Origin of the sequence: Leptospira ainazelensis (assembly GCF_016918785.1) — a bacterium.
In the GTDB taxonomy this organism is placed as follows: Bacteria; Spirochaetota; Leptospiria; order Leptospirales; family Leptospiraceae; genus Leptospira; species Leptospira ainazelensis.
Map to the genome: position 1 here is coordinate 1 of NZ_JAFFPT010000014.1, position 115,343 is coordinate 115,343.

Annotated in this window: 105 protein-coding genes and 1 pseudogene (1 of these 106 running past the window's edge); 45 read left to right on the forward strand and 61 right to left on the reverse strand. The window is 43.3% G+C overall.

Translation table 11 applies throughout. From position 1 onward, the window contains the following. Nucleotides 1–425: 425 nt before the first annotated feature. From JWG44_RS03845 to folD, 5 genes are all read right to left on the reverse strand, one after another. Nucleotides 426–1,490, reverse strand: coding sequence for an esterase/lipase family protein (locus tag JWG44_RS03845; protein ID WP_408611875.1), 1,065 nt, complete (start codon nucleotides 1,488–1,490; stop codon nucleotides 426–428). Nucleotides 1,491–1,702: 212 nt separating this feature from the next. Further along, nucleotides 1,703–2,464 (reverse strand): 23S rRNA (guanosine(2251)-2'-O)-methyltransferase RlmB, encoded by a 762-nt coding sequence (gene rlmB / locus JWG44_RS03850; RefSeq protein WP_205273754.1) that lies wholly within the window; start codon nucleotides 2,462–2,464, stop codon nucleotides 1,703–1,705. Continuing rightward, nucleotides 2,449–3,864, reverse strand: a complete 1,416-nt coding sequence (cysS, locus tag JWG44_RS03855; protein ID WP_205273644.1) for a cysteine--tRNA ligase — start codon at nucleotides 3,862–3,864, stop codon at nucleotides 2,449–2,451. Before cysS ends, rlmB begins: the two co-directional genes overlap by 16 nt. Next, a complete protein-coding gene (locus JWG44_RS03860; RefSeq protein WP_205273645.1) occupies nucleotides 3,861–4,826 on the reverse strand; it encodes an acetylxylan esterase in 966 nt (321 codons plus the stop codon). The genes cysS and JWG44_RS03860 overlap by 4 nt, the downstream gene beginning before the upstream one ends. Nucleotides 4,827–4,841: 15 nt before the next feature. Further along, entirely contained in the window at nucleotides 4,842–5,696 is an 855-nt protein-coding gene (folD, locus tag JWG44_RS03865) for a bifunctional methylenetetrahydrofolate dehydrogenase/methenyltetrahydrofolate cyclohydrolase FolD (protein WP_205273646.1), read from the reverse strand. Between the two features lie 81 nt (nucleotides 5,697–5,777). Here folD and asnS point away from each other — a divergent pair, with 81 nt between their 5' ends. Together asnS and JWG44_RS03875 are read left to right on the forward strand one after the other, a co-directional pair. Further along, nucleotides 5,778–7,085, forward strand: coding sequence for an asparagine--tRNA ligase (asnS, locus tag JWG44_RS03870; protein ID WP_205273647.1), 1,308 nt, complete (start codon nucleotides 5,778–5,780; stop codon nucleotides 7,083–7,085). A 144-nt stretch (nucleotides 7,086–7,229) separates the two neighbouring features. Further along, a complete protein-coding gene (locus JWG44_RS03875; protein WP_205273648.1) occupies nucleotides 7,230–8,021 on the forward strand; it encodes a tetratricopeptide repeat protein in 792 nt (263 codons plus the stop codon). A 767-nt stretch (nucleotides 8,022–8,788) separates the two neighbouring features. Here JWG44_RS03875 and JWG44_RS03880 read toward each other — a convergent pair. From JWG44_RS03880 to JWG44_RS03890, 4 genes are read right to left on the reverse strand one after another with little or no spacing between them, the layout of a single operon-like run. Further along, entirely contained in the window at nucleotides 8,789–9,652 is an 864-nt protein-coding gene (locus JWG44_RS03880; RefSeq protein WP_205273649.1) for a hypothetical protein, read from the reverse strand. Between the two features lie 36 nt (nucleotides 9,653–9,688). After that, nucleotides 9,689–11,665 carry an ATP-dependent DNA helicase gene (locus JWG44_RS03885; protein ID WP_205273650.1) on the reverse strand — a complete coding sequence of 659 codons (1,977 nt, stop codon included), beginning with the start codon at nucleotides 11,663–11,665 and terminating at the stop codon, nucleotides 9,689–9,691. Further along, the gene (locus tag JWG44_RS22430) at nucleotides 11,662–11,790 is read right to left on the reverse strand and encodes a hypothetical protein (RefSeq protein WP_269752189.1); all 129 of its coding nucleotides are present in this window, start codon (nucleotides 11,788–11,790) and stop codon (nucleotides 11,662–11,664) included. Before JWG44_RS22430 ends, JWG44_RS03885 begins: the two co-directional genes overlap by 4 nt. Next, the gene (locus tag JWG44_RS03890) at nucleotides 11,787–13,379 is read right to left on the reverse strand and encodes a sodium-dependent transporter (protein ID WP_205273651.1); all 1,593 of its coding nucleotides are present in this window, start codon (nucleotides 13,377–13,379) and stop codon (nucleotides 11,787–11,789) included. The genes JWG44_RS22430 and JWG44_RS03890 overlap by 4 nt, the downstream gene beginning before the upstream one ends. Nucleotides 13,380–13,865: 486 nt before the next feature. Between JWG44_RS03890 and clpB the strand changes: the two genes are divergently transcribed. Then, nucleotides 13,866–16,442: an ATP-dependent chaperone ClpB gene (gene clpB, locus JWG44_RS03895; RefSeq protein ID WP_205273652.1), complete on the forward strand. Its 2,577-nt coding sequence runs from the start codon at nucleotides 13,866–13,868 to the stop codon at nucleotides 16,440–16,442. A gap of 18 nt (nucleotides 16,443–16,460) precedes the next feature. Here clpB and JWG44_RS03900 read toward each other — a convergent pair whose 3' ends face one another. Then, complete coding sequence (locus JWG44_RS03900) at nucleotides 16,461–17,525, reverse strand: helix-turn-helix domain-containing protein (protein ID WP_205273653.1); 1,065 nt, start codon at nucleotides 17,523–17,525, stop codon at nucleotides 16,461–16,463. Nucleotides 17,526–18,210: 685 nt separating this feature from the next. Between JWG44_RS03900 and JWG44_RS03905 the strand changes: the two genes are divergently transcribed. Both JWG44_RS03905 and JWG44_RS03910 read left to right on the forward strand, forming a co-directional pair. After that, a complete protein-coding gene (locus tag JWG44_RS03905) occupies nucleotides 18,211–20,310 on the forward strand; it encodes an Lcl domain-containing protein (RefSeq protein WP_205273654.1) in 2,100 nt (699 codons plus the stop codon). Nucleotides 20,311–20,326: 16 nt separating this feature from the next. Next, complete coding sequence (locus JWG44_RS03910; protein ID WP_205273655.1) at nucleotides 20,327–20,812, forward strand: Lcl C-terminal domain-containing protein; 486 nt, start codon at nucleotides 20,327–20,329, stop codon at nucleotides 20,810–20,812. Nucleotides 20,813–20,878: 66 nt separating this feature from the next. On the opposite strand, the gene JWG44_RS03915 is transcribed toward JWG44_RS03910, so the two are convergent. From JWG44_RS03915 to JWG44_RS03930, 4 genes are all read right to left on the reverse strand, one after another. Then, nucleotides 20,879–21,286: a helix-turn-helix transcriptional regulator gene (locus JWG44_RS03915; RefSeq protein ID WP_205273755.1), complete on the reverse strand. Its 408-nt coding sequence runs from the start codon at nucleotides 21,284–21,286 to the stop codon at nucleotides 20,879–20,881. 363 nt (nucleotides 21,287–21,649) lie between these two features. Next, entirely contained in the window at nucleotides 21,650–23,128 is a 1,479-nt protein-coding gene (locus JWG44_RS03920) for an LIC12015 family putative lipoprotein (protein WP_205273656.1), read from the reverse strand. Nucleotides 23,129–23,146: 18 nt separating this feature from the next. Continuing rightward, nucleotides 23,147–23,506 carry a hypothetical protein gene (locus JWG44_RS03925; RefSeq protein WP_205273657.1) on the reverse strand — a complete coding sequence of 120 codons (360 nt, stop codon included), beginning with the start codon at nucleotides 23,504–23,506 and terminating at the stop codon, nucleotides 23,147–23,149. Beyond that, nucleotides 23,503–24,126 (reverse strand): hypothetical protein, encoded by a 624-nt coding sequence (locus JWG44_RS03930; RefSeq protein ID WP_205273658.1) that lies wholly within the window; start codon nucleotides 24,124–24,126, stop codon nucleotides 23,503–23,505. The genes JWG44_RS03925 and JWG44_RS03930 overlap by 4 nt, the downstream gene beginning before the upstream one ends. A 45-nt stretch (nucleotides 24,127–24,171) precedes the next feature. Between JWG44_RS03930 and JWG44_RS03935 the strand changes: the two genes are divergently transcribed. Then, complete coding sequence (locus JWG44_RS03935) at nucleotides 24,172–24,525, forward strand: STAS domain-containing protein (RefSeq protein WP_069607565.1); 354 nt, start codon at nucleotides 24,172–24,174, stop codon at nucleotides 24,523–24,525. A gap of 7 nt (nucleotides 24,526–24,532) precedes the next feature. Next, complete coding sequence (locus tag JWG44_RS03940; RefSeq protein WP_205273659.1) at nucleotides 24,533–25,279, forward strand: diacylglycerol/polyprenol kinase family protein; 747 nt, start codon at nucleotides 24,533–24,535, stop codon at nucleotides 25,277–25,279. Between the two features lie 465 nt (nucleotides 25,280–25,744). Here JWG44_RS03940 and lcpA read toward each other — a convergent pair whose 3' ends face one another. From lcpA to eno, 7 genes are read right to left on the reverse strand one after another with little or no spacing between them, the layout of a single operon-like run. After that, complete coding sequence (lcpA, locus tag JWG44_RS03945; protein WP_205273660.1) at nucleotides 25,745–26,317, reverse strand: complement regulator-acquiring protein LcpA; 573 nt, start codon at nucleotides 26,315–26,317, stop codon at nucleotides 25,745–25,747. After that, nucleotides 26,292–26,849: a DUF4416 family protein gene (locus JWG44_RS03950; RefSeq protein WP_205273661.1), complete on the reverse strand. Its 558-nt coding sequence runs from the start codon at nucleotides 26,847–26,849 to the stop codon at nucleotides 26,292–26,294. Before JWG44_RS03950 ends, lcpA begins: the two co-directional genes overlap by 26 nt. A gap of 13 nt (nucleotides 26,850–26,862) precedes the next feature. Further along, complete coding sequence (locus JWG44_RS03955; protein ID WP_205273662.1) at nucleotides 26,863–27,876, reverse strand: YheT family hydrolase; 1,014 nt, start codon at nucleotides 27,874–27,876, stop codon at nucleotides 26,863–26,865. Nucleotides 27,877–27,902: 26 nt separating this feature from the next. Next, the gene (locus JWG44_RS03960; RefSeq protein WP_205273663.1) at nucleotides 27,903–28,262 is read right to left on the reverse strand and encodes a hypothetical protein; all 360 of its coding nucleotides are present in this window, start codon (nucleotides 28,260–28,262) and stop codon (nucleotides 27,903–27,905) included. Between the two features lie 13 nt (nucleotides 28,263–28,275). Beyond that, complete coding sequence (locus JWG44_RS03965; protein WP_205273664.1) at nucleotides 28,276–28,869, reverse strand: ATP-dependent Clp protease proteolytic subunit; 594 nt, start codon at nucleotides 28,867–28,869, stop codon at nucleotides 28,276–28,278. Nucleotides 28,870–28,884: 15 nt separating this feature from the next. After that, nucleotides 28,885–29,343 (reverse strand): septum formation initiator family protein, encoded by a 459-nt coding sequence (locus JWG44_RS03970; protein ID WP_205273665.1) that lies wholly within the window; start codon nucleotides 29,341–29,343, stop codon nucleotides 28,885–28,887. A 3-nt stretch (nucleotides 29,344–29,346) separates the two neighbouring features. Then, nucleotides 29,347–30,645 (reverse strand): phosphopyruvate hydratase, encoded by a 1,299-nt coding sequence (eno, locus tag JWG44_RS03975; protein ID WP_205273666.1) that lies wholly within the window; start codon nucleotides 30,643–30,645, stop codon nucleotides 29,347–29,349. A 20-nt stretch (nucleotides 30,646–30,665) separates the two neighbouring features. Here eno and JWG44_RS03980 point away from each other — a divergent pair, with 20 nt between their 5' ends. The 3 genes from JWG44_RS03980 to lepA all read left to right on the forward strand — a co-directional run bounded on the left by JWG44_RS03980 (nucleotide 30,666) and on the right by lepA (nucleotide 33,764). Beyond that, complete coding sequence (locus tag JWG44_RS03980) at nucleotides 30,666–30,818, forward strand: hypothetical protein (protein ID WP_205273667.1); 153 nt, start codon at nucleotides 30,666–30,668, stop codon at nucleotides 30,816–30,818. Nucleotides 30,819–30,924: 106 nt separating this feature from the next. Then, nucleotides 30,925–31,620, forward strand: coding sequence for a DUF6989 domain-containing protein (locus JWG44_RS03985; protein ID WP_205273668.1), 696 nt, complete (start codon nucleotides 30,925–30,927; stop codon nucleotides 31,618–31,620). Nucleotides 31,621–31,958: 338 nt separating this feature from the next. Next, the gene (lepA, locus tag JWG44_RS03990; RefSeq protein ID WP_205273669.1) at nucleotides 31,959–33,764 is read left to right on the forward strand and encodes a translation elongation factor 4; all 1,806 of its coding nucleotides are present in this window, start codon (nucleotides 31,959–31,961) and stop codon (nucleotides 33,762–33,764) included. A gap of 148 nt (nucleotides 33,765–33,912) precedes the next feature. Here lepA and JWG44_RS03995 read toward each other — a convergent pair whose 3' ends face one another. Next, nucleotides 33,913–34,368, reverse strand: coding sequence for an outer membrane protein assembly factor BamE (locus JWG44_RS03995; RefSeq protein ID WP_232371469.1), 456 nt, complete (start codon nucleotides 34,366–34,368; stop codon nucleotides 33,913–33,915). Nucleotides 34,369–34,877: 509 nt separating this feature from the next. Here JWG44_RS03995 and JWG44_RS04000 point away from each other — a divergent pair. After that, nucleotides 34,878–35,888: a 1-aminocyclopropane-1-carboxylate deaminase gene (locus JWG44_RS04000; protein ID WP_232371470.1), complete on the forward strand. Its 1,011-nt coding sequence runs from the start codon at nucleotides 34,878–34,880 to the stop codon at nucleotides 35,886–35,888. A gap of 369 nt (nucleotides 35,889–36,257) precedes the next feature. Here the strand turns inward: JWG44_RS04000 and JWG44_RS04005 are convergent, their stop codons facing one another. From JWG44_RS04005 to JWG44_RS04015, 3 genes are read right to left on the reverse strand one after another with little or no spacing between them, the layout of a single operon-like run. Further along, nucleotides 36,258–36,989, reverse strand: coding sequence for a succinate dehydrogenase/fumarate reductase iron-sulfur subunit (locus JWG44_RS04005; protein ID WP_205273670.1), 732 nt, complete (start codon nucleotides 36,987–36,989; stop codon nucleotides 36,258–36,260). Beyond that, nucleotides 36,989–38,902: a fumarate reductase/succinate dehydrogenase flavoprotein subunit gene (locus JWG44_RS04010; RefSeq protein ID WP_205273671.1), complete on the reverse strand. Its 1,914-nt coding sequence runs from the start codon at nucleotides 38,900–38,902 to the stop codon at nucleotides 36,989–36,991. The genes JWG44_RS04005 and JWG44_RS04010 overlap by 1 nt, the downstream gene beginning before the upstream one ends. An 18-nt stretch (nucleotides 38,903–38,920) precedes the next feature. Continuing rightward, nucleotides 38,921–39,601: a succinate:quinone oxidoreductase gene (locus JWG44_RS04015; protein WP_205273672.1), complete on the reverse strand. Its 681-nt coding sequence runs from the start codon at nucleotides 39,599–39,601 to the stop codon at nucleotides 38,921–38,923. A 273-nt stretch (nucleotides 39,602–39,874) separates the two neighbouring features. Here JWG44_RS04015 and JWG44_RS04020 point away from each other — a divergent pair, with 273 nt between their 5' ends. The 6 genes from JWG44_RS04020 to JWG44_RS04045 all read left to right on the forward strand — a co-directional run bounded on the left by JWG44_RS04020 (nucleotide 39,875) and on the right by JWG44_RS04045 (nucleotide 45,459). Next, nucleotides 39,875–41,410 (forward strand): aldo/keto reductase, encoded by a 1,536-nt coding sequence (locus tag JWG44_RS04020; protein WP_205273673.1) that lies wholly within the window; start codon nucleotides 39,875–39,877, stop codon nucleotides 41,408–41,410. Continuing rightward, on the forward strand, nucleotides 41,400–41,870 hold the full coding sequence (locus JWG44_RS04025; RefSeq protein WP_205273674.1) for a DUF309 domain-containing protein: 471 nt from the start codon (nucleotides 41,400–41,402) through the stop codon (nucleotides 41,868–41,870). The genes JWG44_RS04020 and JWG44_RS04025 overlap by 11 nt, the downstream gene beginning before the upstream one ends. Beyond that, entirely contained in the window at nucleotides 41,867–42,745 is an 879-nt protein-coding gene (locus JWG44_RS04030; RefSeq protein ID WP_205273675.1) for an alpha/beta fold hydrolase, read from the forward strand. The genes JWG44_RS04025 and JWG44_RS04030 overlap by 4 nt, the downstream gene beginning before the upstream one ends. Nucleotides 42,746–42,951: 206 nt before the next feature. Further along, nucleotides 42,952–43,806, forward strand: a complete 855-nt coding sequence (locus JWG44_RS04035) for an LA_0442/LA_0875 N-terminal domain-containing protein (protein ID WP_205273676.1) — start codon at nucleotides 42,952–42,954, stop codon at nucleotides 43,804–43,806. 11 nt (nucleotides 43,807–43,817) lie between these two features. Further along, nucleotides 43,818–45,158 (forward strand): LIC11996 family lipoprotein, encoded by a 1,341-nt coding sequence (locus tag JWG44_RS04040; protein ID WP_205273677.1) that lies wholly within the window; start codon nucleotides 43,818–43,820, stop codon nucleotides 45,156–45,158. A gap of 85 nt (nucleotides 45,159–45,243) precedes the next feature. Next, complete coding sequence (locus tag JWG44_RS04045; protein ID WP_069607541.1) at nucleotides 45,244–45,459, forward strand: hypothetical protein; 216 nt, start codon at nucleotides 45,244–45,246, stop codon at nucleotides 45,457–45,459. Nucleotides 45,460–45,547: 88 nt separating this feature from the next. On the opposite strand, the gene JWG44_RS04050 is transcribed toward JWG44_RS04045, so the two are convergent. The 3 genes from JWG44_RS04050 to serA all read right to left on the reverse strand — a co-directional run bounded on the left by JWG44_RS04050 (nucleotide 45,548) and on the right by serA (nucleotide 48,559). Next, nucleotides 45,548–45,994 (reverse strand): PaaI family thioesterase, encoded by a 447-nt coding sequence (locus tag JWG44_RS04050; RefSeq protein ID WP_205273678.1) that lies wholly within the window; start codon nucleotides 45,992–45,994, stop codon nucleotides 45,548–45,550. A gap of 900 nt (nucleotides 45,995–46,894) precedes the next feature. Next, nucleotides 46,895–47,200, reverse strand: a complete 306-nt coding sequence (locus JWG44_RS04055; RefSeq protein ID WP_205273679.1) for a PilZ domain-containing protein — start codon at nucleotides 47,198–47,200, stop codon at nucleotides 46,895–46,897. Nucleotides 47,201–47,335: 135 nt separating this feature from the next. Further along, nucleotides 47,336–48,559 (reverse strand): phosphoglycerate dehydrogenase, encoded by a 1,224-nt coding sequence (gene serA / locus JWG44_RS04060; protein WP_205273680.1) that lies wholly within the window; start codon nucleotides 48,557–48,559, stop codon nucleotides 47,336–47,338. A gap of 197 nt (nucleotides 48,560–48,756) precedes the next feature. Here serA and JWG44_RS04065 point away from each other — a divergent pair, with 197 nt between their 5' ends. After that, the gene (locus JWG44_RS04065; protein WP_408611870.1) at nucleotides 48,757–49,305 is read left to right on the forward strand and encodes a hypothetical protein; all 549 of its coding nucleotides are present in this window, start codon (nucleotides 48,757–48,759) and stop codon (nucleotides 49,303–49,305) included. A gap of 652 nt (nucleotides 49,306–49,957) precedes the next feature. On the opposite strand, the gene JWG44_RS04070 is transcribed toward JWG44_RS04065, so the two are convergent. After that, a complete protein-coding gene (locus JWG44_RS04070; protein ID WP_205273682.1) occupies nucleotides 49,958–53,635 on the reverse strand; it encodes a tetratricopeptide repeat protein in 3,678 nt (1,225 codons plus the stop codon). A 391-nt stretch (nucleotides 53,636–54,026) separates the two neighbouring features. Here JWG44_RS04070 and JWG44_RS04075 point away from each other — a divergent pair, with 391 nt between their 5' ends. Then, a complete protein-coding gene (locus JWG44_RS04075; protein ID WP_205273683.1) occupies nucleotides 54,027–54,905 on the forward strand; it encodes a carbohydrate-binding module 48 in 879 nt (292 codons plus the stop codon). Between the two features lie 224 nt (nucleotides 54,906–55,129). After that, nucleotides 55,130–55,879: a hypothetical protein gene (locus JWG44_RS04080; RefSeq protein WP_205273684.1), complete on the forward strand. Its 750-nt coding sequence runs from the start codon at nucleotides 55,130–55,132 to the stop codon at nucleotides 55,877–55,879. Between the two features lie 29 nt (nucleotides 55,880–55,908). On the opposite strand, the gene trxB is transcribed toward JWG44_RS04080, so the two are convergent. Beyond that, nucleotides 55,909–56,856, reverse strand: coding sequence for a thioredoxin-disulfide reductase (gene trxB, locus JWG44_RS04085; RefSeq protein ID WP_205273685.1), 948 nt, complete (start codon nucleotides 56,854–56,856; stop codon nucleotides 55,909–55,911). A gap of 193 nt (nucleotides 56,857–57,049) precedes the next feature. Between trxB and JWG44_RS04090 the strand changes: the two genes are divergently transcribed. Both JWG44_RS04090 and JWG44_RS04095 read left to right on the forward strand, forming a co-directional pair. Beyond that, nucleotides 57,050–58,399: an LA_2490 family SGNH/GDSL-type esterase gene (locus tag JWG44_RS04090; RefSeq protein ID WP_205273758.1), complete on the forward strand. Its 1,350-nt coding sequence runs from the start codon at nucleotides 57,050–57,052 to the stop codon at nucleotides 58,397–58,399. After that, nucleotides 58,389–59,825, forward strand: a complete 1,437-nt coding sequence (locus tag JWG44_RS04095) for an MBOAT family O-acyltransferase (protein WP_205273686.1) — start codon at nucleotides 58,389–58,391, stop codon at nucleotides 59,823–59,825. The genes JWG44_RS04090 and JWG44_RS04095 overlap by 11 nt, the downstream gene beginning before the upstream one ends. Nucleotides 59,826–59,950: 125 nt before the next feature. Here the strand turns inward: JWG44_RS04095 and JWG44_RS04100 are convergent, their stop codons facing one another. From JWG44_RS04100 to JWG44_RS04110, 3 genes and pseudogenes are all read right to left on the reverse strand, one after another. Then, the gene (locus tag JWG44_RS04100; protein ID WP_205273687.1) at nucleotides 59,951–60,490 is read right to left on the reverse strand and encodes a DUF1564 domain-containing protein; all 540 of its coding nucleotides are present in this window, start codon (nucleotides 60,488–60,490) and stop codon (nucleotides 59,951–59,953) included. A 79-nt stretch (nucleotides 60,491–60,569) separates the two neighbouring features. After that, nucleotides 60,570–61,592 carry an LA_2486 family SGNH/GDSL-type esterase gene (locus tag JWG44_RS04105; protein WP_205273688.1) on the reverse strand — a complete coding sequence of 341 codons (1,023 nt, stop codon included), beginning with the start codon at nucleotides 61,590–61,592 and terminating at the stop codon, nucleotides 60,570–60,572. Between the two features lie 11 nt (nucleotides 61,593–61,603). Next, a pseudogene (locus JWG44_RS04110) lies at nucleotides 61,604–62,212 on the reverse strand (tetratricopeptide repeat protein); the annotation flags it as partial. Nucleotides 62,213–62,309: 97 nt separating this feature from the next. On the opposite strand from JWG44_RS04110, the gene xerD reads away from it, so the two are divergent. From xerD to JWG44_RS04125, 3 genes are all read left to right on the forward strand, one after another. Next, nucleotides 62,310–63,206 (forward strand): site-specific tyrosine recombinase XerD, encoded by an 897-nt coding sequence (gene xerD, locus JWG44_RS04115; protein WP_069607528.1) that lies wholly within the window; start codon nucleotides 62,310–62,312, stop codon nucleotides 63,204–63,206. A 64-nt stretch (nucleotides 63,207–63,270) separates the two neighbouring features. After that, a complete protein-coding gene (locus JWG44_RS04120) occupies nucleotides 63,271–63,699 on the forward strand; it encodes an ATP-binding protein (RefSeq protein WP_205273690.1) in 429 nt (142 codons plus the stop codon). Continuing rightward, nucleotides 63,696–64,100 carry an LA_2478/LA_2722/LA_4182 family protein gene (locus tag JWG44_RS04125; protein ID WP_205273691.1) on the forward strand — a complete coding sequence of 135 codons (405 nt, stop codon included), beginning with the start codon at nucleotides 63,696–63,698 and terminating at the stop codon, nucleotides 64,098–64,100. The genes JWG44_RS04120 and JWG44_RS04125 overlap by 4 nt, the downstream gene beginning before the upstream one ends. 187 nt (nucleotides 64,101–64,287) lie before the next feature. Here the strand turns inward: JWG44_RS04125 and JWG44_RS04130 are convergent, their stop codons facing one another. After that, nucleotides 64,288–65,418, reverse strand: coding sequence for a citrate synthase/methylcitrate synthase (locus JWG44_RS04130; RefSeq protein WP_205273692.1), 1,131 nt, complete (start codon nucleotides 65,416–65,418; stop codon nucleotides 64,288–64,290). A gap of 71 nt (nucleotides 65,419–65,489) precedes the next feature. Here JWG44_RS04130 and JWG44_RS04135 point away from each other — a divergent pair, with 71 nt between their 5' ends. Next, complete coding sequence (locus tag JWG44_RS04135) at nucleotides 65,490–66,779, forward strand: citrate synthase family protein (RefSeq protein WP_205273693.1); 1,290 nt, start codon at nucleotides 65,490–65,492, stop codon at nucleotides 66,777–66,779. 1 nt (nucleotide 66,780) lies between these two features. Here the strand turns inward: JWG44_RS04135 and JWG44_RS04140 are convergent, their stop codons facing one another. From JWG44_RS04140 to JWG44_RS04190, 11 genes are all read right to left on the reverse strand, one after another. Further along, the gene (locus JWG44_RS04140) at nucleotides 66,781–68,475 is read right to left on the reverse strand and encodes a FapA family protein (protein WP_205273694.1); all 1,695 of its coding nucleotides are present in this window, start codon (nucleotides 68,473–68,475) and stop codon (nucleotides 66,781–66,783) included. An 83-nt stretch (nucleotides 68,476–68,558) separates the two neighbouring features. Next, entirely contained in the window at nucleotides 68,559–69,314 is a 756-nt protein-coding gene (locus JWG44_RS04145) for a sulfite exporter TauE/SafE family protein (protein ID WP_205273695.1), read from the reverse strand. Next, nucleotides 69,304–69,492, reverse strand: a complete 189-nt coding sequence (gene ccoS, locus JWG44_RS04150; protein ID WP_205273696.1) for a cbb3-type cytochrome oxidase assembly protein CcoS — start codon at nucleotides 69,490–69,492, stop codon at nucleotides 69,304–69,306. Before ccoS ends, JWG44_RS04145 begins: the two co-directional genes overlap by 11 nt. Beyond that, nucleotides 69,489–71,927: a heavy metal translocating P-type ATPase gene (locus JWG44_RS04155; protein ID WP_205273697.1), complete on the reverse strand. Its 2,439-nt coding sequence runs from the start codon at nucleotides 71,925–71,927 to the stop codon at nucleotides 69,489–69,491. The genes ccoS and JWG44_RS04155 overlap by 4 nt, the downstream gene beginning before the upstream one ends. Nucleotides 71,928–71,932: 5 nt before the next feature. Then, nucleotides 71,933–72,427, reverse strand: coding sequence for a FixH family protein (locus JWG44_RS04160; RefSeq protein WP_205273698.1), 495 nt, complete (start codon nucleotides 72,425–72,427; stop codon nucleotides 71,933–71,935). Nucleotides 72,428–72,449: 22 nt separating this feature from the next. Beyond that, complete coding sequence (gene ccoG / locus JWG44_RS04165) at nucleotides 72,450–73,775, reverse strand: cytochrome c oxidase accessory protein CcoG (protein ID WP_205273699.1); 1,326 nt, start codon at nucleotides 73,773–73,775, stop codon at nucleotides 72,450–72,452. Between the two features lie 135 nt (nucleotides 73,776–73,910). After that, on the reverse strand, nucleotides 73,911–74,444 hold the full coding sequence (locus JWG44_RS04170) for a cbb3-type cytochrome c oxidase N-terminal domain-containing protein (protein WP_205273700.1): 534 nt from the start codon (nucleotides 74,442–74,444) through the stop codon (nucleotides 73,911–73,913). Nucleotides 74,445–74,447: 3 nt separating this feature from the next. After that, the gene (locus JWG44_RS04175) at nucleotides 74,448–74,594 is read right to left on the reverse strand and encodes a cytochrome oxidase maturation protein (RefSeq protein ID WP_069607514.1); all 147 of its coding nucleotides are present in this window, start codon (nucleotides 74,592–74,594) and stop codon (nucleotides 74,448–74,450) included. Nucleotides 74,595–74,601: 7 nt separating this feature from the next. Next, nucleotides 74,602–75,291, reverse strand: coding sequence for a cytochrome-c oxidase, cbb3-type subunit II (ccoO, locus tag JWG44_RS04180; RefSeq protein WP_205273701.1), 690 nt, complete (start codon nucleotides 75,289–75,291; stop codon nucleotides 74,602–74,604). Next, nucleotides 75,288–76,724 carry a cytochrome-c oxidase, cbb3-type subunit I gene (gene ccoN, locus JWG44_RS04185; RefSeq protein WP_205273702.1) on the reverse strand — a complete coding sequence of 479 codons (1,437 nt, stop codon included), beginning with the start codon at nucleotides 76,722–76,724 and terminating at the stop codon, nucleotides 75,288–75,290. The genes ccoO and ccoN overlap by 4 nt, the downstream gene beginning before the upstream one ends. A gap of 289 nt (nucleotides 76,725–77,013) precedes the next feature. Then, a complete protein-coding gene (locus JWG44_RS04190) occupies nucleotides 77,014–77,727 on the reverse strand; it encodes a Crp/Fnr family transcriptional regulator (protein WP_332460770.1) in 714 nt (237 codons plus the stop codon). Nucleotides 77,728–77,873: 146 nt separating this feature from the next. Here JWG44_RS04190 and JWG44_RS04195 point away from each other — a divergent pair, with 146 nt between their 5' ends. Both JWG44_RS04195 and JWG44_RS04200 read left to right on the forward strand, forming a co-directional pair. Next, nucleotides 77,874–78,488 carry an LIC_11485 family protein gene (locus JWG44_RS04195; protein WP_205273704.1) on the forward strand — a complete coding sequence of 205 codons (615 nt, stop codon included), beginning with the start codon at nucleotides 77,874–77,876 and terminating at the stop codon, nucleotides 78,486–78,488. Continuing rightward, nucleotides 78,485–79,477, forward strand: a complete 993-nt coding sequence (locus tag JWG44_RS04200) for a tetratricopeptide repeat protein (RefSeq protein ID WP_205273705.1) — start codon at nucleotides 78,485–78,487, stop codon at nucleotides 79,475–79,477. The genes JWG44_RS04195 and JWG44_RS04200 overlap by 4 nt, the downstream gene beginning before the upstream one ends. A gap of 684 nt (nucleotides 79,478–80,161) precedes the next feature. Here JWG44_RS04200 and JWG44_RS04205 read toward each other — a convergent pair. Next, nucleotides 80,162–80,626, reverse strand: a complete 465-nt coding sequence (locus tag JWG44_RS04205) for a chemotaxis protein CheX (protein WP_100786374.1) — start codon at nucleotides 80,624–80,626, stop codon at nucleotides 80,162–80,164. Continuing rightward, nucleotides 80,626–81,960, reverse strand: coding sequence for a hypothetical protein (locus JWG44_RS04210; protein ID WP_205273706.1), 1,335 nt, complete (start codon nucleotides 81,958–81,960; stop codon nucleotides 80,626–80,628). Before JWG44_RS04210 ends, JWG44_RS04205 begins: the two co-directional genes overlap by 1 nt. A gap of 3 nt (nucleotides 81,961–81,963) precedes the next feature. On the opposite strand from JWG44_RS04210, the gene JWG44_RS04215 reads away from it, so the two are divergent. Further along, on the forward strand, nucleotides 81,964–82,746 hold the full coding sequence (locus JWG44_RS04215; RefSeq protein ID WP_205273707.1) for an LIC_11490 family protein: 783 nt from the start codon (nucleotides 81,964–81,966) through the stop codon (nucleotides 82,744–82,746). Between the two features lie 292 nt (nucleotides 82,747–83,038). Here JWG44_RS04215 and lmtA read toward each other — a convergent pair whose 3' ends face one another. From lmtA to JWG44_RS04250, 7 genes are all read right to left on the reverse strand, one after another. After that, nucleotides 83,039–83,791 carry a lipid A Kdo2 1-phosphate O-methyltransferase gene (gene lmtA / locus JWG44_RS04220; RefSeq protein ID WP_205273708.1) on the reverse strand — a complete coding sequence of 251 codons (753 nt, stop codon included), beginning with the start codon at nucleotides 83,789–83,791 and terminating at the stop codon, nucleotides 83,039–83,041. A gap of 90 nt (nucleotides 83,792–83,881) precedes the next feature. Next, on the reverse strand, nucleotides 83,882–84,883 hold the full coding sequence (locus JWG44_RS04225; protein WP_205273709.1) for a DUF4340 domain-containing protein: 1,002 nt from the start codon (nucleotides 84,881–84,883) through the stop codon (nucleotides 83,882–83,884). Continuing rightward, nucleotides 84,873–86,582, reverse strand: a complete 1,710-nt coding sequence (locus JWG44_RS04230; protein ID WP_205273710.1) for a GldG family protein — start codon at nucleotides 86,580–86,582, stop codon at nucleotides 84,873–84,875. The genes JWG44_RS04225 and JWG44_RS04230 overlap by 11 nt, the downstream gene beginning before the upstream one ends. Next, nucleotides 86,579–87,334, reverse strand: a complete 756-nt coding sequence (locus JWG44_RS04235; protein WP_205273711.1) for an ABC transporter permease — start codon at nucleotides 87,332–87,334, stop codon at nucleotides 86,579–86,581. The genes JWG44_RS04230 and JWG44_RS04235 overlap by 4 nt, the downstream gene beginning before the upstream one ends. Further along, nucleotides 87,331–88,254, reverse strand: a complete 924-nt coding sequence (locus tag JWG44_RS04240) for an ABC transporter ATP-binding protein (protein WP_205273712.1) — start codon at nucleotides 88,252–88,254, stop codon at nucleotides 87,331–87,333. Before JWG44_RS04240 ends, JWG44_RS04235 begins: the two co-directional genes overlap by 4 nt. A 60-nt stretch (nucleotides 88,255–88,314) precedes the next feature. Next, nucleotides 88,315–88,611, reverse strand: coding sequence for an STAS domain-containing protein (locus JWG44_RS04245; RefSeq protein ID WP_205273713.1), 297 nt, complete (start codon nucleotides 88,609–88,611; stop codon nucleotides 88,315–88,317). A gap of 160 nt (nucleotides 88,612–88,771) precedes the next feature. After that, entirely contained in the window at nucleotides 88,772–89,533 is a 762-nt protein-coding gene (locus JWG44_RS04250) for a class I SAM-dependent DNA methyltransferase (protein ID WP_205273714.1), read from the reverse strand. A 186-nt stretch (nucleotides 89,534–89,719) separates the two neighbouring features. Between JWG44_RS04250 and JWG44_RS04255 the strand changes: the two genes are divergently transcribed. The 4 genes from JWG44_RS04255 (at nucleotide 89,720) to JWG44_RS04270 (ending at nucleotide 95,332) form a co-directional block, all read left to right on the forward strand. Beyond that, nucleotides 89,720–93,148 carry a SpiroCoCo family coiled-coil protein gene (locus JWG44_RS04255; protein ID WP_205273715.1) on the forward strand — a complete coding sequence of 1,143 codons (3,429 nt, stop codon included), beginning with the start codon at nucleotides 89,720–89,722 and terminating at the stop codon, nucleotides 93,146–93,148. Nucleotides 93,149–93,444: 296 nt separating this feature from the next. After that, entirely contained in the window at nucleotides 93,445–93,639 is a 195-nt protein-coding gene (locus JWG44_RS04260) for a hypothetical protein (RefSeq protein WP_003008197.1), read from the forward strand. A gap of 6 nt (nucleotides 93,640–93,645) precedes the next feature. Next, the gene (gene map / locus JWG44_RS04265; RefSeq protein WP_205273716.1) at nucleotides 93,646–94,404 is read left to right on the forward strand and encodes a type I methionyl aminopeptidase; all 759 of its coding nucleotides are present in this window, start codon (nucleotides 93,646–93,648) and stop codon (nucleotides 94,402–94,404) included. A gap of 10 nt (nucleotides 94,405–94,414) precedes the next feature. Then, nucleotides 94,415–95,332 (forward strand): DUF350 domain-containing protein, encoded by a 918-nt coding sequence (locus JWG44_RS04270; protein WP_205273717.1) that lies wholly within the window; start codon nucleotides 94,415–94,417, stop codon nucleotides 95,330–95,332. A gap of 3 nt (nucleotides 95,333–95,335) precedes the next feature. On the opposite strand, the gene JWG44_RS04275 is transcribed toward JWG44_RS04270, so the two are convergent. Further along, complete coding sequence (locus JWG44_RS04275) at nucleotides 95,336–95,731, reverse strand: LIC_11502 family protein (RefSeq protein ID WP_205273718.1); 396 nt, start codon at nucleotides 95,729–95,731, stop codon at nucleotides 95,336–95,338. 20 nt (nucleotides 95,732–95,751) lie between these two features. Between JWG44_RS04275 and queG the strand changes: the two genes are divergently transcribed. Beyond that, nucleotides 95,752–96,708, forward strand: coding sequence for a tRNA epoxyqueuosine(34) reductase QueG (gene queG, locus JWG44_RS04280; protein ID WP_205273719.1), 957 nt, complete (start codon nucleotides 95,752–95,754; stop codon nucleotides 96,706–96,708). A gap of 747 nt (nucleotides 96,709–97,455) precedes the next feature. Here queG and JWG44_RS04285 read toward each other — a convergent pair. From JWG44_RS04285 to JWG44_RS04295, 3 genes are read right to left on the reverse strand one after another with little or no spacing between them, the layout of a single operon-like run. Continuing rightward, nucleotides 97,456–98,094 (reverse strand): TetR/AcrR family transcriptional regulator, encoded by a 639-nt coding sequence (locus JWG44_RS04285; protein ID WP_205273720.1) that lies wholly within the window; start codon nucleotides 98,092–98,094, stop codon nucleotides 97,456–97,458. Further along, the gene (locus tag JWG44_RS04290; protein ID WP_205273721.1) at nucleotides 98,087–99,649 is read right to left on the reverse strand and encodes an FAD-dependent oxidoreductase; all 1,563 of its coding nucleotides are present in this window, start codon (nucleotides 99,647–99,649) and stop codon (nucleotides 98,087–98,089) included. Before JWG44_RS04290 ends, JWG44_RS04285 begins: the two co-directional genes overlap by 8 nt. A gap of 8 nt (nucleotides 99,650–99,657) precedes the next feature. Then, complete coding sequence (locus JWG44_RS04295) at nucleotides 99,658–100,212, reverse strand: hypothetical protein (RefSeq protein WP_205273722.1); 555 nt, start codon at nucleotides 100,210–100,212, stop codon at nucleotides 99,658–99,660. Between the two features lie 338 nt (nucleotides 100,213–100,550). Between JWG44_RS04295 and JWG44_RS04300 the strand changes: the two genes are divergently transcribed. The 7 genes from JWG44_RS04300 (at nucleotide 100,551) to rfaD (ending at nucleotide 108,813) form a co-directional block, all read left to right on the forward strand. Then, nucleotides 100,551–102,593, forward strand: coding sequence for a sensor histidine kinase (locus JWG44_RS04300; RefSeq protein WP_205273723.1), 2,043 nt, complete (start codon nucleotides 100,551–100,553; stop codon nucleotides 102,591–102,593). Next, nucleotides 102,590–102,958: a response regulator gene (locus JWG44_RS04305; RefSeq protein ID WP_205273724.1), complete on the forward strand. Its 369-nt coding sequence runs from the start codon at nucleotides 102,590–102,592 to the stop codon at nucleotides 102,956–102,958. The genes JWG44_RS04300 and JWG44_RS04305 overlap by 4 nt, the downstream gene beginning before the upstream one ends. A gap of 64 nt (nucleotides 102,959–103,022) precedes the next feature. Continuing rightward, on the forward strand, nucleotides 103,023–103,853 hold the full coding sequence (locus tag JWG44_RS04310) for an oxygen-binding di-iron domain-containing protein (protein WP_205273725.1): 831 nt from the start codon (nucleotides 103,023–103,025) through the stop codon (nucleotides 103,851–103,853). Beyond that, complete coding sequence (locus JWG44_RS04315; RefSeq protein WP_205273726.1) at nucleotides 103,850–104,833, forward strand: adenylate/guanylate cyclase domain-containing protein; 984 nt, start codon at nucleotides 103,850–103,852, stop codon at nucleotides 104,831–104,833. Before JWG44_RS04310 ends, JWG44_RS04315 begins: the two co-directional genes overlap by 4 nt. 115 nt (nucleotides 104,834–104,948) lie before the next feature. Continuing rightward, nucleotides 104,949–106,073, forward strand: a complete 1,125-nt coding sequence (gene mutY, locus JWG44_RS04320; RefSeq protein ID WP_205273727.1) for an A/G-specific adenine glycosylase — start codon at nucleotides 104,949–104,951, stop codon at nucleotides 106,071–106,073. After that, nucleotides 106,070–107,827 carry a UbiD family decarboxylase gene (locus JWG44_RS04325; protein ID WP_205273728.1) on the forward strand — a complete coding sequence of 586 codons (1,758 nt, stop codon included), beginning with the start codon at nucleotides 106,070–106,072 and terminating at the stop codon, nucleotides 107,825–107,827. Before mutY ends, JWG44_RS04325 begins: the two co-directional genes overlap by 4 nt. A gap of 14 nt (nucleotides 107,828–107,841) precedes the next feature. Then, complete coding sequence (gene rfaD, locus JWG44_RS04330; RefSeq protein WP_205273729.1) at nucleotides 107,842–108,813, forward strand: ADP-glyceromanno-heptose 6-epimerase; 972 nt, start codon at nucleotides 107,842–107,844, stop codon at nucleotides 108,811–108,813. Between the two features lie 25 nt (nucleotides 108,814–108,838). On the opposite strand, the gene JWG44_RS04335 is transcribed toward rfaD, so the two are convergent. The 3 genes from JWG44_RS04335 to JWG44_RS04345 all read right to left on the reverse strand — a co-directional run bounded on the left by JWG44_RS04335 (nucleotide 108,839) and on the right by JWG44_RS04345 (nucleotide 110,781). Next, nucleotides 108,839–109,138: an ArsR/SmtB family transcription factor gene (locus JWG44_RS04335; protein ID WP_069607487.1), complete on the reverse strand. Its 300-nt coding sequence runs from the start codon at nucleotides 109,136–109,138 to the stop codon at nucleotides 108,839–108,841. A gap of 178 nt (nucleotides 109,139–109,316) precedes the next feature. Continuing rightward, a complete protein-coding gene (locus JWG44_RS04340; RefSeq protein WP_205273730.1) occupies nucleotides 109,317–110,087 on the reverse strand; it encodes an SDR family oxidoreductase in 771 nt (256 codons plus the stop codon). Continuing rightward, nucleotides 110,071–110,781 carry a histidine kinase gene (locus tag JWG44_RS04345; RefSeq protein ID WP_205273731.1) on the reverse strand — a complete coding sequence of 237 codons (711 nt, stop codon included), beginning with the start codon at nucleotides 110,779–110,781 and terminating at the stop codon, nucleotides 110,071–110,073. Before JWG44_RS04345 ends, JWG44_RS04340 begins: the two co-directional genes overlap by 17 nt. 1,025 nt (nucleotides 110,782–111,806) lie before the next feature. Between JWG44_RS04345 and recN the strand changes: the two genes are divergently transcribed. The 4 genes from recN to JWG44_RS04365 all read left to right on the forward strand — a co-directional run. Next, nucleotides 111,807–113,513 carry a DNA repair protein RecN gene (recN, locus tag JWG44_RS04350; protein WP_205273732.1) on the forward strand — a complete coding sequence of 569 codons (1,707 nt, stop codon included), beginning with the start codon at nucleotides 111,807–111,809 and terminating at the stop codon, nucleotides 113,511–113,513. A gap of 112 nt (nucleotides 113,514–113,625) precedes the next feature. Continuing rightward, on the forward strand, nucleotides 113,626–114,231 hold the full coding sequence (locus JWG44_RS04355; protein WP_205273733.1) for a MotA/TolQ/ExbB proton channel family protein: 606 nt from the start codon (nucleotides 113,626–113,628) through the stop codon (nucleotides 114,229–114,231). A 1-nt stretch (nucleotide 114,232) separates the two neighbouring features. Next, a complete protein-coding gene (locus tag JWG44_RS04360) occupies nucleotides 114,233–114,682 on the forward strand; it encodes an ExbD/TolR family protein (RefSeq protein ID WP_205273734.1) in 450 nt (149 codons plus the stop codon). Between the two features lie 94 nt (nucleotides 114,683–114,776). Beyond that, on the forward strand, nucleotides 114,777–115,343 hold the 5' portion of the coding sequence (locus JWG44_RS04365) for a BamA/OMP85 family outer membrane protein (protein WP_408611877.1). The gene runs 2,286 nt beyond the window's last position; 567 of the gene's 2,853 nt are visible here — the first part of the coding sequence; it begins with the start codon at nucleotides 114,777–114,779; the stop codon falls past the right edge of the window.

A 115,343-nucleotide genomic window follows, 5' to 3' on the forward strand; every position in this document is an offset into this window, starting at 1 on the left:
GAATCAGGAGAGATTCTCTGTTTTTCTTTTTCAACAGGCTCCCAAAAATCAGGGCGGGGCGCGCGGCTTTCACAGAGGATTGTCGTTGTTACGACAAATTCCTTTACCGATTTTAACCCACTTGTGGGAAAGGTTATGCCCTGATTGGGTGGCGGAGGAGAGTCGGATTCACTCAATGCGCCGCTCTCTACGGATCGCGTGAACTCAATGCGCCGCTCTCTACGGATCGCGTGAACTCAATGCGCCGCTCTCTACGGATCGCGTGAACTCAATGCGCCGCTCTCTATGGATCGCGTGAACTCAATGCGCCGCTCTCTATGGATCGCGGCGCAGGAAAAAAACGGGCGGCTTTTCTCTATCATAAAAATGGAATGTTATCAAAGGTAGATCTCCCGTTGTTTTGTCGGAATTCCGACAAAAACTTCTTACAACGCGTTGATCATCGTTATAACTTCGTTAAAATATGTATTCCTCGCCGTGTTACTTACATGGTTTCGAAACGAAAGCTGAGCGTGATCAAAATCCTTTGAAATCTGACGCGCTCCGGGAAGTTTTGAGGACATCTTTCCGCTCGTCGTGGTTACGATTCCGTCGCTCTTATTCGCAAAACTCGGACTTCCGTTGCTCAAAAAAGTGCACCCTATCGTATAGATGGAATCCGAACCCGGATGTCCGTTACAAACGCTCATCGCTCCGTAAAATGCGGTGACCCTTGTGTCTTTCGAAGAATCGGAAAGTAATCTCTCCAAATAAATATTGTAAGCCCCTTCAATGTATTCACTCGGGATAGGGACCGTATAACTCGTCCCGAATGCGTTCGTGTATGCAAGATCCATTCCTCCCTGTGTCCCGGTCATAAAGCCGATCAGATCGCCTAACGTTCCAAAACTTCCCTGATAGTTCGAAGACGCAAACGGAGAACCCAAATAAGGAGTTCCGAGTGAAACGATAAAATCGATCACGTCGCTTGTATTGTTCTGATGATAAAGAGCGGAACGACTCACAAGACCTCCCATGGAATGCGCTAGAAGAATCACCCGATCATCCGCCGTAAAAACTGAATTCAGCTTTTCGACCAATCTTCTTCCGTTATTCTCCACGTAATCGGAGGTTCTATAAGTAAAGGTGTAGAGTTCGTAATTTGTCTGGACTCCGGAAAGATTTTGAGAATACATTTCCAAAACTTCGTCCCAGGTTCCTCTTAGATTGGAAACTTTAGTGAACTTATCCGTGGGAGGATCGATATTTTTTTCCTTAAAATCCCAACCGTGTATCAAAACGATTTTCGGTTTGGCTTCTTTCATCTGAGGGGTTGCTACCGCAAATTGATCCGCAGAGATCTGGGACTTTAATTGAACATGAGCCAGTGGAAAAAATTTATAAAGCTCATGGTTGGTCTCTGCCCAAAATGCAAAGGTGAGGGCGCCTAAAATTTCTTCCGCCAAACTCTCCTTCTTTTTTAGATTGAGTTTTTCCTTCAGTTTATCGATGGAAAGATCGGAACAAGAGGGAAGAAGGCTGAGAGCGATCGTTACGATCGAAATTTTGAAAAGATGGTGATAAGATTTCATTGTTTTCCATTGGGGAAGGAAAAATAAAAAATGCAAGAGTTAAATCGAAATCTAATTTTACAAAAAAGAATTAGAATCTCCTAAAGGAGTTTCCATTTAGGAATATAGACAAAGAGATGGAAAGATTCGAACTACTTGCGGTTTACGAGTCTGTCTAAAACGACCCCGGTCGCGACCGTGACATTTAAGGAGGAAAGATTTCCGTGCATAGGAACTCTCAAGACGAAGTCCGATTTTTCCATTAGGATTCTTTTTACACCTTCCCCCTCGTTTCCCATCAAAACTGCGAGTTCTTTCAGCTCGGGAAGTTTGGACCAATCCTCGATTCCTCGATCGCTCGTGGAAACGATCCAATATCCGTTCTCTTTCAGGAGTTCAAGTGTGTTGGCGAGATTCTTAACCGTAAAAATTTTCAAAAAAGAAAGAGCTCCGGAGGAAACTTTTTCGACAACCGGAGTGATTCCGGCGGATTCTCGGTCCGGAAGAATGACGTTCTGGATCCCGAAACATTCTGCGGTTCTCAGGATATTTCCTAAATTGCCGGGATCCTGGATTCTATCCAAAATCAAAAAGGCTCCCGGTTTGGATGGAAGAATATTTTCTAAATCCTTTTGATCCAGCGTCGATTCTTTGCTGGAAACTTTTACCGCTACCAAACCCTGATGATTTCTTCCGGGAACAAGAGCGTCTAACTTAGAAACTGAAACTTTGTGGACCTTGACGTATGAGGGAAGTTTTTTTAAGATCTTATCTACGATCTCGGAACCCGGGTTTTCTTTTACATACAACTCGGTGAAAGGAAAAGAATGTTCCTTCCCTTGGTGAGCCTCCGTCAGTTCGATCAGAGTTCTCTTCCCGAAGATGTATTCCTGTCTAGCTATTTTCTTCTCCAGCGGAGTCCGTCTTTTGTGTCTTCTATGATAATACCTTGTGCCAAGAGTTGATCTCGGATCGCGTCGGAGCGGGCAAAGTCCTTATTCTTTCTTGCGAGTTGTCTTTCTTCGATAAGAGAATCGATCTCGGAATCGATGAGATCCTTTTGCGGTTGGAAGGAGAGAACTTCGAAAAGTTGATCGTAATATGCAAAAAGTTGAATAAATTCTTTTTTTTCTTTGGAGGAAGGCGCGCCCGAATCGAGAAGGGAATTGATCTGTTTCAGAGATTCAAAAACGACCGCCAAAACTTTGGAGATATTGAGATCGTCGGCCAAGGATTCTTCGATATCCTTTTTCCAAGTAAGAATAGAGGAGCTCGTAAATTGAAAATCGGGAAGAATCTCGTAATCCGATTCCGCCTCCAAAAGGCGATCCAAACAGTTCTGCATTTTCCGAATGCTGTTTGCGGATTCTTCCAAACGATCCGTGGAAAAATTCAGTTTGGAACGGTAGTGGTTCGAGATCAAAAGAAAACGAATCGTTTTTGGATCGATTCCTTTTTGGACAAGATCGCGTAACGTGTAAAAGTTCCCTTTGCTCTTGGACATCTTTTGTCCGTCTACGAGGAGGTGTTCGGAATGAAGCCAGGTTCCTACAAAGGTTTCTTCGGGAAAGGCTCCTTCGGATTGGGCGATCTCATTCTCATGATGAGGAAAAAGAAGGTCTACCCCGCCGGTATGAATGTCCACACCGCCGTGATACACTTTTCGAATCATCGCGGAACATTCCAAATGCCATCCGGGACGTCCGGTTCCGATCTCGGTGTTCCAAGACGCTTCTCCTTCGACCTTCGGACTTTTCCAAAGGACAAAATCTCTCACGTCTTCTTTTTCGTATTCGTCCGTATCATAACGGGTTCCTGTTTTCATTCCCGAAGTATCGATCTTGCTGAGTTTCCCGTAATTCTCAAATTTCTGAATCGAAAAGTAAAGACTTTCGTCCTTCTCATAAACAAGACCTTTCGATTTTAGTTTTTGTATGATTTCGATCATTTCCGGAATCGATTCCGTTGCTTTTGGGTAGTGTTCTAGGATTTCGGCGCGAACGGTTTTTAAGTCTTCGAAAAAGGCTTCCGTCCAGGGTTTTGTAAATTCTTGAATGCTCTTTTTGACTGCGATGGAATCACGGATGATCTTGTCGTCGATATCGGTGATGTTCATCGTCATATCCACGCCGTAGCCGAGAAGTTTGAGGGATCTTCGAAGAAAATCCACAAAAAGAAAGGCTCTCAGATTTCCGATATGAGCGTAGTTATAGACCGTGGGTCCGCAGGAATAAACCGTTACACGCTTCGGATCAACGGGAGAGAATTTTTCTTTTTTGCCCGTAAGGGAATTGTGAAAATAAACTTCGATCATTCAGGAAAGAATATTTCCCTCACAAATTCTAAATTGGCGCCGTTTTGTTTTTCACCCTTGAGACCGGCCTCGTTTCCTTCCGTCGGATAGACCTGCATTCTTTTGTCGCAGTTCATATGATTGAAAAGTGCGAAGATCGATTTTGGATGAGAGATCTTATCGTCGAGGCCGACGGAAACCAAGGTCGGAATTTTGATTTTTTTCGAAAAGTTTATACTATCATAATATGCTAAACTCTTTTTCATCGCCGTCTTTTTTGTTTTGGAACTCGCGAGCTGAAGATTGATTTCCTTCATCCAACTCTTTTCGAGTTTGAGTTGTGTATCGTCTATATGGCAGAAGTTCGGAGTTTCTAAGATAAGACCTTTTACTCGGTTTGTAAACGCCGCGCCGAAAACCGCAAGGGAAGCGCCGAGAGACTTTCCGGAAAGGATGATCTTTTCTCCGTCGATCCCGTCTGTGAGTCTTAAAAATTCGATCGCGCGGATCACGTCCAGATAAAGTCCTTTCATATAGAAAGAATCCTTTCCGTCCAGACCTTTGGAAAAATAACCGGGCGTCCAATCCGGATCCGCGATTTCGCCTTCTTTCAATTGAGGACGGACCAATTGAGTTCCGTGCCCTCTTAAATCGATGATGAGTTGTGCGACTCCCGTTTCGGTGAGTCCTTTGATGATTGCGGGTCTTTCATGACCATAATCGTGGAAATGGATGACAACGGGAAGATCCCCTCTTTTTCTCGGAATGACGAGGGTTCCCGCGATCGTAGCGTTTTTCCAGGATTGAAAGGAAATATCGTAGATTGTTTCCTTGATAATCGATCCTTTGAGGAGCGCTTTGGATTGTTTTTTAATCGGAAAATTCTTTAAATCTCGGATCGCCTCGGACCAAAATTCATCGAGGTCCGTAGGGCTATGGAGCTCCGGATAGGTCTGAAAGCATTCGTCAAAACTGATCGCCATCAGGAAACATCGTTTTCACTTTACCGGTGGTGTAAAGTGTTCTTTTGAAGAATAAAGAGTCTGTAAGAGCAATACCGCGATCGTCATCGGGCCAACGCCACCCGGAACCGGAGTATAATAAGAAGAATTGTCTTTTGCTTTGGAAATTTCGATATCGCCTACGTTTCCGGGATTGTAACCCGCATCCAAAAGAACCGCTCCCTTTTTGATCCAATCCGCTTTGATAAATTCCGGTTTTCCGACCGCGCCGACGACGATGTCCGCCTGTTTTACGATTTCGGGAAGATTGGTCGTTTTAGAATGGCAGAGTGTGACGGTGGCGTTCATCTCCGTAAGAAGCATCGCCATCGGTTTGCCTAAGATCGGAGAACGGCCGACGACGACCGCGTTTTTGCCGGAAGGATTAATTCCGTATTCTTGAAGAAGAAGAACCATTCCGTAGGGTGTACAAGGAAGATAGGTTTCGACTCCCATGGAAAGTTTTCCAAAGGAAAGCGTGGTCACGCCGTCCACGTCTTTGTGAAGGGCGATCCGGTCAAAGGCGGCTCTTTCGTCGATTTGGGGAGGGGAAGGATGTTGGAGAAGAATTCCATCCGTGTTCGGATCGGCGTTGAGTTTGTCGATGACGGCCAACAATTCTTCAGTCGTTGTGTTTTCTCCAAGACGAATCATCTCGGAACCCATTCCCACGGAATGACAGGCTTTGACTTTCATGGAAACATAGGTTTCGGAAGCGGGGTTGTTTCCCACGAGGATCGTCACAAGTTTGGGAATTCTTAAATTCTTTGCTTTCCGCTCTTCGATTTCCGTGCGGATTCCATCTCTGATCTTTTCGGAAAGTTTTTTTCCATCTAACAAAACCGGATTCATACTTCTCAGGATTTCCGAGCGGGTCCGTCTGTCAGGTAAAAAATATCCTTTCCGGTAAAACCGAAAGCGTAAAATGAGTCTATGTCCGAAACACAAGTCGTTAGCAATCATGAATTAGAAAAACACGTAGATGAGAAAGTCGTAATCCAAGGTTGGGTGCACGGAATCCGGGGAAGCAACGCAAGACAATTTCTCTCCTTAAGAAACAGCGGGAAGATCATCCAAGTCCTCGCCGAAAAAGAAATCCTCGGAGAAGAATTGTTTCAAAGCGTAAAACATCTCAAACAAGAAACATCCGTCTCGGTGACCGGAAAGTTGGTTCGAAACGAAAAATCTCCGATCGGATTCGAACTCATCTTAGAATCCATCTTGGTCGTGGGAGAATCCGAAAATTATCCGATCACACCCAAGGAACACGGAATCGACTTTTTAATTTCTCAGAGGCATCTCTGGTTGCGTTCTTCCAAACAACTTGCGATCCTTCGTGTGAGAGACAATCTTTCGTTTGCGATCCGCAAATACTTTCACGAAAGAAATTTTTTATTGATCGATACTCCGATTCTCACGGGTTCCGTGGGAGAAAGCGCGGGAACTCTTTTTTCCACAGAATACTTCGATTTGGGGAATGCGTATCTCGCACAAACCGGACAACTCTATTTGGAGACCGCAATCTTTGCTCACAACAAGGTCTTTTGTTTTGGACCGACCTTTCGCGCCGAGAAGAGTAAGACAAGAAGACATCTCACCGAGTTCTGGATGGTGGAAGCGGAAGTCGCCTTTGCGGGTCACAAGGAGAATCTCAAACTCCAAGAGGATTTCGTAAAGACGATCATAAAGGAAACGGTTCAGAATTCTTTAGAAGATTTGAAAGTTCTGGATCGGGACCCGGCTCCGTTGCTCGCGTATTTGGAAAAGGAATTTCCGGTGATCGATTATACAAAGGCGCTCGAAATTCTACAATCCAAAGGAGAAGAGATCGTTTGGGGAGACGATATCAATTCCGAAAGGGAGCAGATGCTGACGACAGAATATGGAGGTCCGGTTTTTATCCAGAAATATCCGAGAGAAGCGAAAGCATTTTATATGAAGGTGAATCCGGAAGATCCAAAGACGGTTTTAAACGCGGATCTCATCGCTCCGGACGGTGTGGGGGAGATCATCGGAGGTTCCGAAAGGGAGGAGAATTATGAGAATATCGTTCATCGTCTGGGAGAGGAAAATCTTCCCGTGGATTCTTATGAATGGTATCTGGATCTGAGAAAATACGGCTCGGTTCCTCATTCCGGTTTTGGTCTCGGTTCGGAGAGAATGATCGCCTGGATCTGCGGCCTCCAACACGTGAGGGAATGTATTCCCTTCCCGAGGATGATGGAAAGACTTTATCCTTGAAACGCGATCCATAGAGAGCGTTTCGCTGAGTTAACGCGATCTGTAGAGCGACCCGTAGGGAGCCGAGATGCTGAGTTAACGCGATCCGCTTTTTTTTAAGCTGAATTCCCCGCACCCAACCGATAAGGAAAATAGAGGTATCGTATGGGTCAGAATTTAGCAGTATCCAATTTCACTTCCATTGAAGAATCGGCTTGGGAACTATTCGAAACGGGTTCCTATGAAGAAGTGATCGCGATTGCGAAAAAAAATCCGAATCATGTATTTTTAAATCATCTGAGTGGAATTGCTGAGTTTGAATCCGGCGCCGAAACCGGGATCAATTATTTTTTAAAAGGATCCTCCGTCTTGAGTCCGCTCGTAGAAGCCTATCTCCTCAAAGAAAGCGGGAAATTAAGGGACGCTGCGAAGAAGTTTCACGAGTATTTTCGATCTTCTTCGGTTCCGGTTTCTTATCCTATCTTAAGAACCGGAATTCTGGTGAGCGAAGACGCGGTCGACTTTAAGACGGTTTTGGATCTTCTGGCAATCTATAAAGGAAGATTTGCAAATGATTACTTTTGCAAGACTGAATTTTTTGCAAATTATCAAACAAGAAAATACAAAGAAGCGATCCAAGTTTTTGCGGAAAATGCAAAACGTCTTACGGAAGAAAGAGACGTCTTAGGAGCCTTAGGTTTGGCTCTGGTCCATCTCGGAAATTTTGAGGAAGCAAAAACAGTTCTTCAGAGGATTCCCGGATACGAAGAACTTCCGACATTTGAAGAAAAGAAAAAAGAATTTTCGGAAAAGATCGCGAGTATTCCCAAGATGGAAGCAAAGAGAAAGTCTCTTTCTTCTTCCGAGCTGATCGATTTAGGTTTTGCTTATCTTTTTTCTGAGAATTTTAAAAAGGCGGAAGAAGTTTTTAGCGAACTGGTCGCCGCTCAAGGGTAAAAAAAAGTTCGAAAAAGAAGATCGGAGATTCTTTGCGAAAACAAAATCTCCGGTTTTAGCAATTCTCTCGTTTCCCTTTCCCGCCTCAATTACGGAAACTCGATTTTAAAAACCTCTTCATTGAGTCGTAGGTTCCTACAAAACTTACTCTAAAATCTTCGTAGACCCCTTTCCCTCGTTTGGTCATAACCTTATTCACAAAGTTGGAAAAAGGATTGAAAATCAACGCAGAGATCACAATCAATTTTTTTGTAGGAGTTCCTACGGGGGATTTTTTCTTGCAAAATTATGATTTTGTGATATAGCAAAGTCTCCCGGGGTCTTCCGCCTCCGCCCAAAAATTAGCAGAACCATACTCACAAGTTGAGGAGGTTTTTGGAATCAACAAGGATCCGATCCGATTTTTTGTAGGAGTTCCTACGGGGGAATTTTTTTCTTGCAAAATTATGATTTTGTGATATAGAAAATCTCCCGGAGTTTTTCCGCCTCCCGCCCCTCCGCCCAAAAATAAGGGTGGGGCCCGCGACTTTCACAGAGGATCGTCGGAGTTACGACAAATTCTTTTAAAGATTCATTTCACTGAAGTAGCCTGGCCTGCGGGAAGACCTCAGTGGATTTCCCTATATCAGAAAAATTGAACTCTTTCAAGAAGGATTCCCGATAAAATTTTGTCGGAACTCCGACAAATCCGAATTTTAACTCTTTACAGCGAAAGTTCCTTTGAATATCGGAATTCGTTTTTGCGAATCAGGTTCAAACTTACTGGATCATTTATCCTTCAGAATAATCACCCTGCAATTCTTGAGAGCGTTCTTTGTTTTCGGAGAAGCCAACAACTTTCTTGCGTCCTCGCTCGCGATCACGGGGTTTACGGGATAATGACCAGTGACGCCGAGCGCGGTCACAAAATAAGGTTTTAAACCTGCGATCGGAGAACGAAACGCTTCTTCCGGGGTTTTCATATAACTCACATAACCGTTTTTCACGGCGTTTTCTTTAGAAATAAAATAAGGAGAATAAATACTGTTCCCTTCCTCCGAAAGAATTTCGGGGAACAGGGCGGTTTCCATTTTAAGATGTCTTGCGTCCACGATCAGGGAAGTAAAATCAGCCGCTAAAGTTGGAGCCGGATATTCCGGAAAGTTTTCGGTTTCATACGAAAGAAAAACGTAATTTAGAATTCCTCTTTTTCCTTTAAAAAGGATCGTTCCCTTTGCGATAGCCTGATTCTCCACAAAATTCACCGTGCTTAAAATCGGTTCGATCTCGTAGATCTGGTTGAAAATTTCCCGAAACATAGAATCTTCTTTGATCTTTTCTCTCAGTGTGAATTCGGAATCGAGCTTTAACGTATCGATCTTTCGAAAAAGATATTTCTTCAATTCTTCTTCCGCAGCATTTGCGGCTTTTTTTCGGGACTCGGTCAGATTTCTTGCGGTGTTCTCCGCCCCAAAATCCGGATCTTCCACGGAGTAGGTCAGTTTAGGAAGTTTGAATTTAAGAATTTTCTGAATTTCCCCTTTTTTCCAATTGATGACCGTATCCGTGAAGTCTCGGGTTTCAAAAGAAAAGATCGTGAAGGTTGGAAGAAAAACAAAAAGGATGAGTAAGAATCGGATTTTAGAATTCATAGTTCTGCGCATTGATAAATAGAATGGTTCTTCTATTTATTTCGGCAGATTGCTGAATTCTCTTCTTAAATCTTCTTGGTTCTGGACGAGTTTTGCCGGAGGAAGCGACTTCAAAAGATCCTTTCCGTAGGTTTTTGTAAACACTCTTGGATCCAAAATCGTAACGATTCCCGTATCCGTCCCCGACCGAATCAGTCGTCCAAAGCCTTGTTTCAAAACCGTACAAGCATACGGAAGTTGCAACTCTGCAAACGGATTCCCGCCGGATTCTTTTAACTTCTCGCTCTTTGTCTCAAGGACGGGATCGTTCGGAACCTGAAACGGAAGTTTGGCGATGATCACCGATTTGAGTTTGTCTCCTCGGATATCGATTCCCTGCCAAAACGTGGATACTCCGAATAATACACTGTTAGGCGTTTCGAGATACATCTGTTTGGCCCCATCCGGTCCCAAATCGGATTGAGAAAAAAGCGGAAGATCGGTATGAGGACGAATCGCTTCATACACGAGTTTCAAAGATTTAAAAGAGGTAAAAAGAACAAACGTATTTCCTTGGGTCAATTCGATGAGCCAAAGAATCTGTTTTGCCAGATCCGCGTGATATCCGTCCGGATCTCCGACCGGATCCCGGATTTCTTTCGGAACATAGAGAACCGCATTTTTTTGATAAGGAAACGGAGAAGGGACTACCATGTTCGCGGTCGGTAAGTCGCCGATCTTTTTCTTAAAATATTTAAAATCGTTTCCCGCAGTGGAAAGAGTCGCGGAAGTAAAAACGATCGACTGCATTTTTGGAGCGAACAAATCCTTGATGATCTTATCCGGGCTCATCGGTTCCATGCAGATTTTGTAATAGATCTCCTTTGAATTCTGATCCGGAGGTTCGATCCAATAGACCAGTCCCGGATCGTCCGTCAAACGAAAGGACTCGAGGCCCACGGCGATCTGTTCCATTCTTCCGGATAACATCTCCAAAACGAGAGAACTTTCCTTTTCCGTAATGTCTTCAGAGTCCTTCGATAATTTAGAAAGATGTTTCTGGAGAATCTCGGTGATCTCCGAGAGCACGTTTGCAAACGCGCCTCGATCCAGTCTCAGAGGTTTTTTGATTCTCTGAGGACTGTAAAAGTTCAGAGGAACTTCGCCGGAAAGTGAATTGAAAAAAACGGTAAGGGCTTCACCCGCTTTGGAAACCAGATTTTTCAATTCGTTCGAACCGATTTCACCCGCGATTCCCGAGTTCTTGGAAGGAAGCCAGATCTGTTGTAAAAGTTTTTGAATTTCTTGAGAACGGATTTCCTGACGAAAGGAAGAACCGATGATATCCGGAAAGTTATGAGCCTCGTCGAGGATGACTCTGCTAAAGTCGGGAAGAATGTTGAAGTCGCTCGCGATATGCGCGGCAAGAAGGTGATGATTGACGATCAGAATATTACATCGTTTCCATTTTTCTCTTTCTAAAAAATAATAAGAATGGGAAAAGTTCGGACAATTTCTTCCCAGACAGTTGTCGGCCTCTCTCGTAACCTTATTCCAAAAATCATAGGAAGCGGTTCCCGTAAATTCCTGCTTTCTTCCGGACTCGGTATTTCGGATCCATTGATTGAAAGAATCCAGATGAGGAATCATCTCGGGACCGAAGGTTCCATCGCGCATAACGTGATTCATTTTTCGTTTGCAGACGTAGTTGGACGCTCCCATGGCGACTTCCGCTCTGAGGTCCACTCCGAGAATTTTCGAAACCATCGGAATGTCTTTTAACAAAAGTTGTTGTTGGAGCGACTTTGTTTCCGTGGAAATGATCACGGGTTCTTCCCTTTCCATGGAATTCAATGCGGCGGGAATCAAATAGGCGAGGGACTTTCCAACACCCGTTCCGGCCTCCGCGATCAGATGTTTTCCGGAAAAAAGGGCCTCTTCGATTCTCTGTGAAAGTTGTATCTGACCGGATCTAGGTTCGAAGTCGTCCCAGATCGTGGAAAGTTTATCAAAATACGCGGCTGTACGGTTCAATGGTTTCTGGTTATAAAAAGTTTATAAATACAAAATAAGGAAAGACCCGTGACCAAAAGTAAGGAAAGAGACATGATCAGAGTTCCCTGCCAGTTTAGACCGGTCATCTGTGCAAAAAGAATCATTCAGCTTTTAACCTCCTTTCCTTATAGATCAATGCGTAGTGGACGAGGAGGACGATCAAACTGAAAATGATCAGAATTCCAAAAAAGACGGATCGGGAAATGAGCGCTCCCATCCTCGCGATTTCAATGGAAGTTCCTTTGGTGATCGCACGAGCCACCATCGTATCCACGCTCATTCTTTCAAAATAGCCCGGAAGATTCTGAAACAAAAAGGCGACAAAAACTACGAGCAAGAACGCGGGAGTGATGTATTGAATCACAAACCAGAAAAATTTCGGAAGCTCCAGATGAGAACCTTCGTTTCCGTCTTCGAGGCCTTTTTTTGCGCCCACCTTCCAGCCAAATAAGAAAATTTGAATGCTCGCGAGAATAAAGATCAAAACCGTTCCGATCCAAAAATCCGCGAGTTCTAAGGCTTGGAAGTTTTGGTTGAAGTAGAGAATCGGAAAACAAAGACTTCCGGTAAAAATAAAAAGGATAATACTCGAAACCTGTCTTCGTAGGCCGAAGGATTCTTCCAAAAAAATAATTCCCGGTTGGAGCATGGTTACGGAGGAAGTGATCGCCGCGAGAAAAAGGACGAAGAACCAGATCGCACCGAAAAATTGACCACCCGGCATCATCGAAAAAACGGAAGGAAGCGCGATAAACCCCATACCAAAGGTTCCGAACTCGCTGATCGAACCGCCTATAAAAAGATACGCGACCGGGATCGTAATCATACCACCGATTGCGACTTCCACAAATTCGTTTAGGGAAGCCGCGGAAAGAGAGGAGAGGACGACGTCGTTGTCTCGTTTGAGATAACTCGAAAAAACAAGGGCGATTCCAAAACCCGCAGAAAGTGTAAAAAAGATCTGACCGGCTGCCGCGATCCAAACTTCGGATCTAAGAAGTGCGGACCAGTCCGGGTTCCACATTCTACCCAAACCCAAGTCGATATTGTCTAACGTGAGAACCCGTACCAAAATGACGGCGGAAGAAGCCAACATCAGAGGAACCGCGATCTTTGCAAAGGATTCGATTCCTTTTGAAATTCCCCGGTAGACAAGAGCGAAGTTCAACGCAAAACAAGCGAGCGTTGCGTAAAAAATTTTACCGTAAATCGCGTCTCCATTTTGACGAGCGCCGGTCAAATCTAGAAAATAATTTCCGGCCGCTTTGATTATTTCGGGTTGAGGAGTTTGTCCGTTTGTGTTCAATCGAATCTGACCCGTTAAAAATTCGAAGGAATAGGCGAGACACCAAGCCTCAATAAAAACGTAATATACGTAGATGAGAATCGGGACCGTAATCCCGATGGCGCCAACGATTCTTAGGGGGAAACCGGATAAGAAACTTTTGAAGAGAAAAGGGGCGCTGTGACCGGTTCTGCCTCCCATTCTTCCCATGATCCATTCGGTGATACAAACGGGGATTCCGACCAGAACAAAGCTGATGATATAGGGAACCATAAAGGCTCCTCCACCGTTTGCGACCGCCTGTCCAGGAAAACGAATGAAGTTTCCGAGACCGATCGCACCGCTTGCAACGGTAAGAATCAGTCCGGTTCTGGATTTCCAGCTCTCTTTTGGGGGTTCCTTGCTCATGCTCTGGTTCTTGCAAAACATACGCCAAACCTCTCACTGTCAAAAGAAAAGCTAAGATTCCTGGAAAAAAGGGGACATAAGAAGGAAGGAAAAAAGGCACTCGATTTCAATAGCGCGGAAAGAAAAATTGATTAATGTCAATCTGGCAGAAAAAAGTAGACTTCTTGCAAAGGATTCAGTCTAAATTGCAAAAGAAGTAGTGAAGACTGATGCAGATCTTAGCCCTTTCCAGAAGTCGCCTGAATTTTAAAATCATCCCGTCGGAAGTACGACGATCTGCCGTGAAAACTCGCGCGCCCCGCCCTGACTTTGGGTGGTGGGGTGTGGTGGTGGGAAAACTCCGGAAATTTTTCTCTATCAGAGAATTCTACTTTTTGCAAGTGCAAAGTTTTTCGGTCGGAATTTCTAGAAAGCACCAAACGGGTTCAGTTTCGCAGAGTTCACTTTCACACTTGTAGATAAAGAATCACCAATAGGGAGAATTCGATGAAATTAGATAAACTAACTACAAAACTGAACGAAGCCCTGAGGGACGCGCAGTCTCTGGCCGAAAATTCGGGAAATCCGGAAATCAGCGAAGAACATATCATCCGAGAAGTGGTCGGCCAATCCGACGGTCTCGCTCCGCTTTTGATTTCGAAGTCTGGTTTAAATCCGACCCTATTCTTAAAAAAGACGGAGGAGTTCCTACAAAAACTTCCGAAAGTAGGAGGCGCCAAAACGGACGTGGGATTTTCCCGGTCAGCGGTCGCACTCTTGAAAGCCGCGGACGATCTAAAAAAAGAACTCAAAGACGAATATCTTTCCACGGATCATATTCTTCTCGGGCTTTTGAAGAATGGGACCGGACCTCTCAAAGAGGAATTTTTTCGCCTTGGTTTAGAATATTCTAAATTACTCAAAATCACTTTGGAAAATCGAAAAGGAAAAACTATCATGGACGATTCACCGGAAAGTAAAACGGACGCTCTTGCGAAGTATGCAAAAAATCTAAACGAGTTATCCAAACAGGGTAAACTCGATCCCGTCATCGGAAGGGACGAGGAAATCAGAAGAACGATTCAAGTCCTTTCCAGAAGAACCAAAAACAATCCGGTTCTTATCGGAGAACCCGGCGTGGGTAAAACCGCGATCGTGGAAGGTCTTGCCAACAAGATCGTACAAGGAGAGGTTCCTGAGGGAATTCTAAACAAGATCATCTATACCCTGGATCTCGGTTCCATGATCGCCGGAGCAAAATACCGGGGAGAATTCGAGGACCGTCTAAAAGCGCTTCTCGACGAAGTCAAAGCGAGCGACGGAGAAGTGATCCTTTTTATCGACGAGATTCATACGCTCGTGGGAGCCGGTGCCACCGAAGGCGCGTTAGACGCTTCTAATATGCTTAAACCGATGCTCGCACGCGGAGAACTGCGTTGTATCGGCGCGACTACCCTGAAAGAGTATCAGAAATACATCGAAAAGGACGCGGCCTTGGAAAGAAGATTCCAACCGGTCATGGTAAAGGAACCTTCCGTCGAAGAAACCGTTACGATCCTAAGAGGACTCAAAGGTCGTTACGAACTTCATCACGGGATTCGGATTACGGATTCGGCATTGATCGCGGCGGCGACTCTTTCCAATCGTTATATCACCGATCGTTTTCTTCCAGACAAGGCGGTCGATCTCATCGACGAAGCTTCTTCCAAGATGAGAATCGAGATCGATTCTATGCCGGAAGAATTGGATCGCGCGAGCAAACGGATTCAATCCCTTAAGATCGAAAGAGAGGCCTTAAAAAAAGAACAGGACGCCGCTTCCAAGGATCGTCTGAAAAATCTTGAGAAAGAACTTTCAGAACACGAACAAAATTTCCAAACCTTAAAAGCGAGATGGGATTTGGAAAAAACCAAAATCTCCCGTTTGAAGCAGATCAAGGAAGAGATAGAAAAATATAAAAATCTCGAGGCCGAAGCCGAAAGAAGAGGGGAGATCAACCGTGTCGCCGAAATTCGTTACGGTAAACTCGTGGATCTTCAAAAAGAATTCGAAGCGGCAAACGAGGAATTAAAAAAACAATCCGCCACTTCCAGACTTCTCAAAGAAGAAGTTTCCGAAGAGGACATCGCGAACATCGTCTCTCGTTGGACCGGAATTCCCGTTTCCAAAATGTTACAAGGCGAAAGAGCGAAACTTCTTTTGATGGAAGACGCACTCAAGGCAAAGGTGATCGGTCAAGATCACGCCCTAAAGCTCGTTTCCGAAGCCGTACAAAGATCTCGTGCAGGAATCGCGGACCCAAATCGCCCGATCGGAACCTTCTTGTTTCTTGGGCCAACGGGAGTGGGAAAAACTGAAACCGCCAAAGCGCTCGCCGAATTCATGTTCGACGACCCGAACGCGATGCACCGAATCGACATGAGCGAATATATGGAAGCGCATTCAGTCGCGAGACTGATCGGAGCTCCTCCGGGATATGTGGGCTATGACGAAGGCGGACAACTCACCGAAGCGGTTCGACGAAGACCCTATTCCCTGATTCTTTTTGATGAAATCGAAAAGGCGAATCCGGACGTCTTTAATATTTTTCTTCAGATTTTGGACGAAGGACGTCTGACCGATGGAAAGGGGCGTAACGTGGACTTTAAGAATACCGTGATCATTCTGACTTCCAATATCGGATCGGATATCTTAGGTTCGACCGAATACTCGGCGGAAGAGAAAGAAAGACTTGTGGAACAAAGGTTGAAAAAACAGTTCAAACCGGAATTTTTAAACCGTCTCGACGAGGTGATTCTCTTTCATTCGATCACCGACTCGGTGATCCATAAGATCGCAGAGATCCAGTTGGAGATTCTCAAACAAAAAGCCAAAGAAAACGGACTCAACATAGAGTTTACAAAAGCTCTGAAAGACCACGTCTCGAAAGCCGGTTTTGATCCGGAATACGGAGCGAGACCTCTCAAAAGACTCATCCAAAGGGAAGTCGGTAACGCGCTCAGCCGTTACATATTGGATGGAAAATTCACCGAAGGGCAAAAGGTAGACGTGGACTACAAAAACTCAAAGGTGACCATACTTTAAAAGGAAAAAAATCCGGCCTTAAGTCGTTCTTCTTTCTCCGATCTCGGGAATGAGGGACGGTTTAGGGTCTTCTTTTTTTAAAACTAAGTTTCTCAAATCCTTTGGAGAATATCCCGTAAAACGAATACAAGCTCTGTGAAACGGAGAATAAGAATTGAATCCGCATTCCAATCCGATATCGATTAGATTTTTGTTAGTCTCCTCCAGGATCAGACGTTTAGCTTCTTCGATCCGATTCTGATTTATAAAATCGGTAAAACTAGTACTCCGATATTGGTTTAAATACAAGGAAGCCTGGTGAACCGAAATTCCCAAATAAGCTGAAAGGTCCGGAAGCCGCAGTTCCTCGTCTAAAAAACGTTTTTCGTCTAAAAAGGACTTCAATCGATCTTCGATACGTGCAAGATCGTTTTCCTTCAATAGTCCTTTGTTGTCCGAAGTAGAATCAGTCCTTTTTCGATTCGTTTTTTCCTCAATCAGTGCGACACTTTCTTTTCTTCTATGCAATCTCCGTTCGATCGAAAGCGAACTCATCGTCTTCTTATCCGTAATCACGGGCGCATAAATCTCAAGTAAATGGAAGTAAACCAGTAAAAGTCCCGGAACCACGTTGGAAATCAAATGAAAACGCAGATCGTTTTTAAAGATAGCGATCATATCCAGCAACAAAGCGAAGCCCATAAAAAAAGAGATTATAGTGAGGTGATAGTAGATTTTTGGGAGTTTTCTTGAATAGATGGAACCGGTGATTTCTACAAAAGTATAAGAAGTGATTGCGATACTCACGAAATTCCCCGCGATGTTAAAGGTAATCTCATCGCGGAAAATAAACGAAAGGATGAAGTTGATTGCAAACGTGAATAACAAATTGATTCCTGCGTCGTTATTCCGAATTTCCAATCCGATCGATTTTCTCATGAGAGACCTACACATAAAACAGGAATAGATGATCAGCCCGAAGAACAGGAGTGACACGTCGTAATGACTTCCGCTCTGGGATTGCAGGAGATAAAAATCGCTGTCTCCGCCGATATAAAGAAAGAGGCTGATGCAGATAAACGTAATTCCATAGAATACGTTCATTCTATTTTTTTTAAAACGATATAACCTTAAGAGTCCAATCGAAAAACCGAGGTAAATCCCAATCAGATGAAGGTGACTGATTATTTTATCAAAATCAAAAATCATAATTCTCCGTAAAGCTATCTTTCAGATTATGCTTGTCCCGTTTAGTTTTCAAAATTTCCAAATGCACCTTGTCCGTTCAAACAGTCCTTAGGCGATTTTGTTTTTATAAAATAGGATTCAATTGCTCTTTTTTGGAAATTGAGTCTCGATTCCTATTTTTTAATTTTAAACAACTACTCTTAAGGGAATCTAATTTTGCAATTAACTTGCTATAAACTAGAAGATCTAATCTATAATTTAGCTTTTGATTTGATTACAATTATAAATCGCTAAATTTGCTTACTTGTAATTTTTTTGTCGTTTTAACGGTTTTGTATCAAAACAATCCGCTCTGGGCTTCGAATGTTTTTGACATATCCATGTCTTTGTAAAAAGAAATAAATAATTTCTAACATGAAATCCTGGATTCCTTTTTAGGGTTCAAAAACGCGATCATTTGAGATCCAACGAGGGATGGGGATAAAACTTCGCTTAACAATCCTCTGGCGATTTTTTGCTTCTATAATTTTTCCTTTTTATAATCCAAGAAGAATTCCTTAAGAATCTGATGTATTCTTGGTTTTACTTTGGAGGAAGAACTATGAAGAGGACTGGAAAAAAATCTAAATTCAATCACTTCAGAATCGTTTCGATTTGGCTTTTTCTCCTCCCCTTTTTTGTTTCCTGTCTGAAGGATCTAAGTCAGGAGAGTTTTAAATTTTTCTATTTGCCGACTTCAATCTCGAACATCGCCAATCCTTTTGGATCCTCGGATCCGATCCTCAATTCCACCCAACTTTCTTTTGGGGGAGGTAAGAGTCTTTACAATGGAGTTTACTATGCCTCCGCCATGGGTTCCGGTGATTTTGGAGTCAACATAGTTCTCAATTTTTCGAACATCGCATCCGGCACCGAGCTGAAAATCTGCCTGAACGATCCTGGCTGCGCGTCTGTGGGAAGTCTTCTCTACAGTATGCCGTTGCTCTCTACAGTTTCAAATTTAGATTTGAATCTTTCCTTTCCGGAAGAATATCCGGTGATTATCGGGGGAAATTCTCTGAACGTTTCTTTGTTTAAGGATTCTCAGATTATAAGTCAGAAATCGGTTTCGTTAATTTATGACAATTCTGCTCCTGCTCTTAGTTTTTCAATCTCCGGTGGAACTTATACATCGGCCCAAAGTTTAAATGTGACTTGCAACGATACGGTTTCCGGATGTAAGGATTTGATTTATACAATCGATGGAACCGATCCGACCTTTTCGCTTCTTTCCGATTTTGATCCTTTGCAGATCGTTTTTGGGTCCGTTTTTCCGACTTCTTCCCTTGGAATCGGGAATGGAACTACTACCGTAAAGGTTCTCGCATCCGATCGAGCCGGCAACCTTGTTGGACCCGTGTCCGCTACTTATACGGTAAATCTTCCGTTGACTCCGGCTCCGACGTTAACCCTCAATTCGATCCAAAATGGAACTACAAACGCGGGAAATACAACTTCGATCAATTGGACCTCGGATACAGCCGGAAATTATTTTATCGTAACAAGCGCGACGGATTGTGCGAACATTACACCCGGGGTTACGATCGCGACAGGAGTTTTAGCGACCTCAGGAACACAAGATACTACGGTTCCTAACGGGAGTTTTTCCGAGGGAGTGAATTCTTTCAAACTTTGTCTTTTGGATAGTTCCAATCAGTCGGGAAGTTTTAATTTCAACGTAACTCTGGATACGGCGGCGCCGACTCTTTCTTCTACCTCTCCAAGTTCGGGTAGCGTTGGTATTGATGTTTTCAACCGGGAATTGATTCTAACTTTTAACGAGACAATGCAACCCGGAACGACCGTTGAATTGCATCTCCTTGTCACCTACGGGAGCGGTGGAACGATTACGACCGTAGAGTTGACACTTCCCTCAAGTCTTGTCGTCCAGTGGATTTCAGGAACCGTCGTGAAGATCGATCTGGATTCGATTCTTCCGGAGTTTACCCAGATCCAGGCGAAATTGTTGGCATCCAGTTTTAAAGACGTCGCGGGAAACGCTCTTGTAGGAGATGGAACGGGTTATTTTTACGTAAACTACACGACGGGTGGAATGGTTTCTTTGAGGAACATCATCGATTCGAACCAGCCGGGTTGTTTCGATGCGAGCGGAGGCGGGATTGTTTGTACGGGAACGGGACAAGACGGAGCGTTTGCCGGAACTCCTGCGCTCCAATCGATCTCCGTCCCTGTCTTTTTGGGAAGTTTTGTGAGCGACCCGGTCAGTGTGGATCTTACGAGCGGTTTGACCTGGAGAAGTTGTGTGCAGGGCATGGAATGGAACGGGAGCACATGTGCGGGGACTCCGACCGAGGTCAATTGGTCCAACGCTTTATCCAGTTGTTCCTCCCTCAACGAAAGAAATACAAATCAAGGGTACGCGGGTTTGAAGGCTTGGAGACTCGCGACCATGGACGATTTTCATTCTTTGATAACCTTTCCTTCCGCAAGCTCGGGTTATACGTTTGTGGCTCCTTCGAGTTTTCCGAATTTTCCGAGTAACGCTTCGAATCAAAGGTTTTGGAGCGCGACCACTGTTCGTACAAACACGGGGAGCGCGTATGTGCTTCGAAATTTCGGCGCGAGAATTTTTACTTACAATAAGAATAATTCGAACGACGGATATTCCTATTACGGGCTTTGCGTAAACGGAAATCCTTAAACGGAGGGAAATGGAAATGAGATCAAAAGTAGTTTTGTTATTCTTTCTTCATTGCAGTGCGTTTTCTTTGGTCGCTTATACGGGGCCTTTTACGGATGTCGGAAACGGGACGATATTGGATCAGAAGAGCGGGTTGGTTTGGCAAAAATGCGCATCCGGCCAAGGAAGCGCTGGAGATTCCTATTCGGATTGTATGGTGGGAACTGCGGTTAGCGTAGATTGGATCAATGCCTTGGCCTATTGCAATTCTTTAGCCTTGGGAGGAGGAGGGTGGAGATTGCCTTCCGTTAAGGAACTCGTTTCCCTGGTGGACTATTCGAGAGCGGCTTCCCCATTTATAAATCAGGTCATTTTTCCAAATGCTTCCAGCGGCTATTGGACTTCGACCACACATCCATCCGGAAGTTATAAATTTCAAGCCTACCAAGTCGCTTTTAATAGCGGGACTTACGATACATTTGATAAAGCGACTTCGTTTGCGAGAGTCCGTTGTGTCCGCTGATGTAAGGTTAGTACACAAAAAAGGGAAGCGAGTGCTTCCCTTTCTCTTTAGGAAATTAACCCTTTTTTAATATTCAACTTTTTGAAGGAAGAGTTCTTCTTTTTTCATTTTAAGAGCTTTGGAAGCAAGGTTTTTAAAATCTTCAGGCGGTTCCAAAAGTCCGAGTTCCACTTTGGAAAGAAAAGGTGTGGAGACTTTTAGTTTTTTTGCCATATCGTATTGTTTGATTCCCAATTCTCTGCGTTTTGCCCAGAGACGATTGGTGAGCCCTTCGGTAAATTCAGGATATACGTCTTCAACGACATGCTCGTTAAACAATTTATCAAGAGTGGTTTTCAAATATTTTGCACAGGAGATTTTAAACTTTTCGGTAGGATCCTGGCTTCCAGTTTCGATTTTAGAAAGGTAGCTAGGAGATACTCCAAGCGCTCTTGCCATATCGTATTGTTTTATACCTCGTTTTTTACGAAGCATGTAGATGTGGTTTTTCATTCAATTCCCCTCTCAAAGTACCAACGTAATTTTATAAGACAAAAATTCAAGAAAAAATTTCCAACACTCTTGCCACAAGAATTCGCAATGTATGTTAATTAAGCCAAAAGGGTTACTGTAATTAACTATAATTTAGGAGTTAAAACCGTAAGCTTTGGTAGTCTTTGGAAAAAAGTTATTTCCAAGGACTACTTATAAAACCTGATATTCCGAAATTCCGGATTTATGATTTAGGAAGGTCGACTTTGAAAGAGATTTCTTTTTGAGTAGAAGCGAAAAGAGGAGTTTAGAATTCGGAAAAATCCCGGTGTAAAATTTCACCGGGATGTGAACTAAGGAGGTTTTTTAGATTTGGCCCGCTTTTAGACTTTCCGATGCAATTTTGAATTCATTTTCAGATTTCAATTTTGAGAGATAGTCTTGGAAGACTGATTGTTTTTTGGACTCGATGAGTTCTTGTTTGATACGCTCTCTTACTTTTCCAAAATCTTCCGGAAGTCTTTCATTCGGATTTGCAGGTGAAGGTTTGGAATATGCGTAAAGTTTTCCTGCCTCATAGGTATCTCTGATCTCTTTTTCAGTAACTTCGATGTTTGCTTCCGTGGAACGGTTTCGAATCAGCATAAAAAGAACGGATCTTCCGAGTAGAGGGAGAGTTTTTTTAAATTCTTTCGTATCCTTCAAAATTTGTACTTCTTTCGACTCCGCAGAGATGCGGATCGGAAGATAGATTTGAGTGTAGAAGGAAAGTTGGTCGTTCTTTTCTTCTTCCGGGTTTGCTTTCCGTTTTTGAAGAATCGGAGCGATCTTATTAAACTCCACAAGAAGATCTTTGAAGAGGAATTTATTTCCGGATTTGTCTTCGAAAAGAACGGTTTCCGGTTTTAATCCTTTGATGAATTCCGGAGTTAAGTCCACGATTTTGAGTCCGCTCTGAACACGAAGCGCATCCATTTCCTTTTTCCAGGCTTCCTTTAGAAAACGGTTTCCGTAGTGTTCCGCGGTTTGATTCGCCTTTTCGTTCACTGCCAATTCAGAATAGAAAGCGGCTTCCCTTTTTTCGTCTTCCGTAATTCCTTCTTTGCTAACGTATTTTGTAGCAAGGAATTTGAGTTTATCCAATTCGTTTTGGAAGAATTTATCGATTTTTTTCGGATAGATCTTTTCGATTCTTTCCACACGGAGAATATAATAATTTCCTTGAGCTTCTTTGAGGATAAAGGTTCCTTTTTTCTCTGCGGCTTCTTTTAAAATCGCCGTAAAAGGATCGTCTCCGCAGTTGATACAATGCGGTTCCAATCTTCCACCGACCGCTTTTCTTTGAACCTCGTTCGTATTCTTAGAAATAAATTCCGCAACCTCCTTATCGGATTTGATCGCCGATATTTCCTGAAGAATGGAATTGGCTTTGGTTGCAACGTCCGGCGCAGATTTTAGAAAAAGAATTCTTCCAAACGCCAGCTCGAGCATTCCCGAAGTCAAAAGTTTTTCGGAGAATTGTTTTCTATAATCGTTAAAAAGAATCTGAGGTTCTACAAATCCCATAATTCTTGCATACTCGTCTTTTGTGACTACGTTTGAGGTATTGTTTTGGGTCTCGGCGATCTTCTGAATCCCGAGTTCTTCCACAATTTTGGCTTGAGTCGCGATCGACGCGTTATTCGCATCGGGTTCCACGCCGCGGAGTTTGTAATACGCTCTCAATTCTTCTCTGGTTACGGTTCCATTTTTAAAAGAGGCGAGAACATCGGAGTCCCTGCTGCAATCGGCTGTTAACAGTACGACCAGGGTAAGGATAGTTAGAGATAGGGTCTTTTTTTTCATGAAGTTGTGTCTTGAATCTTAGTATTTGTGAATTGTTTTACGGGTTGTAGGAGGTTGTCGATCCGGGATTTCCACTGAAATTTCCCGGGTCAGGTTCTTTTCTCGGGAGCTGTATAAATTTTTCATTTCAGCGGGTGATTTTCCGGATTTTCCGGAGTTTTTTACCAGGCCCGTTTTGCCGGGTTCTTCCTTTATCTTTAAAGAAAGAATCTCGTTTTTTCCAGATTCTAAATTTGCCATTTCTTTTTGAATGGAGTCCTTCAAAATCCCGGAATAGTCTCGGTCTGAGGAAATTCTCTCCTGAATTTTTCCCAATTCAAGTATGTCTCGGTCCACTTCTTCAATCTTACGAAAAAGATGTGCTACCTTTACCTTCATACTTCAATCCCATCGTTGATCTTTTTTGATTCTACGTCGGTTTGCAAGAATGAAAATACAAGAAAGTACGAAAAATTCAATATTCCTTGAGAAGGGTGAATAAGCAATATTGTGAGAATCAAAAAAAGGAAGAAGACGGTTCTTCGCCCCGATTCTCCCGAACGAAAGAAAAGAAACGCCAAAACAAGACTTAAAATCCCAGCTTTGAGAATGTAGAAAAAACCGAGTGGAATCCAGAATTCAAAGTCTCCTTGATACCAGATTCTAAATCCGGCGATGAGAAGAAGCGAGAGCGGAAGAATTTGTTTTCTGAGAATTCGACCGGAATCGGAGCGAGGATCTCCCGTTTTCTTGGGTCTCCATTCTTCTTTGAGAGAAAGAATTCCGGTGCAGTGGATGCAGATTAAGTCCAAAATATCTCCGGAAGTGGATCCGTCTAACCCGGAGATTGCGAGAAGAATCAGGGTGAGAACTCCCGGAAGTTCCAAATTTTGGGGACCACCTACGCTTCCTTTTTTGCGATAGAAAAGGATCGCAAATCCCAAAACAAAAGCGCCCGGAGAAAGAAAAGAATAAGATCTCAAAATCAGAAATAGGATCGCTAAGAGGTGAAAAACCATTTGTCGTAGGGAAGAAATGCTTATAGACTGTCTTTCCGAGCCACTATGATTCTGAACGAAATCATCATTTCTACGGAGAAAATCGACAACGTTCAGGTTATGAAGCTCCAAGGTTCCATCAACTCATTTACTGAAAAAAAGTTCCGAGATCAACTTTCCGATTCGATCCGGTCCGGGCCCGTGATTCTCGATCTGGAAGAGGTGAGTTTGATCTCTTCCAGAGGAATCCAATCTCTCAAAGAAATGAATCAGTTGAGTTTTACTTCTCGGAATAAATTGGTCCTGATTCATCCGACCGATTCAGTGAAGAATGCGATCAAGATGGCCGCTCTCAACGGTCTTTTTTTGATCGCGCCCGATGAAGAGTCGGCCTTAAAAATGACGATGAAAAATAGGTAGGAAACAAGTGGCAAATTCGGTTCGATTCAACTATGCGCGTAAACTTTGGCATCTCCTCGGTTTGATTGTCCCCGTTTGTTACTATCAGGACGTTTTTCAAGGTGCATTCGGTCTTTTGAACGCGACCCGCGCTGTGATTTCGGTGACGCTTGTCGTCTGTCTGGGAATCATTCTTTTACTCGAGTATCTTCGATTTCGTTTCCCCGGTTTTCAGAAATTTTTTCTCTCCATTGCGGGAGTTTTGATGAAAGAAGAAGAGAAAACAAGGCTCAACGGAACGCTCCCGTATTTTCTTTCCTGTACGTTTGTGGTTTTTCTCTTTCCTCCGGAGATTTCGATTCTTTCCATGCTTTTTCTCGTGATCGGAGATCCGACGGCTGCTTGGGTGGGGACATTTTTTGGGAGAAGAAGATTTTCCAACGGGAAATCCGTGGAAGGAATTTTGGCGTTTATTCTCTCTTGTACGATCGTAGGTTTTTTATTTATGTTTATTTCCGATACATACGGAAAACAAAACTTTCTGAAGGCGGATGGATTCGTATTTTATAATAACTTTATATTCTTAATTCCCGCGATTTTAATTTCTGCCGTTACCGAACTCTACTGCGGAACGTATTGGAACGGACTGATCGACGATAATCTCTTGATTCCTACGGTTTCAGCCGTTGTTTTGGGGTTGACTGCTTGGTTGATTCTGAGTGTGGAACCTTCTACGATTTTTTTAAATCCTGCCGAGCTGTTTTTGAAAATTTGACCGTTGAGAGAGAGGGTTTTGTCGGAGTTACGACAAAATTTGCGGAAGAAAATCTTCTTGTAAATATTCGGTTTTTCTGATATAGAGAGTTTCGGCCGAGTTTTTTCCCGCCACCGCTCCCCTCCACCCAAGATCAGGGCGGGGCGCGCGGCTTTTACGAAAGAGTTTGTCGTAGTTACGACAAAATTTGCGGAAGGAAATCTTCTTGTAAATATTCGGTTTTTCTGATATAGAGAGCTTCGGCCGAGTTTTTTCCCGCCACCGCTCCCCTCCACCCAAGATCAGGGCGGGGCGCGCGGCTTTCACGGAAGAGTTTGTCGTAGTTACGACAAGCCCAGGAAGAAAACTTCTTGCAATATTCTATTTTCCTGATATTTCCGAATTCACCAAGTAGCCTCTGATCTTAGTGGATTTTGCATTGAGTTTTATTTCGACCTTGTGGGAACTCCTAACGGTTATTCTCTCTCATTTCTCCGCCGGTAACACGGTAAAACTCAAATTGATCTTTGTCTTTTCTTCACCGGCAAAAAGAGAAGAATTGAATTTGAATTCCACTTCCGCCGGAAATATCGTATTTGTGTATGGAAAGGAACCGAGACGATTCTCCTTCTTGAGTTTATCCTTGATCATCGAACCCAAATACTGAAACGAGCCGACCCAATCTTCACCCATTTCGAAACCTTCCATTCTTTCAACGGTTCCTGAAAGATTCATCGTAGCAAAATACGAATCCTTGATCGCTTTTGCCTCGGAAGGAAGAAGTTTACGATTGAATCTAAGGATAAAACCGGGAGTTTCTCTCGCATGAAAGTAAAGAAAATTCGCAAATTTCTCCCAAGTATCCGGTTTTTTAGAATTCGGAATTTCCACTTTGTAGTGATGATTTTTTTCGACCGGTTCTAAACATTCTCCGGCTCGGTTGAAATGATCACAAAGTGTGATGGAAACAATTTCCAGCTTGGAGGGTGCACAATTCAAAATCAGAATCATGGATAGAAGGACGAAAGATAAATTAACTTTTTGTAATATTTTGAACATAAGATTCTCTCAGGCTTGTGAAAAAGTAGATAGCTTCGGGCGTTTTGAAAAAGGGAGGAGCGGTTTCCCGGCTTTCCATCTTTTGTTTTTGATAGTTGTAAACGGTCTCGGCGTAAACTCCGTTAAAAAGATAAATTCTATGGAAGTCGTCTCGGATTGAGGCCATCACGACCGAATGGCTGCAAAGATAACCCGGAAAGATTCGAATTCCGCTGTCTTTTTCGAGCGCCGCATTTTGAATCGCGAGACATTCTTTCTGGATGGAAGGAAGTTCTTCTCTGTGAATTCTTCTTTTGAAGGAAAGAATTTTAGTGTGTCTTCCCGGAAACTGATTCCAGAGATCCGCTTCAGGATCCTTCCAAGTAGGCATCGGATTACTTTCATATAGGGTCGCGGAGAATTTTTTTTCGGTTCTTGTTTTGATCGAATAAAACATTTCCGCATCTTCATACGCGATCACGATAAAGAAGGAAGCTCCCGGAGGTTTGGTCAGCTTTTCTTTTTCGAGAGGTTTCTTTTTAGGGGAATTCATTGCGGTTGGAAAATCAGCTTCCAGATTTTACTTTCGAATCGAAATAATCCAGAATAATTTTATTCAACCATCTCCCATCCGGAATTTCCGGGGTCGGATCGGTTAAGAATCCGACGTGTCCTCCTTTGGGAGTGAGGATCGTTCGTATATGCGGTAAATTCTCCCATCCTATCTTTTCCCAGTCAAAGGGAGGAACTACCGGATCATCTTCGGAATGAATGACGATCCCGGGATGACGGATTTCCGGAATGTAGTGTTTGCTCGAACAGTCTTGGTAATAATCCAGAGCTCCCCGATAACCGAAAAAAGGCGCCGTTACGAGATCGTCGAAATCAAAGAAAGTTTTTGTTTCAAACGCGTTTTTCTCAAGTTCTGGAGGAAGTTGTACGATCTTATTTTTGATTTTTTTTCGAAATTCCGAAACGAAACGATCCCTGTAAAACCGTCCTTCCGCAGAATCGATAAATTCACAACCTTTCAAAAGATCCAACGGAGGGTTTGTAGAAGAGAACGCTTCCACCTTATGATTGCGTCTTTCTCCGAGATACTTTAAAACCAAACTCGCGGAAAGGGAGAATCCGGAGAGAAAAATTCTGTGAGAAAGTTTTTCCCAAACAAAGTCGATCACGTCTTGAACGTCTTTCGTCTGACCGATGTTATACGTTCCTTTCGAAAAACCCTGACCGCGTCCGCAGTTTCTCAAATTCATTCGAATACATCCGTATCCTCTTTGCAAAGCATTCTGCGCGAGCGTCACCAGATAAGAACTGTCCGATGTTCCTTCCATCCCGTGGATCATCACGATATAGATTCCGTTCCATTTCGGAGCAGGAGAAGAATAATGTTGCAAAGGCGGGTTGTGTTCGAGCCAGACCGCGTCTCCGGATCCGTCGCTCAGTTGAAGTAGAATATCCTCTACGTAGTATGTAGTTCTAAGATGATTGGGAGGAGGAAAAAAAGTACTATAAACGGTCTGAAGGTGTTTGCCTTTGAAAAATCGTTTTGGTTTGAACGGTTCAGAACTCATTTCAGGAAGGATCCTTACTTCGTCCGTCAGAGTTCCTGAAAGAATTCGTCCCAGTCTGCGAGTTGTTCTTTGTTTGCGTGCGGGGATTTTTTTAAGAATTTATGCATTCTCTTTAGAAAGTCGATTCCTCTTTTGACGATTCCCGCGTCTTCCGGGTGCATGTCGGAAAGATAGAAGTTTACGAATTCGTCCAACTCGAAGGAACCGATGTCTTTTAACAAAACTTCTTCTTTGGATTCTTCTTCCTCTTCTCCTTCTAAAAAAAGAAGAGAGGAAAATTCCAGGAAGAGTTCGTTTAATTTCTGATCCTCTTCCGCGTTTCTTCCTTTTTGAGGAGCGGCTAAAAATTCTTTTAAAAAATCCTCTAAGGATATGGATTTGGACAAGAGAAGAATCCGATCAGCTAAAGTCGATTGTTGTCGCGAGTTTATCCACGATTCCGTATTTGAGAGCTTCTTCCGCGTCCATATAGTAGTCGCGATCGGTGTCTTCTTCGAGTTTGGAAACGGGATGTCCGCAAGCGTCCGCGAGAATCTGATTCAGCTTCGCTTTTGTTTTGAGAATTTCTTCCGCGTGGATTTTTAAGTCCGTTGCGGGAGCTACGATTTGCCCGCCGATACTCGGTTGGTGAATCATCACTTTTCCGTTAGGCCAAATCGAACGTTCTCCTTTTTTTCCCGCCGCGAGAAGAACGGAACCCATAGAGGCCGCCATTCCCATACAAACCGTGTGTACCGGAGAAGTGATCATTTGGATCGTATCGAATACGGTCATTCCGGAAGTGACGACACCGCCCGGGCTATTGATAAAAAACGTAATTGGTTTACCCGGATCTTTCATTTCCAGATATAGGAGTTTTCCGACTAAGTCCTTAGACGATTCGTCGGTCACTGGACCCCAGAGAAAAATCTTTCTGTGGTCGAGGAAATTTTTAGAAATTTTACTTCCTGTGAGTTCTTCGAATACTTCCTGGATTTTTTCTGTTTCTGGCATTCCTGAACCTTTCCTTTAGTTGTGGCTAAAGTCCAGTTTCTTCTTCCTCATTTTTATGAAAACTCCAATACAAGTAAAACTAGCAAAGATTGCGTAGAAAATCCGAATAAATTGGATCGGTGGAACCGGAAATTGTTTCCCGGGACGGAACGCATTGAGTCTGGATGCAAGAATGGGTTTTAACTCGGAAACGTTTTCCGTTTCTCTGAATTTTATGATCTGCGCATTCTCGCTCAAAAGATAGAATCTTCGGGCCTCTCTTTCGAGGGCCACTTGATCGTTTTTTAAAATCCTTTGTTTCTCTTCCAACTGTCTATTCTCATAGGAAAGTCTTTCCACGTCCAACTGGAGGGACGCGAGGGATTCTTCCAGTTGGGAACGTACGACAATCCCGGATTCTCCCAGGACGATAAAATAAAAGAGTCCCGCAAGAAAACAAGAGAACCAAAAGACTTTTGTCGAAAGAGAAGTCATAAATTAAAGATTATAAAAAGTCTCCCTACCTTTGTAAATCGCCGAGTTTCCGAGTTCTTCTTCGATTCGGAGAAGCTCGTTGTATTTTGCAATTCGATCCGTTCTGGAAAGAGAACCCGTTTTGATCTGACCCGCGTTAGTCGCAACCGCGATATGAGAGATCGTAACGTCTTCGGTTTCCCCGCTTCTATGACTCACAACGTTCGTGTATTTGGCTTTTTTCGCCATTTCGATCGAAGCGAGAGTTTCGGAAAGGGAACCGATCTGATTTACTTTGATCAGGATCGAGTTACCGACTCCGGAAGCGATTCCTTTGGAAAGTTTCTCTATGTTTGTAACAAAAAGATCGTCTCCTACAAGCTGAATTTTTTTTCCTAATTTATCGGAAAGAAGTTTCCAGCCGTCCCAGTCGTTCTCGTCCAAACCGTCTTCGATGGTGATGATCGGATATTTGGAGACCAAATTCGCATAATAATCCACCAATTCCGCGCTCGAGAACTCTTTATTATTTTCGGCACCCAGTACGTATTTCTTTTTGCTTTTGTCATAAAACTCGGAAGAAGCGGCGTCCAAACCCAATAAAACGTCTTTTTCTGGTTTATAACCGGCCTTTTCGATCGCCTGGAGGATGACTTCAATCGCTTCCACGTTGCTCGTGAGGTTGGGAGCAAAGCCGCCTTCGTCACCCACGGCCGTGTTGAGATTCTTACCTTTGAGAACGGTTTTTAAAGAATGGAATACTTCCGCTCCCATGCGGAGTCCTTCGCGAAAACTTTTGGCTCCGACCGGAAGAATCATAAATTCTTGAAAGTCCACGTTGTTGTCGGCGTGCGCCCCGCCGTTGATGATGTTCATCATCGGGACGGGGAGTTCTCTCGCGAAGTTTCCGCCGATATAACGATACAAAGGAAGTTTGGAATGGACCGCAGACGCTTTGGCAACGGCGAGTGACGTTCCGAGGATCGCGTTGGCTCCGAGTTTTCCTTTGTTTTTAGTTCCGTCCGCATCGAGCATCAGTTGATCGATGCGATTCTGATCGAGTGCGTCTTCGCCTTTGAGAACTTCTTGGATCTTAACGTTTACGTGTTCTACGGCTTTGAGAACTCCTTTTCCGAGATAGCGGTGTTTGTCGCCGTCTCTGAGTTCTACGGCCTCGTATTCTCCGGTAGAAGCTCCGGAGGGAACCGCGGCTCTGCCAAAGGAGCCGTCGACTAAGGTCACATCCACTTCTACGGTCGGATTTCCGCGGGAGTCGATGATTTCCCGAGCGTGTATTTTTTGAATTTGAGAGTTATGAGACATTTTACTTCCTGAGATTCTCTATGTTTGGTGCCTGTCAAAAGTTGGAAGAGACTGCAAAAGCAAAACGGATCTCGATTTTGATTTCTAAAAAAAATAAAATCGAAAGAATCGGATTTTGTTTTGAATTGGAGCCTTGGTTTTCCCAGCTTCCGAGTCAGAGTCAGGGTTATTAAACGGTCCATATCGAATAAATCAAGCGGGAAACGAAAAAATGGATTGCCCGCTTCCATCGGATTCCTTATAGCTAAACCCCGAAAGGATACGATTGGACAGCTCGAAATGAAATTCTCCGAAAAACACGTCTTAGGTTTTCACACCGCTTTTACGATCATCGCCGCACTCATTCTTTTTAGTCCCGGAAATCTTTCTACGGGTTGGAGAATGTTTTGTATAGTTCTCATCTACAACGCGGCGCTTCCGCTTTTTTCCAGCATCTGGACTCACGAACGTTGGATGGATCTCTGGTTTTTTCTTTTACCTTTGAGTTTTTTTCAAATCGTCCCCGATTGGTTTCTATCTCAGGTGATAGGATCTTTGGAATTTCCTGCGGACGGATTTCCAAAGATCGGAACCGTTTCCGGTTATATGGCCGGACTTTGGGTGATTCCTTTGTTTCTTTCCACGTTTATTTCCATACGTTATCGGAAACGGGTTCCCGATGCGCCGGCGATTCAGAGTTATTTGATCGGAGGTCTTGTCGCGTTTTTGATTTTTTTAGGTTCGGAAGAATTTTCTTATCTGATCCCCGTCTGGTTTGCGAAGAATGTTATTATGATCGGTCACGTCGCCGTTTATGTTTTGATTCCTGAATTCATTCTAGGAGCTTTTACCGCGTATGCGTATCACGTTTCGGAATATGCGTCTCTTCCTGAAAAAGTTCTCTGGGCTTTTTTGACGATGCTTGTCTATTTGGGAGCGCTCGGTTTTTTCTTTTTGTTTATAGAAGGAAGTTCTAAGATTCCGGTTCCGGTATAAGAAGAATCGGGAACATATCCAAACAAAAGAAACCGAAACTATAGAATTACTTTGTTTTAGCGGGTTTTCCCGTTTTTTGAAATCCGTTTTTTTGAAAATGGAAAGAATGAATTTTCCGATTTCGAAACATTAGGCTTTGATTCTAAAAACTATGAAATTCTTAAAAAGATTTTTCTGGTTTGGAAGGGAGCGGATTCTTACCTTTTGCAAAAACGGGTTGTAAGAGATCCTACTTTTGTGAAAAGGAAGAAATCCTCGATTTACCGATCGAAAAGAACCACGTATTTTGCTTTTCAGGGGAGGCCTTTGCAGGAAATCATCGGAAGTGAGCCCCTCCCATGAATGTTCAACAGAAATTTATCCGTAACTTCTCCATCATTGCCCATATCGACCACGGGAAATCCACTCTTGCCGACCGGCTTTTAGAGATTGGTCACGTTACAAACGATAGGACCAAAAAAGATCAAATCTTAGATTCCATGGATATCGAAAGAGAAAGGGGAATCACGATCAAGGCAAACAACGCGACCTTTGATTACCTCGCCGAAGATGGTAATACTTATACGATGAATCTCCTGGATACTCCGGGTCACGTGGATTTCACCTACGAAGTCTCTCGTTCACTCAAAGCCTGTGAAGGAGTTCTCCTAATCGTCGACGCAAGTCAGGGAGTGGAAGCTCAGACACTCGCGAATCTCTATCTCGCGATGGAACAGGATCTTGCGATCGTTCCCGTAATGAACAAGATCGATCTTCCCGCCGCCGATGTGGAAAAAACCAAAATTCAAATCGAAGAAAGTCTGGGACTGGATGCGGACAAGGCCGTTGCGATTTCGGCAAAAACAGGACTCAACGTAAAGGCAGTCCTGGAAGAAATTACAAAACAAATCCCCGCGCCGCAAGGAGATCCGGACGGACCTCTGAAAGCGCTGATCTACGATTCTTACTTTGATCCTTATATGGGTGTCGTGATCAAAATTCGCGTTTTCGACGGAAGAATCAAAAAAGGCGATCGATTCCTCATCATGAGCACGGGAAAAGATTTCACCGTCAACGAAGTAGGAATCAATCGAATCACTCTCACACCGACTGAAAGTTTAGGAGCGGGAGAAGTGGGCTATCTTATCGCGGGTATCAAAAAGGTTTCCGACGCAAAGACGGGTGATACGATCACTCTTTTCTCCAATCCTACCAAGGAATCGATCCCTGGATACAAAGAGGCAAAGCCGATGGTTTTTTCGGGACTCTATCCGATCAACGGAGAACAGTTCGACGAACTCGTGGACGCGATCGAAAAGTTGAAACTCAACGACGCGGCGCTCGTATTCGAAAAAGAAAGTTCCATGGCTCTCGGTTTTGGATTTCGAGTCGGATATCTCGGACTTCTTCACATGGAAATCGTCCAAGAACGTTTAGAGAGAGAATTCAACCTCGATCTGATCACAACGGCGCCTTCGGTAAAATACATCATTCGAAAGAAGAACGGTGAAGTGGAAGAGGTGGACAACCCTTCTCGTTTCCCGGATCCGATTGCGATGGAATCTACCGAAGAACCCTACGTAAAGGCTACGATCATCACTCCCAACGAGTATGTGGGAAATATCATGGCCCTCGCAAACGACAAACGTGGAATTCAGTTGGATACCGTGTATCTTACCCAGGACAAGGTTCAGTTGACCTACGAACTTCCTCTCGCGGAACTTATATTCGAATTTTATGATAAACTCAAATCCTTTACGAGAGGTTACGCGTCTCTGGACTACGAACCTTCCGGTTATAAGGTTTCTCAGCTCGTAAAGATGGACATTCTCGTAAACGCGGAACCCGTGGACGCACTTTCCATGATCGTCCACAGAAGCAAGGCCGAACAAAGAGGACGAGAAATTATAGAAAAACTAAAAGACCTCATTCCAAGACATCAGTTTATGATTCCGATTCAAGCCGCCGTCGGCGGAAAAATTCTCGCAAGAGAAAGTATTTCAGCGCTCCGAAAAAACGTAACCGCAAAATGTTACGGCGGAGACATTACTCGGAAGAAAAAACTCTTAGAGAAGCAGAAAGAAGGAAAGAAGCGGATGAAACAGATCGGAAACGTGGAAATTCCGCAAGAAGCGTTTTTGGCGGTTTTGAAAACGAGCAATTGAAGTATTTTGGAGTAGATTTTCGATCCAATCTTTTCCGCTTTCAAATTTGAGGCGCAGTTATCTTTCAATTTTATTCCACACGGAAAATAAGACGTATTCCAAGGAAAAAGAGAATCTTATTTTCCGTTTTTAATTCTAAAATATCTTTTTAGAGTTTAGTCCAAGCCTTGCTGCTCACTTTTCCATTCGTAAAATAGACGTCGCAAGCTTCAATCTTTCCACTCGCGGCTGCAGTCAAACTGGTATCTTGAAAGTGCCATAACTCAGTCGTTCCGTAACCCCCGAGGGTGTTTTCTGATTGGGACTGAGTTTCGCCCAACAAAGCAGTCACTTCTTCTTTGTTCATTCCGTTCTTAACGGCTTGGCAGTTTTCTTTCGTAATCGTTCCATTTTCTCCCATCGCGCCGGAAGTCGAATTGTTTCTTCTTCCTCCTCCCGTCATTCCGTAGATGATGAGAAGGATGACGGTTAACGTTCCGAAATATTTAATGACCGTCTTTCTTGTTTTTTCTAAGTTTCCCTTAACTACCAATTCGGGTTTAATCAATCCAATGATTAAAGATCCGAACATGCCGAGTGTTAAAAAGCCCAGTACTGTTGACAAAGTTGATTACCTCTTGAAAATTTTTTACGAGAGTTGATTCTTTGTCTCCTTTGTCCAAAGGAATTTCGAAATCTTCTGGATGAATGAATTCAAAGTTAAAAAGAAATACTTTTATATTTATAAAAAAATAATATATTATAACGATAAGAATTAGCCGCGTTCACTCTTTTTGTTTTCCTCATTTGGTTTTGAGTATTTGTGATTTGAGATGATTTTCGTTCTGGAAGTGTGAGAGAAAATTACAGTTTCTTGAAACGTTTTGCCCGAAAGAATCATTCTTTCCGATTTTGTTGGAATTTTGGAATTATAAATTTGATGCGGGAATTGAAATCCGACAAAGTTTTGATTTCACGGATCACTTGGTTTTTAGATTTTGTATGAGAAGGGGCTCGGATGAGTCTCCTTTTTTTAAAAGAATTTTAGAATTGAATTTCTCTTGTGTTCGAGAATTAGAATCTTACTACTATGAATTTTTTATTACTTCGATTTCAAATTTTAGGAAATTCTTTTTGAACCCACTCGCTTCTTTTTTGTCTTCTTTACTGACGCGTCCATCGGAGATTCAGGAAGTCGTTCTTCCATCGAAACAAAGGATAACGATTCTCAGAGACGATCGTCTGGCCTTTGGAATCGGGACAAAATTTAGAAAATTTTTCGGAATCCATTCGGAGTTGGAAAAAAAAGGGATTCGAGGAGTGATTCTTCAGGGAGAATTGCACAGCAATTTGCTGGCTTCTTTTTCCTTTTTGTTTCGGGTCTTTGGATATCGTGTAAGAACTTATTCTTATTCTCGAGATCCAAAAAGGCTTACCTTCAATTCTCGGATTGTGAAAAACTACTCCCACACACTCGATGTAATCCACTCACGTTCTCTTTGGAAGGAAGGTTTACTCCGTCAAAAATCGCGCAGAGGAGACGTTTTCGAATTGGAAGGGAGCGGGAATCGCTTTTTTGATTCGGATTCCTCTGCGACCGAAAGTCCGGATTCTTTTTTTGTGCCCGATGTTTTGATTCCGGAATACGGATTTGGACCGGAAGCGGCTCAAGGTCTAAATTCTTTTTGGAAACAGATTCCGATTTCCGATTTTGATCATCTGGTGGTCGATTTAGGCTCGGGTTTGACCTGGTTGTCGGCCAAGAATTTTTTTGGAGAATCGATTCCGATCCGCGGAGTCAGTATAGGGCTTCCAAAATCGAAAATGGTTTCTTGGTTGAGAGAAAAAAAGATGGAACTCCAATTTTCAGGGTTTGAGATCGACGAGGATTTCATCTGGGAGTCGGAAAACGTAAGCGGTTTCGGCTCCAAAAATAAGGATATATTCCATTTTTGTAATTTATTTTATTCCGATTACTCGATCCCGCTCGAACCGATCTACTCCGGCAAAACGTTGTTTTCGATTCAGAAGAGAATGGAGCGATCGGAAATTTCCGGAAGGGTTCTTTATCTCCACCAAGGAGGCCTTTGGAATTTTCTGGATTCTTTTCTGCCTCGTAAAAAAGGAGATGGTGCAAAAAAATAAAAAACCTAATGTTTCGGCAATGCAAAAGGTTAAAAACGACTTTGTTATCTTCCCGATATTTCCAAGCGGCTTGGTAAATTCTTTTGTAGGATGTCTTACAAGAGAATTTGAGGCGGGGGATTGTTTTATTTGCTTCCGATTTAGAATCCAATCAAATCATTTTTTGTAAGATTTTGTTTATGAAAACTGGATTGGATTTAAAAGACAAAAGGATGAACTAAGGGAATCGGAATTCAGGTATATAAACGATTGAGAATCGAATCTTCTCGATCTTGGGGAAAAAACGGTAGATTAGGGAACCCGCAAAAAAAGCCGCCTTTGTGTTAACAAGGGCGGCTTTGGATTCTTCTTTTGGATCCAAGGAGAAGTTTAAGAAAGGATAAAATCCTTGTTCATCGTCCGGATAAAATCTCTCTTGATCGATTTTGGACAAACCGCTTCGCACTCGTATTGGTTTGTGCAGTTTCCAAAACCTTCTTTGTCCATCGCGTTGATCATCTTTTTCACACGATCCTTTTGTTCGACTTTTCCCTGAGGTAAAAGACCGAGGTGTGTGATTTTTGCGGAAACAAAAAGCATCGCACTTGCATTCTTACAAGAAGCGACACAAGCCCCGCAACCGATACAAGTTGCCGCATCCATCGCGATGTCCGCATCCACTTTAGGAATCGGTAATGCGTTTGCGTCGGGAGCACCGCCGGTGTTGATGCTTACGAACCCGCCGGCTTGGATGATTCTATCAAACGCGCTTCTGTCGACGATAAGATCCTTGAGAACGGGGAAAGCTTTTGCTCTCCAAGGTTCCACATAAACGGTGTCCCCGTCTTTGAAGGAACGCATATGAAGCTGGCAAGTGGTCACTCCTTGGTGAGGACCGTGAGCCTGTCCGTTGATCATGAGGTTACAAGACCCGCAGATTCCTTCTCTACAATCGTGTTCGAAAGCGATCGGTTCCTCTCCCTTTACGATGAGTTCTTCGTTGACTACGTCCAACATCTCCAAAAAAGACATGTTCGGGGAAACGTCTTTTGCGTCGTAGTCGACGATCTTTCCCTTTTCTTCTCCGCTCTTTTGTCTCCAGACTTTGAGTTTCAGATCCATTATTTATAACTCCTTGTAGCGAGGTGAACGTTTTCGAACTCCAGTTTCTCTCTGTGTTCTGTGGGTTTTTTTCCGACTCCGTTGAATTCCCAAGCGGTCGCGTGACAGAACTTATCGTCGTCCCGTTTTGCTTCTCCTTCTTCTTGGTATTCTTCACGGAAGTGACCGCCGCAGGATTCTTCCCTGGTCAACGCGTCGAGACAGAGTAATTCTCCGAATTCCAAGAAGTCGGCGACTCTTCCCGCTTTTTCAAGCGATTGGTTTAGGTCGTTTCCGCTACCGGGAACGTTTACGTTTTGCCAGAATTCTTCTCTGATCTTAGGAATTTCCGCGATCGCTTCTTTTAAACCCTTGTCGTTACGCGCCATTCCGCATTTGTCCCACATGAGTTTCCCGAGTTGTCTATGGAAAGAATCCACGGTTCTTTTTCCTTTGATGGAAAGAAATTTTTTCGTGGTTTCTTCCGCGTCGGAAAGGGCTTTTTTTGCTTCCGGATGATCTTCGCTCGGGCGGGAATTGAATCCCGCTCCCGCAAGATAATTTCCGATCGTGTAAGGAAGAATAAAATATCCGTCCGCGAGTCCTTGCATCAAAGCGGAAGCACCAAGACGGTTCGCACCGTGATCCGAGAAGTTAGCTTCTCCGATAACGAAAAGTCCGGGAAGGTTACTCATCAAGTTGTAATCCACCCAGAGTCCGCCCATCGTGTAGTGAACCGCAGGATAAATTCTCATCGGTTGTTTGTATGGATTTTCTCCGGTGATCTGTTCATACATCTGAAAAAGGTTTTCGTAACGATCTCGAATTTTAGGTTCTCCTAATCTACGAATCGAATCGGCAAAATCCAGATACACACCTTGTCCGGATTCTCCTACACCGAGTCCCGCGTCGCAGGCTTCTTTCGCCGCGCGGGAAGCGATGTCTCTTGGAGAAAGATTTCCATAACTCGGATATTTTCTTTCCAAGTAATAATCTCTTTCGCCTTCGGGAATATCAGCAGGATTTCTTTTATCCCCTTTGCCTTTAGGAACCCAGATTCGTCCGTCGTTTCTGAGAGACTCGGACATCAGAGTCAACTTGGACTGATGATCTCCCGAAACAGGAATACAAGTCGGGTGAATTTGCGTATAACATGGGTTAGCGAAGAATGCGCCTTTTTTGTGGGCCTTCCAAGTCGCGGTTACGTTACAATTTTTTGCGTTTGTGGAAAGAAAGAAAACGTTTCCGTATCCGCCGGTTCCGAGAACGACCGCGTCCGCCATGTGAGTGGAAAGTTTTCCCGTTACGAGATCGCGAACCACGATTCCTTTTGCGTGACCGTCAACCACGATCAATTCCACCATTTCCGTTCTTGGATACATCTTTACGGCGCCGAGACCGATCTGACGGGAAAGCGCGGAATAAGCTCCTAACAAAAGTTGTTGTCCGGTTTGACCTTTTGCGTAGAAGGTTCTAGAAACTTGGGCGCCGCCGAAAGAACGATTCGCCAAATGACCGCCGTATTCTCTCGCAAAAGGAACTCCTTGTGCGACACACTGATCGATGATGTTTACCGAAACTTCGGCAAGACGATGCACGTTAGCTTCTCTCGCTCTGAAGTCCCCGCCTTTTACGGTGTCGTAGAACAATCTGTGAACGGAGTCTCCGTCGTTTTGATAATTTTTCGCCGCGTTGATCCCACCTTGAGCTGCGATACTGTGAGCTCTGCGAGGGCTGTCTTGGAAGCAGAAAGTTTTTACGTTGTATCCGAGTTCTGCGAGAGTCGCAGACGCAGACGCGCCCGCCAAACCGGAACCGACTACGATGATATCGAATTTTCTTTTGTTAGCAGGGTTTACTAATTTGATATCGGCTTTGTGATTGGACCATTTTTGTTCAATGGAGCCGCTTGGAATTTTAGAATCTAAACTCATGAAAGTTTCTCCAAAAAATTACGGATGAACGTATCCCAGCAAAATCGAAAGCGGGATAGAAGTATTGCCTATGAAAATGATCAGAGCAAAGAGGATCGCTCCCGCCTTGATCTTTCCGCTTAGGAACGGAGTGCTCAAACCCAAGGTTTGAAAAACACTGGCGACGCCGTGGCTGATATGAGACGCGAGTAAAACCATCGCGAAGATATAAGAACCGGTAACGATCGGATTTTGGAATCCGAGAATCACCATCGTAAACACGTCGTGTCTTCCTTTGGAATCGGTCATCGCAAAATGATCCGGATTGGTAACGCCTAACGTGAAGTGGAGAAGGTGGTAGGTGATAAAGGAAAAAATCAAAAGACCCGTAAGAGCCATGGTTCGGGAAGCGAGTGAAGCTTGAACCGTATTCTGTTTTGAGTAGGGAACGGGACGTGCCTTTTTGTTTTCAATTGAGAGCGTTATCGCGTAGTAGACGTGAATGATAAAGCTTACGATCAGAATGATTCTGGCTACCCAGAGAAGGGGGGCGATGTCCCTAAGCGCTTGGCCATATGCGTTGATTTTTTCTTGTCCGAGGAAGATCTGAAGATTCCCCAGCATATGAACAACAACAAAGCCGAAATAAACAAGTCCGGTTACTGCCACGAGAGTTTTTCTCCCGATGGAAGACCGGAAATATCCAGCCTTTAAATCCATTTCATTTTCTCCTGTTTGATTGGTGGAAAGAATTCATCGAAAAATTTGTATGATTCGAAAAAGATGGGCCGAGGCTCAACTTCTCTTAAATTAGGGTAAAAAAGCGAGTTATGACGAAAAGCATTTTTATTTTGAAGGTGAAAAATTGATACTCGAACCGAAAGTTATTAAGATTGTTTCTCAATTAGAAATCGATTTGCGAACATTCGTTCTTCCTTTTTGCTTTGTGCAATGCGTAACAAAAGGTGAACCGAAACAAACGGGGATAAAAATATGAATTCATCCGATCCATTCCAAAATCTCTATCAAAAATCCATACGAAACGGAAGTGCGACTCCCGAAGCTACTAAAGAATATTTCGAACATTCTCCGCTTCAAAAAAAATATAAGGAGGGGAAGAATCTCCTAAATCCTTATTTCACCTTTCGCGGAAGAATTCTTTCGAGGATCGCCTTTGGATGTTATCGAGTGGGGCTCGAATCTCCCGAACACAAAAAGGCTCTCGAACTTTCCTTTCAAGAAGGTTTTAACGTCGTCGATACTTCTTCCAATTACGGGAACGGGGAAAGCGAAAGTCTCGTCGGCCGGGTGCTCGCCGCGAAGATCGAAAGCGGAGAATTAAAACGCGAAAACGTTTTTATGATCACGAAGTCGGGTTATATCCAAGGAAAAAATCTACAGATCGTTTCCGAACTCGAAAAGACCAATCGAGGATTTCCGGAGATAACTTATTATCAGGAAGGATGTTATCACTGCATTCATCCCGAGTTTTTAGAAGATCAGCTTGCACGTTCTCTCAAACGACTGGGTCTTGAAACCGTGGACGTCTTTTTACTCCACAATCCTGAATACTTTCTCATGGATCGAGAGAAGCATAACGTTCCTGAGACAAAGGCAAAAGAAGAATATTACAAAAGAATCAAGAACGCCTTTGTATTCCTGGAACAAAAAAGAAAAGAAGGTAAGATTCAATTTTATGGAATTTCTTCCAATACCTTTCCCGAAAATCCAGAGAAATACACGGCGACTTCTCTGTTGAAAGTTTTAGATCTTGCAAAAGAAGTCCGGACTGAGCTTGGTTTGGAAGAATCCGGTTTTGCGGTCGTTCAGTTTCCGGCCAATCTATTGGAAAGCGGATTCTTAGAAAAAAAGTTCGATGGAAAATCCCTGATCGAGATCATCGAAAGCAACGGACTTCTGCCCCTCGTCAATCGACCTCTCAACGCGATTTCGAGTCAGGGAAGTATCTTCCGTTTGTCTTACGATCCGAAAGAAAGTCAGGACGAAGAATTAAAAAACATCAAAGGAAAATTGGACGCCGTTTATTTTTGGGAAGAAGAATTTTTGCAGATCCTGCCGCCCGGTTCTTTCAAATACACATTTCGCACGGTGACGGAACCGTATTTAAACCAATTTCAAAATCAGGATCACCTAACTCAGTTTTTGGAGAGAACCGTGATTCCGATCCTGCAACAGTTGATCGCTCAGATCGAGAGGATCGCGGGAAATCAAAAACAAACCGAATATATCGAAAGACTCAACGAGGCGCTTCCCCTTCTGGAAAAATACGTTCATTTTCACAATATCCAAAATTCTCATATACTCTATGAGAAAATCGTAAAGTTCTATCCTCAGTATCAGGGCTGGAATCTTTCCGGAACGGCCCTGCACTTACTCCATTCTTCCCTAAAAGAAGGAGTTGTACTTTTGGGAATGCGGAAAAAATCGTATGTCCAAGACGCGGAAACGTCTTTTTCCGCTCCCCTGACTACGATTCAAGAAAAGGATTGGAAACAGTTTGAAGTTTGATCCTGAAATTGTCGCCCTTTTTGACGTGATCACCGCGACTTCCGATCCCGAAAAAACCGTGGACTTCGCTTATCAAAACGGTGAAAGACTTTTTAGAGAAGGCAAATACTTCGAGGCTCACGAGGTTTTTGAGTTTCAATGGAAGAAAGATTTTGGTCCGAGAAAAACTTTTTTACAGGGACTCATACAACTTTCGGTTTCCCTTCATAAAATATTCGTCAAACCCAACGGGCGAGGTTCCAGGATGCAGGCTTCAAAGGCCAAGGAAAAGTTGGAAACGGTTTTACATTCTCCCGTGTTAAGCGAAGTCGGTAGACGAGAAACGTTAGACCTGCTTTCGGCTTTGGATAAAATTTTGGAGCTCTACGACGGAGACGAACTTCTGATCGAAAAAGTTTCTACTTTCAGCATTCCGACCATTCCGAAAGACTGGCGAGAATTATTTAAGGTACATCCATGAGCAAAATCGAAAGCGGTTTTTTTCAATCCGGAGGTTATAACCTCGCCTATAAAATTCATAAGAACTCAAAAAAAAACGCACTTCTTCTTTTTCACGGATTTCAGGACGCGTCAGACACCTTTCTCTATCAGTTTCCATTCTTATCCCAACATTTCGATATATATCGTTTTGATTATAGAGGTCACGGAGACTCCGATTGGCTTCGGGAAGGAAACTATCATTTTATCCAAACGCTCGTGGACGTAAAAACGTTTATCTCTTCGTTTCTTCCCGAGAAGTTCCATATTCTGGGGCATTCCATGGGAGGCGGAATCGGAGCTCGTTTTGCGGGGATTTATCCGGAGAGAATCCGAAGTCTTGTTTGTCTGGAAGGGTTTATGTCGATCCAAAACCCCGAATTCGAAAAAAAACGTCTAAAGGCTTGGCTCGACACGATCGAAAACAACGAGGTCGGGACCAAGGATCGAAAGAACAAAACTTTTTCGAGCCTAGACGAAGTCGCGTCGCGTCTCAAACCCGTTTATCCAAGACTGGATTTTTCTAAGATTCGGGATCTCGCGGAATATCTCACAAAAAAAACGGATCAGGGTTTTCAATGGAAAAACGATCCCTTATACAAACGTGGTTTCCCCTTTGTTTTTTCTCCGTATCTGACGCGCCATCTTTGGGAATGTATCGATTCTCCCACCTTGATCATCTACGGGAAAGAAACCCATTTGATGCCTGAAAATCGGGAAGAAATTCTTTCCCACTTTAAACATCTGGAATATATCGAAATGGAGAATGCAGGTCACAACATGCATCACGATCAACCGGAAACGCTGGAGAAATTGTTAAGCGCATTCTACAAAAAACACGGTCTGATTTTCGATTAGAATTCGTTTATTTTTAGACAAATTTGTTTTCCAATGCTTCAAGTTGCTTCCGCTTTGATCAAGGGTCGTTTTTGTCAATGGAAATAACCTAACCGTATTTCTAAAAAGTAATTGATAGGAGACGTCAAAATCGTATATCATCTGAGGAATTGAATTTTTATTCTTGAAATCATTCGTATTTTTCCTTTATCAAAACGGAGATCATTTTGAAGAAATTTACATACTCCTCATTCCTCTTTTTGTTTCTTTTTTTATTTTCGCAGTCGCTTTGGAGTGCTCAGACGATTCTCCTCAAAAACGGAACTTCGATCAAAGGAGACGTTACGGGACAAAACGAGAAAAATATCATAGTCCGCCTAACGGACGGAACGATGAAAACGATTTCCAAAAAGACAATTTTGAAAGTGGTCTACCGGGACGTGAATGAAGAAGAAGCAAAACGTATTCGTTTGGAAGAGGAAAAAAAACTAAAAGAAGCCAAATCCGCCGAGGAGAAAAAACAAATCGAGGAAGAGGCGATCGTAACAAAACCGGACTTCAAATCGAATCGTCTCGGAGATCGAAATCGTTGGAGTCTTGTTTGGCGATCGGCGGTTTTACCCGGCTGGGGCCACTACAAAGCCGATAGAAAAAAGACGGCCTATGTTTACGGAACACTTTTTTGGACCGGAATCGCCGCGACTTTCACCGCCGCCCAGAAAGTGACTCAGACCAAAGCGGATTACGACCAGGCAAGTTTAAACGCTCAGATCCTGGGAGGAAACAGTCCTTTTTTGGCGGGACAGATTCTTACCAATGGAAAGAGGGAAAGTTACAAAAAGGCGATCGACGAGTATCAACAGATCTCGACTGCGACCGCGGTTCTTTATCTGATTCAACTGGCTCATGTTTATTATACGGGGATTTCTTGGGAACAAGAGGAAGTCGCTCTGACTCCGCAAGGTTCGATTCTCAAAAAAGGACTTCAGATGGATTCTATGAGAGAATTTAATTCCATAGAATCCAGCGTCAACTCTACGGTCGGCTGGAGAGCCGAGGCAAGATACAATTGGTTTTTTTAATGGAGAGACTTATGAAACGCTGGATTATCATGCTTCTGATCCTGGGCAATGCTCATTGTTATAAATTCGAGGAGAGTCCTTTGGATCCGAACGGTATTTTCGGAATCCTACGTTCTCTTTTCGGAGGCGATCAATTCGGTTATACGGATTTTATGAAAAACTCGTTTTATTCTTTTAAGAAAGCGGGTACGAATACTTACATTTCTTACGCGAGAAGAACTTTCGACGGTTCGAGTGATTCCAGAAATCGGGTCGATCTGATCATCGCAAATGAAAATACCACCGATCTAATTCCGACTAACATTCCCGTGGTGGGAGCTCAGTCTGCAGATATGATCGGTTACGGTTACAATCCGTCCAACGCGAGTAACAAATATTCCATTCTTTTCGAACAGGCTTCGTCCGAGGGGCTTGGAAATTTAACCTATCAATACTATTACTGGTCGGGCTCCGTCCTACCTACGGCTGGAAGTCGGATGACTTTTGTAAAAATCGATCCTGCGATTCCCGGTGAAAAGATCGTCGGTTTTGGAACCTACAATGTGGGAGCGGCTGAAAAAGCGGTTTTTTGCGAAAAAATTTGGCCGAGTGGAACGGTAAGCTGTCATAACGTAAACAGCGATTTTTCGAATCGTCTTACGATTGCCGGTGTTCCTCCCACCCAGTGTTTGTCGGTGGGGAACAATCTTGCGGTTGGTTGGTGCGCGGATTCGATACCGGCATCGAGTCTTTCTATGTATTCTACGGACGGATCTGCGGCCGCGTTTGGTGCGCCGGCTATCATGGCTTTGCCGGCCAATTATAAAACGGCGCCTTACAATACTTTTTTGGGAAATTTCAACTTCGACGTTCCGAATGACTTTTCGGAATCCCATTTTATCGAACACAACACGGGTTCGATTCGTATCACAACGGTTCCGGGAGATCTTAGTTCGATTGCGACCGTGATCGTTCCCGGAAGCGGGGAACAAGCGATCATTTCCGTGGGTGGAATCTTTGATACGGATGTCATTTATCCGGTACGTTCCTTTCAGGTAGGAACATCGACCTATCTTTCCTTTGTGACGACTAATTCTCAAGGAGGATCGTCCTCCTATTCTTTTAGAACTACGGATGCCGGAGTAAACTGGACCCCGGTAGGATTCGGCGGTTTGGCGTTTCCGACATCCACGTTTTCGAATGATCCCGTAATGAGCTACACATCCACCTTTGGGAGTTTTGGCACGAATTCGGGAACCGAAAAAATTCATATTTTTATCAACTTGGAAGGCGACGCTATGAAACGTTATGTGTCTTCGAATCTTGGATCATCATGGACTTTGCAGGAAACGATTACTCCTAGTTCGGAATAAAAAAAATTCTGTCTCATTGGAAAAAAAGCTTGTACTTTGACGCCCGTCCTAGAACATCCTTTCAACAATTTTAAAGGAAGTTTCCATGCAAGAACAAGCGGCAAAGTTTAAGAGCCAGTTAGAAAGATACATCAACTATCGCGGGATCGATATCGTCCTGCATCTCAAAGACGGGTCTCGCGTGGAATTGGATCGTAATCGTAAATTGGTCGGCGAACAAATCGTCTATTTCCCGACTAAGAATCTGACTAGCGCCGTGGAGCTCGCGAGTATCAGTCGCGCCGAGTTTTTCGTAGCTTAGAATTTTATAAAATTCTGAATCGATGGGAAGAGGAGGCCGTAAGATGCGCCTCCTTCGCTTAACATTTCCGCTAATAGGAAATCGGTTTTTAGTCTTCGAATTTTACGACCCAGATGGAAAGCAGTTCTGCGACTAAATCTCCTTCCGGATCGATCGACTTAGAGATTAAACGAACCGTGGAACGTTTTTGTTCAATGATTTCGCTAAAAATCTTAATTTTCCCGAACGTTACACTTTTCCTATATTTGATTTCGGCGGTTCCGGTCGCCATAAACTTACATTTCCTTCCCGTGGATTTGATCCACGCCGCCATAGCCGCACCTGCGGAACTATCCATCGCCGCAAAAAGGGCCGCTCCGTGAACGATCTTCACGGGGTTGTGAAAAGTTTCGTCCACTTCGATTTCATACTCACTTTTACCGGGGCTTGCTTGAAGAGCTTTGTATCCGAGTTTTCGTGAGAATGTATCCTGACTCTGAAAATAGGGAATAAACTCCGGAGAATTTACGTCCGGCATTGATTGAAAGGGATTCATCTTAGTTGATAACTTCTTTCGAAGCCGAAGCATTGTCAACGCTGACGGATGAATTCTTTCATTTTATAAACTTTTATTAATTTGTTATTCAAATCATTTCTATCGACTGAAAAAAAGGAAATCAAAACTAATTTGTGTTAGGTGAATTTTTTCTTTGGAGATAGAATCGGATATTTTTTGAAAGGATCTTTTTTACGAATTCGTTTTTATAAAGGAGCAGTTTTTATTTCCGTAACTTCTTTGACGGAATTTCGAAGGATCGAATCGAGGCACGAAGATGCGAATTTTTGTTTTTAAGAATTTGGGAATGATCCATTCGAATCGGAAATCGGCGGAGAATTAGAATTTCCGAAAGGAGACGGCTTTTGATTTAAGAAATAGAAAATTCAAATTTTTGCATGTATTTTTGTTTCCATTAAATTTGAATCCGTCTTAATTTTTTGGGCATTCGATTGTTTGCTCGCTCGATTGAGAAGTTTTCCTTGCTGATGGAGAACACAATGGAACAAGTAAAAAATAGGAAATCCGAAAATGAGGGCGGAAGAAGTCGACCTTTGTTTTAGTCTTAAAAATGGAAATCCTGATTTTATTTTTGTCGGACCAAAAAAAACCGTATAAATTCTTAGATGGAAACTTGAAAAAGCTCCTTGGAACGAATTGGTTGGATTTGTAGGATATCTTACAAAAAGGAAATTCTTTCAGATGTTCTTATTTCCCTTTTAGGATTCCGCCGGATTTTTAAAAGGGAATTTCCTTACGGATTCTCCCGACGAGATTCCATTCCTACATTTTCAAAAGAATCATAAAGGAAACAAAAATCTCATTTTCTTTGCAATTCTCTCTTTGAAGGGAAATATCGTAGGAACTCCGCTTGATTGCGAAATCTTCAGGATTCTAAGATCAAGAAAGATCTCGAATCAGCTCCTCGATTTCCTGGACCTTATTAAAGTCCTTTTCCGTATAGTTTAGATAGAGATCGTATTCCGATCCTGAAATTTTTTCGCATCGGATGACCTTTACAGGGACTTGAATGGCCCCGGAAAGGCTGATCGTTCCGAGTTTGAGTTCCAAAACCGTGCCCGGTTCCACCGGAGAATCGGTTCTATGGAGCAGACCTTTCAGAATATTCTCAGACAGCCGGAGACTCTGATCGGCCAGTTCGTTCAGATAAACGGTAATTGTGTTGGGAATTCTGTTATAGTGCATGGCACAATGATAGAGCATCCCCGCATAAGAAAGCAAGTAAAATTCAAAAAATTCTTTCTTGTGACCTATGAATTTTATATTACATTTCCATTATATTTTCTTTTTGGCAATTTGCTTTTACCAAAGGCACTTTGTTCAGTAAAGAATCCGAGTTTTGATCGAAAAAGGGTGTTTTTCGATTTTTTCTTTGAGTTCGTCTCCGATACTTTTGTCGATCACCATGGAAAGATATCCGATTTCCGCGCTTGTACCTAAGTGCTGAGAACTGATATTCGCTCCGATTTCCGAAACCATCGAGTTGATATCTTTCAAAAATCCAGGTTGGTTTTTATGAACGTTCAAAATTCTATACTGCCCGGAGGGAAGCGCTGTGATTTCGAGATTCGGAAAGTTTACGGAGAATGTAGTAGACCCGTTGTTTATAAATTTCACGAGTTTGCTTGCGACTTCGGAGCCGATATTCCTCTGAGCTTCTTCCGTACTTCCTCCGATATGAGGAGTTAGAATGACGTTAGGCAGGTTTTGCATCGGCGTTAGAAACGGATCGTTGTTGGATTCGGGTTCTTCCGGAAATACGTCGATTCCAGCGCCGGCAATATGCCCGGACTTGATCGCGTCTGCGAGGGCTTCCAAGTCCACAACTTTCCCGCGAGAAAGGTTGATCATATACGCGCCTTTTTTGGTGACTTCGATTTCCTTTTTTCCGTAGAGATTCATCGTTTCGGTTGTCTCGGGAACGTGAAAGGAGATAAAGTCCGAGTTTCTCAAGAGTTCTTGATAACTTGCGGCGGGCATTGCGTTTCCGAGGGGAAGCACGGTCTGAACGTCAAAGTAGATCACTTTCATTCCCATAGCTTCCGCTAAAACTGAAACCTGACTTCCGATATGCCCGTATCCGACGATTCCTAAGGTTTTGCCTCGGACCTCGAAACAATTTTTTGAGATCTTATTCCAGATTCCGGAATGGGTATTGCGGATGTGATCCGGAACTCTTCTCGCGAGCATGATGACTTCGGAGATCACAAGTTCCGCTACGGATCTTGTGTTCGAATAGGGCGCGTTGAAAACCGGAATTCCTTTTTTTTCGGCTCCGTTCAGGTCGACTTGATTGGTTCCGATGCAGAAACAGCCGATCGTAAGAAGGCGTTTTGCCTTTTCGAGAACCGGAGCGGTTACGTTTGTTTTGCTTCGAATTCCGAGAACGTGAATGTTTTCGATTTCGTTTAGGAGTTCCTTCTCCGAAAAGGCGGCAGGAAGAAGGCGGACGTTAAAACCGTCGTTTTTAAAAAGATTAAAAGCGTCCTGGTGGACGTTTTCAAGAAGAAGGACGTTGATCTTATCTTTTGGAAATGAAATCATAAGTACCTACCAGGGTTTCAAGAGTGGGCTTCTCTGAAAATTGAATTTTTCATGGACGGATTTTGGAATCGGATTTCGAACTCGGCTCTTCGGTTTTGGGTAGGTTTTGAGGGCCGGCCTCGGAAAATCGAGGTTTTGAATTCTTATGGAATTTTCTTTCAAAACGTGGCTCTTTCGAAAAACTGGGGAAAAATCCTTTGGGGGTCCCTTTGAAGACTCGAATCGTATCCATTCTTTTCTCTGTCTTACTTTTTAACGGAATTTCCTGCTCCTCTGCGAACGTTCTCCAGACACCGGAACCCGCGCTCGAACAAGTTCTTTTTTACACGGATCCCCTTTGTCCGGGTTTTCACTTTTTTTGTTCTCAGGGTGATACCAAATCGATGAACTTTCGAGGTGTTTATAAGAATTCCTCCGGAGAAAAATCTCTCTTTTTGGATTACTATCTTAGTTCCTTCGAGGTTAGTTTTCCGATCGGGGTTTCGATTCAATTGGACGGGACTTGGTACAATTTGAGAAAGGTCGGGACCGACTATTCGGATTCTATGAGAATTTCTTCTTCGATTCCATTGGAGCTTGTGGATCGAATTCTAAAAGCTAAAGAAATTACGTTTAGTTTTTCTTCTCGTGAAAAGACCGCCAATCAACTTTTTTCTTCGAGAGACGCTTCCCGCTTTCAAACTCTCCTAAAAAATCTTCGGGAAAGATTGGACGCTCAGTCAAAATTGAATATTCTGAATCCTTAATATGTCTTCGGACATTTTGTTCGATAAGGGTTTTTGCGTTGAAATACTGTTTTTGAAATAGAATCGAATGAGTCGGGTTCTACAAAGTTCCCGGAACGGAGAATTCAGTCCGTTTGCTCCATCCAATCGTCTTTTGCCAAGGAAAGCTTCGATCGATTTGTCAACTTGTAGGATGTCTTACACTTTTATTTTGTAATTTCGTTCTGAGTGGATGCGGATTGAAAGTTCGACTTCAAGAACTTATCGAAGGTTTGATTTGTCGGACAAAAGTTCGCAGAGTCGATCGCATTCGCATCATGACCTTACTCGCAAGTGGACTGAATCTTTCAAAGAATTTGTCGTAACAACGACGTTCCTCCGTGAAAGTCGCCCGCCCCGCCCTGCGGCGCGATCCTTAGAGAGCGGGGCGCTGAGTTTTTTGGGTGGAGGGGCGGGTGGTGGAAGGCTCCAGGCGACTTTGCTCTATCAGAAAATCACTCTTTTTGCAAGTAAGAAGTCTCGAATGTAGGAACTCCTACAAAAATTTTGATTGGGACTCTTGTTGACTCCCAATACTTTTTTCAACTTGTCGGAGAGGTTAGGATAGAATCCGTCCAGCGTCATCAGCTTTGGACGGATCGAATTCTTGAGTAAAACGAAGGCGTAGGATGTCCTATTCTCTGACTAATTTTTTCACGCTGTCCAAGGTGGGAGAAAGCCAGTCTTCCAAAAGTGGGTCTTGTCCGATCGCTTCTTTCTTAAACATAAGGTCTTTGTTGGACATTGCAATTTCCGAAACCTCGTTGATCTTTCTCGCGGTTTCAATCGCCTTCCAATAGTGTTTTAGGGCTTCGGCCGTATTCCCTTGTTTTTCATAAACCGCACCGATATTGTTATAAGCCGCCACCAAGGTCTGATAGACTTCCTGGTGATACGGATCATCCGGTTTTGGGAGTCCCATATTGAGAAGTTTTTCTTCCATGTCGTCTTGGACCTTGAGATAGTTTCCAAGACTTGCTTTGTATTGACCGGTATAATAGAATGCGTTTGCTTTTCCCATAAGAAGGGTGGAATGATTGTATTCGTCTTCGTCCTCAAAACCGGACCATTCGTTTAAGGAAGCGGCGAAATCTCCGCTCATATAATCCACCCATCCTTTGAAGTAGCGAAGTTCTCTTTGGATTCCCGCGGGAAGAGGGGTTCTCCATCGACGAATGAGCGTGAATTCTTTTTCATTCGTTTGAACGGCTTCCGCTTTGGTAAATCCTTCCAAAGAATTTTTGAGTTCCATCGATCTTGTCTTCGCGACGGAATCCATCGCGGTTCTTGCGCGGAAAGGGTAAATTTTTCTTCCGGGGAATTCGGTGATCTTATCGTTTTCGTTGATTCCCGCCGCCGAGAGATATTGGATCCTCGCCTTGTCGAAATAGATTCTTCCTACGTTTCCTTGGATCAGGGTTTCGTCTTCTTCCCTAGCGCCGTAACTTTGTTTGAAGTTTTCAAAACGTTGGACCGCTTCGTTTAACAATTTGTCGGCTTCCCCAAAGTTTGCGAGACGAATCGCGTTTTCCGCGAGCTCGGTCGCGGCTAAGTAGTGGGCAGGGTCGAGTGTGGCCGCTTTTTCAAAAAATCTTCTTGCTTGGATCGATTCTTTGATTGAGGCAAAGTATCTACCTCTTTGATAGTATCCTTCCGCGTAATCGGCTCCGTCTCTTTCGACTCCGGTCACCGAATCCTCTTCCGTCTTGTGATAGATCAGATCCAAAATTTCCAGAGCGTTGTCGTTGACTTCCATTCCGGAAACCTGATCGACCGGATTGATATTATAACGAATTCTCAATTCTTTCTTATTCAAATCCGTATAAAAAGAAGCGAGTTTGGAAAGAACATAGAGTGAAAGTTTTTTCTCAATGTCTAAGTTGTTTTTGATCTGTCTGTGATGATTGATCACGAACTGGGGATTTCCGTCCTCTTTCCACATTTCGATATAAGTGGAGAGTAGGCCGCCTTGGCCGACCGGACTGGAAGGATCGATTTCGACGATCTTATTGTAAAAAGAAGCGGCCTTTCCAAATTCTCTTCGATTGTAATAGATCTTCGCGATTCCGGCCGTCGATTCTTCGTCGTAGGGTTCGTTTCCGTCCGTGTAGACCTGTTTGTAAAAGTTGATCGCGAGCTGGTCGTTTTTGTATCTCCCACCGCCTAACGAAGATTCGGTGAAGGAAGGCATGATGGAGGAATGAAATCTTCCCAAATTCTTATAAGTCATATTGTCGTGGGTCTGTTTTTCCAGACGCATCACGATATAAGCCCCGGCCTTCAGAATTTTTCTCTGGATTCCGTCTTGCGCGAGGAGAATCATTCGATTCTCATTTCCGATCTTTCCCGCGATCGGTAGTTTTCCGTTATCCCAGATTTGGCCTTTGGCGAGTGCGATGATGGGAACCTTTTCCCTTTTGTCCCAGGCGTTGGAGGCGGATTCTTCGGAACCGGCTCCGAAGTCGGGGCTGACCTTACCGAATAGTTTTTCAAAACCGCGATCGTATTCTTCCACACGAGTGTATTCTACGCCGTAGAGATTGAGATACTTGAGGTGATTCGGAAGAATGTTTTCTCCTCTTGCAAAAGCTTCCTCGGCTTCGAAGAATTTTTTCTTACGAACTTCGCTGTTTTTTGGATAAGCACCCGCTTCTCGAATGAGAGTCAGACCTTGATCGTAATACTGAGCCGCTTGGTTCGGGATGATAAAGTTTCTGTAAAGGAGAGTTCCGCCGACGATCAAAAAAATGGCGGCGGCGATTCCAAAGACGGTTCTTCGAATCGCTTTTTTTTGTCTCTGCAATCCTTCCTTTGTATAAAGGGGATCGGTTGAAATGATCGGAACTCCGTCTTTGGAGAATCCGCTTCCCCTTTGGGAAATCGAGATCGTTTCTCCCAAAACTCCGGAAAGAAAATCCGCGATTTCATCCGGAGAACTTTCGATTTTGATCAATTCCAAAAGACCTTTTTGGTCTCTCGGGGTCATTCGATCCTGAACGATCGCATCGATTACCGCTCGGCGAAGAACGGGCGGATAACGGAGAATTTCTTTTTGGATGATTGCAAGTTCTTCGTCTTTGAGACCTTTGTCGATTTCCTGTTTTTCTTCGCTCGCGAGTCCTTGTAGATCGGCTTCAAGACCAAACGAACTTCCAGAGTCGTAGTCGTCGCTTCCGGAATCACTATCCAGATCCGGACTGAAAGAATCAAAGGAAGAATCGGCTCCACCTGGAATATCGGATAACGTATCTTCTTCCGAGGAAGGGACAAAATCCGCAAACGGATCTTCCGATGCGGTGGACGAAGAAGTAAGATCGGAGAATGGATCTTGTCCGGGAGAACCTAAGTCGCCGAAGTCTGCGAATGGATCGGTCTCGGCGGAAGAGGGGCCGGCATCCGCAGGTTGACTGAAAAAATCATCGTCTCCTCCCGCGGGTTCGGATGGAGAGGAGATAAAATCGTCAAAGGAATCTCCGCCACCGGAAGCCTCCGGGGTGGACAAACCGAAATCATCTCCCGCGTCTAAGCCGGATCCGAGATCAGCAAACGGATCGGCCTCGCCGTCCGGTGTAGAAGTGAATGAGTCCATTCCTGCAAAGGGATCCGTTTCGTCCGAAGAAGAAGGAGCTCCAAAGTCGCTTCCTCCAAACGGATCGGCTTCGGGAGATTCCGAACCTGCGCCAAGGTCGGCAAATGGATCGGCTTCCGGAGAGGTTTCCCCGTCGGCGGTCATCTCGTCCAAACCTGCAAAAGGATCCGCAGATTCGCCGCTTGTTGGAATTTCTTCCTCTCCAAAGGAAAGATCATCGCTCGCGGTCGGCGTTGTTTCCGGAGGAAGTCCAAAATCTCCAAACGGATCGGCATCGTCGGAACTTACGTCCGAGCTGGGTTCTGAATCCATTCCAAAATCCGCAAACGGATCCGTTTCTCCCGAATCGGGGGAAGGTAAAGGTTCGACGTCAAAGTCGTCGCTGTCGTCTGCGGGCGGAGTCTGAGAAGGTTCGGCTAAGAGTTCGTCTAAATCGATATCATCGTCTTCGATGATTTTGGATTTGGGTCTTTCGAGTGTAGGAGGTCCTTCCTCATCTTCATCGCCAAAGTCTTCCGAATCGGAAGGAGGCTCCGGCGTAGTGTCTTCCTCTTCTTCCTCGTCGGAGGAGACTGGGCTTCCATATCCCATCTTTTCACGAAAGACGGAGAGCATAGGATTGAGCTCTTCCGAAATATCCGGATTCTTGGAAAGAGGCTGGAGAATAGAACGTATTTGTTCTAATTCCGCTTCCTTGAGTGGGGTAGAATTCGCCTCTGCCATGATATCCTGCTAAATACTATCGGAATCCTTGGAAATTCTCCAATGAAAAAACTCTTTCGGGTGAAAAGGAAAATCCGAGAGAAACGATCTGAAACCGATTCCATTTCTACCGTTCTCCTTTCTTTTGGACGAAGAATTTCGATCCCTCGGGAAAGAGTTCGAAATCGATTTTTCTGAACTCGGTTTTTGTTACAGCTCCTACAAAAGTCCGATCTTCCGAGAAAAGGAAATTTTCAATCCCAAAGGAAGAATCCGATTTTTCACACAAAGACGAGTTTTAAGAATGGGATTTCGGACTTATGTCCGATTCCAAACTTCATTCTTCTCTTTGGAAGCGAATTTCCAGATTTGCCTTATGCTTTTCGGGAAACCGATCGAATCTTAATTCAGAATGAAATCGTTTCCTAAGACAAAAGTATTCCTCTTTGCTCTACTTCTCACTCTTACCGTTGCCGTCGGCGCTGATGACGCCGGAAATTGGATCGGCTCTTTTTCGTCCGAGGACTACGAAGACTTTTTGGAACCCGTGGAAAAAGAAAAGATCTACTATTACTGGCAGATGGAAAAACTAAAAAGAGCGGTCGCGCCTAGATATATCCGTTATATTGATTCGTCTCTTTCGCTTGAAACCGGAAGGCTTCTCAATCGAGGAATTCTTTTTACATTTGAAGGAATCGAAAACGAAGACGTTTCCGTCTGCGGAAACTTTTCACTCTGGAGATGTCTTCCTCTCAAAAAAAACGATCACGGAATTTTTTATACGGTCTACAATCCCGAAAGTCGAGACACAATTCGAGAGGAACTCAAAATATTGGAATACAAGTTTAGAGTGGACGGTCTTTTTACCCATGATCCGTCTAACCCCGATTCGACGGAGGACGGGGACGGATCTTTGGTTTCCAGGCTTGTCGCGGTTCCTTCGGGACCGGACAAACACGTGACCACTCGGATTTTAGAAGATTCTCCTTATGAAGAATTGGAATACAGAACGGTCGAGTTTAGAATCTACGCCCCCGAAGCGGAGATGATCACTCTCGTCGGAGATTTTAATCACTGGGATCCGGAAGAGGATATTCTCAAAAAAGAAAGGGACGGAGTATTTACTCTCATCAAAAAGATGAAGTCCGGAAATTATCTCTACAACTTTGTAAGAGACGGAAAGATGATTTTGGATTCGTTTAACCAGAACACTCGTCTCAGAGTCGATACCGGAGAAATTTCTTCGTATCTGATCGTTCCGGAACGATCCTACGCTCTGGAAGCAAAATGATTTCTTTTTTTCATTGACCTATTTCGCGATCCATAGAGAGCGAAATGCACTGAAGATGCGGAGCGTAATCTTTGATTGTCCAAAATGATTTCTTTTTTTCATTGACCTATTTCGCGATCCATAGAGAGCGAAATGCACTGAAGATGCGAAGCGTAATCTTTGATTGTTCCAAAATGATTTCTTTTTTTCATTGACCTAGTCTTTTCCCGGGCTTTTTTCTACTCATGGAAAAAATCCGGCTGGGTGTGTATGCGTTTGGAATCATCGTCGTCGGGATTCTAGTTTTTACACTTTCTAAGAGCTGGTTCATTTTGGATCGGGGCGTGGAATTGGTGGAACCCGGTTCCAACAAAGAAGAGCCTTTGACTCCTTCCGATCGGAGCTCCGATCTTTTAGATCATTCCGTAGTTCTCTGGGATCGTTTTTTATTCTATCCTTTTGAACTTTCCCGCGAAACCGTCGCCGGTCCTAGAAAATCTCTCAATCATGCTCGCAATCTTACGGTGATTGATTTGGAATCCGGGAAACCGCGGAAACTTTTCAATCGAAACGTTTACATCTGGGATTATTTTACGGGAACAGAAAAGGAAAAAGAAATCGGAGTGGGGGAAACAACGGAAGAATTGGAACTGGATTCCGTTTTGGCCTCCGGGATTTCGACGGGTAAAAATCTAATCTTGATCGGAATGACCGAGGATACAAACAAAGACGGATTTTTAAACCAAAGAGACCGCAAACAGGTTTTTATCTACAATCCGATCGGAGCGACTCTCGTTGGAGTCCTTCCGAGAAAATATTCTCTTCAAAAAATGATTTCTTCATCCGGCAAGGATCGACTCGTGATGATCGTTTCTTTGGAAGAGGAAAAGGAAGAGCCTAAGAAAAAGAAAACTCCCGCCGTCAAACTTCCGGAAACTACATTCTATATTTATGATATTCGAAATGGAAGAGGGACTCTTGTGGAGAATCCCTGACCTTCATTTTTCTTCGATGCTACTGGGAGTTATTCTTCTCTGGATTCTAACCAACGTTCCGCGTCGAGTGCCGCCATACAACCGGAACCTGCTGCGGAAACTGCCTGGCGATAAACCTTGTCTTGCACGTCTCCTGCGGCAAAAACTCCTTCGATGTTGGTTTTGGTCGTTCCGGGAACCGTTTTGATATAACCGCTTTCGTCGAGGTCTAAGATCCCTTCAAAGATGTCGGTATTCGGTTTATGCCCGATGGCGTAAAAAAGTCCACCGACTGCGAGTTCTTTTTTTTGTCCGTTTACGGTATCTTGCAAAGTAAGAGAGGTGAGATTTTTTCCGTCTCCTTTTGCTTCTTCCACTTGAGAATTCCAGAGGATTTCGATTTTGGGATGTGTGGTCGCTCTTTTTTGCATGATCTTAGAAGCGCGCAAAGAATCTCTTCTGTGAACCAGATATACCTTCGAAGCAAACTTGGTGAGATGGGAAGCTTCTTCGACTGCGGAATCTCCTCCGCCGACGACTACGAGTTCTTTGTTTCTGTAAATCGGAAGCGCGCCCGCGCAGACGGCGCATGCGGAGATTCCTCTTTGCCAATATGTATCTTCCCCGTTTACGTGCATTCTTTTGGCGGTGGCTCCCGTTGCAATGATCACGGCTTCGGCTTCAATGAGTTCGTCGTCCGACCAGAGTTTGAAAGGACGGGAAGAAAAATCCACCTTGGTGATCGTTTGCGTTAAAATTTTGGTTCCGTATTTGATCGATTGTTCACGAAAGAGTTGGGTCAACTTGGTTCCGTCGATTCCTTCCGGAAATCCAGGGAAGTTTTCGACCTCGGTTGTAGTCGTGAGTTGCCCTCCGGCTGCGATTCCTCCAGCCATAAAGCCTTCATACATAACGGGGTTTAGGTTTGCTCTTGCAGCGTAGATTGCGGCTGTGTGACCTGCGGGTCCGGATCCAATGATGACAATTTTGTGGGCCATGATTTCCTCGAATTAGAATGATTCTAAACTTGATCTATTTTTAGACTCCCATGTTGTAAAGTAGATCCTCTTTTTGACAGAGAATTTTCTGTATTTTTCACCCAAAGAGGAACATTCCATTCTCGGAAGAAGAGGGTAAAAAGGGAGAATTCGCTTGCCAGTGAACGCTTGTATTCCAACCTTTCCTCTATCCATGAAAGGATCCTTCTCCTGGGCAGGACGCGTCATTGCCTTCTTTGCCATTCTCTTTTTAGGAACCGAGATTCTTCTCAACGTTCTCCAAGCTCCTTCACTTCAATACTATCGAGATCAAAAGGTCTTACATCGATACAATCCGATCTATTACGTGGATCTGGCTCCGAACAAAGACATTTACATCCGTCACTTTGCTGGAAAATGGGAAGGAAGATTTCGGACCAATTCTTTAGGGATGCGGGGGTTGGAAGAACCGGATCCGGAAAAACCGAAGCTCGCCTGTCTTGGGGATAGTCTTGTGATGGGTTTTGGAGTCGGAGACGAGGATACGTTTTGCAATCAGTTGAACGGAATCGAACTCAAGGGCGGTCCCAGACAATCCCTAAATTTGGCGGTTGACGCCTATGGCTCTTTGGGAGCGGTTCGAAGATTGAAGGACATGGCTCCGAAATTGAAGAATCTTAAAGAGGTACTTTTTTTTGTTTCCGCAAACGATTTTACGATTCCGGAAGAATTACGAAACAAAGGAATGCTTTCCGACGACGAAGTGGACGAGATCCGGGATCAGGATCCTTCGTTTAATCGAAACTTTCAGATTCAATTCGAACTTTCCCGTGCTTCTTACACCTTACAGGCGTTAAAGCTCGCATTCGAACAGCTCAAGGTTCAATATACGTTTACATCTTTTAAACTGAAATCGGAATGGAATTCGACCGGACTTTCCTCGGCTTCGACTCCGGATCAGACTCCGTCCCTTTATATGAAGAATTCCTTTTTTCGAACTCCTCCTAAGGAAAACTGCGATCCGGATTCTTCTTTGGGAATATTAGAAAAGAAGAATGCAGTTGTTGCAGCTCCTACGCCGGAAACGACGACTCGGGAAGAATACAAAAAACAATTCTGTCCGGAACCGATCCCCGATTACTTCTCCTGTCAGGATCGGGAACCTTCTCTCGAATCTTTGGAACCGCTTCCTAAGATAACACAGAAAGCCTACGATGAGATGGTGGAATACACCCGATCCCAGGGAATTCGTCTCGTCGTCGTATTGATGCCGATTCAGGTAGAAGAGATTTTTTGTAGAAATCGCGGAAAATATCATCCTCTGGAAAACTATGCGCTTCGAGCCGCTTCTTACTTTGAAAAGAAGGGAGTTCCCACGCTCAAACTTAGAAAAGAGACGTCGGAAATGTGCGGGGAAGTGATCGATACTCCAAAGGGTAAAAAATTCTCAGGAATCCGAGATTATTTCATACCGGAAGACGGACATCTTACCGTTCCGGGAAACAACTGGGCGAAAAGAGCGGTTCTAAAACAACTCAAGGAATTGGAAAAGAATGCTTTTTAATTCGGTTCAATATCTCATTTTTGCACCCGTAGTCGTTCTCGTTTATTTTTGGATTCCGGCGAAATTTCAAAGATTTTGGCTTTTGGCTGCGAGTTTATATTTTTACGCTATTTTCAAAATTCCGTTTATTCTACTTTTAATATATTCAATCATCATAACATACTTTGCTGTGAAGGGAATGGAGTCCGCGACTTCCAGATTTTGGAAGCTGATTTATTTGAACGTCGCGGTCTGGGGAAACCTGAGTCTTTTGTATGTATTTAAATACATGGATTTTTCCATCGAAGCTTGGAACGTCTTTACGAATTCCGCGCCTTGTGATCCGACGTATGTTTCTCTGACGGGGGCGATGCTTCCAATGGGAATTTCATTTTTTACTTTGCAGGCGATTTCATACGCGGTGGACGTTTATCGAGGAACGGTTCCTCAGGCGAGAAGTCTTTTTCAGTTTGCTCTATTTCTTTCCTTCTTTCCGCAGCTGGTGGCAGGTCCGATCATTCGCGCTCAGGATATGCTCCATCAGTTTTTGGAGAATTATACTTATCGAAAAGAAAATCTTCTTCCCGGCGTAAGGCAACTTGCCTGGGGTCTTTTTAAAAAGACCTTTGTGGCGGATCCGATTTCCTTGACGGTCGATCCCGTCTTTACAAATCCGGGAGCCTATGATTCGCTTTCTTTGTTGATCACTTCCTTTTTGTTTTCCTTTCAGATCTATTGCGACTTTTCCGGTTATTCGGACGTCGCGATCGGGACCGGAAGAATTATGGGATATAGAATTCCCGAAAATTTTACGAGACCGTTTCTTTCTCAGACCGTAACGGAGTTTTGGAGAAGATGGCACATCTCCTTCTCATCTTGGCTTCGAGATTATATCTACATTTCCCTCGGTGGAAACCGGGTAAGTATTGTTCGCGCTTATTTTAACGTATTTATCACGACTTTCGTGAGCGGTCTCTGGCACGGAGCGGATTGGAACTTTATCATCTGGGGAGCCTGTCACGCGAGCGTGATGGTCTTCGAAAGATTTATCTTTTCGTTTTCGATTCTTAAACGTGGTTGGGATAAAATTCCGGAATGGATCAAGTATGCGTATCCGTTTTTTGTTTTTTCCTTTTCGATGTTTTTCTTTCGTGCAAAACCTTCTCCCGAATACGGATACGAGACGAGTTTGGATCTTGCGTTTGCGATCGTAAAGAGGAGTTTTGCTTTTGAGAGCGGTCAGAGTTTGAGAATTCCGATTGCGGTGCTCCTCGCGGTTTTGGTTTTGTTTGGTTCCGATTTTCTACAAGAAAAAAGAAAGACCTGGATGGAAAAAATCCAAGACGAACCTTGGGTAGTCTATCCACTCGCGGGAATGATGGTTTTAGTTGGATTTATTCTTTACAGTGTAACGGTAAGCCAACCCTTTCTTTACTTTCAATTTTGACCTGTCTTTTTGGAGAAGGATGGAGATAGAGAATAGGGGAAGATGAGAATGAGAAACAGAGAAGGCACAATTTTATCCCGCCAAGCTTTGCCTGATATGATATTGATGCTATTTCTGAATGAAATTTAAGAAGGATACCAGTCTCGGTAGTCGAGGACATAATAAAAATCTTCCGGAATACATTTCAATGTCCTTGAAATCTTATTATGAATAAGATCGAGGTGAAGGATATAACTGTAATTCTGGTGAAATGTAGGACCTCCTTCATTCATAGTTCTCACGATCGAATCTCCGACTTCGGCTCGATCCAACCACAGCAGATAATTAAAAAGAAAACAACGGGAAACCCCATGGGCTTGAGCAAGAGCGCCCAACAAAGCCCAACTTCCTGTGCTCATTCTAACATTCATCCTTTTCATTTTTTTTAAACCGCAAGCGTTCTGATACAAAGTTGTACCTGCATTCTTACCTAACCTTGGACTCGCGGTTAAGAATTTCGCATAACGCCTTAAAAGATCGGGAATTCTTTTGGGAAGAATCCGTCTTTCCGTCTCAGAATAAAGCAACAATGTGGATTCGGGAATCAGAAGAGTTACGACGCTCAGCCGATTTTCCTGAAGAGTCGATTCGATAGAAGATCCCGAATGGATTAATAATACGCCCATACCGAAAACGGTTCCAGGACGGATTCCAAAAATACCGGTTTCTTAAAAAAAAATCTAAAAAAGAAATAAAATCCTCTTCTTATCGAATACTTTCTAAGATCCGCTTTGCGATCAGATCGGCCGCAATCGTATTCGGATGACCGTCGTTTTTAAGATAGAAGTCAGTCTTCTTCTCATTGTATTTTTTTAAAAAATCGGGCCTTGTATCTAAAACTGGAATTCCTTCCTCTTTTGCGATCTTTCCGATTTGATCCAAAAGAGGGGTGGAGGGAAGCGGCGTCAGGGAATGGGTTCCGTTCGGATAGAATAAAACGGTGAGAGGAATTTTTTCTCTTTTACACGTTTCGAAAAACTTTCTCATCTCTTGGAAGGAAGGATGATCGTCCGGATAATCGGAAAGAGTTTCCGGAATTATCTCCGGGCCAAGTGCGCGTAACGCCTCAAGTCTTCGATTTTCGCTCTGAATCTTAGAATAGTTGTAGAGCGCGCTGTATCTGGACAAAAAAACTGAACCTCGGAAAAACATTCTCCCGGAAAAAGAATTTCGGAGATAGAATTCCCTATGAACGTCCTGAAGATCGGAAGGATGGTAGATCCAAAACGCCGCCTTTGGACGATGGCAATTTTTTTTAAACAAAACATCCTCGCAAGCGAGAGTTCTTTCCATTCTTCTTTGAATACCGCCCGTTCCGAGAGAATCGACTCCGAGATTTCTCACCTGGATTCCCTTTGACTTCATCGCCTCTTGTAGTTTCCAAGCGATCGTTTCTTCGTCGTTTTGTCCAAAGCCGTATGCGATCGAATCTCCCATCAGCCAAACCTCAGTTTTGGATCCGGGAATCGTTTTCTCTTCGGAGACAATCCTTTCTCCGTTTTCATCGACGCGAACACGAAACGTAAAGCCGGCGGGATGAGGAAGAATCGTATCCGAATTTCTACAAAGAAGAATTTCGGGGATTTCCATTTCTTCGATACAATGTACCTGTTTGTCCCTGAGTCTGTAAACGAGCCCGACCGGAGGAAATATTCTCATGAGAATTTCACCTAACAGTATGCAGACGATCAGTGAAATTGCGATTCTAAAATACGGAAACGACTTCATGGAGTAGGAGTTGAATAAAGAGAAAGTTCGCATTTTAAGAACATTCTTCTCGCGGGTGGAAGAAGGGCGGGAATTTCGCTGTTTCGAAAACGATTGAACTCGGACAGATTTTTCCTTTTTTCCAAAAGACAATCCTTTAGAAAGAATGAATAACTTTCCATCTCCTTGTCCTTTGTTTTTGAAAATTTTTCGAGAATTCCCTTTACTTTGTCCTTATCTTTTTCTTGTAAATGGATTTCTAAGAGATAGAGTAAAAGGGAAGAATCCCCGGGAAGAACGGCCTCGGCCTTTTCCAGATAAAACGCAGCGGAGTTGAGCGCGAGTCCACTGTCCGCGAGAATCATTCCCAGCGTACGATTGGCCTCGAGATGACTCGGATTTTTTTTCAAGACGAGCTCATACAAACGCATCGCCTCGGCCGTATTTCCTTTTGAAAGCGAATCTCTCGCGTCCCAGATCATATCTTCGCTGGAGGAGCAGGAAAGAAGGGAGAAAATAAAAAAAGAGAACGAAACGTATCGGATATTTAGTCTCATAAATACAGAAGTTTTTACTCTCACGTTTAGAAAAAAAGAAAGCTTAGGCCGGTTTTGTCCGGGGTTTCGTTTAGAATTTTCCAATAAACGCTTAAGGCAACATAAAAAAGTTTAATTCTCCTGAGAGGAAACGTCCGAAGGATTTAGTACTTGTTAAACATTTCAGACGGGACTAAAAACAGTGACATCTTCACATAACAACCTACTTCAAAATTTCCAGGAATATCTCTCCGTAGAAAAGGGATTAAGTGACAACTCGATCTACTCCTATGGTTACGATTTGAATAAGTTTAAGAACTTTCTGGAAAAGGAACATATCGATTTCCTTGAAGTTCAGGCGAATGACATCATGCGGTTTTTAAACGAGGAAAAGGATCGAAAGATCAGTTCCAAGACGATCGCAAGAGAAGTGGTCGCGATTCGACAGTTTTACAAATTTCTCAAGGACGAAAAAAAACTCGATACCAACCCGACTGAAAAAATCGAAACTCCCGAGGTGATGCGAAGCATTCCCGATTATCTGACTCAGGAAGAAATCGACGAACTCTTTGATACCATCCGGGAAGACAATCTCTACGAACTTCGAGACAAGTGCATCTTTGAATTACTCTATTCTTCCGGACTTAGAATTTCGGAAGCCTGCAATCTAAAACTAACTGATATGGATCTCGAGGGAATGACACTCACCGTGGAAGGGAAGGGAGGTCGTCAAAGACTCGTACCTTTCGGTGAAAAATCCTTGGACATCCTGAATCGTTATCTGAAACAAAGCCGGCCCTTTATTCTAAAAGCCAGAAACTGCGAGTATCTCTTTGTTTCCAAAAAAGGCTCCTACATCAATCGTAAATCGGTTTGGAGACTTCTCAATCACTACATCAAACGTACAACGATTGCAAAAAAAGTGACTCCGCATACTCTCAGACATTCCTTCGCAACTCATCTCTTGGAAAATCACGCGGATCTTAAATCGGTTCAGGAACTTTTGGGTCATATCGATATTTCGACGACTCAGATTTATACACACATGGCAAATAAAACTCTGAAAGAAGTTCATAAAAAATTTCATCCCAGAGGATAAAAGGCCGAGGTTCCGGTTTGTAAAAATCGGAACCCCTTCTTCTTTTTTTTGAAATCAAATCGAAATGGACTCGGGCAAAAAGAAAGAATTTGAGAATCTGTTTCGACTACAGATTCCGTCTCATCCTCGTTATCTTTCCATCATCCGAAGTATGATTTATAATTTAGCCTTTGAGAACGGATTTACTGCGAGTGATTCGGCGGATCTGAAACTCGCGGTCGGCGAATGTCTGCTCAATGTCATCAAACATTCCTACGGCGGAAAAAAAAATCTCCCCATCTTTTTAGAAATCAACCTATTTGAAAATCGTATGGAAATTCGAATTCGCGATTTTGGAAGTCAGAAAAATCTTTCCGAAATCCGCGGATATGAACCTAATGATTATCGGGAGGAAGGAATCGGTCTTTATCTTGTAAAAAAACTTACGGATCATTTTTACTTGGACCAATCCCTGCCGGAGGGAAACCGACTGATTCTTACAAAACTTAAATGAATTTATCTCGATCGAAATTTATTTTCCTCATTCTTCTCTTTTCGTCTCTTCTATTGGTTTGCAGAAGGGGCCCTTCGATTTCCAAAGCGGAAGTTCAAAAACTCAGTAAAGACTACTTTATGCGTCTTTGCACAAAAACCGCTGAATGCGCGAGCCGTTATCTGGAAACCTTGCCGGCCTCCGAAAAAACGGCGGAAAATTCGGCTTATTCCGTGGATCAGTGTATGGAAGAACAAAAGGATCAGAACATTCTTCCGGACGAATATGAGAAGGTGACGGACTCGCAAATCGCAAAGGTAAAAGTCTGTATGGAAGATCTTCTCAAGGTTCCTTGTGAAGAAATGGAAGGAGGAGGAATTCCTTCCTGTCAGGAACTCTTTCAATCATCCAAAGACGAATGACGTTCTTTCTTAACAAATCCATCTCTTACCGAGAATGGAATTTTAATGAATTCTGAAAATTGAATATTCCAGATTTTGTTAGTATTCTTCTATTTCAACTCCTTCTAAAATCGGCAGGCGAAAGTGCGAAAATCCCGAGGATTCCGCATTCAGTTCGAACTCGTTTCTTTTGGGATTTTGGAAAAAATTACCTCCAGCGTTTGTCTTCCGCTCCGATATAAATCGCGTCCGGTCTTAAAATTCTTTCCTGCTTTTGTTCCAAACAATGAGCCATCCAGCCTGCAGCTCTTCCGATCGCAAAGACCGGAGTGAATAGATCTGTCGGTAAATCCAATCCGTGGAGTAGAAGCGCGGTGTAAAATTCTACGTTTGTATGGAGAGTCCGATCTGGTTTGTATTCTTTTAATAAACGAAGCGAGGTTGTTTCCACGTACATCGCAAGATCATATAAGTCTTTTAATTCCGGAAGTTCGTAGAGATCTTTTGCCGCCGAAGCCAACACGTCCGCTCTTGGATCCCGAACCTTATAAATCCGATGTCCAAATCCCATAAGCCTTTCCCCCTTTTCGATTTTGTTTCTGAGGTATTCTTCAGCCGCGTTTTTGTTTGCGATTTCAAAGACCATGTCCAATGCGGGTCCGGGCGCGCCCCCATGAAGCGGTCCTTTCAAAGCACCGATGGCGCCGGTCGCAGCCGAGATCATATCGGACTGAGTAGAGGCGATGACTCTCGCGGTAAAGGTGGAAGCGTTGAGTCCGTGATCGGCTACGGTGTTCCAATACGTATTGAGCGCTTTTATCTTTTTTGAGTTCGGTGAAATTCCGAGCATTGAAAGAAAGTTTGCGGCGAGGTTCAATTGAGGGTTCGGAAGAATCGGGTTTAGGCCTTTTTTTAAACGATACGCCCATGCTACAATCAGAGGAAAGGTTGCAACTACCGCGTAACTTTCTTCCTCGCTGGAAGCAAAGGTCGCCCCTAAAGATAGAGAGGCCGCCCCGATTCTTAAACATTCAATGATGGATGCGTTTTGTGAGACGGCGGCTTCTAAGATGTCTTTTTGAACTGAGGAAAATTTTCTCGCTGAAATTAGGTCGTTTACGATTTTTCTTTTTTGCTCTTCGTTCGGAAGTTTGTCCTCCAGAAGAAGAAAAAACGTTTCTTCAAATTCAAGTTTGGACGCAAACTCCTCGATCGGATAACCTGCGATGATTAGTTTTCCGTTGATTCCATCGACTTTGGAAATTCGGGTTTTTACGGCCGGGACTCCTTCTAAACCGGGACTGTATTTACTTTCTTCGAATAGATTTATGGTTGTCATATTGAATTCCTTACTCTCCATAGTTTACAGGATTGACAGATATTGATCAATATTGATTTAATAGTCAATGTATGAAGACTACGGCAAAAAAACCGTTTTTATCAGCGTTTGAGGCGGCTCTGGAACTCGGGGTCGAGGTGGAAACGATTTATGCCTATGTAAGTCGCGGAATTCTTCATTCAGAATCGAGCGGATCCAAGGATAGAAGCCGCCGTTATCGAAGAGAAGAGATCGATCGTCTTTTGATTCAGAGGGAGGAAAAAGAAAATCCCGGAAAAACTGCGAGGGCGGCCCTGAACTTCGGTCAACCAGTGCTTGAATCTTCCATCACTCTGATCGAAGAAGAGACGATTTACTATCGAGGGACAAACGTAACCGATCTATCAGAAAATTCTAATTTTGAATCCGTCGCAAAGATTCTTTGGGACGCCGAAAATTCTTCGGTTTTCGAGGAAGAATGGCCGGAGATGGATAAGGATTGTCTTCGAATTCTTTCCATTCTTTCAGATCGTCCATTGATTGATCTTTGTAGAATTCTTTTGGGGGTTGCGGAATTCGAGGATACAAGGGCGTTTCTCAAAACACAAGAATCATTGGCTAAAACCGGAACCAAAATCATTCGTTTGTTGTCTTTGTTCGTTTCAAAATCCAAACGAGGAAGAGGTTCCGTCGCGGAAACTCTTTGGTTTTCTTGGAAGGAAATTTTGGAAAAAAAGAATTCAGCTTCTATTCAAGATTCTAAAAAAAATCGGATTCTTACAAGCGAAGATAAAAAGGCGATTCGTTTGATCGACGCATCCCTGATCCTTTCCGCCGATCACGAGTTAAACGCTTCCTCCTTTACGGCGCGTTGTGTGGCATCGACCGACGCGAGTCTCTACCAAGCGGTGATAGGCGGTCTCGCGGCCCTTTCCGGAAATAAACACGGTCTTTTGACCGAAAAAGCGATCGAACTTTTAGAAAACGCAAATAAACGAAAGAAGGAAGAAAGATCGTTTTTAATCGAATGTCTGAGAAGAGGGGAAAAAATTCCGGGTTTTGGACATCCGTTCTATCAAACCGGAGACCCAAGGGGAAAAAAGTTGATCGTTTTGGCCGAAAAAACGTTTCCGAAAAACAAAAATTTCTTATTTGCAAAAAAACTAATACAGGAAGCAACTTCGCTTTTAGGAGATTATCCTACGATCGATATGGGCCTTGCCCTGGTCTGTTATACTCTAAAATTACCGAAGGGATCGGGGCTCGCTCTTTTTGCGATCGGTAGGTGCGCCGGATGGATCGCTCACGCAATGGAACAATATCAAACCGATCAATTGATCCGTCCAAGGGCGCGTTACGTGGGAACATTCGCTAAAAAATAGTTCAAGGATCTTCTTGAAGAATTCCTAGACGTTTGGGTCTTACTTTTGTGATCTGAGGATTTCCGTCGTTTCCGAGAAATACAAAGGACGGTCCCGGTATTTCCTTCAGACGAACCTTGAAATTTTTTCCCTTACCGGGATAAATATCGACTCCCGGGAAAATTTCCTGTTCGACTTCGACATACGAATCCTTATCAGGTTCAAAACCCATAATCATGGATTGTTCCTGTCCCTGTAAGTTGTTTAGAATTCCTGAATATTTCAGCTTGATCGCCGTGAGTTTGGGAAGGCTTTCTTTTTCCTCTGCGGTCAATTGTCTTCTCTGAGAATCTTCGTTTAGTTTTACGAGACTCAGTTCGACTTTTTTCAGAATATCCTGATTCTTTTGAACTTCGGTCCGCAGTTTTTCCAGATCTTCCAGAAGTTCGGGACGGATTCCCACGGAGACTGAAGTTTTTGTTTCCGCGATGGCGCCTAACTTCGTGCAGACGACGGCCTTACCCGCGACACAGGTTCCTCCTATCAATTCTCCTCGTCCGCCTCGGATCACCACGGATTCTCCCGCTACGAGTTCGGAGTGCATGGACGCTTCTTCGATAAAGATCGTATTTTTAGAAATGAGTTTTCCTTGTTCCACAAAGCGAGTATAGATGTCGGCTCCGGATTCTATCAATCCTCCGTTGCGTCCCATAAAACCGCCGGACAAAACGATGTCGCCCGCAGCCTTGAGAAAAACCTTTCCTACCGATTTTTTTACGATGATCGATCCTTCGGTTTCAAGGGTAAATCCGTCCGCGATCGAACCTTCAACGATGATGGTTCCCGGAAAACTTACGTTCCCGGTCGAGAAGTCCACGTTTTCCAAATGACAGACCTCGTCCACTCGGATGGTTCCTTGCCGATCGAGAATCGGTCTTCCGCTGATAAGAGAATGAACGGAAGTTCCGTCCGAAGAGAGTCTAACGTTTGCTCCGAGTTTCCAATCCGCTTCTTTTCCGGGTTCGTAAGGAAGAATTTCTCCAGAGACGTTTTTTCCTTCCTTTCCCGGAATCGGAGAAATTTTCTCAGCGAGTTTTTGATCCTTAGCGACACTTTGTATAATCTGAATGTTTTTAAAATCGACTCTTCCAAACTCGTCTTCTTCTAGATGAGGAATTGCGGGATGTATAAATAGAATTCTGAGATCGCCGTTCTTACCCGGGATCGGAGCCGTTCCTTCCGCGATCTGAATTTTTTTTCCGTATTCGGGTTCTACCGATATCCGATCGATGGTTTCCTGGATCACTCCGTATCCGATTCCTCGGAGATGAACGGATTCTTGAATCTGTTCCGAGCTCAAAAGTTTGCCGCCGTATTTGGGAGGATGAAAGAGAACGAAAGCTTTCATCTTATCTTCTGAAATCTCGATTTCGATCCGGGAACTTTCGGGTTTCCCCGGCCATTTCCCTATGAGATGAGGAAGTCCGTCCGATTTTTGGGCCAATTCTTTGATGATTGTATGCGAAATTTCCGAGATCTGAAAGAGTTCGATTCTTCTTAGAATTTCTTTTGAATCGAGTGATTTCCCTTTTTTTCCGGCAGGAAAGACGGAGAGATAGGCGAGGCCGTCTTCATTTTCGATTTTGAAGAATGCGTTTTCGTTTTCTTCCAGATCCTTTAAAAGAGAATCGGTGAAATTCTTGAGAGAGTCGCTCATCCGGGGTTTCAGTGTAGAAATCATCTTCCTTTTTACAATCGAAATCTCCGGGAAAAACTTGAATGTTTGGAAAGAAATTTCTTCTAATGATGGTGAGAATGGTCCTCTTGGGGGGAAGAATGTTCTTCCATCGGATGAGAATTGGGTGAATGTTCGTGCTCCGAATGGGAATGTCCCAGTCTAAGGAAAATCATCGAAATGCCCACAAAGACGATGATTATTCCCCCGTAACGAATCACACCTTGCGGTAATTTGACAAGAAGACTCCGAAAACCCACGCCGAACAAAAAGAGGGCGGGGAAGGTTCCTAAAAAGAAGATCGACATTACAAGCCAGCCCGCGCCGGCGCTTCCGGTCGCTAAAGCAAGGCTGAAGGCCGGATACAAAACCGCACAAGGTAAAAGTCCGGTCACCATCCCAAAAGCCATCGACGTTGTGGGAAGATTTTTTCCCTGTTTGAGAGAAGCCAGTAACGGTCCCGCAAAGCGATTTAGAATTTTTTGATAGAATCCCGATCGTTCCGGTGTTCCGTTTTGAATCAGACTGAGCCCGAATCCGACGATAAAAATTCCGGAGATGATCGCGGCCAACTCGTTAAGAGCGACTAACTTTCCCGCTATGTTCAATCCGGATCCCAAGGTTCCAAATATGGCGCCTAACGTGGAATACGAAATCCACCTTCCCATATTGTAAAAAAGATTAGTTTTGTATTTCTGTTCCTGGTTTGCAAGATTGAGAGTTCCCGCAAAAGGTCCGCACATTCCCAGACAATGAAGGGAACTCGTGATTCCGTGTACAAAAGCGATCGTAAGAGTAGTCAAAAATAATTCATTCTGCATGTCTTTGTTCTCCCGTTTTGGGAATCGGTTTTTTCTCGTCTTCGTCGTCGAAAAGCATTCTATATTTTGGGCCTTCTATGTCTTCGTACTGACCCGACTTTAAGGACCAGAAGAATACTACCAAGGCACCGAGAGCGATGAGCATCGCAAGCGGGATTGTGAGATAGAGTGCGTTCATAGTTTTGTTCTCCATTGTAACGAGATCGAATTTAATACCACCGAAAGCGAGCTTAAGGTCATAAATCCGGCGCAAATCACCGGGAGCATAAATCCGAAGGCGGCTAAAGGCAACATGATCGAATTGTAAGTTAAGGAAATTAGAATATTCTGAAATACGATCTTTCTGGTTTTTTTGGAAATTTCAACCGCGGAAACGATCGAATCCAGTTGATTACCGATCAGAACAAGATCGGATTTGTCGATGGAAAGATCCGATGCGATTCCCATCGAGATTCCCAGACTGGCTGCGGCCAAACAGGCGGAGTCGTTGATTCCGTCTCCGACCATCACGACGGTTTTACCTTCTTCTTGCGCCTTTTGGATTACTCTGAGTTTTTCTTCCGGCTTGAGCTCGAAAAGAGGATGATCGATTCCAACGGAGGCCGCCAAGGATTCTACCTTGGATTTGGAATCACCGGAAAGAATTCCGAGAAAACCGAATCGTTGTTTTAATTTTTCAACGGTGTTTTTTGTTTCCGGACGAACCGAATCCTCCAAAACAAAATTAGCTAAAAGATTTCCTTCTTTGCCTAAATAAATTTTACCGTCTTGTTTTTGGTTTCCTTTGGATACAAAGTTTAGGTTCCCGATCCGATACGAGGCAGTTTCTCCGATCAATCTTCCTTCCATCCCGGATCCTGGAAGTTCCACGATTTCTTTCCAAGTATAAACGATCGGTTCCTGATTTTGACTTTGTAGTTTTTTCCCGATCTCCTTTTTTAGACTTTCCGCAAGAGGATGTGTGGAACCGGATTCCAACGAAAGAACAAGGGAATAGATGCGGAGTTTTTCTTCTTCGTTTAGAAATTGTTCTTCTTGGAGGGAAAGTTTCCCCGTGGTTAGGGTTCCCGTTTTGTCAAAGTAGATCTGATCGGCGCGACTCAAAATTTCCAGTGAATCGGGATTTTTTACCAAAATCCCCTTCGAACTGTGGAGCAAGTTACTCACGACGTAGGCAGCCGGAACGGCGAGGCCCAAAGCGCATGGACAGGCTACGATCAATACGCTGATCGTATTGAGAACAGCCGACTCCCAATTGTGAAAATAAAATCCAAAGACGCCTAACGTTGCGACAGCGATCCATAAAACGATTTGAATAAAGTAAGTCGAAAAACGATCGGTGGTTCTTTGAATTCCGGGTTTTGCCTGTAAAGAGGTTTCGATCAGCGCTGATATTCGGGAAAGGGTGCTTTCTTTTGCGGTTGTGGTCGCGAGTAGTTCCGCATTCGTGCTGAGACACAAGGAACCCGAGAGGATCGAGTCTCCGTTTTTATGCGTTACCGGTTTGGATTCTCCCGTTAAAAAAGATTCGTCGAAGTAGGCCGTTGTTGATTGTAGAATTCCATCCACCGGCACTCGATTTCCGTTTTTGAGAAGAATTCTTTCGTCCACACGAATCGCGCTCGGTGCGATCTGTGTCTCAACGGATTCTCGGATCACGGTAAACTCTTGAGGAAGTGTGGATAAAAGTTCACCGACTTTTCTTCCCGCCTTCAATCGGATCGCCGATTCTAAGAATTTTCCGATCAATATAAAGAAATAAATCGTACATACCGAGTCGAAATAGACTTCACCGTTGTCGGTTAACGTTACATAGACGCTGTAGAAATAGGCGAGGGAAACTCCCGAAAAAAGAAGAGTATCCATCGTGAGCATTTTTCTTTTGATCGATTCTTTGGCCCCTTTAAAAAAAGGATATCCGGAGTAGAGATAGACCGGAGTCGCAAAGATCCAAGAAACGTAGTGAAAGAGTCTTTTGAATTCGATTTCGATTCCTGAGAAATATCCCGCATACAATCCGATGCTAAAGAGCATGATGTTTCCCCAGGAGAATCCGGCGAGGGCCATCCGATAGAATAAATCCTTGGAAAAGCGGGAGACTTTAGTTTCCGCCTTGAGGGGAGAATAGAGCGAAGGTTCGTAACCGATACCGTTTATGATCGAGAAAATCTCGTTTAAATCGACAAGTCTTCGATCATAAACGATTTTCATTCTTCCGGTGGCGAAGTTGATTCTCGCTTCCAAAATTCCCTTGTGATCTCCGAGAACCTTTTCGTTCAACCAAACACAGGCGGAACAGTGGATCTTTCCGATCGTTATCAATGTTTCGAAGATTCCTTCCTCTTTTTGTATTACATATTCTTGATATACGGATTCGGTTTCCAAGTTTTCCCGATTTTTTCTTTCGGTGTCTACGGCCTCTATTTTTTCGGATCCTCTCAGAACGTAAAACTGGGTGAGTCCGTTGTTCACTAAAAGTGTAGCGAGACTCCTGCATCCGCTGCAACAAAACGATTCAGTACGACCGTCGAGTTCTCCGAGAATCAGATCCTTCTCGGTTCGGATCGGAGTGTTGCAGTGATAACAGTTTGTAGCTTGAAACAAAGAATTCATAAGGATTATTGAATGTTTACTTCCGCTGTTTTTTGCAGGATTCTTCCTCCGGTTTCTCCTTGAAGGTTTAGGATCCAAAGACCGCTTTCCGGAATTTCGACCTCTCCTTGGTAGATTCCCGAGTCCTTAGGATATTCAATCAGGGAAATGGAACGATTCCACTCGTCGGTCGCGGCTCTTTCCAGAAGAATATTCAATTTTGCTCCTGTGACGGGAGTTCCTGATTTTTGAAATCGAATCGAAAGATAGTTCTTCCCTTTTTTTATCTTTTGCGGAGAAGAAAAAAAATCACTCTCATAGGAATATCCTTCGGAGATCATTTTTTTTTGTTCGAGGATCGACTTTTCGTAGTTCAATCCTTTTTCGTAATATCCTTTTTCGATCGGTCCCGTATAACCTTCGCTCGCGTATCGGATCGTGACGACGGTCGCCGCGATCAAGGCTACGAATGCAACCCCGATCCAAACAAAGGCGAGTTTCATACTTTTGTGCAGTGCCATCCAATTTTTCCTTATTCTATCCTTATTTGATCGGGATTCTAAATGGAATCGTCTTTTTTAATTGAAAGTTAGGATTTTTCAAATCGGTGATTCGAAGGGAAATCTGATGGGTCGGTTTGGACTGATCTTCGGGAAGAGGAATCGTTTCCAAAATGATTCTAAAATCCTGAGAATCGTTTCCTAAAACCTGGATCGCCGGTTTTTCAGTTCCACCTAACAAAATATGTACGGGAGAACGAAGGGTGCTGTCGTCGACTTCCACTTTAAGTTCTCTGTTTTCGAAGGTGAGATTTAGAAGATGTCCGTTGTAGAAATTTCTTACCAGACCGCCGGGAACTTCCATCGGTTGAATGATTCTATCCGGAAGCACGTTCGCATAGAGCGGCACCCGGTTGTAGAGAAGCGTTCCCGCGGCTATCAAAACACAAAGAAGAAGAGTTCCATAGACCAAACTTCTGGGTCGGATCCAACGAACCTTTGTGCCGGGTTGATAGGCCTGGGTTTCGGACATATAACCGATAAGAGTTTTTTTGCCTTCTTTGCCCATGGTTTTTGTACAGGCGTCCACGCACTTTCCGCAGGCGATACAACCGACGTTTGTTCCTTCCCGGATATCGATCCCGGTAGGACAAACCACCAAACACAAGTTACACGCAGTGCAATCCCCTTCCTGAACTCCCGCTTTCCGTCTTGGTTCTCCGCGTTTGAAATCGTAAGTCACGTTAACCGAATTCGCATCCATCATCACGGTTTGGAATCTCGCGTAAGGACAAGCGTATTTGCAGAACTGTTCTCTCACAAACGCCATGTCGAGGTAGAGAGTTGTGGTAAAGAATGCAGTGAAATATGTCCAAACCGGCGGACTGGCAAAAAAAGCCGAAGATCGGACTTCGTTTATCATTTCGTAAGGGTCTGCGAAGTAGGAAACCCAGGCTAAAGCTCCGAGAACGCTCACGAGAATCCAGAGAAAGTGAACTACGATTTTTCCGAATGTAGGAGCGTCTTTTTTTCCGTATTTGGAACCGAGGATCGTTCTTCCGATCCAGTCAAAAACGTCGGTAAATACGGTCTGAGGACAGGCCCATCCGCACCAGACTCTTCCGATCAAAGTGGTAAAGAAGAATAGGGAGAGTCCCATTCCGATCAGGAAAAGATGAAGATAATATCCTTCCTGCGGTGTAAAAATATTTCCGAGTAGATAGAATTTTCGGTTTGGGATGTCGAGCCGGATGAAGGGATGTTCGCCCCAACGAAGCCAGGGAAGAAAAAAATATATGGGAAGTAAGATCGCTTCTACTAAATATCTTGCCGAACGAATCTTACCGGTAATATGTCTGGAGATGACCACAAAAGTCCTCCTTAGTGGTCTCTGGAAAGAAGTAGAAACCCGAATTGATTTTCATTCTACGTTCTTTCCGGAGTTAAAACAAACAAAACCTCGGACGAAATCCGTTTTAAGATTCCATCCAAGAATTTCATAAACTTACTTAGACGCCTTGAGACTTGCGTTTTGTGTGGCAAGCCAAGCCATCACTTGATATACTTTTTCGGAGCCGAGAGAATTTTCATGCGGAGGCATCGGTCCTCTTCCCAGTTTCGTTTTGTCAACGGCGATTCCTTTCATGATCGTCGCGTAAACATCCGAATCTACCGAACCGTGAATCCATTCGGCATCGACGAGATTCGGTCCAACCAAACCTTGACCCGTCGGACCGTGACAAGCGGCGCATACGGTTTTGAAAGTTTTTTCACCTTCCGTAATCGCCTCCGCGTTTCCACGCAGAGGGTTGCTTCCGTCGTTGCTCGTTACCGCCACCGCTTTTGGAAATTTCGCTTCATGTTCTTTTACTTCGTTTTCGTAGGCAACGTCCTGTTCCCAACTTGAAAACTTATGATAGTAAATCGAATACACGACGGCGACTACGATACAGATCACAAAGATCCATTTCCACCATTCCGGCATCGGATTGTCCGATTGTTTGATACCGTCGAACTCTTTATTTGAATCATGCGTCATGGATCAGTCCTCCTCCAGCATTCTATACTTTGGATCTTCCATTTGTACCTTGCGTTTCTTGTTGTAGACGTATGCGGTGATAAGACCGATCGCCAACACAAGAACTGGTAGTCTTGCAAACTTGTAGATTTGAATCAGTTCCAGTTCCATATTTGCCTCACTGAATCGACTTGGACAACTCTGCTGTGTCCTTGCCTAATTTAAGGAGATAGGCGATGAGCGCGTCTCCTTCCGTTTTGCCTTCCAGTTCTTTAGCGGCGGAAAGATAATCCGCATCCGTATAAGGAACTCCGACTTTGGAAAGACCCTTCATGTGATTCACGATTTCTTCCGCGTTGATCGTTGCGCTTTCTTCGAACAACCAAGGATAAGCGGGCATAACGGATCCGGGAGAAGTGTCTCTTGGATTGATCAAGTGAGTCTTATGCCATGCGTAAGACGGTTGAATCTGCGATTCGTGAGCAAGATCGGGTCCGGTTCTTTTGGATCCCCAAAGGAACGGATGGTCATAGACGAATTCTCCGGCCTTGGAATATCCGTCTCTTCCGTAGGATTTGGAAGGATCAAAACGATCCACTTCCCATTTGAAAGGACGAATCATCTGCGTATGACAGTTGTTACACCCTTCTTTTTGATAGATGTCTCTTCCTGCGAGTTCCAAAGCGGAGAACGGTTTTACTCCTTGAATCGGGACCGCGGTCCTGGAGATAAAAAACGGAGGAATCAATTCGAAGATACCGCCGATCAAAACCGCGATCGTAGTATAAACGGTGAACTTAACTCCTTGTTTTTCCCACTGATCGGTAAAACCTGAAAACCAATCCAGAAGTATGTCGAATAGTTTCATGCTTTTCCTCCTTCTTCTTTCACTCTCAGATCCACTTCCTGAAAGCCGGAACCGGATGTTTGAATCGTTTTGATCACGTTATAGATCATCACAAAAACTCCGCTCAGGTAAAGAACTCCGGCCACACCTCTTGCGAAGCGGAAAGGTTTGAGAACCTCGGTGATTTGTACCCAGTTCGGATACTGAAGAAATCCTTTAGAATCGATGGCTCTCCACATAGAACCTTCCGTAATTCCGGAAACCCACATCGAAACGATATAGAGAAGAATTCCGAGAGTCGCCAACCAGAAGTGTGTGTTCGCGAGTTTTTCAGAATAGAGGTTCGTGTTCCAAAGTCTTGGAACAAGATAATAGATCGCGGCGAAAGACATCATTCCCACCCAACCGAGGGTTCCGGAGTGAACGTGGCCCACAATCCAGTCGGTGTTGTGACCGAGTGCGCTGATCGAACGAATCGAAAGAAGCGGCCCTTCAAACGTAGACATACCGTAAAAGGTAATCCCGACGAGCATCATTTTTAGAAGAGCGTCCGTTTTGATTTTTTCCTTCGCTTGTGTTAAGGTAAGAAAACCGTTGAGCATCCCACCCCAGGAAGGCATCCACAACATGATTGAAAACGCCATACCGGTTGTTTGAAGCCATTCCGGAAGAGGAGTGTTTAACAAATGGTGAGGGCCGGCCCAGATATAGATAAAGATCAAAGACCAGAAGTGAATGATCGATAACCTATGACTGTAAATCGGTTGTTTGATATGTTTCGGAAAGTAGTAGTACATCAAACCTAAGAACGGCGTCGTTAAGACAAACGCCACGGCGTTGTGTCCGTACCACCATTGAATGTTCGCGTCGTAAACTCCCGAGAAAACCGAGTAGGACTTAGTCAGCCCGACCGGAACCGAGAGATTGTTCACGATAAAAAGAATCGGAACCGTTACGAAAGACGCGATATAAAACCAGATCGCGGCGTAGAGTTGTTTTTCCTCTCGTGTAAAAATCGTCGCGAAGAAGTTCACGATAAAGATCACGAACCAAACAACGATCAAAAGATCCAGAGGCCATTCCAATTCGGCGTATTCCTTGGACTGATTGAGACCTAAAGGAAGAGTGATCGCAGCGAGAAGGATCGTCAGATTGTATAAAACAAAATGGATCTTCGCCAGAGAGTCGCTCCAGATTCTAACTCTACAGAGTCTTTGGATCAGGTGATACGCGGTTGCAAAGATGATACTCAGTGCAAATCCGAAGATGGCTGCGTTTGTGTGCAAGGGTCTGATTCTTCCAAAACTGAAATACTGCGTGAAATTCAGTTCCGGATAAACCATTTGAAATGCGGCGAGAACACCCACTGTCATGGATGCGACTCCCCAAACCATAGCCGATATGATGAACCCTTTTACGATTGAATCGTTGTATTTGGCGTTCGTTTGGCTCATGAGATTTTGTCTCCTGATTCGATTATTCCTTCGGTCTAAACTCTCAAAGTCAAAAAAATATATACTATTTTATGGAAATAGAATATTCATTTTTAATTTAGAGCTTTATAATTTTACCTTATACGAAAACCGACTTGGAAAGAAAAGAAATCCCAGCCCGGTTTCATTGATCAACGGCATGATAATTGTCAAGTTCGCTCGGTTTGCTTGGGGTTGAGGAAATAAGGCACCGACAGATCATGGTCGTTCCCATGAGAAAAGGTTTTGAGATTCTTTCTCAGTATCGAGTTTAGTGATGTGTAGTCGTTTCTAAATTTGAAATACCGCGCAATGCTTCCAGATTTAAGAAACGAATTCTGTTTTTGTGGATTTCGATCCAATCTCGATTCTTAAAATCCGAAAGCGCTCGAACCAAAGTTTCCGTCGTGGTTCCCACCATCGACGCCATAACTTCTCTTGTAAGATTGAGTTCGATTTCGGGTTCGTTTCCGGAAGCAGTTTGAAAAGAGATCAGAAGTTCGGCGAGTTTGCTGTGGACTTGTTTGGTTCCTAACGCCACTGTCTGATCTTCCAATTCTTTCCATTCGATCGCCATTTGTTTTAGAATTTCCAACTGAAGTTTTGGATCTTCCTTCATCAGATCTTCTAAAACACCCTTCTGAATAAAACATGCTTCCACAGGTTCGAGGGCTTCGGCGTTTTGAGAAAAGGTATTTCCCGCTAAAAGATCTCGAAAGCCCACCCATTCTCCGGATCTTCGGATGGAGAAGGTTTGCTCTTTTCCCGAAGTAGAATTTCGGAAGATGCGGACGCATCCCGATTTGATAAAATAAAAACCGTTTGCTTTATCACCGGAATGGATTACGGTTTCCCCTTTGCGAAAAGACCTGAATTCTTTCGTGGAATTGATTTTATCTAAGGTATCCATAGAAACACATTTCAAAACTGATTTGTGTCTATTGGAGCAAAAATAACAATCGGGGGCGAGATGATTCTCGTTCACAAAACCCAAGCTCTTCGTTTTTTTCGGGGTTGCAAATGCATTTTGTTCTCTAAGCGATAAGACGGTAAAAAAACGAGGATCAAAAAAACCGTTCGAGATTTTTCTCTTTCTTTGTAGAATTGGGAAATCTACCGAAACTAAAAACAATGGATCTCAATTTTAAAGATAAGCTCCAATCCGGGATGTCTTCTATAGACAGTCTTTCCCGAAATCTGCCGCCTCAGGTGCAGAAAACCCTTTTGTACACTGGAATTTCCTTGGCTGTTTTGGGTGTTTCTTTAGCGATACTCGTAGGGGTACAACGCGGAAAGGAAGGCGCTGCTTTTGAGGACCAAGCCAAAGAATTGGACCGTAAGGCCCTTTTTTTAGAAGATTTAGAACGCAATTACAATCGAAAACGAAAGTCCATCCGTTACAGCGATCCTGATCTTTCCGGAAGCGGCGAATCTTCTAACCTTGAGATCGATCGATATGAAAGAGAAAAACCCAAAAGTGGTCTTTTGCCCGAATCGAATTCCCCGGAAGGAAAGGATCCTCTGAGAGAAGGAAGAAGGGAAGGCGGAGGAACTCCAAAACTACCTACGGAATCCGATTCTCTTCCGACAAACGACCGAGAGAAAACGCCCGATTCGGATCGAAAACTCGAAGATCCGGGAACGGTGACTCCGGATCGTGGAACCGGAAATCCGTCAAATACCGACAGGCCGAGTTTGATTCGTCCTCCCAAAAACAATTCAAAAGGATCTCCGGAACTGAGATGAAATGGATTCGCCTCCTGATTTTTTCCGGATTTTTATTCGGAATCTCCGTTTCTATCTTTGCGGATATGCCCCTTCCTTTTCCGGAAGAATCGGAAAGTTCTTCTTCGGATTTGGACGTTTTGGAAGAAAAAACAAAAGATTCTCCGACTGCAAAACCGGAGGAATCAAAGCCAAGTTTTTCCGAAAAGGGAGATTCCGTATCCACGCCGAGCGGGATCGAACCAAAGACGACTAACGTATCGGATTCTTCCCCTGAAACTGAAACCCAAAAATCAACCTCCAAAGATTCTATGGAAGAATCTACGATGGCGCTTCCCGAAAAAACGATACTTCCGAATTCTTCCAAGACGAGTTTAAAAAAGAAGAAGGATAAGAAAAAGGAAGATCCTTCCGAAAGCGGTTATAAAAAAGGTGTACTTCGTCTGAGAGAGAATCAGAGAAATAGTGCAAAGACCGAATTTAACCAAGCGGGCGGACAAGGAAAAACCGCGAATGCATCCAAGTTGGAAGACGCAAGACTCACGGCGGAAAGCGCGAATGACGCGAGTTCCATTACGGAACAAATCGATTCCGAGGAAGAAAAATGGAAGGCCGTCTTTGAGGTCGCTCGCGCGTTGAGAGGGAACGGTAAAATTCCCGAAGCGGAATCTCAATATCTCAAAATCATCACTGAAGCCCCGGAAAATTTTCAGTCGATTTCTCTTCTTTCTCTTGGAGAGATGCTTTCCTCTACGGATCGAAAGGATTCTGCGAGAAGATATCTTCTCCAGCTTGTCAAACTCCTTCAGAAAAAACCGGAGCTGGATTCTCAAAAGCAAAATTTAGAAAAGGCGGTCACCCTTATCGCGAGAATCTATGGAGAGCAGGGAAGATATGAAGAAGCGGAGAATTGGGCGAAAACCTATCTCACTCGGATGAATCCGGAAGCCTCGGAAGATTCTCCCTTTGTAAAAGAACTTCGGAGAATTTTAAAACGAAGATATTATTGAGTTTGGAAAGAATTTTTAGTTTTGGGAAATAAAAATCAAAACGTTTTTGAAATACGAAAGGGATTCGAATCTGCGGATTCAGAATCGAAATTTTCGATCAACCTTCGCGATAGAATCCGATTTTTTGTTTGTAAAGAGTCATTCTTAAAAGGGATCTGTCGGAACTCATACATTCTTCTGTGAAAATCGTGCCCTCGCCTTGATTGGGTCATATCCCTTACCCACAAGTTAAAAAAGCGATTTCGAATGAAGAAGGATCCCAGTATGACTTTTTGTAGGAGTTCCTACAAAAGCTCTGAGAGAGAATATTCCTTGCAAAGTTATAATTCTGTGATATAGAAAAGTTTCCTGAATTTTTCCCGCCACCGCTCCCCTCCACCCGAAATTTGGGCGGGGCGCGCGACTTTTTACGGAGGAACGTCGTAGCTCCGACAGATTCTTCTTGAGACTCAAGAGACTTGTGGGTAAGGTTATAGCCCTGATTGGGTTTATTCTCGAATGGTTTTCTTCCAACTTGACAAGGTTAGATAGTTTTCCGGAGGATAATCCGGTTTTGTTTCCAACGGAATGAATCTCAGGATCTAAAAAACCATTTCTAAATTCTAAGATCAATCCGTCGACCTCTGGACCTTTTTGAACCTGCAGAGAGGTCGACAAAATCGCAAAAAGAATCTCAGAAAATTCTTATGTTAAAGAGACGTTTACGTCGAGTTTTCCGAATTTTGAGAAAAGGCTGATTCCGAGAGAGGGCTTTTTAGGAATCTTTAATGTTTCGTTTTTGGAATCGATAATATTGGGAGCCGTGATTTCGATGGATTGACCGGAAGTTGCGAAGATATTCATCGCATTTCCAGTAGTCATGTTTGCGATTTCTCCCAGGATATCCTTGTATTCGTTCTTGATATCTTGTTCGCTCATTCCAGGCATCAGAACTCCTGCGATTTTGTAAGCCGCGTCATAGTTCAAACCGTAGACGACTTCACCGTTGAAAGTTCCGATCACTCCGATTACGATCGAAAGTTCTAGGTTTGTCTCAGGGCTGTCCTTGATTCCGATCTTTCCTCGGATGAGGTCCGTTTTTAAGACATCTCTAAAAACGATGGTCGCCGCTTCGAGAAAGGGATTTACGAGTTCAGCCCGGATTTGCATTATTCTTCTGCCTTTTGACCGATCCTTCGTTCAATCGGGTATTTTTCCTGAAGGGCCTGGCTGATTTCCATCACAAACCCGTTCATCAGGTTTGGATTGTCTCTCAAATCGGGTCCCTGGGAAGTATTGATTTTAGACGAATTGATTTCCATGGAAGCAAATTCTACGAATACATTTTTTTCGGAATCTTTGTAAGGACCTCCGACTTTTTGGGCTCCAAATGCGACCGTTGTCAGATCTTTCAAAAATTGAGAGTTATTTCCCAAACGAATCGTCTGATTTCCGGATTTTAGTTCCCAGAGATTGAGAAGAGTCTGGTCCTTGTAGTCTTGAATCGGAGTTCCTAAAAGCGCGGCGATCTTTTGCAATCCGTCCCGTTCTTCTTGAAATACTTTTAGTTTTGCCTTCCATTCTTCTTGAGATTTGGATCTGCCTTCCAAAAGGATTTTGCTCTTTAGGAAATTTTTTCTTTCCTCAAAACTAACTTCCTTTCCGTCCTTATTTTTCGGAAGTTTTCCGTCTTTTTTCTCGTTTTCGTATTTAGCTCTTAAAAGTTCGTCCGTGATCGGAGCTTCTTTTTCCGCGAGTTTGGTAAGTTGATCGTCGGTATAAGAAAGAATTCTCAATTGAACTCGGGCAGATGTGGATTCTTTCTGAACGCTGATTTCCCCGTCCGTTTTTTTCAGATCGGAATTGAGAAGAGAATCGTAGAGAACGCTCGCATTCTTACGGTCGATTCGGTATTGCATCGGCGCAGAATTTAGGATTTGTTTATAGATGGCTTCGGGTTTACGAACGTCTTCCTCGGAATAACCGGCTCCGCCGATGGATTCCCTGTGAATTCTTCTTGCTTCATCCGAAAGTTCTTCTCGAATCCCGGTTTCCGATACGGAGAATCCGGTTGCGTCTGCGATCTGTTTGGTGACAACCAGACTTCGAATCGTCTGAAACGCGCAAGATTGAAGAGTGGCCGGATCTTCCGCCAGAGAAGGGGCGATACTTCTGTATTGAAAAAAACAATCCCTTCTCGCTGCCTGAAAGTAGTCCATCGGGATGGAATAGTCTCCGATTTTTCCTGCGTTCACGCTGGAACGACCCGAGATGACGTCAAAAAAGCTCTTTTCGGCGTCGCCGGGGAGAAAGGTGATGATCAAACCACTCACAAGAAAGAAAAGAAAGATAGCGACTACGCCGCGGATGATTTTGTCTTTGAGAGAAACGTTTTCTAATTCCATGTTTGTATCTGTAAACTGAAAGGGTTTGTGAAGGAATATTTCTGTAAAGGAGAAAAGTGAGAAAAACGCTTCAGAAACCGGCTCATTCGACAGATACATAAAATGATGCTCTTTATTGCAATTGCACTCATTCTTGTGGGACTTCTTTGTTTTATCTACGTCTCTCTGAACCCCAACGGTTCCGGGCAAGAACGTCCCGCGTCGCAGTCGAGTCCTTCTCGCTCCGGGAATTCCGAGATCGATCACCTCATCTCAAGACCCAATTCAAAAAGAGCCGGAGAAATTCTCGCCTCCAACAAAAGATCTTCTCAGATGGAGGATGTTGAAAAGAAGAGACATCTCGAAAACTTATTCGTGGAAGGAAGAAAGATTCCGAAGCAGGATAAGGCTCCGAATTCTTCTTTTGAAACTCCTCTGGAAAGTTTTTCCGATGGAGAGGAAGAATTTATTTCCGAAGAACATTCTCCTTCCGGAATTCAGGTTTTGGAAGAATCCCCTAAGTATTCTTTGATAAAAGAAGAAAAACCCGAAGAAGTGAGGGAGATCCGTTTTGAGATCGAAGGTCTTTTGTATTTGGATCAGAACCGGGAACTTCCTTTTGAAAAACTTTCTAATAAAAAGGAAGATCTGACACCGGAGCTTTTGAGAGGTCTAAAAAGAATCGGTCCGGGAAAATTAAACGAAAGCAAGGAATCTCTTTGTTTCGAGGCGTTGAACAGTAGTTTTCGTTATTCCTTTTCCGAAATTGAAAAGATTTTATTTTTTGACGAGGGGATCGTCTTGATTCCCTCCAAATCCAATTATCCGATTCCGGTCTTTTTTACAAAAGAGACGAGTCATCTCAAATCGTATCTAGAGAGTTCGTCAAAGACATTTCCTTCTTGAAAAAAAGGGGAATCTGTAAGAGCTCCTACGATTTTACTTTGAAAGGCGCGGGTCCTGCAAAGCGAGCCATTTCTTTCAAAGAATCTGTCGGAACAACGACGATTCTCTGTGAAAGCCGCGCGCCCCACCCTGATTGGGTGGAGGAGGAGAGGTGGTGGGAAAAAAGTGGGTGACTTTGCTCTATCAGAAAATTAATCTTTTTGCAAGTAGAATTTGATCTTCTATCGTCGTAGGAACTCCGACACCGTTCTTGTCAAAGACTACCTTTCGCAAATGCGCCCAGCCATTTCTTTCAACGGCCTTCTACGTGAAGAAGACGAGTGGTTTTTACGATGATTCTCACGAGAACATAAAATACAAGACCGCCTCCAAAAAGAATGATCTGAGGAAGACGAATTGCTTCTAGAAGATTGCTTACGGGTTCGTTAAAATAAACCGCGATGAGATCAAAGACGCTAAAGATCACGAGGATCCCGAAAAGACTCGGATATTCTCTTTTGATCACGTTTCGGATTGAAAACGAAAGCGCCGGTTTTTTATAACCTCTAAATTTCGGAATAAAAGCGGGCACCGTGTTTGCCCAAGAAAGATACGCATCTCCGAATTTTTTTCTTAAGAATTGTTCTTCCGCAAACATAATTCTTTCGTAATATACCCAGAAAAAAAGGATAAAGACGGATGCGATCAAAAAATTCTTCAGAAAAAGAACGGCTCCGAGATAAAGAAGAAAGTTTCCGAGATAGAGGGGATGACGTATGAGAGAATAGATCCCTTCCTGGTTTACTACGTCCGCTACTTGTTCTTTTGTATTTCTTCCGGAAGTTCTTGCGGGCGCATAACCGATCACAAAACTCCGAACAAAAAGACCCAGAAGACTGATTCCCAAACAGACAGCTTGGTAATAAAGATGATAGGTGTAAGAATATCCGGGAAACTGATAAAAAGGCAAAAGGCCAAGACAGAGAATCAAGATGATTCCGGGGATGTAGGATCTCCAACGAAATAGAAAATTCCCCTGAGATTCAAATTCTTCGATCAAAGCCATACTTTCGTCCTAATTTTAGATTTCTTTTGAAATGAAATTGGAAGCCTCTGGTCTGTCAATAGCGAATCCGATCCGCTTCTGAGAAGCATTTTAGAAAGAATCCGGAAAGGAATCGAATCCTTCCCGAAAACGATCTAAGAATTCCCGATCAAGAACATACAAAATCGAATCGTTTCCGCTTTGAAAGATCGGTTCTTTTTCCGAGGTTTTCCCGACCCATTCTATCTCATAGATCGATTCCGAACTTTTTCCGAAATGGATTTCTATCTTTAGTTTTTCTCCGGAGGAAAGTTTTTGAATCGTTTCGTAAAACGGTTTTTTAAGAATTTTTTCAGCTTTTGTTTTCAAAAATCTTTCGACCCAAACTCCACAGTCTTCACCCCAACAAAAACTTCGGTCCGAGTTTACTATTTTCCATTCGTCGCGCGAGGTCCGGGCAATTTCTATTTTTGAAGAATTCTTTGATCCAAGATCTATGAGAATAGTATGAATTTCTGATATTTCTATTTCACGAGGAATCAGTAAGTTTGAAAAGAAAAAGTTCTCGTCCCCCCTTCCGAGTGCGGAGTTTAGACTTTCCTCCACAAACCAGATCACCCGTTTTTCAGGTTCTCGGACAAAAGTTCCCTTCTCTTGTTTTCCGGAAATCCCGATCTCCAGTTTTCCGATCTCGCCGGATTCGGTCTGGATTTCGAGTTTTAATTCTTCTCCGTTTAACCCTAGGTTTTCGTTTTTTGAGGTCGAAACGATTTTTGAGAACTTTCTGAGTTTCAAAAGCTCGCCGATAAAAGATTCAATTTTTTGAATATCAGGTCTTACGATTGTGTCCCGGACCTGAACGCTCCAGCTTCCTTTCTTTTTTTCCAGAAGAATTTCGTGTCCTTTTCTTCCGATCCGAATTCTTTCGACTTCGGAAGTTTTATAGGGAAAGAAGGGTTCCGAGTTTTGATAGGTTTTTTGAAAGATCGACAAAGGGTCCGAGATCAAGAAAAAGATAGTTCCTAGGAAGATGTTTGTCAAAAACAGCGCGAGGGCTTTTTCCTTTTTGACAAACTGAAATGCGGAAACGATCCAGGGAAAATCAAAGTTCATCGGTTTTATCTTCTCCCCGGTAAGAATTCCGATGTCGGATTCTTAAAAACGTATAAAGACCGAGAAACAAGGGAATTCCCAGAAGATTCAAAAAGCTCAAAAAAAATCGTTCCTTCTCCGTAAAGGGATTTAATCTCAAAACCGCGGATTTTTTACTTCGAATCTGGATGAGGTCCGAGTCTCCGGAAAAAATGTCGATGGAATTTAATAAAAATGGAATATTCGATTCTTGGTATATTTCTCTGGTTTCCGGGAATACGAGTAAATCTGAGACTATATAGGGGGAACCGAGCACGAGGATTCTGGAAATTTTTCCTTCTTTTGTATCCGAAAGAAAAGAAGAGGCCGGATCTAAGTTCGGATTCTTTGTGAATCGGGAATGAAATTTTCCTTCCAAAAGAGCGCCTAAGATCTGTTTTTCCCCCGAAGGTTTTGGCGTTGTTGCAAGGATTTGTTTTTCCCCCAAGGTTACGATCTCGGAACGAACTTCGGATTCCTCGCTTGCAAAAAGGATCGGTTCTATTTTCACATTCGGTTGTTTTGTTGGATCCAAATTCAAACTCGAGGACCAGGGGATGAGTAGATTTTGTAAGGGCGCGGTAAAAGGACTTTTTTCGCTTAACAATTTTTCTTTTTTACCCGCAAGGATCCAGGCCGGATACGGAAATCTTCCGATCACTCCGGGTTCGATTTCCATCAGAGGACCGGTGGAAAGAGAATGTTGCAGATCCACAACGATATCCGTGTTTACTTGAAAACCGTACGATACAAAGATCGAATTCAATTCTTCGATTTCGCCCGTCGGTCTTGCGATACCCGCATTTGTCGGGGACATACCGATTCCTTCTTCACGATTCGGCGCTTCCATTCGAAAGTCCATAGACTTTGCAAGAAGAACGAGATTTCCTCCCCGCATCAGGAATTGATCCAATCGATACGCGCCTTTTTCGGAAAGGAGGCCGGAGCCGATCCAAAGTAGAGTATGGATTTGGTCCGAAACGTCTTCTTCGTTTAACAAAATTTCGGGAATCGGTCCGTATTCTTCTTTGAGAACCTGATGAACCAAAACACCGACGCTGTCTTTTCCGCTGGAAGGCCCGGGAGGTTCCGTCGATAAAACTCCGGGAATTTTAAGAATCGCGATGCCCGATTCCCCGGGATTACGAATCATCTTTCGAAGTGTGGTTAGGATCTGATATTCGATCTGTTCCGCAAAAAAAGCTACCGGGATCGTTTCTCTGAGAGTTCCGAGCGAAAGTGTGATTCCCATAAACGCTTGTTTGATCTGGGAGGAATTTCTTTCGTTTTTTTCTAAGATCTGCGGCTCGATTCCCGACTCGATCGCTTTTTTTCGATCGTCTTCGTTTGTGTCAGGATCGTGAAATCGGACGAAGACCTTGGAACCTCCGAGGGAACTCAGTTCGTTTAACAATTCTTTTGTGAGATCCAGGGAGGTTTTGTATTCTTCCGGAATTTTGGAGGAATAATACGCGTCGATAAAAAGAGTCTCATTCAGATTTTTGAATATAGATTTCGTACTTTTCGAAATTTCAAAACGCCCCGAAACTGAAAGGTCTTTTCTGCAGACAAAGTGACCGATGATCCCGTTCGTAAAAAGGAAGATCAAAAAAACTTGGGAGAATAAAAACCAGGAACCGGAATTCATTTTTAAAAAGAAATACCGAATTTTCGAGATCATCGTTTCGACCTCAATATAAGAAGATTCGCATACAAGGTCGTAAACGAAAAACTCAAGAAAAAGAAAATTTCCCTTCCGTCCAAAATTCCCATCCGAAACGTTTCAAAGTGTTTGGACAAAGATAAAAAGGAAAGGATTCGACTTAGATCGGGCCCGAAAAAAGGAAGAAAGGGTCTGTAACCCAAAAGAAAAAAAAGCAAACATACGATAAGACCGAAAAGATAAGAACTGATCTGGTCCTTTGTCAAGGAAGAGACAAAACTCCCCAAGGCGAGATTGGCTCCACCCAGAAGAAAAATTCCGAGATAACCGACAAAGGTAGTTCCTACATCCAAATCTCCTAAATAGAGAATCGTAGTCGGAATCGGAAGCGTAAACAAAAGGACAAAACCTAAAAAACACCAGACTCCTAAAAACTTTCCGAGGACCAATTCGAATTCTCGAAAGGGAAGTGTGAAAAGAATTTCCAGGGTTCCGGAACGTTCTTCTTCGGACCAAAGACGCATCGAAAGCGCCGGAATAAAAACTACATACAAAATCGGAACCCAGAGAAAATAGGCTTCCATACTCGCCGATTTGAGATCCCAAAAAGAACTGTCTCCAAATCCGAAGAAAAAAAGAAACGAAGTCAAAAACAAAAAGAACCCTGCAAAAATCGTTCCGATCGGAGAGTTCAAATAAACTGAAAATTCTTTCCAAAAGACGGTTTTTGTGTTTCGGACGGATTCTTTAAAAAAGCCGAAAAGGTTCATTCCTTCGGTTTTCCTGTGAGAGTTTTGAATACAGATCCTAAGGAATTTTTTTCAGGAACCAGAGAACGGATTCGAAAAGGGGAGTTTTTTAGGATTCCAAACACGTCTTCCGCCTGAAACTTTTCGGAAAAAATTTTGAACTCTTGGAAGTTTTCCTCTTTTTTGCCCGTATTCAAAATCTCGTAAAAATCGCTCGCAAATAACTTTGTCATCTCTTCGATCGTGGTTTCGGCTAAAACGAGACAACCTTCTCCCTTGGAAATCGAAGAAACCGAGGCGTCGGCGATGAGTTTTCCGTCCGATAAAACGAGGATATGATCGCAGATTTCTTCGACTTCCTGCAGAACGTGGGAAGAAAAAAGAATCGTTTTATTCTTTCCTAATATACGGATCAAAGTTTTGAGTTCTCCGATTTGTAAAGGATCAAGACCGCCGCTTGGTTCGTCCAAAATGATATATTCAGGATCTTGAATGATCGATCCGGCCAGAGAGACCCTTTGTTTAAATCCCTTCGACAAAAGCGAAATCGGCCGATAAACAACTTTTTTGAGATCCAAAAGTTCGACGGCGGTTTCAATTTTGTCCTTTAGAAAATTCTTATGGATTCCTTTGGCCGTCGCTAAAAAGGAAAGATATTCGAATACGGTAAGATCGAAATAGATCGGAGAGGATTCCGGAAGATATCCGATTTTTTTTTGGATTTCGATTTTGTTTTCTAAAAAATCAAGTCCGTCAAAACGGATCCAACCGGAAGAAGGGGCGAGATAACCCGTCAAAAGACGAAGTGTCGTGGTTTTACCGGCGCCGTTCGGGCCTAAAAGCCCCGTGATTCTTCCTTTTGGAATTTCAAAGCTGAGATCGGAAACTGCGATTTTTCCGTGATAGGAGCGAGTGAGTTGACTGACGGAAATAGTTCCCATTGGGGGTTAATCACAAAAACTGCGGAACCGATAGAGAGCGGCAATCGTTTTTCAAAAATTCTAAAGATCTAATTTTCCATCCACTTTGAATTTTTTTAAAACTTCCAAAAGTTCAGGATTGAGATTTTTGATCTTCATCTTTACTCCGAAATTATCCATCAGATTTTTTAGAGTAAGTAGTTTTGCAATTCCGCTGGAAGTGATTTTTTTTACGCTTTCCACTTGAAATTCCACGTCCGAGATCGTTCCTCCGGAGGCTTTTTTTGAAACTTCGTCAAAAATTTTATCATAGCCGTCGATCACCGCGGTATCGATCAGTACTTTTCCGGACTTCCCTTCTATATTGAATTTTGACATACGGATTTTTCCTTAGTTCCCTTTATCTTTTTCATATTCAAGACTTGTTTTAAAGTTATTGTTTTGTCTCTCCGAAGAAAAACTTCAGGGCAGGGACAACACTCCTTTTTTTCTACACAAGTAGACGTAAAAAGTAACAATCTTAGGAAGTTGATATATGTCACAAATTCCGTAAATTAATTTCTGTACTTCGACAGATATAATTTACCAAAGAAGCATCGTCCTCCAGAGTCCAGTCTTTATAGTCCGAACCTTCCTTTAAAAGTTGAAGTCCGCACTGCTTAAGAAGTAAAAGGATCGTATCCCTTGAAAAATAGGTATGTTCGTGAACTTCGGAAAATTCTTCTTTGGAAGGTTTGTGAAAGAATGTAAGCGTCGATTCCAAACGATTGGAGTTTTCCACAAAACGATTCTTCCATCGAATTTTGTAGTCTCCGACTCTTTCGTGAAACGTCTGTCCGTCAAAATGGGTTTTAAAATTGTATAAACTACTCAGATCAAAAAAGAACAGTCCCTGCGGTGAAAGATGTTTTCGGACTTTTTGGAACGCGGATTTGAGTTCGGATTCATTTTTGAGATAGTTGAGAGTATCGTGTGTGGAAAGAATGAGGTCGAAGGTTTTGTCTTTTAGGTCAAAATTGAGAAGATCGGAGTGAAAGAATTCTCCGCCAATTGGCTTATTTCGAGCCATTTCGAGCATTTCTGAACTCGAGTCCACTCCGGTAAATCGAACCGAACTCGGAAATTTTTCCCAGAGTTTACAGGTTCCACAACCCAAATCCAAGACCGTATCCGGTAGGTAATTTTCAGTGTGATGTGCGTACGAGTTGAGTATGAATTCCGCCCAAAGATCATACTGGACATCTTTCATAACTGCATCATAAACGGTCGAAAAGCCGGAATAAGGCTTTTTTTTAAGCATAATTTAATTTTTTCTTGCTCTTTTTACGATCTTTCCAATAGTCAATCGTAATTTGATGAGACATAATGTTTCAAGGAAAATTTCAGCTCATTTCAGAATTCGATCCTTCCTTTTAGGAAGTTGTCTGAAACGTTGGAAAGTTCCCGCCAAAGCTCGCATTCTTATGTCTATGGTAAACAAAATTCAATGGGAATAGAATTACTCCTGCCGTTTATAGCCAGTGTAGGAATTACAATCCTTCTCAGAAGGTTGGATAAATCCAACTATAAACTCAGTCAGATCAAACGTTTTACGGGAAAAATTCAGGACGAATTGAACGATATCGCCCTTGAAAAGATTCAATCCGTAAAAGACGCAGGAATCGATTTAGAAATCAGCCTCAAACAAACCCGTAAACTCGCAAACGACGTACACGCATTAAACGAAGAATCCAGACAACTTTTGGAGTCCATTAAAACAAACCGTGATTTTCTGGACAGCGTAGCGAGAGACTTAAAAGAAGTAGTTCAACTTTCTTCGGATATTCGAGAAGAATCGAACGCGATCCAACAGGGATTGCTTCGTATGGAATCCGGTAAAAAAGAAATTCAACTTTTGGATCAGAAAATCCTCGATCTGCGTTCCGAAGCGGAAGCGATCCTGGAAGTTTTTTCCGATAAGGTCAATCTTCGTTCCGACGAACTTTTACAATCCCTCGCTTCCAAAATCGTTGAATTGGAAGAATTATTAGAAATCAAAAACGATAAGATCGATCAAGGTCTAAACGCGATCGCATCCAATTACAGAGAAAGTCTGGATTCTCATACTACTTCCTTGCTCCGTGAATCGGTGGGAAGAGTGGAACAACTGCGTTCCGAAATCACTTCTCTTTTTGAAACGATCACAAACAAAGAAGAAGATCTGGATCTAAGATCCGAAAAACTGCAGACCGTATTTTTAACCGTAAGCGATAAACTCGAAAGACTCGATTCTCGCGTGGAAGAAAAAGCCGAAGCCGCCGATCGTAAACTCGAGGACATGGCACGTCTTTCCGAAAAATCGGTTCAAGACAAACTGGATCGAATTCTCGAACAAGTAACTCATTCGAAAGAAGCCTTTATCAACGGGGTCAAACTCGAAGTCGATTCGATCCGAAGAGAAATCGAAGGTATGAGTTTGGAAACGATGACTCGAAGAGATGAAATTCTCAATGAGACGAGACGTCAGGCGGAATCGATCAACGAATCCATCCAATTCTTCCAGGAAAAATATCTGGAAGCTGAGAACAAACTCCTCAGACAAGCGGACGCAAGAAAGTCCGAACTTCTTCGCCAGATCGATAACTTTGAAGAAGAATTCAACCGGATCAGCAGCAATCTTAGAAGCGAATCCGACAGCCTGAAAAAAGATATTTCCATGGGTTTGAAGGAATTTCATTCCGCCCTGGATTCTGCAAGAGACGAAGCGAAGGAAAAAACGATCTCAGGGATTTCTTCTCTCAAAGAAAATTTCGATATCGAACTCGCAAAAGTTCACGCGGAGAGAACGGCTCTCATTCAACAGGATCTGGAAGCGGTCAGACAATCCATATTCACTCTCGACAAACAGATTTCTACCCGGATCAAGGACGTGGATTCTTACTTAGGAGATCTTCAGTCCGCGATGGAATCGAGCGCGGGAGATCTTTTATCACAAGTCGAAGGAAAGATCGATCTTCTTTCCGGAACCGTGGACGAAGAGGTCCGCAAAATCGATCAAAGATTCGAGAACCTCGGCCGTTATTGGGAAGAAGAATTGGGAACGATTCGTCTAAACACTCAAGATTCAGTTTCTCATCTCCAGGAAAAACTGGGAAGTATTCACGTCGACGGAAGACAACTCCTGGAAGAATTCAAAAACGAATACAATCTTCAAAAAGATAGAATCGAAGAATTTGTTTCCCGTTATAAAACCAACTTTCAAAAAGAAGGGGATTCCGTCTCCGATCGACTCGGAGAATCTCTGCGTAATATCAAAGAAGAGGGAACTCATATTCTTCAAAATCTCCGGGAAGAATTTTCGGGAACCATCGATAAGATGGAACAGATCGTTAAGAAAAACGAAAAGGTTCTCGAAATCCACGCGGAAAAAGTCCGTAACAACGTGGAATCCAATCTGGAAAACGCCGGAAGAGATGCGGAGCGTGTTCTGGATAAACTAAAAGATTCTGCGGAAGACTTTTTTGAAAAACAGGAAGAGAAGATCAGCCGCTTAAACGGAACGATAGACGCAAAAATTTCAAAACAACTCACTTCTCTGATGGACAAGGGCCAGTTGCAACTCGGTCAACTCGAGGAAAGAATCAGCAAATACATCCTCGACGTAAAAAAGAATCTGGAAGAATCTCTCAAAGAATCCCGTAAAAACAGCGACGAGCAGATGAAAGGATTCCAAAAAGAGCTGCAAAATCAGTTGCGAGAAATGGAATCCGCTTCCGAAGAATTTTTACGTTCCGGAAAAGAAGAATTCAAAGAATCCAAAGAAGAATACAAAACTCTTCAATTGGATCTCAAACGCGACCTGGAAGAAATCACAAACGCAAAAACGGGTCTTATCAACGAAATCCGCGAGGAAGCCGAAAACTTACGTTCCCGCGTCGAAGAGATCACCGATAAGATGGAAGAACTTACCGAAAAAGCCGAACTCTTTCAAAAGGCGAGCGAAGTCGTGGACAGAACCGATTCTTATATCCAAACGATGGAAGAACTTCTTTCCAGAGCCGACGAAAGAACTCCATTGTTAAACGAACTCGAAGAAAAATTGGAAGAGTTGCAAAGTCTGAAACATTCCCTCGTATCGGAAACCGAAGACCTCAAGGTCAGACTGGATTCACTTACTTCCATCAAGGAATCTTCGGATTCTCTTCGGAAAGAATTCGAGGAATTACAAAGTCGTTCTTCCGATTGGGAAGATACGTTTACAAGACTTCTCGAAGCCGGCGAAAAAGCCCTCGAGATGGAAGAAACCTTCGGCGATCTCACTTCCAGACTGGAAACTCTCGAATCCGTTCGAGAAGAAGTCAAAGGTCTTTTTGACGAAACCGACGCTCACAAAGAGGCGGCAAAAGGTCTTACCAATAAACTCTATTCTCTTCAAAACGACGTCGAAATTTTGGAAGCGAGAGAAAAAGAAATCGCTGAAACCGTCCGCAAGACTGACGACCGAATCGAATCCTTGTTCCGCAAGAAGGAAGAAATCCGTTCGGTGGAAGCCAAGTTTGAAAAGATAGAAGACTTGATGGTCGACTTATCCGAAAGACACAAACAGATTTCGACCTTGCAACACCGTATGGAAGACTTAAAGGCCGGCGCGGTAGTAGTCAAAGAAGACTTGGAAGGATTGTTAAGCGAAGCTGACGACAAGTTTGAAAAACTTTCAGGCTTTTTGGACGCGGTAGGCGCCGTTACCGAAGGAAATGTTTCTTCCGGTAAGTCAAAAGACTCTTCCAAGGATCATTTGATCCAAAGAAAGAAGGCGACGGTGCTCAATCTTTATCATAACTTTCAGTGGCCTGCGGAAACCATCGCCGAAAAATTGAATTTAGAGACGGGGCTTGTGAACACGATTCTACAGAGCGAGTCGGCAAAGAAGAAATGAAATATTTCTTGACGTCACTTCGCATGTCTTCTATGTCTCATTCTGTTTTGTTAGAAACGGAAATCGGAACGATTTCAAGTTTTGGAGCGTTCCCTGCGGGTCTGGTATCATTTTTTTTTAAAACAAAGGTAAGGTCGCAAAGGGGAAAGTTCTAAAAGGTTGTTCTTTTTCCGGGTTTCTGAAAAGAATGCAAACAGGAACCGTTAGCGGAATGTTGAACGACTGGACGACCGTGAACCGGCGCAATATTGAAGATGGCACAAAAGAAGAAAACTAAGACAGAGAGGAAGAACTCAATGGCTGGAAAGAATGTCGAAAAGGAAACCCTGATCGTAACGAGCAAAGTAAAGGCTTATATCAAGTCGAAAGGATTTATGACTTCCGGGGATGCAATTGACGGTTTGAATGAAAAGATTCATCAACTCATCGACGATGCAGTGAAACGTACTGAATCCAACAAGAGAAGTACGGTTCGCCCGACTGATTTCTAATTCGATTTGATCTTCATTAAGAATAAGAGCGAAATCGAAAAAATGAGAGCGGCTGGGAAACTGGCCGCTAAGCTTTTGGATTATATTTCTTCTTACGTTCAATCGGGGGTTTCGACTCTTCAGTTGAACGATCTTTGCGAAGAATTTACGAAGAAGCACGGGGCGAAGTCGGCTCCTCTCGGTTATAAGGGATTTCCAAAGTCGGTCTGTACTTCCGTAAATCAAGTTGTCTGTCATGGGATTCCCAAGGCGACGGAGATTTTAAAGGAAGGAGATATCATCAATATCGATGTCACTCCTTTATTGGATGGATATCATGGGGATTCTTCCCGAACCTTTATCGTCGGCGGAAAGACGAGTCCGGAAGTTGCGACCTTGGTTGCAGATACGGAAAGGGCGATGTATGTCGGAATCGAACAGGTAAAACCCGGAAACCGAGTTCACGATATCGCGAATGCGATCGATGATTTCCTCACTCCAAAAGGATACGGCATCGTTCGGGATCTGATGGGTCACGGAATCGGAAGAGGTTTTCATGAAGACCCGCAAATCCCACACTTTCGTCAAAATCGAAAACTCGCAAAGCTAGAACCGGGTATGATCTTTACCATCGAGCCGATGGTGAATCTTGGAACCTGGCAAGTGAATTTTTCCAAAGAAGATCATTGGACCGTGACGACGAAGGACAACAAATGGTCCGCTCAGTTCGAACACACGATTCTTGTCACCGAAAAAGGCTATGAAATTTTAACCGTATCGGATTAATCTGGTGTCCATGGAAACAGTACTTGGTTATCTGAACAGCTTAGGTAAAGACGCGGTATTCTTCTTAATTAGTTTTGTACTTTTTTATATCGGTAAAAAAATCAAAGATTGGATCGAACCCGGCGATCTCGATCACGAAATTATCGTAAACAATAACACTGCGGTTTCATCGGGATTGGCAGGTTATTATCTCGGGCTGACCTTGATTCTTCTTGTCATACTTTCTTCTCCCGGAACCGATTTTGTTTCCGATTGTTTTCAAGTTCTATTTTATGGGCTTCTCGGCATTTTACTCTTAAATCTTTCCTATTTTATCAACGACAAGATTATCTTTCGTAGTTTTGATTTTACGGAATTGGTTTATTCCGGAAGAAATTCCGCAGTCGGCGCCATTGTGTTTGGAAGTAGTATCGCCTCTTCTGTGATCATCGCCGCGTCTCTCAGTGGAGACAGCGCAGCGCTTTCCTTTTCGGTCTGGAAAGACCTCGGGCTTTTGGAACCGATTCAGAAACTCTTGGACGGAACCGTTCTCGGAGTTTTGTTTTTTTTACTCGGCCAGGTTGCCTTGATTCTATTTACTTTTGCGTATCGCAAGATGATTCCTTATTCTCTCGATCTTGAATTGAAAGATCGTGAAAATCTTGCGGCCGGCGTTTCTTACAGCGGTGCCTTGATCGCGCTCGGAATCATCATCGCTCGGGCCTTGCATAAGGATTTAGTTTCGATGGAACACACGCTCATCCATATCTGTTTGGATTTTATTTTGGGACTGATTGTGATCCCGGCGGTGAGACTTCTTACGGATGCCGTGATTCTTCCCGGTAGCACTCTTAAGGAAGAGATCAGTAGAGATCAGAATGTGGGAGTGGGACTACTCGAGGCCGTTGTATTGGTCAGCTTTGCCGGAATTCTTTTTTATGCGGTTTAAGAATCAAAAAATTTCTCTGGAAGTGTAGAGTTTCCATTCTAAGTGGTAGACTTTCCGGATTCCGAATTCAAAAGAATCTTTTAGGATTTTGATTCTTTCTTCGTTTGAGATCTGATCGATGGTACCGACGCCCTTCATCATATTTAGAATTTCGGAACTCAATTCTCCAAAGATATATTTATGATTGATATGAAACGGTTTTAGATCTCGTTCTTGAAATCCTCTCAGAGCTCCTACAACCGAAGCAAAGACGATTTGTTTTGCAAGTTTTTCTTCAGGAAGGGGAATCAGGCGAACCGCCTTCATCACATCCGAATAAGCAAGTGCAATGGAATTTTTCGGAAGTAATTCGAGTTCGGTTTTTGGAAATTTGATTTTTTCGGATAATTCTTTTTGCATACTCTTGCTATATCAAATTTATGATCGAAAGTAAAGAAATAATTTCCGAACTGACTCCTTTGATCGAAGAATGCGGGTTTGATCTTTTTGGAATCTGCGAGGCGGTGATTCCCGAAGAGGATCAAAGGAGTATTCTTGCTTGGGTGGAGGCAGGGAAACACGGAAAGATGGAATGGTATCCGAAGAATATGGATCTTCGGTTGCTTTTTAAAAATTTAGGTTTTGAACCCAAGTCCGTCATAGCGCTCGGTACACTCTACAATGATCTCGAATATGATAAGATTTGCAAAACGATGTCATTTCGATTTTCAAGATATGCGATCGGAGAAGATTATCATCGTGTTCTCAGGAAACTTGCCGGTCCGTTGTTGAACGAATTGGCGAAACGATTTCCGAATCATAGGTTTCGGCAAGGTGTGGATTCTCTTCCGGTTCCTGAAAAAATTTTGGCGAGAGAAGCGGGACTTGGATGGCAGGGTAAGAATACGAATCTCATCCATCCCGAATTCGGATCTTTTTTTTTCATCACGGTGATTCTTACCGATCTTCCGATTTCAGTTGCCAGTATTCCGGTTAAGGATCGTTGCGGAACCTGCACCGCGTGTATCGACTCGTGTCCAACGGGTGCACTCGCTCCGTATCAAATCGACGCCGGGAAGTGTATCTCGCATCATACGTTGGAGGATCGCTCCGCCGAAATTCCGAATACCTTCGGTTGGATTGCCGGTTGCGATATCTGTCAGGACGTCTGTCCTTGGAACCAAGTAAAGGCGCGTAAAAAAGGAATTCAAACAAAAAGGGAAGAATTTAAAGCGCGTTCCATTTTTAAAGAAGATCCGAACTCGATTTTATCGGTGGATGCGAAAGGTTTTGAAAAAAAATTCGGGGACTCCGCGATCTCGAGGATGAATTTCGAGATGTTTCGAAGAAACGTCGAACTCGTAAAGGACTCGACGCGGAAAAAGGAAAATCTCTGACGAGAGATACATTCCGAATCTTGCAACCGATTTTTTGAAGATGATTTAATTGTTCCGACAAAGCATCCGTTGTAAAAACCTTATCTTTGCCTGCCAAGTTAGAAGAGGATCAACAAGGATCCTGATGGAGATTTTGGGGAGTTCCCACAAAAGGGAGGTTGACCGGTAAAACAAAATTTTCAATGGAGAAAAATCTCTGGAGCTTTTTTCCCGTGATGCGATCCGGGAAGAGCGTCGTCGTATTTGCGCGATTCCTCACCTGAAAAACTCAGCGAAAGCTCACGATTGGTTGTTATGTAAGCAAAAAGTGAACTGACTTTTGTCGGAACAACGACAATCCTCCGTGAAACGAAAGCCCGCCCTGCGGCGCGATCCTTAGAGAGCGGGGCGCTGAGTTTTTTGGGTGGAGGGGCGGGTGGCGGAAAACTCCGGGAGATTTTCCTATATCACGGAATCCTAATTTTGCAAGAAATATTCTCTCTCGCGGTTGTAGGAGCTCCTACAAAAATTTTTGATCGGGATCGCCCTGATTCCAAATCGCTTTCCAACTTCTGGGAAAGTATAAGATGGAATCTAATTTTGCTGGGTCTTTTGGTTCCGTTTGAAAGGAGGGAATCTGGAAACCCGGCGATTTCAACTTTTAAAGGACGCGAATGACTACAAAAGATAGAAAAGCCCTATGTTTTAGCGGGAGGTATCTAAAATGATCTTCTGAGTAATTTAATATTTAAGAATATTCTAAAATGATCAATTTTGTCTTGTTTTTCCTTGTTTCAATTTGGCCGTCTTTAATTTTGAAGAACGGTCGATTCCATAGAATTCATAAAGCATATTCTGCGCGAGAAAAAGGGATTCTTTTAAAGGAACTTCCTGCGGGTCCAGATGCCACTGGAGATACAAGCCGTCGAAAAGCGCGATGAGAAGAGAGGCTTTTAAAATCGAAGATTTTGAATTCGGTTTTCCTAAATTTAAATTTTCGGACAATTTTTTTCGAAAGGTTCGATACATCTCAAAAACTCTTTTTCGGACTTTGGAATCCGCCGGCTCGTTTAAAATAAGGGTAAAAAAAACTCCGTTTGCCTCCGGAGTTTCCAAAAAAAATTCGGTAAACTTTTCGAAAAGACAAAGAAGAGGATCCGCTCCTTTTGCAAGACCCTCCTTTACGGATACTTCCACTTCGAGAAAGAGTAAATCCACGAGTTCGATCACAAGCCCTTCTCTCGATCCGAAATGCCAGAGGATGCTGCTCTTTGCGGTTCCCGAATATTCCGAAAGTCGATCCAAACTCGTATTCATAATTCCATGAACGGTAACAAGATGTCTGAAGTCGGAGAGAAGTTTTTCTTTTGTGATCTTGCCTCTCGAAGTGCTTCCGTTATTAGCCATGTTGATTCCAAGATTCTAATATTTTTTGACCCGCGATCATACTAAAGGCCATGATCGTAAAACTCGGATCCACGGAAGAAGAAGTGGGAAATACGGAAGAATCGCTAACGTAAAGATTTTTAGTTCCGTGAACCCGGTGCGAACTATTCACGACCGAAGTTTTGGGATCGGAACCCATTCTACAACCGCCTCCCGGATGAGGGGCCGCCATCAAAGAGGTGACCGGTTCGAGTGGAAGTCCGTCGATCTTATGAAGTTCCGATTTCGAACGAAGAATCATCGAAGTGGAATTCGGGATCAACACTTCCTTAGCTCCGGCCTCCAAATTGAGAAGGACCTGTTTTTTGTAAGTGTCTCTCATAGCTTTTTTTGTGATCGGTCCAAAGGAATAATTTACGTTTCTCCGATTTCCGTTGACTGTGATGTTTCCTAATTCCGTTTCAATATCATCGAGCCACGCGATCGTACCGCCGAGTTTCGGTAAATTTTTCATATAACGTGTATGTTGTTCTCCAAAACCGGAGATCGTCGCCGCGATCGCTCCGGGTTGAATCTGGTTCGGCATCAACATATAGCCGCCTTCGAGATAGTTTCCATTCTCATCGTAACGAGCCAATCTAAATTCTTCCACTCCGTATGCTGCGGGAATATTTCTCCACTGAATGATATCCTCGTCGTAGAGCGCGTGAACAAAAAGAGTCGGATTGATGGAAACAAATTCTCCGAGCGCGGGAAGTTTTTTCTTCCATCCGTTTCTAAGTAAGAATGTGGAACTGCCGAATCCTCCCGCCGCAACTACAAAAACTTGAGCTTCGACTCGTATCCGGATCCCGTTTTCTTTGAGAGTTCTTCGATCGATCACGTTTGCGTCTATGGAAACGATTCTATCTCCCTCTACGTTAAGCTCCGTTGCTCTACAATCCGCGTAGATATCGGCCCCCGCGGAAAGCGCCATGGGAATATGAGTTACGAGTTGACTTTGTTTTGCTCCGAAAGCGCAACCCTGCATACAATGTCCCGATTTTTGACAGTTGTTTCTTGCTTGGGGAATTCGTCTTCCTTCCCATCCCAAAGATTGAGAAGCGCTTCTTACGAGTTCATTCATTCGATTGAAAAATTCGTCCTTTGCCGGGTGAACGTGAAGCCTTTTTTCCAAGATCGGCCATAACGGGGCAAGGTCTTCTTTTGTATGACCTTCTACTCCGTATTTTTGAGACCAGAGTTGCAGCTTCTCATCGGGAGTTCTGTAACTGTCAGCCCAGTAGTGAACGGAGGCGCCGCCCACGTTGTTTCCGTAGACTATGTTTATCGTTCCGTCTTTCGTCGTAGCAAGATTTCTTTCTGCGGAAACTTTAGCCGCCATGTTGAGTTCGTGATTGTCAAAGGTTCCCGTGTGATAGTATCCTCCTTGTTCGAGCATAACTACCTTCTTTCCGCCTTCCGCGAGTTTGAGCGCAAGTGTAGAACCGCCGCATCCCGTACCGATGATACAAACATCGGCTTTTACGGTTCGATTTTGATCGAGGTGTTTCCATTCGTAAATTTTTCCGGACATGATTTCTCCTAGTTCTTACGAACTTGTGTTTTATAGTAAATTCTGGATTCGCTGAGTTTTTCGGGAAAGTTCCCAAAAGGTCCGTCATAACCGATTTCCTTCCAGGTGCTTTTGTGACCATAGTAAACGAGCATCACGACCATACGAACGCTGGAGACGATGTTGCGGACGAGTTCGGATTCCGATTGTAAAGCGCCGTTTAGGAATTCTCTGGCTTCTTCTTTTTTTAATTTTGAAAAACGACTCCAATACCCGAATCGGATCGGAAGAAATTCCAAGATCCACATCGCGGTATCAAAATCTCCACTGATGGAAGAATCGACAAAGAAGAGTTCTTCGTCCAAACGCGAGATTACTTCCGACTCTTCTATATCCGGAAAACCTTCGTCCTCCGGCAGAACCGCTTTTGCAAACGAAGAGAGTGTTTCTTCCGTGGAGCGACTGAAAAACAATCGTGTCAGTTTTCGAGTCGATCTCAGAACGAAACCGACGGTTCCAAGAAGAAACACGCTCAAAATCGAGGTGAGGATAAATTTTTTTCTGGAGAGTTTTGTTGAATTCATAATTGTACCGATCGGTCAGTACAATTATTGATCCACGTTTTTAGTAAAGAAAAAATCGAGCGTTGTTCTAAAATAAAATTCCATCGGATGCTCAAACCCGTTTGTAAGAGTTCTGGATAAGGATTGGAGTCGAAGTTTTTTCTCAAAATTCTCGCCAAAACGGTTTTAACGAGGATAGATCTTTCTTTTTGAAGATGCGGTTTGTTGCAGTTATATAGAATAATTTATTTCCACGTCGGCAAAAATAACATAGAATTGCCGGAAAAAAGATTTAAAAAATCCAAATCTTTGATTGAATTTTGTATTCCTTGAGTATTGCGAGGAGGCGAAAGCATTTCATGAATTCTCGATTAGGATCTCACGAAATAAAATCTCCGATCTTTCACTCCGATAAATTTGGAGTTTATCTTTCCTCGAATCCGGAGTTCCGGACGTTTTTGGAATTGGAGTCGATCGGAGAACGATCGAACGTGATCTCTAATTCCGCGTCGGAGATCATCGCCGAATTTGCGAGGAATGCGTTTGAAGACAAACTCATTCTTCTCATCGAATTTAAAACCGAAGCGGGTTTTACCAAAAGAAGATCCGTTTTTTTTAGAAAAATTTTCAAGGATGAGGAAGTTCTTGAAATCGAAGGAGTCATTCTTCCCGAGATAACCAGAACTAAAAAAGCCAGAGGGAAAAGAACTATCGCCGTCAATCGTACTTATCTCATTCGAAACGAAATTACTCAGTGGATTCTTAGATCCAAATCGGTTCAGGAACTCTATACCGGCGTTTGTAAAATTCTCAAAGCCGAAGAGAATTTAGGTTTTGTCTGTTTTGGAACGGTAGAATCTAGGAAAAACATAATATTCCAAGTTGCTTTTGCAGGTGAAAGCCAGTTTATCTTTAAGACCGAAACCGAAGGAATGGATTTGGGACCGGGTCTCAGAGCGATCGTTACCGGGAAGCCTCTTATCATCGACGACATTCACAACGCGGACGAGTTCGGCAATTGGAAAGAAACCTGTGTTCAATTCGGTTATCAATCGATGGGCATCTTTCCTATTTTTTTGTTAAAAGAATTGGTCTCCGTCCTTTGTATCTTTTCCAAAGAGAAACACTATTTTTTGGAAGACGAGGCAGGAATCTATTCCGAAATCACAAAGGATTTGGCTCTTGGTCTAAAAAATATAAGGGAAAGCGAACAAAGATTTTTAGCGGTAAACGCGTTACGCGAAAGCGACGAAAGATTTCAGGCTATCTTTGAAACCGTTGTGGATGCGATCATCATGATCACGCCAAAAGGAACCATCATGATGTTCAACACCGCGGCGGAAAAAATGTTCGGTTACGGTTTTACCGAGGTTGTAGGTAAGAATATAAAATTTCTGATGCCCGAGCCCTATCACTCCGAACACGACGAATATCTGAAACGATACGTTGAAACACGGGAAAAAAAGATCATCGGAATCGGAAGAGAAGTTGTAGCTCTCAAAAAAGACGGTACAAAATTTCCCGTGGAACTCGCCGTTTCCGAATTCTCCCAAAACCAGAATCAATACTTTGTCGGGGTCATTCGAGATTCCACGCTGCGAAAAAAATCTGAGAACGATCTAAGGGAAAAGACGAGCGCTCTGGAAGAATTGAACCGGGGGCTCGAAGCTCGTGTGGAATCGGAGATCCAAAAACGGAGAGAACAGGAAAAGGCGATGATAGTCCGGTCTAGATTGGCGGATATGGGCGAAATGATCGGTAATATCGCCCATCAGTGGAGACAACCTCTGAACGCGATCTCCCTCTGTGTACAGGATTTTTCGTATGCGTATTCGGAAGGGAAACTCGACGAAGAATATATCGAAGATTCCACAAACAAGATCATGAATCTTGTGGAACAGATGTCGGCAACCATAGACGATTTTCGGAATTATTTTCGTCCGAATAAAACGAAGGAAAAATTTTCGTTAAAAACCTTGATACAAAAATCGTTCTCATTGGTTTCCGAAAGTTTAAAAAATCAAAATATTAGTATTTACTTTAATCCTAATGAAGATTATCAAGTATTCGGTTTTCCTAATGAATTCTCCCAGGTGATTTTGAATATAATCGCAAATTCAAGGGATGCACTTATGGAATCTCATCCGGACGAACCTTCGATTCACGTGGATATTCGCAAAGAAGGAGAAAAAAAAATGGTGACCATTCGGGACAACGGAGGAGGGATCGACTCCTCGATATTAGAAAAACTTTTTCAGCCTTATTTTACGACAAAGGATCAAGGAAAGGGAACCGGAATCGGTCTTTATATGTCCAAGTCAATCATCGAAAACAATATGGACGGGAAAATTTACGCTTATAATTCCGATCAGGGAGCCGTGATGGTGATCGAACTTCCATGAATCGGATCGCATTAAAACTTTTGTATGTAGAAGACGAAGAATTAATCCGGGTAACGATGGTTCGTTTTTTAGAACGTTTTTTGACTTCGGTTCGTTCCGCAGAAAACGGTAAAGTCGCTTGGGATGTGTTCCTTGAGTATCAACCCGACGTTGTTATTACCGATCTCAAGATGCCGTTGTTAGACGGAATCGAACTTACAAAAAAAATTAGGGAATACAATTTGAATATTCCGATTGCCGCGATGACCGCCTTCTCAGAACCTGAGATTATCGACGAAGCTCGTAAAGCGGGAGCAACCGAAATTTTTATCAAACCTGTGAACGTTGAAAGGATAAGGGAGCTTCTGCTTACATATGAAAAATAGAATATTTGTAATCCGACGTATGTATTTATAACTAAGGTCGTCAAGACCGAAAGGAGTCGGTCCCTTGTCTGAGAACGATATAGCTCAAGCGGAAACGCAGAAGAATATTCCGAGAGAATTGACTCTCGAAATCGATACCAATTATGCGGTAGAAATCGCGGAAGATATCTACTGGATCGGATTCTACGATCAAAGAGAGTCCCTTCACTGTAATCCCTATATGATCAAAAACGGTGATAGCACCATTCTGATCGACCCCGGCTCCATTCCAGACTTCCCCGTTGTGGCCAGAAAGGTTTTCTCCCTCGTAGCTCCGAACTCCATCGAAACCATCATCTTACAACACCAGGATCCGGACCTCTGCGCGAACGTTCCGATCTTTGAAGACTTAAGCGGCGATAGTCCCGTGCAGATCGTCGCGGAAACAAGAACCGTCTATCTGATCAAACACTACGGTGTTAAAGGAAGTATCATTCGTATCGGCGATGAATTGACGTATTTTTCCACGCCTAGCGGAAGGGAACTTCAGTTTATCAGCACACCGTTTGCACATTCCCCAGGGGCTATGATTACTTTCGATCTAAAGTCGCGTGTCCTTTTTACGAGCGATATTTTGGGCGGGTTGGGAAGGGAATGGTCCTTGTATCACGACAAAAAAGCTTTGGACAACATGAAGACATTTATGCAGGCTTATATTCCTTCCAATCTCGCTCTACGTTATGCTCTTTTGAAGATCATGAGCTTTGACGCCGAGGTGATCGCGCCGCAACACGGACAAATCATTCGTAAGGAACAACTCCCCGACATCATCGACGAACTTTGGAACCTTCCCTGCGGACTCGATTTGATCAAGGACGATTGGATTCAAAAGGCGAGAAAGGGTGAACTGCGTTGAACGAGTTAGCCGAATTCGCCAAGAACATCGCGCTCGGAACTCCCGAAGACATCATTCAAAGAGAGGAGGATTATTTCCGAGCTCTCAGCCGGATCGTTCGATATCGAAACAAGGAAGCTCTTACCCGTGAGATGATGAATCACATCGTCAACAGCGATCGTAATCGGATTCTCGAGGAGAAAAAAAAAGCGGACGTACTTTTACAAAACATTCTTCCGGAATATATGATCGAAGAATTGAAGCTGAAAGGAAAAGTTCGACCCATTCAGCACGAGAACGCCGTAGTAATTCTTACCGACTTTGTGGGATTTTCGGATATCAGCCGTTATATGAGTCCGAACGAACTCTTAAAGGAACTTTCGATCTATTTCGACGAGTTCGAAAAAATATGCACTCAACACAGAATCGAAAAAGTAAAAACGATCGGGGACGCATTTCTTGCGGTCGGAGGTTTGGGCGGATATAAAAGAACGGCAAAATTGGATTCCCTTTTGGCCTCTTTGAAGATGATGGAATATACGGAGAATCGCAAAAAGGAAAGAATGAAAAACGGAGAGGAGGCCTGGGGGCTTCGGATCGCGATTCATTCTGGAACCTTGATCGCCGGGGTGGTCGGACATACAAAGATCGCCTTCGATATCTGGGGACATACCGTTAACCTCGCTTCTCGGATCGAGAATATCGGCGAACCGGGAAAGATCACGGTTTCTAAATCCGTTTACAACGACGTCCGCGATTATTTCGATTGTTCTTATATCGGAATGAAAGAATTGAAAGGAGTCGGTCAGCACGACATCTACACGATCGATTCCATCAAAAAGAAATTGTCCAGTCCGAACTCCGTTCATACACCGGGTCCGAATTTTCAAAAACTCTATCGTGCCCTGGAAAGCGGAAAACACATCATGCTCCTGGACGGAAAATACCATATTTCAAATCCGAGTCGCCCCGAGAAAAAAAATGTCTTAACCAGAGACTAAGGATTTCGTTTGATCCGAAACAAAATCGAATGAAATTTAAGAATTCAACTTAAAACAGGATTTACCTTCGTCTGGCGTACCGTTCCATGTAAAGAAATCGACCTTCTTTACGACAGTGAAATCCAAAAACGAACCCATTTCCTCCGAGCTTCTTTTAAAACTAAGAAAGTCCTTACTTTCCTGGTTTCAAAAAAACAAAAGAGAACTCCCTTTTAGAATCAATAAAAACGCGTATCGGATTTGGGTGAGCGAAATTATGCTCCAACAAACCCGCGTCGCGGCGATGTTGCCGATCTACGAAACATTCTTAAAAAGATTCCCGGATCCAATTGCATTGAAGGAAGCCTCGGAAGACGAGGTCATGAAATACTGGAAAGGTCTCGGTTATTATTCTCGAGCGCGGAATTTAAAAAAAGGCGCAGCACTTTTGGTCGAAAAATTTTCGGGAGAATTTCCGAAGGACTACGAGGACGCGCTGTCGATACCGGGTGTGGGAAGTTATACCGCGTCCGCAGTATTATCGATCGCTTATGGAAAACATCACGCCGTTTTAGACGGAAACGTTAAGCGAGTCTTGTCTAGACTTTTTTTGATCGAACAAGATCCGCTTCTCGGTTCTACAAATCAACTTTTGGGCGGTCTCGCCCAAGAATTATTAACTCCGGATTTTGCGGGAGATCACAACGAAGCGATGATGGAATTAGGAGCCCTTGTTTGTGTTCCCGTTCCGATTTGTGAATCTTGTCCTTTTATCGACGGCTGTGAAGCGAGAGCGGTCGGAAAAGAAAGGGAAATTCCGGTATCAAAGTCCGTCGACAATTGGGTGGATTTGGATCTACACTTTTTATTCTTAAAATCGGAAGGACAAATTCTTCTTTTAAAATATCCCGGAAGAAGATTTTTCAAAACGATCTATTCGCTTCCGTTTAGGATCGAAGGGAATCATCCCTATGAAAAGGATTCCATCGCCGAACAGTTGTTTGACGGCTCCCTTATGAAAACACATTCAAAAACCGCTAAACATTCCATAACCAACCATAGAATTCGGCTGATGTTCAGCGAAAGTTCGGAGGATCGAATTCGAATCGAAAGGATCCTGAGTAAAAAAGAAAATCTGCTTTTTAAATGGGTGAGTGAAGAGGATCTCAAAGAAGAATTTCCTTCTTCCATTTCCGGAAAGCTGATCCAACTCAAAAATAAAACGATAAAACAACCGGATCTTCCGGTGGGAAAAATATGAAAATCAGATCCACGAGCGACTTTGTAAAAGAATTACAGAAACAAAAAGAACTTTTAGTGATCGAAGAGGAAGTGGATCCGATTTTAGAATTGGCTGAAATCCAAAGACGAGTCGTCGCCAAACGTGGTCCCGCCGTTTTATTCAGAAACGTAAAAGGATCCAAGTTTTCCGTGGCTACTAATCTATACGGTTCCGAAAAAAGGATGAGAATCGCTTTCGGCGAGGATCCCGTAAAGTTTGTGCAAAAAATTGCATATACCATTCAACACTTTCTTCCGCCTTCCTCTTCCAAGGTTTGGGCCTTGCGTCATCTCGCTTTTCAGGCTCTGAAAGTCGGATTAAAAAAAGTCGGTTCCGCACCCGTTCTCGATAATACATTAGAATCTTTGCATGAACTTCCCGCCATAAAATCCTGGCCGATGGACGGAGGTAAATTCGTAACCTTGCCTCTGGTTTATACTGAAAGTCCTAAAACGGGAAAGGGAAATTTAGGAATGTATAGGATCCAGATCCACGGACCTTTGGAAACCGGGATGCACATTCAGATCCATAGAGGCGGTGGGAATCATTATTTCGAAGCCGAGAGGGAAGGAAACGGATTACCGGTTCATATCTATGCCGGAGGACCTCCCGGTCTTACGATCGCGGCCGTAGCTCCTCTTCCTGAAGAAATCAGCGAACTCATTCTCGCATCGTTATTGTTAGGTGAAAAATTAAAAATTTACAAAAACGGAAGCGTAAGTCAGCTTCCGATCGTAGCAGACGCGGACTTTTTAATTTCGGGAATCATTCCGCCTAAGATTCGTAAGCCGGAAGGTCCGTTCGGGGATCACTACGGTTACTACGCTCTCAAACACGACTATCCGGTCGTGCGGGTAAAAAATATATTTCATAGAAAAGACGCGATCTGGCCCGCGACGGTTGTAGGACGTCCTCCTCAGGAAGATCACTGGATCGCGGAATATCTTCAGGATTTATTGTCGCCGATGTTTCCGGTAGTAATGCCAGCCGTGAAAGGTGTTTGGGCTTATGAAGAATCCGGAGTTCATTCCCTCGCGGCCGCGGTCGTTAAGGAACGATACCAAGGAGAGGCGTTTACCGGCGCCCTTCGAATCCTGGGAGAAGGACAACTTTCTTTGACGAAAGTATTACTAGTCACCGATCAGAACGTGGATCTCAAAAACTTTAGAAATACGTTTATTAGCGTATTAGAAAGAATGAATCCGATTACGGATCTTCACATTTTCTCCAATATTTCCCAGGACACTTTGGACTATACGGGACCGGAAGTGAACAAAGGAAGTAAGGCGATTTTTCTCGGATCCGGTAAAAAGAAAAATTCCTTAAAAACCGGATTCAAAGGGAAGTTCGTAAACTCTTCTTTTTACGATCCGATCGTCGTCTATCCCGGAGTATTGGTCGTCTCGGGCAAAAAATACAAGAAGAACGACGGACTTCCGGCGAAACTTTTAAAGGAGAAATGTATTCAGGATTTTTTACTCGTGTTTATCGTAGACGATTCCAAGGATGCAACCCGTTCTGATCACGATTTTATCTGGTCCATCTTTACACGTTTCGAACCTGCGGGAGATATCTATGCAGACACGAAATTAATCCGAAATCATCCGGGTCTCTATCCGCCCGTCGTGATCGACTGCAGACTCAAGGATTGGTATCCTCCTTTGACGGAAGCCGACGGTCAGACCGTGAAAAGGGTGGACGATAGATTTGGTAGACTCTTAGACTCTCTTTAGGAAATTAGAATTTTATGACGAAAAAAAGATGTATTGTCACCGGCGGAGCCGGCCTTATCGGATCCAATCTCATTGAAGAACTCAACCGCCAGGGAATCGACGACATTTTGGTCGTAGATCATCTGGGAAATTCCTCCAAATGGAAGAATTTAGTGGGAAAAAAATATTCCGATTATCTGGAAAAAGAACACTTTTTAGATCTTGCGATTCGATCGAGTTTATTCAAAGATTATGATATTCTTTTTCACTTGGGGGCTTGTTCCTCCACTACCGAGACCGACGCTTCTTATCTGATTAACAATAATTTCGAGTATACAAAACTTCTCGCAAAAGAATCCCTCAAAAGTGGCACTCGTTTTGTCTACGCGTCCTCCGCCGCGACATACGGAGACGGCGCCAACGGTTACGACGACAAAGGCGACATCGGTTTTCTCAAACCCCTGAATATGTACGGTTATTCCAAACACATGTTCGACCTCTACGCTAAAAAACATTCCTTTCTGGATCGGATCACCGGAATCAAATATTTCAACGTATTCGGTTATGGAGAAGGGCATAAGGAAGATATGAGGAGCGTCGTTCTTAAGGGTTATGAGCAGATCAAAAAAGAAGGAAAGATCAAACTTTTCAAATCCTATAAACCGGAATACAAGGACGGAGAACAAAAACGGGACTTTTTATACGCAAAGGACGCGGCTAAAATTACCGCCTATCTCGCGTTTGGCGGTTACGGCGGACTTTATAATTTGGGAAGAGGGGTCGCCGAAACTTGGAACGATTTGGTGTCTGCGATTTTTGACACACTCGGATTACCGCAAAACATTGAATACACCGAAATGCCTGAAACTCTCAAAGTGAAGTATCAGTATTATACCTGCGCGGATACGACAAAACTGCTCAAAACGGGCTATAGTGATGGATTTACGCTGTTAAAGGATGCGGTGAGAGAGTATGTAACCCTCCTCGGTCAAGAAGAGGGTACATAATGGATTTTGAATACGCTTTCGAGAATCAACCGTAGATTTTTACGATCGTACGAATCAGATCCTTGTATTTGCCGTCTTTTAAGTAATAGAATACTTGGTTGGATTCCTTTCTGCTGGAAAGAATTCCGTTGATCTTCATTTTACTTAAGTGTTGAGAAGCCGCAGATTGGCTGATACCGAGTAAATCTACAAGTTCGCCGACGCTGTGTTCTTTTTGAGAGAGGAAAAAAAGAATCTGCAAACGGTCCGGGTGTGCGATCCCCTTGATTCCGCGAATTGCTGATTCTAACTGGGTTTTCTTTAATACTGATTTTTCTTTAGACATTGTTTTACTCTTTTTTAGATTTCTAAAAGAAGAAGATGCTTTTCTTTTTAGACTGGATTATCGAATTAAGTTTATTCAGTTTTAGTAAACCATAAAGACTTAATTCAATAAATTACAGTCAATTATATTATAATTTTCTCTTAGTGTAAAGTTCTTTTCTGAAAAAATCGATTTCCGATTAAATTTTTACTCCACCTGAAATTTCTAATACAACTCCGGATACTAAATCGTTGTTAGCGATGAACTCTGCGGTCATTGCGATTTCATAAGGTTCTCCTAATCTACCAATCGGTATCAGAGACTCCCATTTTTTTAACGCTTCGGGATTCATATCTTTCATTACCATCTCTGTTTTTATAAATCCCGGCGCTATTCCTGCCACACGAATGCCGTATCTACTTAACTCTTTTGCCCATAGTTTTGTCATTGCGGCAACTCCGGCTTTCGCCGCGGAATAATTTGTCTGACCCGGATTACCGTGCATCGCAACCGAAGCGATCGGAATGATCACACCTTTGCTCTTGCTTTCAATCATCTGAATCGCAGCTTCTCTACCCGTAAGAAATACGCCGGTGAGATTTACGTCGATGACCGATTGCCAATTTGCTAACGACATTTTTGAAACCACTTTCCCGGTTTCCTTATCAGTTTTAACGAGAAGGCCGTCTCTTAAGATTCCCGCGTTTAAAACCGCTACGTCCAAACTGCCGAACTGATTTACCGCGGCCTTCATAAGCTTTTCTGCATCTTCTTCCTTTGATACGTCCGCTTTAAAAGAAAACACTTCGGCGCCCAAAGACTTGATATCATTTTCAGCTTCTTTTAATTTTTCTTCAGATATGTCTGAAAGGACGATTTTTGCCCCTCTTTTGGCGAAATGTTCCGCCATCGCTTTTCCCAATCCACCGGCGGAGCCGGTGACTAATACGGTTTTACCTTTGATTTCCAAGATTATTTTCCTTTAGTTCCTTACTTCGAATGCTGATATAATTTTCCGAAAACGGAATCTCAACTCTTGCTACGGTTTCGTGTTCGTGAGTCATGATACGAAAGAGGTGAGGATCTATATTCTCACTTTTTAATAGAATCATAATCAAAGCGATACCGAGTCCTGCGCCTTCCGTATTGTCCATGTTATCCATGTAGAATTCGGCGATATCGTTATAACCCATCGCCTTTCTCATTTTCTCGCGCATCCTTTCCTGTTCTTCGGCGATTACCGGAGTATTGTTCGTCACTTCGACGACAATACCTTCCGCAGTATAAGTAATGTTTAGTTTAACAGAAATTCCACGTGCAAGACACCGTTTGCCATATTCGTCCGCCATTCTTTCCGAGAACTTTGCTTTGAATGCGGCGACTCCCTTTTCATATTCTTCCGGATTTCGAATATCCAAACCTTCGTCTTCAAAGAAAACTCTCTTTTGGTTGGCCTTTACTCCGTTGATGGACATTTCCTTGGTGATGGTATATAACATCTCCACATAACGAGTCTGTCCTACTTTGGATAGAATCTCAGTTATGATTCGAAGGACATATTTTTCAAGTTTGGAGTTCATCCGAGAGGATTGAACCGTGATGCGGGAACGCGATTGGATGAGTTCGCTTAGTTTTTGATCTAAGTCTTGAAAACTTTTTGCCATATTTCTTTCTATCCCCGTTAATTCCGGATGCTACCAATTTTCACTGTCAGTTTCAATGACAAAGAGATTGAATCAATCAAATTCCAGAATTACGATATTCTAAAAATCGGATAAAACCGTAAAAACCCAAACTCATTCTTTTAAACGGTTTGAATTCGGAGTTCCTGATTTTTTTTTGCAATCAAGGGACTCCTATATTAACCTTCCATCAATCGATTTTTCTCAGAGATCGGAAAAGAGAAACTAAGGACTTCTCCACGAAATCCGAATTGGATGGATTCATAAAATTCCGCCCTAAACCCGAGCCGATTTTTGCGGGCTTGTTATTTCGGATGGGAGAAAACGATACTTTAGTGCGGACTATGAGTTCATTTTCTATAAGAAAGGAAGTTTTGTTTTATTTATAAGAAAAATAGGCACGAGAACTCCATAAAAATATCATAAAGTGGGAATTCTTCTCACGAACTCTTTCATTTTGATTTGTTTGATTTTTGAAAGAAAACAAGAGGATTCAAAATTTAGAATATTTTCTTTTCGCGTTTCGCATAACCTACCCACTAAGTGAACTGATTCTTTCAAAAAATTTGTCGTAACAACGACAATCCTTCCGTGAAACGAAATCCCCGCCCTGATTTCGGGTGGTGGGGAGCGGTGGCGGGAAAACCTCGGCTGACTTTCCTCTATCAGAAAAACCTTATCTTTGCAAGTAAAAGTCTCAAATGTAGGAACTTCTACAAAAATTTTGATTTCGATCCTTGGTGATTCTAAATAGCTTTTCAACCTGTGGGGTAAGGTTATGATTCTTTACGTTCAGCGACGGTTTTACAAAAAAGTTAAAAATTCTTCTCCCATACTTTATAAATTGATAAGTCCTCTTCGTTTACCGCGTGTTTGGCGAGAATCCGGATCGAAAAAGAATCGATTCCTTTTTTATGGAAAAAGTTTTTCGGTAAAAAAAATAACTTGCAATCAAATGTATAGCAGTTATATGAAGGGTATAATTTGTTTAGTATCCCGAGGTAAATATGCTCAAAACCCTGAATATAAGAGATTTTGCTCTGATCGAAGAAGCCTGTATTGATTTTCAAAAAGGAATGACCGTAATCACCGGAGAGACTGGGGCCGGGAAATCCCTGATTCTGGACGCAATTTCTTCACTTTTGGGAGGAAAGAGCAGCCCGATGGAAATTCGAACCGGCGCACCAAAATACGTTCTGGAAGGGGTTTTTGATCTTTCCCGAAACCCAATCGCCCAGGATTGGCTTAAGGAGAAAGGTTTTCCCTCCGATTCCAAGGAGCTTACGCTTCATCGGGAATGCAGTCGGGACGGAAAATCCCGAATTCTGATCAATCAGTCCTTAGCCTCGTCGACCACGTTGAGAGGGCTTGGGGAATTGCTCGCGGAGGTGCACAATCAAAACGATCAGATTCTTCTTTTGGATCGGAGCGAGCAGTTGGATATCATCGATCTGCACGCAGGTTTGATTCCGCTCCGAAACCAGGTGAAAGAATGTTTTTTAACTTATAAGAGTTTGAAAAAACGTCTGGAAGAATTGCGTAAGAACGAAGAGGAAAAGTCCAAACGAATCGAATTTCTTTCCTTTCAAATTCGAGAAATCAAAGAAGCCGACTTAAAAGACGGAGAAGAAGAGAGTTTAAACAAAGAAGAACGGCTTTTGGCCCATGGAGAACTTCTTGCGGAGAATTTTGAAATTCTTTCCTCCTATCTCGCTGATTCGGAATCCGCGATTCTTCCTTCTTTTCCCAGACTTCTGAACGCTGCGGAGAAGATCAAATCCATTCAACCGGACTTTGCCAAAACACTGGATTCCCTTCAGGAAATTTATATCCAACTCAAAGAGATCAATTCTTCGGTTTTGGATGAAAAGGAAGAGATTTTCTTTTCGCCGGATCGTTTGCAGTTTGTTCAGTCTCGATTGGACCTCATTTCCAAACTCAAAAAGAAATACGGTTCGGATCTTTCCGAAATTTTAGATTGTAAAAGAAAGGCGGAACAAGAGCTGGAAGCGATGGAAAAAAATTCCAAGAACAAGGAATCTATGGAAGCGGAAGTGGAGAATGTCACAACAAGACTTGGTTCTCTTTCGATCCAACTTTCCAAAGCGAGAAGGGAATCTTTGGTTCGATTTGAATCCTCCCTCAAGTCAGAATTGGAACATCTCGGAATGTCGGGCGCCGCAGTTCAAGTGGTTCTCCGTTGGGAACCGAGTCCTGAAGGGGAAATTTCAGCTTCCGGTAAGAGTTATATCGTAAACGAAACCGGACTCGATCAACTGGAATTCTATTTTAGTCCGAATCCTGGGGAAAAACCAAGACCACTTCGAAAAATTGCCTCGGGCGGGGAAGTGTCCAGAGTGATGCTTGCGATTCGTTCGATTTTGGGAGGGCAATCCCATCTTCGAGTTCTGATCTTTGATGAGATAGACTCCGGTTTGGGCGGGGAGATTGCGATGGACGTTGCTCGTAAACTTCGGAATTTAGCATCCAATCATCAACTCATCCTGATTACGCATCTTCAGCAAATCGCCTCGGCCGCGAATGATCATCTCAAAATCAGTAAATTTGTCGAAGGAGGAAGAACTTTTTCCCGAGCAGAATTCTTGAGTTTAGAAGAACGGACCTTGGAACTTGCAAGAATGATTTCGGGTCAAAGGGTTTCGAAAGGCGCTCTTGAGCATGCAAAGGAACTGCTGAAAAAACAGGCGGTCTAACTGTGGATCTTTTCCATTGAGAATCCCTGGAAAAAGGGTGGGCGCAGATTAGAAAACTGTTTGGCAGTAACAAGAGAGTTTTAAACTCTACTTATGGGAGAATTTTACTCAAATGTTTTTAGCCAAATCTGATTCTCTAATTTCTGCGATCCCCCCAGAATCGGTTCCTATCGTTATCGTTTTAGTTTCTATCGTTGGTTTCACCATCATCATCGAAAGGATGCTCTATTTTTCAAAGTGGAAGCCGATCACTCCGACGGATTGGAGAGCTCTCAAAGACTTGTTCCGCCAAAAGAATTGGGACACGGCGACTGACTTTCTTAAAAACCTAAGTAACGGGCCGGCTTCCCAAGTTCTCCAAGCGGGAATCGAATCCTCTCGTAAAAACCTAGACGCAGCGGAAGAAGAAATGTTATCCGCAGGTTTTGCTCAAATCCTCAAGATGGAAAGATTTCTTTCCGGTCTGGGAACGATCGCGACCATCTCTCCTCTTTTGGGAGTTTTAGGAACGGTTTTAGGAATCATTCGTTCCTTTGAAGAAGGTTCGGGAACTCGCGGGGCAGAAGTAGGGATCAGCGAGGCGTTGATAACTACCGCGATGGGTTTAGCGATTGCGATTCCGGCTTACGTCGCCTACAATTACTTTCAAAAGAAAAAAGAAGATACAATCGCCGAGATGGAAAATCTTTCCGGTCAAGCGATCAAATATCTGAAGTAATATGAAATTTAGAAAGTTCCGATCTTCATCAGGTAGGGCCGGTCAAATCGAATTGGCCCCTTTGATCGACGTTATTAGTTTTATCGTAATTTATTTTTTGATGAACGCGACCTTAGAAAAATCCACCGTAATGAAGATAGAATTGCCTCGATCTTCTTCAACGGCCCAGGAAAAGAAAAAGGACGAACTTGTGATTACCATCAACAAAGATGGAAAGATATTTTTGGACAAAGATACGGATCCCGTTCCTCTGGAAAAACTTACCGATAAAATCAACGTATTTTTAGGTCCTTTGGATAAAAGAGAACCGGGTAAAAACAGAGTGATCATTCGTGGAGACGGTACTGCGAGTTATCAAACCGTAATCAAAGTAATCGATAAGGTAAACGAGGCAGGAGTGAGTAAGTTTAACCTCGCGATGGTTAGACAGTCGGGAGCCGGAGAAAAATAAATACCGGCCTTTCGCGGTTTGATTCTGTAAGCAAATATCTGGTGGCTCAGTCTTTAACTTGAAACGAACATTTTCCCTCATTCTGAAAGGATCCATCCTAGCCATCCTATTCGGACTTTTATTCTATTCAGGCGAGCTGACTCAACTTCTTTCGAAACGAAGCGATTATCTGGGAAAGGTGATCAAAGAAGTAAAATTCAAAGGGAACAAAAACACTCCTGATAGCGACCTGGAATCGATGATCGATTTGCGGGTTGGAAAACAACTCACGAAGAAAATTCTAGACAAGGATTTAAAAACTCTTTTTAATTCCGGATTTTTCTACTTTGTGGATATCCAAGCCGAAGAAATGGGCGACGGGGTTCGTATCGTAATCGAACTCAAAGAAAGACCGCGCGTAAAGGAAGTGGAATTCGTCGGAGCCGACGAAGTTTTTCCCGCGGACTTGAGGGATAAACTTCCTCTCAAAGACAACGAGGTCATCACTCCTCAAAAAATTACGAAGTCTAGAGATCTTATCTTACAAAAATACAGGGACGAAGGTTTTTTTCTCGCTTACGTAAAAGTGGAGTTAGGAAAACCGGATCCGAAAACAAATCTCGTTCGAGTTCGTTTTATCATCGACGAAGGGGAAGAAATTCCGGTTTCCAAAATCAACGTC

Excerpts from the sequence above, each read along its gene's own strand:
- serA (WP_205273680.1), bottom strand. The coding sequence starts at position 48,559 with ATGATTTCATTTCCAAAAGATAAGATCAACGTCCTTCTTCTTGAAAAC.
- JWG44_RS04125 (WP_205273691.1), top strand. The coding sequence starts at position 63,696 with ATGAATTTATCTCGATCGAAATTTATTTTCCTCATTCTTCTCTTTTCG.
- JWG44_RS04145 (WP_205273695.1), bottom strand. The coding sequence starts at position 69,314 with ATGCAGAATGAATTATTTTTGACTACTCTTACGATCGCTTTTGTACAC.
- JWG44_RS04140 (WP_205273694.1), bottom strand. The coding sequence starts at position 68,475 with ATGAGCGACTCTCTCAAGAATTTCACCGATTCTCTTTTAAAGGATCTG.
- ccoN (WP_205273702.1), bottom strand. The coding sequence starts at position 76,724 with ATGAGCCAAACGAACGCCAAATACAACGATTCAATCGTAAAAGGGTTC.
- rfaD (WP_205273729.1), top strand. The coding sequence starts at position 107,842 with ATGACGAAAAAAAGATGTATTGTCACCGGCGGAGCCGGCCTTATCGGA.
- cysS (WP_205273644.1), bottom strand. The coding sequence starts at position 3,864 with ATGATCGAAGTTTATTTTCACAATTCCCTTACGGGCAAAAAAGAAAAA.
- JWG44_RS04225 (WP_205273709.1), bottom strand. The coding sequence starts at position 84,883 with ATGAACTTTGATTTTCCCTGGATCGTTTCCGCATTTCAGTTTGTCAAA.
- JWG44_RS04015 (WP_205273672.1), bottom strand. The coding sequence starts at position 39,601 with ATGGATTTAAAGGCTGGATATTTCCGGTCTTCCATCGGGAGAAAAACT.
- JWG44_RS04255 (WP_205273715.1), top strand. The coding sequence starts at position 89,720 with ATGGGAATAGAATTACTCCTGCCGTTTATAGCCAGTGTAGGAATTACA.
- JWG44_RS04275 (WP_205273718.1), bottom strand. The coding sequence starts at position 95,731 with ATGCAAAAAGAATTATCCGAAAAAATCAAATTTCCAAAAACCGAACTC.
- JWG44_RS03925 (WP_205273657.1), bottom strand. The coding sequence starts at position 23,506 with ATGAAGGTAAAGGTAGCACATCTTTTTCGTAAGATTGAAGAAGTGGAC.
- trxB (WP_205273685.1), bottom strand. The coding sequence starts at position 56,856 with ATGGCCCACAAAATTGTCATCATTGGATCCGGACCCGCAGGTCACACA.
- asnS (WP_205273647.1), top strand. The coding sequence starts at position 5,778 with ATGTCCGAAACACAAGTCGTTAGCAATCATGAATTAGAAAAACACGTA.
- JWG44_RS04090 (WP_205273758.1), top strand. The coding sequence starts at position 57,050 with ATGAAAGGATCCTTCTCCTGGGCAGGACGCGTCATTGCCTTCTTTGCC.
- JWG44_RS03910 (WP_205273655.1), top strand. The coding sequence starts at position 20,327 with ATGAGATCAAAAGTAGTTTTGTTATTCTTTCTTCATTGCAGTGCGTTT.
- JWG44_RS04100 (WP_205273687.1), bottom strand. The coding sequence starts at position 60,490 with ATGGGCGTATTATTAATCCATTCGGGATCTTCTATCGAATCGACTCTT.
- recN (WP_205273732.1), top strand. The coding sequence starts at position 111,807 with ATGCTCAAAACCCTGAATATAAGAGATTTTGCTCTGATCGAAGAAGCC.
- JWG44_RS03965 (WP_205273664.1), bottom strand. The coding sequence starts at position 28,869 with ATGCCAGAAACAGAAAAAATCCAGGAAGTATTCGAAGAACTCACAGGA.
- JWG44_RS04335 (WP_069607487.1), bottom strand. The coding sequence starts at position 109,138 with ATGTCTAAAGAAAAATCAGTATTAAAGAAAACCCAGTTAGAATCAGCA.
- JWG44_RS04175 (WP_069607514.1), bottom strand. The coding sequence starts at position 74,594 with ATGGAACTGGAACTGATTCAAATCTACAAGTTTGCAAGACTACCAGTT.
- JWG44_RS04205 (WP_100786374.1), bottom strand. The coding sequence starts at position 80,626 with ATGCAAATCCGGGCTGAACTCGTAAATCCCTTTCTCGAAGCGGCGACC.
- JWG44_RS03900 (WP_205273653.1), bottom strand. The coding sequence starts at position 17,525 with ATGAACGTATTCTATGGAATTACGTTTATCTGCATCAGCCTCTTTCTT.
- JWG44_RS04305 (WP_205273724.1), top strand. The coding sequence starts at position 102,590 with ATGAATCGGATCGCATTAAAACTTTTGTATGTAGAAGACGAAGAATTA.
- JWG44_RS04075 (WP_205273683.1), top strand. The coding sequence starts at position 54,027 with ATGAAATCGTTTCCTAAGACAAAAGTATTCCTCTTTGCTCTACTTCTC.
- JWG44_RS03880 (WP_205273649.1), bottom strand. The coding sequence starts at position 9,652 with ATGAATTCTAAAATCCGATTCTTACTCATCCTTTTTGTTTTTCTTCCA.
- JWG44_RS03980 (WP_205273667.1), top strand. The coding sequence starts at position 30,666 with ATGTTTGGTGCCTGTCAAAAGTTGGAAGAGACTGCAAAAGCAAAACGG.
- eno (WP_205273666.1), bottom strand. The coding sequence starts at position 30,645 with ATGTCTCATAACTCTCAAATTCAAAAAATACACGCTCGGGAAATCATC.
- JWG44_RS04130 (WP_205273692.1), bottom strand. The coding sequence starts at position 65,418 with ATGACAACCATAAATCTATTCGAAGAAAGTAAATACAGTCCCGGTTTA.
- JWG44_RS04270 (WP_205273717.1), top strand. The coding sequence starts at position 94,415 with ATGGAAACAGTACTTGGTTATCTGAACAGCTTAGGTAAAGACGCGGTA.
- JWG44_RS04285 (WP_205273720.1), bottom strand. The coding sequence starts at position 98,094 with ATGGCTAATAACGGAAGCACTTCGAGAGGCAAGATCACAAAAGAAAAA.
- JWG44_RS04005 (WP_205273670.1), bottom strand. The coding sequence starts at position 36,989 with ATGGATCTGAAACTCAAAGTCTGGAGACAAAAGAGCGGAGAAGAAAAG.
- JWG44_RS04200 (WP_205273705.1), top strand. The coding sequence starts at position 78,485 with ATGAAATGGATTCGCCTCCTGATTTTTTCCGGATTTTTATTCGGAATC.
- JWG44_RS03860 (WP_205273645.1), bottom strand. The coding sequence starts at position 4,826 with ATGGCGATCAGTTTTGACGAATGCTTTCAGACCTATCCGGAGCTCCAT.
- JWG44_RS04240 (WP_205273712.1), bottom strand. The coding sequence starts at position 88,254 with ATGGGAACTATTTCCGTCAGTCAACTCACTCGCTCCTATCACGGAAAA.
- JWG44_RS04095 (WP_205273686.1), top strand. The coding sequence starts at position 58,389 with ATGCTTTTTAATTCGGTTCAATATCTCATTTTTGCACCCGTAGTCGTT.
- JWG44_RS04295 (WP_205273722.1), bottom strand. The coding sequence starts at position 100,212 with ATGAATTCAACAAAACTCTCCAGAAAAAAATTTATCCTCACCTCGATT.
- JWG44_RS04070 (WP_205273682.1), bottom strand. The coding sequence starts at position 53,635 with ATGGCAGAGGCGAATTCTACCCCACTCAAGGAAGCGGAATTAGAACAA.
- JWG44_RS04170 (WP_205273700.1), bottom strand. The coding sequence starts at position 74,444 with ATGACGCATGATTCAAATAAAGAGTTCGACGGTATCAAACAATCGGAC.
- JWG44_RS04355 (WP_205273733.1), top strand. The coding sequence starts at position 113,626 with ATGTTTTTAGCCAAATCTGATTCTCTAATTTCTGCGATCCCCCCAGAA.
- JWG44_RS04360 (WP_205273734.1), top strand. The coding sequence starts at position 114,233 with ATGAAATTTAGAAAGTTCCGATCTTCATCAGGTAGGGCCGGTCAAATC.
- JWG44_RS04120 (WP_205273690.1), top strand. The coding sequence starts at position 63,271 with ATGGACTCGGGCAAAAAGAAAGAATTTGAGAATCTGTTTCGACTACAG.
- JWG44_RS04345 (WP_205273731.1), bottom strand. The coding sequence starts at position 110,781 with ATGGCAAAAAGTTTTCAAGACTTAGATCAAAAACTAAGCGAACTCATC.
- JWG44_RS03930 (WP_205273658.1), bottom strand. The coding sequence starts at position 24,126 with ATGGTTTTTCACCTCTTAGCGATCCTATTTCTGATTTTGAGATCTTAT.
- lcpA (WP_205273660.1), bottom strand. The coding sequence starts at position 26,317 with ATGTTCAAAATATTACAAAAAGTTAATTTATCTTTCGTCCTTCTATCC.
- JWG44_RS03985 (WP_205273668.1), top strand. The coding sequence starts at position 30,925 with ATGAAATTCTCCGAAAAACACGTCTTAGGTTTTCACACCGCTTTTACG.
- JWG44_RS04325 (WP_205273728.1), top strand. The coding sequence starts at position 106,070 with ATGAAAATCAGATCCACGAGCGACTTTGTAAAAGAATTACAGAAACAA.
- JWG44_RS04215 (WP_205273707.1), top strand. The coding sequence starts at position 81,964 with ATGATGCTCTTTATTGCAATTGCACTCATTCTTGTGGGACTTCTTTGT.
- JWG44_RS22430 (WP_269752189.1), bottom strand. The coding sequence starts at position 11,790 with ATGATTCTTTTTGCACAGATGACCGGTCTAAACTGGCAGGGAACTCTG.
- JWG44_RS03905 (WP_205273654.1), top strand. The coding sequence starts at position 18,211 with ATGAAGAGGACTGGAAAAAAATCTAAATTCAATCACTTCAGAATCGTT.
- folD (WP_205273646.1), bottom strand. The coding sequence starts at position 5,696 with ATGAATCCGGTTTTGTTAGATGGAAAAAAACTTTCCGAAAAGATCAGA.
- JWG44_RS04050 (WP_205273678.1), bottom strand. The coding sequence starts at position 45,994 with ATGAATCCCTTTCAATCAATGCCGGACGTAAATTCTCCGGAGTTTATT.
- JWG44_RS03875 (WP_205273648.1), top strand. The coding sequence starts at position 7,230 with ATGGGTCAGAATTTAGCAGTATCCAATTTCACTTCCATTGAAGAATCG.
- JWG44_RS04290 (WP_205273721.1), bottom strand. The coding sequence starts at position 99,649 with ATGTCCGGAAAAATTTACGAATGGAAACACCTCGATCAAAATCGAACC.
- JWG44_RS04195 (WP_205273704.1), top strand. The coding sequence starts at position 77,874 with ATGGATCTCAATTTTAAAGATAAGCTCCAATCCGGGATGTCTTCTATA.
- JWG44_RS03970 (WP_205273665.1), bottom strand. The coding sequence starts at position 29,343 with ATGACTTCTCTTTCGACAAAAGTCTTTTGGTTCTCTTGTTTTCTTGCG.
- JWG44_RS04300 (WP_205273723.1), top strand. The coding sequence starts at position 100,551 with ATGAATTCTCGATTAGGATCTCACGAAATAAAATCTCCGATCTTTCAC.
- clpB (WP_205273652.1), top strand. The coding sequence starts at position 13,866 with ATGAAATTAGATAAACTAACTACAAAACTGAACGAAGCCCTGAGGGAC.
- JWG44_RS04030 (WP_205273675.1), top strand. The coding sequence starts at position 41,867 with ATGAGCAAAATCGAAAGCGGTTTTTTTCAATCCGGAGGTTATAACCTC.
- queG (WP_205273719.1), top strand. The coding sequence starts at position 95,752 with ATGATCGAAAGTAAAGAAATAATTTCCGAACTGACTCCTTTGATCGAA.
- JWG44_RS04020 (WP_205273673.1), top strand. The coding sequence starts at position 39,875 with ATGAATTCATCCGATCCATTCCAAAATCTCTATCAAAAATCCATACGA.
- lmtA (WP_205273708.1), bottom strand. The coding sequence starts at position 83,791 with ATGGCTTTGATCGAAGAATTTGAATCTCAGGGGAATTTTCTATTTCGT.
- JWG44_RS03915 (WP_205273755.1), bottom strand. The coding sequence starts at position 21,286 with ATGCTTCGTAAAAAACGAGGTATAAAACAATACGATATGGCAAGAGCG.
- JWG44_RS04210 (WP_205273706.1), bottom strand. The coding sequence starts at position 81,960 with ATGTATCTGTCGAATGAGCCGGTTTCTGAAGCGTTTTTCTCACTTTTC.
- JWG44_RS04260 (WP_003008197.1), top strand. The coding sequence starts at position 93,445 with ATGGCTGGAAAGAATGTCGAAAAGGAAACCCTGATCGTAACGAGCAAA.
- JWG44_RS04250 (WP_205273714.1), bottom strand. The coding sequence starts at position 89,533 with ATGCTTAAAAAAAAGCCTTATTCCGGCTTTTCGACCGTTTATGATGCA.
- JWG44_RS04230 (WP_205273710.1), bottom strand. The coding sequence starts at position 86,582 with ATGATCTCGAAAATTCGGTATTTCTTTTTAAAAATGAATTCCGGTTCC.
- JWG44_RS04080 (WP_205273684.1), top strand. The coding sequence starts at position 55,130 with ATGGAAAAAATCCGGCTGGGTGTGTATGCGTTTGGAATCATCGTCGTC.
- ccoO (WP_205273701.1), bottom strand. The coding sequence starts at position 75,291 with ATGAAACTATTCGACATACTTCTGGATTGGTTTTCAGGTTTTACCGAT.
- JWG44_RS04135 (WP_205273693.1), top strand. The coding sequence starts at position 65,490 with ATGAAGACTACGGCAAAAAAACCGTTTTTATCAGCGTTTGAGGCGGCT.
- JWG44_RS04045 (WP_069607541.1), top strand. The coding sequence starts at position 45,244 with ATGCAAGAACAAGCGGCAAAGTTTAAGAGCCAGTTAGAAAGATACATC.
- JWG44_RS04040 (WP_205273677.1), top strand. The coding sequence starts at position 43,818 with ATGAAACGCTGGATTATCATGCTTCTGATCCTGGGCAATGCTCATTGT.
- lepA (WP_205273669.1), top strand. The coding sequence starts at position 31,959 with ATGAATGTTCAACAGAAATTTATCCGTAACTTCTCCATCATTGCCCAT.
- JWG44_RS03920 (WP_205273656.1), bottom strand. The coding sequence starts at position 23,128 with ATGAAAAAAAAGACCCTATCTCTAACTATCCTTACCCTGGTCGTACTG.
- JWG44_RS04010 (WP_205273671.1), bottom strand. The coding sequence starts at position 38,902 with ATGAGTTTAGATTCTAAAATTCCAAGCGGCTCCATTGAACAAAAATGG.
- JWG44_RS04105 (WP_205273688.1), bottom strand. The coding sequence starts at position 61,592 with ATGAAGTCGTTTCCGTATTTTAGAATCGCAATTTCACTGATCGTCTGC.
- JWG44_RS03950 (WP_205273661.1), bottom strand. The coding sequence starts at position 26,849 with ATGAATTCCCCTAAAAAGAAACCTCTCGAAAAAGAAAAGCTGACCAAA.
- JWG44_RS03890 (WP_205273651.1), bottom strand. The coding sequence starts at position 13,379 with ATGAGCAAGGAACCCCCAAAAGAGAGCTGGAAATCCAGAACCGGACTG.
- ccoS (WP_205273696.1), bottom strand. The coding sequence starts at position 69,492 with ATGAACGCACTCTATCTCACAATCCCGCTTGCGATGCTCATCGCTCTC.
- JWG44_RS04245 (WP_205273713.1), bottom strand. The coding sequence starts at position 88,611 with ATGTCAAAATTCAATATAGAAGGGAAGTCCGGAAAAGTACTGATCGAT.
- JWG44_RS03935 (WP_069607565.1), top strand. The coding sequence starts at position 24,172 with ATGATTCTGAACGAAATCATCATTTCTACGGAGAAAATCGACAACGTT.
- JWG44_RS03955 (WP_205273662.1), bottom strand. The coding sequence starts at position 27,876 with ATGAGTTCTGAACCGTTCAAACCAAAACGATTTTTCAAAGGCAAACAC.
- JWG44_RS04235 (WP_205273711.1), bottom strand. The coding sequence starts at position 87,334 with ATGAACCTTTTCGGCTTTTTTAAAGAATCCGTCCGAAACACAAAAACC.
- JWG44_RS04160 (WP_205273698.1), bottom strand. The coding sequence starts at position 72,427 with ATGGCACTGCACAAAAGTATGAAACTCGCCTTTGTTTGGATCGGGGTT.
- JWG44_RS04155 (WP_205273697.1), bottom strand. The coding sequence starts at position 71,927 with ATGAATTCTTTGTTTCAAGCTACAAACTGTTATCACTGCAACACTCCG.
- JWG44_RS04055 (WP_205273679.1), bottom strand. The coding sequence starts at position 47,200 with ATGCACTATAACAGAATTCCCAACACAATTACCGTTTATCTGAACGAA.